This window comes from Gilliamella sp. N-G2, from assembly GCF_002142215.1.
Taxonomy (GTDB): domain Bacteria; phylum Pseudomonadota; class Gammaproteobacteria; order Enterobacterales; family Orbaceae; genus Gilliamella.
On record NZ_NAST01000003.1, the window covers coordinates 57,672 to 167,582 of the forward strand.

Sequence of the window (109,911 nt, forward strand, 5' to 3'; positions counted from 1 at the left end):
GTTGGTATTATTGCTGATGGACAACATGTAAGTTGGGCAAATATTCGTAATAGCCATAAAATTAAAAAAGACCATTTAATTTTGATTACTGATGCGATGTTATTAGCCGGCTCTAATTTAACTTCTGGGGTATTTGCTGATAAAACTATCTATTACAAAGATGGTCGTTGTGTTGATGAAAATGGCACATTAGGTGGTTCGGCATTAACCATGATTGAAGCAGTAAAAAATGCGGTTGAATATGTTGGAATTGCGTTAGATGAAGCATTAAGAATGGCAACGCTTTATCCAGCAAAAGCAATTGGCGTTGATAAACAACTTGGCACCATCACCGAAAATAAAATTGCCAACTTGGTTATTTTTGATCGTGATTTTTCAAACGTGAAAACGGTTGTTAATGGAGAGATGACCCGCTAGAATGTGAGATAGTTAATGAAAGTATTGAGATAAAATATGACCTTTAATTATCTACACCTAGTTGGTAATGCTGAACTAATTAAACAATTAAATTATGCAATGATTTACCGTTTGATTGTTCAGCAAGCCCCTGTTTCACGCATTCAACTCGCCGAAATTAGTCAATTAGCACCAGCCAGTATCACCAAAATTACTCGCCAACTTATTAAAAAAAACTTAATCAAAGAAGTTGATGCACAGCAATCAACAGGCGGGCGACCTGCTGTTTCAATACAAGCAAAATTTGGTTACTATCAAACTATTGCTATCCAATTGAGTCGTTCGCATGTCACCATTGAACTTTATGATTTTGGCGCTAACACTTTAGTTTCCGAAGTTTATCCATTAACCTCATTTACTCAGCAATCAGCTGAAGAGTATTTAATTGCATTAATCGATCAATTCATAGAGCAAAACAACAAAAAAGTAAAACACCTTGTTGCGATATCTGTAGTTTTACCCGGTTTAATTGACTCAGTACGTGGAATTATTCGTTATACTCCTCATATTCAGGTTAAAGCATGGCCTTTAGCCGATGTCTTGCGAGAAAAGTTCAAGGTTTCGATTTTTATTGGCAATGATATTCAAAGTTTAGCTTTAGCGGAAAATTATTTTGGTTCAACTCAGGATGTTGATGATTCCATTTTGATTCGTGTGCATCGAGGTGTTGGTTCCGGTGTAATTGTTAACCAACAATTGCTAACCAACCATAACCAAAGTGCCTGCGAAGTTGGTCACATTCAAATCGATGCGTTAGGTGAACGTTGCCATTGTGGCAATTTTGGCTGTTTGGAAAATCGAGTAGTTAATAAAGCAATTGAGCTTCGTGCCAAACAGATGATTGAGCAGGGTTATCCAACTAAATTATGTTTGGATGACTGTAATATTGCCAATATTTGTAAATATGCTAATCAAGGTGATGAACTGGCAATTAAGTTGGTCAAAGATGCTGGTGAAAATTTGGGTAGAGCAGTTGCAATGATGGTCAATATTTTTAATCCACAACGAATTGTGTTGGCAGGCGAATTAACTAAATCACCAGACGTATTATTAAATGCAGTAACTAGTGCGTTAAATGCTCAAAGTTTAGAAGAGTTAAGAAACAATCTAACTATCAATTGTTCAACACTTAATGACCGTTCAGCAATTGGTGCATTTGCCTTAGTACAACAAGCGTTATTTAACGGTTCACTGTTAATGACTTTGTTAGAAACAATCTAATAAATTGCTTTACAATAAAAATAAAAGCCCATAAACAGGGCTTTTTTTATTCATCATTAAGCTAAGATGCGTAGCATTCTTCGTAATGGTTCAGCAGCACCCCATAATAACTGATCGCCAACCGTAAAGGCTGATAGATACTCTTTACCCATATTCAATTTACGTAAACGTCCAACTGGTGTACTTAAGGTACCTGTAACCGCAGCTGGAGTAAGTTCTCGCATAGAAAGTTCACGATCATTTGGTACAACTTTAACCCAATCATTATGAGCAGCAAGTAGTTTTTCAATCTCAGGAATGCTGATATCTTTCTTCAATTTAATCGTGAATGATTGACTATGGCAACGTAATGCCCCAACTCGTACACAAAGTCCATCGACTGAAATAATCTGACTCGTTCCTAGAATTTTATTGGTTTCCGCTTGGCCTTTCCACTCTTCACGACTTTGGCCGTTATCAAGAGCTTTATCAATCCATGGGATTAAGCTACCCGCTAAAGGCACGCCAAAATTATCAGTCGGTAAACTACCATCACGCATTTTTTGTGTCACTTTGCGTTCAATATCTAAAATAGAAGAGTTAGGATCTTGTAGTTCTTTAGCAACTTCAGCGTTTAACATTCCCATTTGGGTCAGTAATTCACGCATATGACGTGCACCACCACCAGAAGCCGCTTGATAAGTTGAAACAGAAACCCAATCGATTAAGTTTTCAGCAAATAATCCACCAAGTGACATCAACATTAAACTTACTGTACAGTTACCACCAACAAAAGTTTTAATGCCTCTATCTAAGGCTGATTGAATGTTAGCTTTATTCACTGGATCAAGAACAATAATTGCATCATCTTCCATACGTAAAGTTGACGCAGCATCAATCCAGTAGCCTTGCCAACCGGTTGCACGCAATTTTGCATAAATTTCAGAGGTATAATCACCACCTTGGCAGGTGACAATAATATCTAATGCTTTTAAAGCATCAATATCATCGGCACTTTGTAATATTCCTGTTTTTCCGCCAAAAGAAGGAGCTGCTTGACCAGCTTGAGAAGTAGAAAAGAAAACAGGATTGATATAATCAAAATCATGCTCTTCAACCATACGTTGCATAAGAACAGAGCCCACCATTCCTCGCCAACCGACAAAACCAACATTTTTCATAGTTTATTTCCAAAAGTAGATGTTATATAAAGAAATATTCATTTACTATTAAAGCAAAAAATCACCATAAAACAAGTCAGATAAGAATTATTTTTCTAGTCAAGCAGATAATAACGTGGTGTTATATATAATTTTATAGGCAAAACTGAATATTATGCTAAAACTAGTACTTCATAAACTAGTCAGTAATATTCGTTTTCCACATAAAAAACACCACCATATTGACAAAATTATTAATAAAATGGCCATCTTCTTGGTTAGCTACAATAAAGACGTTTTCATTTTGAGAACTATTTATCTCACCGAGTCGAGCTGCAAATTTGGCACTCTGCCAAGGAGATACGCGCGCATCTTGTAATCCAACTGAAAGCATCACCGGTGGGTAGTTAATACCTTCACGTAGATTAAGATAAGCATCGATAGTTTGCAGGTTTTTAAATTCCTGTTTATTGAAAGGCGAACCAAATTCCGCAAAATTGGCATTACCAATTGGAATTTGATCTAAGCGACTCATATTCAACATACCGGAGGTGATTGCAGCGGCGGCAAAAAGCTCTGGATATCTTGCTAATGCGGAACCAATTACAATACCACCAGCATTTACACCACTAATAACTAACTTGGATGAATTGGTGTAACGATGATCAATAAGGTATTTTGCACATTTGATAAAATCATTGACGGAATTAATTTTATTTTTACCCTTTCCATCATAATGCCATTTAGGCCCTAACTCACCACCACCACGAACATGAGCGATAGCAATAATACCCCCTTTTTCAAGCCAAATTAAACGAGTAGTATTATAATAGTTAGGATATTCACTTTGACCATAGGCTCCATAAGCAAATAACCAAGTTGGATTACTTCCATCAAGTTTAACTCCTTTTCGATGGATAAGTGTAAGTGGAATAAGCTCACCATCATTGGATTTAACCCATTTTTGTTCTGATTCATAATCTGCAAATAGTGATGCATCAGTATTTATTATTTTAGAATCTTCAATTAACTGACTATCAGGGTCATATTGCAATATTTTTGGTGGCATGTTCCAATTTTGTTGGGTAAATAAAATCTCTTTATTGTCTAAACTAGAAAAAATAGCCGTTACCTCATTACCATCACTAATAGGAATCATTTTGATGTTATGCAGATCGGAAAAAGGAATAGTAACAAATTTATACTTTCCATAATCATAATAAGCAAGATAAATAGCATCTTTACTGACTGTAAATAGAACCAATTCGCCTTTTTTCCATTCAATTATTTTTTCTTCTGGAGAATGGATATGATTAAGGTTTAGTCGAGAAATGGTATAACCTGAAAAGTTATTATATTTAGCCAAATAAAGCCAATTATCTCGTACAAAAAAATCCTCTACATTTTGTTTTCTATCGATGATCTTTTTCCAATATTTGTTTCCCAGATAAAGAGAGTTAGAGTCGGTTAAATACAAATCTATGGCATCACCAGATATTGAAGATTCCACTGAAACAACTGCCCAATTAGCAGATAAAGATAAATTGATATTTTGGTCAGTATTAGCTTGATAATCCTCGATATTGGCTTTGCCAAAAATAGCCGAATCCTTTTCAATATTGGAGCCTAAACGATGAAGATAGAGTTCTTCCGTTCCTAACTTTCGATTATTAGAATTAGCAAAATTATTACGATGATAGAAAAAAGATAAATTATCACTCGCCCATACTATATTTGAAGCAGTTATGCCGGATAAGCTATCGGCTAGATGTGCTTTAGTTTTTACATTAATCACATTGATAGCTGAAACTTCAGAGCCATTTTCGGAAATAGCATAAGCAATATACTTACCATCATTTGATGGGTAGAAATTATATATATAACCAACTGATGGGTCGACTAATAATCTTTCTTTGCCGAATCGATCTTTAACAAACAAACGGTTATAAGGATGCTTATTTGTTCGTTTCAAGTAAAAAGTATTATCACCCTTTAGTCTAATATTATGAATTATTGGTTCAGTTCCATAATCTGTTAATTCACTGAATCGTTTTTCAATCGATGAGAACAAATCGAGTTTTTTAAGAATTTTCATTGAACGATTTGATTCAGATAATAACCAATTATTAGTTAGATCCTTTTCTGTTTCCATCCAACCATAACTGTCAACTAATGAATAAGAGTTGTTAGATACACAACTAATGCAGTTCACTAATGATAAAAAGGCAATAATGATAAAAAAAAATTTTTTTAACCAGAACATTATTGATCTCCTTTTATCATGCTCTATAAAAAATAAAACTAGAATAATTATCTAGTTCTATCACTTATATCTTAATGTATCAAATGATTATTATTCATTCGTTTTGGCCCACTCTTCGTCTCAAATATAGATTATTATTGCAATTTAGATAATTGGTTTTTAATAAAAAAAGCCCGAATTATCGGGCTTATTTTAGTTTTGTGCGTTGTCAATTTTAGAAATCTTCATCACTTGGTTCATCTGCTGCCATTGCTGCCATATTATACCGCTCAATCCCTTGAGTTCCGGCTTGTATAATATCTGGTAACAATGTTACTAGATTTACCTCACTGCGTTGCATAAAAGTTTCTAACAGCATGGGCACATTTACCCCAGTGACTATTTCTATATTAGGAAAATCAGCCATCAATCTAACTAAAGTATTAAATGGTGTGCCACCTTTTAAATCAACAAAACAGACAATTTCCGAGCCAAAATGCTGTAATGTTTTTAGCTTTTGTTGCAGTTGCTGTTGAAAATCATCGGTTGATTGTCCCATAGCAAACGAAACAGCTTCACACTGAGATTGTTTACCACAAATCATTTCCGCCGTTTCAATTAAACCTTTCGCTGTTGAACCATGAGTACTGACTAATACAGAAATCATCGAGTTAAGTTCCTATTTTAATAATCTAAACAACGATAATAACGACGGATTGTCATTGGATGACGATTGAGATGTTCAACATAAGCATCGATACGATTATTAATAGCTCGGAAGACAAATGGTGAAAGATTTCCACGATATTTTTCCGATATACCTGGTAATTCATAATCTTTAGTATCAATAATGGTGTAATTACCACAGATTTGCGGTAAGAACTTAGCTACTCTTTCACTTAATGGCCGTTGGGTATCTTCACCAACATAAACAGTGACTGCTGTGTCACGGTCGATAACTTCTAACGTACCATGGAAAAACTCTGCTGATTCAATTGATTTTGATCGTAACCAGTGTTGCTCTTCCCAATAACACATAGCATGAGAATAAGTTGCTCCCCATTGATTACCCGCGCCAACAAAATAGTGCATTGAATCATTATGATGTTTTTCAGCAACTTCTTGACCAAATTTATCGGCTTTTTTGGCAACAGCTACGATATTTTGGGCAAAATGTTGATCCATTTGTTGGTAAAATTCATCATAATCTGGAAATTCACCCGCTAAAAACATTAAACGATCGGCTGTCATAAAGAATTTTAACTGTTCATTCATCGGGTAAACAACTTCATAATCGGCCATGTTGCCTAATGTGGTATCGGCTTTATCTATAAAAGCAAATACCGTTGAACCCACTTCTTTTTTAATTTTATCAATAGCAGCAACCACTTCCTGTGTCGTACCTGTCACTGATGAAATAATGATAAGCGTATCTTTAGTAATACGTTTATTGCCAGTGACTAAATATTCTGCCGCATGTTGCACAAAAGTTTCAACCGCTGTTTTTTCTTTCATATGGACAACTGCTTGCATTGATGATGCATAGGTACCACCAATACCTAACCAACAAACATTGCTATAACCACGCTCGTGGATTTTATCAATAAATTCATTAATTTTTGGTCTTAATGCTAACGCACCATTCATGCTGTCTAATTCTTTCTTTTCGTCATATTTTCTCATTTTTAAATCCTCTTAATTTTTGAGCTAGTTATTTCATCAAATTCTGGATAGGTTGATTTTTCAAGGTTATGACCTTTTAATTTTGAAACTTGGTAACTTAATAGATGAACGGGTATCGTCATAAATAGTGATGCGTACAGTTCATCTATATCAATATTAAGACACAAATCGTCTGGTTTAAGATTGCTACTGTTATTGGCATAAATAGTCGAAATATTTTTAACATGTTTAGTCAAAAATAATTTTAACAATTCAGCACGATCAGATAATACGCCATGTGGCTCAAGGAAAACGATATTATCATCCTCATCTAATCCTAAATATGGGCCATGCATATACTCTTCGAGCTCTTTACCAAAAGCACTATTTCGTACAGTTTCCGTGAACTTGGTTTCACCTTCTCTGGCGGTTCCATAAGTTGCACCATAGCCAATAAATATGGCCCGTTGCGAATGATTAAATTTGTGTTGACATTGATCTACCCACGTTTGGGATTGTTCGATAACTTTAGGTAGCAAGCGTGCAACTTTTCGAAGTTGATCGAAGTAACTGGCAAAATGTTTATCATCCATGCTGCCATTTTTTTGTGCAATGACTAAAGCAATTAAGATCAAATCAAGAATCGTAACGCTATAACCCGCACTGACATAAGGCATTTCCTCAATCGGAATACCCATAGATAACACATGATTACTAATTTTATATAATGGGCTATCAGGGTTACTGGTAAGCGTATAGATAGTTTGGTTATTCTTAATAAACTCTTCAACTAAATGAATCGTTGAGTAGCTTTCACCTCCTTGTGAAATAGCAAAATACAAGGTATTAGGATCGCTGTAATGTAAATAATTAGCAGCGATTGAAGGATCTTCAATATAAACGGGAACCTTTAAGATTTTACACATTAAAGGTCTTGCCCCATAAGCTGCGTTAGAACTTGAACCAGTAGCAAAAATAACAATTGAGTTAAATTGTTTAACTTTATTTAAATCAATAGGATCAACAAATAATGTTTGATAATTGTCTAAAATACTCTGATAGTATTCAGGTTCTAATGCTACATAATCAGCAATATTTTTCATTACATATTCCTTTTTATAAACCGAGTAATCCACTCCAAGCACCAAAGATTCCGATACCAGCAATCATTAATAAGATCCAAGGTGCTTTCAGACCTTTTCTATCTAATAAAAAGATAAATAAAGTAAATAATAACGGCAGTATTTGCGGAACAATGCCATCAAAAATGGCTTGTAATGATGTTGCATCATCGCCAGATCCTATTGTTAATGGCATATTTAGTGTCACCATCGTCGCTACCATAGCGCCAACCACCGAGAGCCCCAAGATAGATGCTCCATAAGATAATTTATCCATCAAACCGGTTTTTTGCACTTTTTCAATAAAAGATGCACCAATGTTATAACCAATAAAGAGACCAAAATAACGAGCTATAATGGCTGGAATATTGAAAATTAATAAAAATAACAGTGGACCTAGGATATTCCCTTGCATTGCCAGTGAGGTCCCAATACCTGTGGCAATAACCCGTAATGTTCCCCAGAAGAATGAATCTCCCAAACCACTTAGTGGTCCCATTAAGGCAATTTTGACGTCATTTATTGAACTTTCATCAAAATCTTTATTTATGGCATTCTGCTCTTCCATGGCAATCGAAATACCTAATGGGAAAGTAATTAACCATGGTGTAACATTATAAAACTCTAAGTGTCTTTGATAAGCAGTAGTTAATTGTTCTGGTTTTTGGCTATAAATCTTTTCTAAAGCAGGACGAATCGCAAAAGAATAACCTAAATTCATTTGTCGTTCATAGTTCCATGACCACTCAGCAGTGAAAGAGCGCCAAAATGTTCGCATTAAATCCTTTTTAGTAATTAAATTAGAATTCTTCATTTTCATAATTGATCTCCTGTCCTACTAAAGCATTGCCTGATTGATTATTAACTTCTTGATTGTCTGAGATAGTAAGTTTTTTGCCGGTAAATGAAGAGTAACCGGTAAGAATTAACGCCATACAAGCGCCAAAAACGGCAACACCAGTGACAGGTACTTTCATATATACTGCTACAGCAAAACCGAGAATAAAGAATGTTGCATTGGTTTTTTTGATCATAATCTTCATTAACATAGCAAAACCAAATGCAGGTAATAAGCCTGTTGCAATTCCTAAACCGTTAATGACAAACTCAGGGATCACATCAAGTAAGCTTTTTATTGCTTCACTTCCAAATAAGTAAGAAAAACCAACGACTAAGCCAATTGGTAGGTTGATAGAAAAGAAACCGCCGAAAATATTCATGCGATCAACGCCTTTACCATTACCTTCACTAGCATACTTATCTGCTTTATGCACAAAGTAAGGTAAAATGAACAAGAAACATAAGTTTTTAACCACTAAAACCAAAGAAGCAATTGGAATCCCTAAAGTTAAGGCAACTGCCGTACTTTTACCAGCACCAATCGCAAACGCGGTTCCTAATACACTACCTGAAATAATTTCTGGAGGGATAGATGCACCAATAGAAAAAGAACCAACAAACGCCAACTCTAATGTCGCACCGATAATAATTCCTTGTGTAACATCCCCCATTACTAGCCCAGCTAAGGTACAAGTAACTAAAGGTCTTGATAACATAGATGAACCTAAAAAGTATTCACCATTGGCTAACATAGCAATCAAGGCCAAAATAATTGCTGTAATAACAATACTCATTTTGTATTCCTTTTGGTCTATTTTTCAAATTTTTGCTTAGATTCACTTGGGATCTGTTGTATATACACTTCAACACCATCTTGTTGTAATCTAGCTAAAAGATCCGCTTCTAAATCGGTCAAATTAATTGTTTTAGAGTAATTTTTGGTTCCTTCACGTGGTTTAGTTCCTCCTAAATTAAGGCTAGTTATCTGTTCTTGAGTTCCCCGAATAAGTTTTTCTGCATCTTCAACTGATTCCACCACAACTAACATCTGATATTTATCGGTTACACCAGAATTAATAGCGTCAATACTGTCATCAATTGACTTCATAACCAGTTTGGCATTTTCTGGTTTAGCTAACCGAATCGCTGATTTACGAAACTCATCATTAGCAACAGCATCATTGGCAACTAAAATAGTATTAGCACTAACATTATCGAACCATGAAACAACAACCTGACCATGCAATAAGCGGTGATCGACACGTAATAATTTAATCATTGGTTTTCCTCCTAGGTGAAATCCACCACATATTTAGTATTACTAGCGAATTTGTATTCAATGGCAATCGGTTCGCTATTTATATCAAAATAGTGATTAGACACTTTAAATAATGGTTCATTGATTTGGCAGCGTAGTTGTTTGGCTAATTCAGCATTGGCTACAATAAGTTGTAAATCTTGTTCTAATTTATCGACTTTTTTCTTACCTGAATTGGTGATTTCAAGTGCAGACAGCACTTTTATTATTGAAACTTGAAAATCAGGAAAATGGTTAAGTGGTAAAATAAAAATTTCTTTCACTACACTATTTTTTGCTATTTCTAAAAAACTAATGTAATAAATCAATTCTGATGGTTTTATTTTCAGTAATTGACTGTAATAAAGACCCGCTTGTCTTAAATAAGCTTCTTTGATAATTTTTTTGTGATGTTGATAAGTACCCGGTTTAATAATACCTGTCATCTCTAAAATATTTTGCGTAGAAAGCATTGGCGCAACAAATAAACCAACACCTTTCTTTCGAACAACCATATTTTTTTCTACCAATAGATCAATGGCTTTACGCACAGTTGTTCGGCTAACATCATAATCTTTCTGTAATTGGACTTCTGGAGGTAATTCAGAACCCACACCATATTGGCCGGTGTTAATTTTCTCGATTAAATGATCAGCTATTTTTTCAAACAATTTCACTATTTTTTTCTCCGTAATTGAAGATATTTTTAGCCGATAGATGATATTTAAATCGATTACCTACTAGATATTGTTCGGTATGTTCAAATGGTTGAAAATTATCATCAAAATTATTACTAGAAACTTTATAAATTGGTGTGCCATCAATAATTTGTAAATATTTAGCCTTATCTTCAGCTGCTAACTCATAGGTTATTTCTTCACGGCCGTGACTAGGTTTAACTGGATAATGATCTTTTAAAAATTGATAAAGAGAGATATTATTTAAATCGATTTGCTCTAAACCTTTGAACTTATTAGATGATAAATAGGTTATTTCGTAAGAAAGCGGGGTTTTGTTTAATATCCTTTGTCGAATAATTCTAATCAATTTTTCGTTTGAGCCAAAAAAGGCTCTTAGTTCAGCTGGCATATTAATAATTTGATTGCTGAGAACTTTTATATTAATGTCAATATCATCTTCTTTTTTAACTTCTTCACTAAAAGAAGACATTTTTAACATGTTAATCTCAAAAATTTTATGCTTTTCGACATCAGTCTCAGCTTGGAATACATAACCTTCCATAGCTAAATCATTTAAAGCATTTCTTATTGTTGTACGACTTACACCAAAATGTTCTGCTAGTGCCCGTTCTGTCAATTTTTGACTAACAATAGTCGGATTAGCTTTAATTTGTTCTTCAACATAAGTTTTTGAAGCAATTTCACGATATTCCAAAAAATCTTACTCCATGGTTGGACTTTTTTATAAAACAGATATACGTTAAATTAACGTAACTATTATTAAAAAATAGTCAAAAAGATATATGTTGTCAATTTTAAGTACCAAAACTGTTGTGTAGATCACAATTTTTATTATTAACTTAATTAAATCAATAGAATAAATACCAATATAGGAATTTTAGGGGGTGAATCAATCAATATCAGAATAAATAGATAGGTAAATATAGTCAGAAAGTTGCTTTGTCTAACGGTGCGAGATTTGTATCAAATACATAATGGCATTAATAAAAAAGTCCACTCAATAAGCAGACTTTTTTATAAATTTAGTCGACAAGAGGCAATTGACTAGCATCTTATGTTCATCTTGCTGATCGTTGTTAAAGTAATGCTGTCTCGCTGCACTCATCGTAAACCTCAGAAAGGTTCTCATTGTCTTAGTTAGTAAAGTTTCGCCATGAGAGACGGTTTTTCATGGCTTTTTGATAGTTTCCCGGTGTTACCCCGAAATTTCGTCGGAAAATAGCAATAAATCTACTAATATTGTCATAACCTAAATACAAAGATATTTCGGTGATTGGTTTTCCCGTAGCAAGTAATTCTAACGCTTTTAACATCCGCAGTTTTTGACGCCACTGTGTGAAATTAAACCCAGTTTCATTGGTAAATCGACGTGTTAATGAGCGCCGGGAAATGCCTGCCCAAACGCCCCAGTCATTAATATTTCTATCATCACTAGGATTATCAGACAAAGCTAAAGCGATTTTTAACAAACGCATATCTTTTGGCATAGGAAGTGCAAGCTCAATTTGAGGCATGGTTCTAATCTCATCAAGGATTACGGCAATTAATCGCTGCTGTTCCGGTTCCAGTTCTGAATTATGCCATGACATGGTTCGGGTAATTGCTTCGCGCAATAAGCCAGATAACTCTAAAATGCATGGTTTGACAGGTAGTTCAATGCATGCGTTTTTTTGTATATAGATGCTCCATCCCTCGAATCGCCCATGTGATCCAAGAAGACTATGTTGTACATTTGGCGGTATCCAGACCGCATGAGTTGCGGGCACTACCCATTGACAACTTTCAGCTTCAATTGAAATTAACCCATGTAATGTGCCGAGTAATTGCCCTCTAGAATGACCATGACGCTGAGTCACTCTTTGAGAAGAGTGGCTGACTGTCGATATGATCATCGGTTCACTATCAGAGGAAGCTAGCTGTGGAGAGATGAGTGGCGTATTCATTTATGTGGCCCCGATGGGATATTTTGTGGCTTAAATTGGCTAGTAAAAGGCTATTCTACTGGCTATCCTAAAGTCCTCTTAATTAAATTCAAGATAACAAGTTAGCAATAAATAGATAAGTTGTAAATGAGCCAAATAATCGTTTTTTATACGCATTAATGAGTAATTTGCAAATTTATTCATTGTTTAATAGTCTGGTTTTGAGAAGGTAACAGATGCATGAAAGGAAAACATAAAAATTATAAAGAAGTGATGCCAACAAACTTTGATGACATATATACACATGGTGCAATTAAATATCGTTTAGAGAGAGTTTGTCATGAAACAAACCCTTGAGCTGACGGCCGCCGAAAGAAAGTTAGTGTTTGCTATGACGCTATCTAGCGTGCTGCCATTATTAGATAATAGCATTGTTAATGTTATTTTATCCGAGATTTCGAATGACATTAATACCTCTTATGCTTATATACAATGGGTGGTGACTGTATATATGTTGGCCTGTGCTACGGGTATATTACTATCTCCTTATATACATGAAAATTTTGGGCTCAAAAAAGCATGGCTATACTCAATTATCATTTTTCTTGTTGGCTCTGTATTGGTTGGCTTCTCATATAATCTACTGTCTTTGCTCTTATTTAGAGGTATCCAAGGTCTTGGTGCGGGGATTTTAATTCCAATTACTCAATCAATAATAGCGACTTATTTTGGTAAACAAAGACTAAAATCAATTATGGCATTAATTGCTATTCCGTCAGTCTTTGCTCCCGCACTAGGACCAATATTTGGGGCGATTATCTCTGAACAGTTAAATTGGAGAATGGCCTTTTTTATCAACGTACCCTTAGTGCTTCTGGCTATTTTCTTTGGTAGGACGACAGTACCTGATAATAAAACGTCTAAATACAATATGAATATTTATGTATTTATAACATTCCTAATCGCTTTAATATTATTTTTTATCTCGATTAAAAATATCGCTTCTGGCCATTTTTTTGATATGTCTAATATTATTATGCTGGTTTTAGGGATTGGCTTGATGATAGTTTCGCTTCTTGTTAATAGTAGGTCGGCTATTAAACTGGTCGACTTAAGTGCCTTTAGTTGCACTCAATATTCACTGGCAATAATTATGGGATTTCTAACGTCGCTTATCTTTTTTGGTTTCATGATTTTTTTTCCTTTAATCCAAGCTATAAATGATAATATTGCTGTCACGTATATTGGTTTGCTACTTGCTTTACAGGGTGTAGGTGCCTGGTTAGCTAGAAAATTTATTTATCAAAGTTTAAGTGAGATAAATTCATTTTTAATTATTGGCATTGGATTAATATTTTCTGCCATAAGTATATTAATAATTCAAATCGGCGGAAACTTATCAGAAATTATTGGTTTTATTATCCGAGGTTCAGGGTTGGGTATTGCGACGATTGCGGTTCTCTCTTCTCCATTCGAATTTTGCGATAAAAATCAAATCAAGGACACGAGTGCTATCACGCGTGTTGTACAGCAGATTGGTGGCGCATTTGGGGGAGTATTATCAGGAATACTGATCTATCTGACGCAAGCTCAACTAATTTCAGTAAACAATAGTTACTATATCATGTTTTTGATCTCTCTTGTTTTCGGTGTTATTGCCGTTATTGCCTATATTTTCTTTAGTCGAGAGAATAAAATTACCTACTAATGTAAGACTTGATTGATTTATATGAATTTTGCTAGCCAGTTAACGAACCTATTGCAGTGCAACTAGTACACAGATTGACTAAAAACGCCGCCATCTTACCAACTAATCGTCTGTTAATGTTATTACTAAATCACATTGTGGCAAAATGGACTTAGCAATCTGTCAGCTATAAATTTACCTTAATTTGCATCAAGAGAAGACACGGCATCAAACCAATCAAAATTTTAGTCTTTACCAAACCAGATGAATGTAAAAATGACCCTAAGATTTTTTACCTTTGCTCAAGTCTCAGGATAATCCCCAAAAAATATAGAAAACGGCAGCAATCCTTAGGCCAATCGAATATACCAAAGGGTTCGTTAAAGCATGACAGTGGACGAGCGTCGAAACATATCGGCGGTAATTTTTTCACAATCTATCAATAAGCTAAAAAAATTTTCTAATATAGTACAGTTAATGTGCTGCTTAAGAAATATATTGCTAAGCAAGATCAATTTGATAATTGCTACCCACATCACAGGAAGACCTTATCATGTTAATCATTACTATTCATATAAATCATATAAAAATATCTAATAAAAACAGAGAAATACTCACCATAGACAAATGATAATAGTTATCATTATACTTGATTGTACTTTTTTTGAAGATTTTGTACACCAGCATTATCCAATTTCTATTTTAGAATGAGTTTTTGGCTCCCAAAAAGTAACAGTGGCTAATAATTGATGAAAAAAACTTTGTACTTTTGTGGGTATTTTTATATTTAATGGTGGCGTTCTTTTGAAACTTATATTTGCAATTGGCTCATTTTATTTTGTTCAAACATTAATCGGTGGTATTGTCTTTCAAGCTATACCGGCTTGGCTACGGAGTCATAATGTGGATTTGTACACTATTGGTTTAGTGTCACTTGCTATGATTCCTTGGACACTTCGAGTACTCTGGGCGGGTGGCGTTGAGCGTTATAGAGTCACTGCATCCGGGAAAATTCGCAGCAAACAAATTGTCATTGCAGGACAAGTGGCTCTGGCGGTGATATTAATTGGCCTATCATTCGTACATGAAAATATGTTCATCACACTAATCTCACTATTAATTTTATTATCATTAGTTTGTTGCACGAGTGAGATTGCTTGTGATGCTTATATGATTGAGAATTTAAATTCAAAATCATATGGTATCGGCAATGGATTACGGATTGGATGTGGTTATTTAGGAATGGCAGTAGGCGGTGGCGGGTTAATTTATCTATATGATAAATGGGGATGGCAATCCTCCTTACTTGTTTATAGTGGATTACTACTCTTTTTATTGCTACCTTTGTTATTAGCGCCGAGTATCAATCAGCTTCCTGTTACAGAAAAAAGCGATCAGAGACCCTCTCTCATTAAAACACTAAAGCAACCAATGATGCTAAAGGCGATCGTTTTAGTCTTTTTCTTTGAGATTAGTGGTCGTTTAATTTCATCTATGCTATCTCCTTTTGCGATTGACGCTGGGCTTTCTCTAGAGAATTTAGGCAAAGTAACCAGTTTTGGCGGTGCTGCTTGTGGGATGCTAGGCACTTTATCAGGTATGCTCTTTATCCGAATTATAGGCTATCGCTGGGCACTCTTATTGGCGACCCTATTTAAATGCTTGTCAATCAGCTGCTTTATCATATTAAGTCTTCAGCCTGATATAAATCCAATATGGCTTATTGTTAGCTATCTGTTTTTTAACTACACTTTTTCTGTGGGCTTAGTTTGTCTTTACTCGTTCCTAACCACACAAGCGTCGTTGAAGCAAGCTGGATTAGATTTTACATTATTTCAATGCGGAGCAGCGCTTGCTGCCGGATGTTCTGGTTATATCGGTGGTATCGTTGCTTATTATTTGGGTTACGTTACACTCTTCAATCTTACTTTGGGCTGTGCTTTATTCGTACTTATCTTTTTGTATCGGAACTCAATCTTAAAAGCAGTATAGATTTTGGATTAATTGCAACGATAAGCATGAGGTGTGACACCAAACACCTCAACAAATCGTCTGGAGAGATGACCAGCACACGTAAAGCCACATCGAATTGCAATGTCACTGACGGTTAATGTGCTTTCATTAAGTAATTTTGTCACCTGTTGCAAGCGATAGTTGATAATGTAGCGGTGTATACCAACATCGAACACCTTTTTAAAGTCTCTATTTAATTTAGACTCACTCACACCAATAACTTTAGCAATATCTTTTATGATTAAATGAGTTTGGAAGTGCTCGTGTATAAATAATTGTGCATTGATTACATTTTTGCGATCTCGACCAGTTAAACCACTCCTCATCGGTTTGCCATCTGTCGATGAGGAGCACTTTAACTGCTCTAATGTTAACCACAGCGCGTTAAGGCTTAATCTTTGTATATTAAGTTGCGATAAAGCATCAGAAGATCTTCTGGCGGCTTGCAATCGTTGTGCTATATCTTTGAGCACCGGTGTAAGTGTTAACCGCCAAATACAGAAATTTGGTGAAGAAAATTGCATATTCGCCCGATAGCTATTTAGTGGACACTCATTGAATATCTTTAATAGCTCGTCCGGACGGAATTGTAACAATATGATTTTATAACTGTAATTAGCCGGAAAAAAATCGGTGCCATATATAGTATCGTGTGAGTAAGAGAGATAAACCTTATTGGGTTGATAAGACACGACTGATTTGGAACCATGTATATGATGATGCACAGCCCCATTGAGCATAAACACGAGCGATAAATGCTTACCAACTTTTGTATTATTTCGAATATCTTGTAACGGCGCCATTTCTACGAAACCAGCATTAAGCAACCCTTGTATGTTAAACCATTCAGTACTTTCAAATAGTTTTTTGTCTTTGGTTGCCTGTTTGCGGGTATCTTTACTATAGCGAATGGTTTTCATCCGTCACCTCTCTATCCATAACAAGATGATAATAATTATCATTATACTTAATTATACTTTTTTTGAAGATTTTGTACACCAGCGTTATCCAATTTCTATTTTAGAATGAGTTTTTAGCTCAAAATAAAAGTAACAGTGGATAATAATCGATGAAAAAAAAACTTATATTTTTGTGTATATTAGGCTTATTATATAATGAAGAATTGCTGGCAGAACCAATAGCTAAACAAAGCGATCAGAAAACTGACTTTGATACTATTATTGTAACTGCAAGTAAGCAATCTAATAAAGCAGCCTCTTCACTGAATGTATCTTCAAATACCATTTCCCAGGCTAAACTCGAAGCTGCGGGGGTAGATGATACGAAAAAACTCTCTCGGGTACTGCCTGGTCTGAATATACAAAACAGTGGTAATTTGCTATTTCCTGCAATATCGCTAAGAGGTATCTCTTCTGCTCAGGATTTTTATTCGCCTGCAATCACATTTTATGTTGATGGTGTACCACAACTGTCGACTAATTTAGTCCAGTCTTTGATCGATGTCGAGCATGTCACCATGATGAAGGGCCCGCAGGCAACTCTTTATGGTCGCAGTGCACAGGGCGGTATAGTTAATATTAGCACTGCAAAGCCTAATAATATATTTCGTGGTTATATTGATGGTGGTGGTGCTAGCCGAAAAGGTTACCATAGCCGTTTGAATCTCAGTGGTCCTATGGTAGAAGATTTATTCTATGGAAGCGTCACATTGCTGCGTCAATCACAACCGGGGGCATTCAATAACCCATCCACTGGTTCGCACAGATTGGGAGGATCAGATGAAAATACCGGTAATATTAAATTCAGATTAGCACCAATAACCGCTCCTTGGGAAGTCAATTTTAGTGCAACAGAAGATAGAACTCATTCAACTCAGGATACGTATTTAGACTATAAAAATACCCACAGCCGCAAACTATTAACGTCTGCGGGTAGTTTAGATCCGCGCATGCATCGTCGTACACATAGTCAGACTCTAAATGGAAGTTATGATTTCGGCGATTGGTTACTGACTGCTAGTAGTGCTTGGCAACAACTGAAATATGAACGTCGTTTTCCTTATGGTCCTTACTCAGCTCAATCCTCGGAGCATTGGGATCAAAATACCCAAGAAATTCGCGCAGCAACACAAGGCGATGACCGTTTATGGGATGGCGTATTTGGCTTATACCGACTAGATATTGATGAAAGTCGCAAAACGAGTACAACCGATTCCTCAGTCACCTCACAATCATTAGCCACTTATATGGATGGAACCTTGCATGTTTCCCAATTTGATCTAGGAGCAGGTTTACGTGCTTCTCATGATAAAGCGAAGACGCATTATGGTAATAATAGCGCTTGGTCCGCCGGTGATAATAGTGATAATCAAGTGTTAGGCCAGTTTTCGGTTGGTTATCGTTTAACACCAGACTGGCGTATCTATACGCGCGTCGCACAAGGATATAAGGCTGCTGGCTTTACTATTACACCACAAGCTGGTACTCGAGCGGAGCCTTTTTCTGCTGAAAAATCGATTAACTATGAAATTGGTTCACGCTATGAAATTGACGATTTTCAGCTTCAAAGTGCAGTCTACTATACCCATACGAAGAATATGCAGCTTTACTCAGGTCCGATGGGTTTTCAAACATTGAAAAATGCGGGTAGTGCAAATGCTGTAGGTATTGAATCTGATGCAAAATGGTTATTTACCCCCGGATGGGCAGCAACCCTAAATGGCAATTTAACTCACTCCAAGTTTGCCAGTAATGTGACTGCTGATGATTATGCTAATAATCGAGTTCCGTTTATTCCTAAGTATGGTGCTGGGTTTAGCGTAGATGGCTTGGTTGCAACGTCAATGGGCGCTCTAATGCCTAGAATAGCGGTGAATATGACTGGTCCTCTTTACTTTGATGGTAGTAATCAACTACGTCAAGGTAGTTACAGTACAACTGATATAAGTCTTGGCTGGCAAACCAATGAACGGATTACTGTGACTTGTTATATCAACAATATTTTTGATAAACGCTACCGCACATACGCTTACGCTCGTGGTAATAATGCTTTTGCGCAATTTAACGAAGGGCTAACTGCCGGCGTTAACATAAAAGTTGATTTCTTTTAAATTAGGATCATATAAGTTCGAGGACAGTTATGAACATTTCTGAGCCACTGCGTTTTATTCTATTAATAAAGTTAATGGGTAAGACTTTTTGGATATCAACACTGACAGCAATCATCTCAACCATTATGACGTTGGTACCCATTTGGATACTTTACATCATGGTGAGAGAACTGACTATTGCCACCGTGTCGCTTGAACTTATCTATTCATGCCTAGTAGCAGCATTCATTGCAATGTTGCTTCGCTGGGGATTAATTGTGATTAGCCATGTTAGTGCTCATCATGGCGCATTAAAGCTAGCTTATCATTTAAAGTTGCATTTAACCAACAAGTTGGGATTAGCTCCCTTATCGTTTTTCAGCTCTCATACAGCAAGTGATTTACGTAAAGTAATTAATGATGATATCGCCGCATTAGAAGCTTTTCTGGCGCATTTTTTGCCCGATGTTGCTTCAGCGCTTACTCTGCCAATTGTCGGATTATCATTGTTACTTTATATAGATGCACAGATGGCGTTTGTTGCCATTCTATTATTGCCAATCGCGTTTTGCTGCCAATGGTTATCTATGCGACACAGTGCCGAACAAGCGCGTCAGTGGGGAGAATTACAGCTCAATATAGCCCAAAAAGTGAGTGAATACATCCGAGGCATTGCAGTAATTAAAAGTTTTGGACTGAGAGCTGATTCTTTTCGTCAACTCAGTCAAACAATCCGTAATGTCGCACCTTGGATAGAAAACTACTGTAAAAAGAATATGTTTGGCTGGAATTGCTTTAATTGTTTACTTTCAAGCAATTTAATCTTGGTGGCGCCTATTGGAGCCTGGCGCTGTTTTCATGGAGATTTAGCGCCAGTTGATTGGTTACTGTGTTTATTGGTTGCTCCAGTAATAGTTCAACCATTTTCACGCCTTGTATTTGCGTTATCGGAACAAGCCCAACGGCAGGGTTCTTTAGATCGTCTTAACCAGATAGTTAATGCATCACAGATGACAGTACCTGATGTGATTGATCAAGCGAGTTTACCAATGGGAAACCTTGTGTTGTCGTTCTCTAGCGTTTCTTACCGTTACGATCAGCAAAAACCAACTCTTCAAGAGGTAACCTTTAATACATTGCCACATGCATTAACAGCGATTGTTGGGCCTAGTGGCGCGGGGAAAACAACGATTGCCCGTTTAGCAACACGATTACTTGACTGTGATCGCGGTGAAATCACCTTGGGAGGGCTCAATATCCAGCATTGGCCAATAGAAGAGTTATTTAAACAGATATCCATGGTATCTCAGAATGTATATCTTTTTAATGGCACGGTTATGGAAAATTTATTACTTGGTCGACCGGATGCCAATATTGATCAGGTAATTGCTGCAACACAGGCAGCCTGTGCTCATGAATTTATTCTCTCTCTACCACAAGGATATGACACCCCAATTGGTGAAAATGGCACCCGCTTATCGGGAGGTGAACGCCAACGCCTTTCCATCGCCAGAGCACTATTAAGAGATGCCCCTCTTTTAATTCTGGATGAAGCAACAGCCTATGCAGATAGTGAAAACGAGTGGCTTATTCAACAAGCTATCGCCAATCTTTGCAATGGGCGAAGTGTGCTAATGATTGCCCATCGCCTTAAAACGATTATCCATGCTGATCAAATAATCGTTGTCGAGCAAGGAAAAGTGGTTGGTCAGGGACGCCATGACGAACTGCTTCTGAAGTGTCCCTGTTATTGTCAACTTTGGCAAGATATCGAGTTGAATGGAGAAAAATAAATGCTGATTAAATTTATTCGTGCCGGTTATCAGTTGGCTGGTTATCAAGATCGTCGACTAACCAAAGGATTATCTCTGGCGGCACTTGATGGTTGCTTATTGACAGTAAGTTATTACATTGTTGCACAACTTATCTTGTCCGTTTTCAATAAAACTATTTCGTTACCGATAATCCTATTAAGCGCAGTCGGTTTATTGTCCTGCCTGTTGGGGAGAATTTATTCAAGTAATTTGGCATTAAGCCACGTTTTTGGTGGGACTTATGCCATGATGGCTGAAGCTAGAATTCGAATTATTAACCATTTACACGCTTTACCACTAGGTTGGTTTTCAGCAAAACGAACGGGGGATTTAAGTGTTCGTTTAACATCCGATCTCGAGCTAATCGAATGGCTGTGGTCGCATTTTTTAGCTGTCTTTACCAGCACCATAATCACGATGTTATTAATATTGGCACTGCTATGCTGGATTGATCTCTTTTTAGCTTTGCTAGTTATTATAACCATTCCTTTTTCCTTTTGGGTTATGTCATTAACGCAGCGTGTCATCAGTCGTTATGATGAAAAAATGTTGGACACTGCGAGTAATGCACAAGCAGAGTTATATGATTATATACAAGGCATTAACGTTATTCGCTGTTTTGGTCAGTTTGGTACAGCTTGGAAGCGTCTTTCTAATGCGTTGTTTCAACAATATCAAGCGCAACTAGTATTAGAAACTAAACCCTCTGCGTTAGTCGCACTATTTGGTTTTGTTAGTGAGTTCAGCTTTCTACTATTACTTGTATCAGGCGGATATTTGTTGTTTCAGGAACGTTTAGATATTCAGCACTTTATCCTACTCAATTTTTTTTCACTGATTGTCTATCGGCAATTACAAACACTTGGAGATGGGTTAATAAAACTTCGATTTAGCTCACGCGCCATGGAACGTATCAAAAAACTACTGAGTGAAACACCGGTGGCCACATATAATGATGGGAACGTCTCTATAATCCCTAGCTCGAATGAAATTACTGTAAAGCAACTCACTTTTACCTATCCTGAACAATCCTGTCCGGTCTTACAAAACATTAACTGCCACATTCAGAGTAATGCGATAACGGTTATTGTTGGCCCTAGTGGTTCAGGAAAAAGCACTCTGTTGCAACTCATTGCGCAAATGTGGGTACCAGACTCTGGTCAAATTCTTTGGGGTGAATATGATACTAAAATAATCGCTAGTGAGATCTTAGATCGCAATATTGCCATGGTATTTCAAGATGTGGTTTTGTTTTCGGCATCAGTATTTGACAATATTTTGATGGGTAATCAGAACGCAACTGCTGAGGAAGTGATTCAGGCAGCTAAATTAGCTCAAGCTGATGAATTTATTCAAAAGTTACCGGATGGTTATCAAACAATTCTTGGTGATAATGGTTACTCATTATCAGGCGGAGAACGGCAACGACTGTCAATTGCCAGAGCATTATTAAAAAAAGCCCCTATCATCCTATTGGATGAAGCGACTGCCAGTGTTGATGCTTCTACTGAACTGGCAATACATCGAGTATTAGAAAACTTATCTCAGCATTGTACTGTTGTGGTTGTTGCTCATCGTTTGAACACAATACAAAAGGCCCAGAAAATACTGGTTATGAATGCGGGGGGCTTGGTGGAACAAGGGGATCATGACTCTTTGCTTCGCAAAAATGGTCTTTACACTCAATTGTGGCAGCGTCAACAGCAATCACTCTCATGGCAGCTTACTACATCAAATAAGGAATAACAACGCGATGACCACTTCAACGCAGGCAAAATTAAACAATTTTATATAATGTGATGTTATATCGGGTGGCATAACAGGATAGCCATGGATAATTCCCCAAATATACACAGACCATGCTTACTTTTCGATAACCGTTGCAACAGTATACCCTTTAAATGAAAACAGTGTGTATCTTTCCGTATTACTGGTTTCGTACCATTTTACATTAGATTCTTCGGGTATATTTGGGTGGCGGGAGCGGATTGACTCACATTTCATGCTCGCCCTACGGGTCGTTGCTAAAGCTACGCAGTCTCGTGCTACTAGGCTCGAACCTCTTATTGGTTCGAATCAAATGCATAGTAGTAATAATAAAAAAGCCCACTCAAATGAGTAGGCTTTTTTTATTGAATTGGTCGGCGAGAGAGGATTCGAACCTCCGACCCACTGGTCCCAAACCAGTTGCGCTACCAAGCTGCGCTACTCGCCGTCAGAAATCGCTTCACATTCTAAATATAAAATGGGGTGGCTAATGGGATTCGAACCCACGACAACTGGAATCACAATCCAGGGCTCTACCAACTGAGCTATAGCCACCATAGAAGTAGGACGAAATATTACGCATAAAAAATAATATTGTCCAGCATATTTTTAAAAAATAATACCAATTGGTTATATTAAAAGCGTTAAAAGCCTAATATTTACCATTTTGGATAAAATTAAACTTTATGCGACATAATATCAATTATCTGGGTGTCTGTGGCTTTCATACTATTACTGACAATCGCCCCTAGATTATTAATGGTGGTTTCAACACTATCGCAAACAATACCTTCATTACCTGTAACACGAATTCGGTTTAGCGCCATTAATACGGCTTTAAATCCGGATGAAACCGAAGTTGAAACTTTCATTGCACAGCTATTTGACGCACCATCACAAATTATTCCGGACAAATCACCGATCATGTTACATATGGCCATATCAACTGGCTCATATTGGCCTTTACCCAGTAACCACGCCATACCGGCAGCCGATCCCATGGCAGCTGTTGAGGCTGCACAAAGTGCTGATAATGGCGGAAATTTACTATGAATATAAATGGCAATAGTATGTGATAAAATAAGCGCTCTCGCTAATTGTTCTGGCGTTGCATCTAAATAATCGGCAACAACAACGACTGGCATAGTAGCAGTAATACCTTGATTGCCTGAACCTGAATTACTCATAGCCGGTAACGTTGCCCCCCCCATGCGAGCATCTGATGCAGCAGTAGTACGAATAATCACTTTAGACAGTAGATCATCGGCTAATAAGCCATTTTTAGTTTGTTCATGTAATGTCGCCGCAATACTTAAACCATAATCTCGTCTTAACCCTTCTTGAGATAAGGCATCATTTAATTCTGCTGAGTGTAAAATAAATTCGATATCAGCAAAAGCAGCCTGCGAGGCAAACTCATATATCTGTTTTACCGACATCAATTTGATGATAGCCGCATCTTTCGAATCATCTTGCTTTTGGTTATCAGCTTTAAAAATTATTTCGCCATTTTTTTCAATCAAAATCACATTAGTGTGTGAGTTTTCAATACAGACGCGGACATGATCGTAACTAGTATAAATATTAGCTTCAGAATAAATAGCAGTATTATTATTGGCAATTTGCACATTAACTTTATGCTCATTGAGCATCGTTTTGGCTTGTTCGATTTGTTGTTGAGTAATATTTTTAAGGACTTCAAGACCAGCCTCAGCATCACCGCCAATGGCGCCGATGGCCGCTGCAATAGTTAATCCCACCATACCAGTGCCTGGAACCGTAACCCCCATGCCATTTTTCATTAAATTGGGCGAAACATAAGCATCAATGCGGCTAATTTTGTTTTTATCAATATATTGAGTTGCCGTAGCAGCAGCTAAAGCAAGTGAGATAGGTTCAGTGCAACCAAGTGCTGGCAAGACTTCATGTTTCACCAATTTGATTAATTGTTGCCACATTACTTGTTGTTCCATTTTTTATCTCCATATTACTAACCGTAATGTTAGCAAGTGAAACATTTAGCCACAAAATTAAGTAATTATTTTATTCTATTTAACTTGAAAACTGAATGTTAAGCTCACATATTAAAGAGTAAGTGAACATAATTTATCAGTTCAATACTGATTTTATTAATACGTTAAACCTCTATAAACAGATTTTTATTAAATCACTTTTTGTTTAAAATACACACAACAAAAAATAGACTAAATCTGAAACGTCTATACTTAACTGCATAGTAAATAAATTAATCAGGAATAGTTCAAAATATGTAATATTTTAGTAAAACCACCTGACTTTTTTTTTATTATTGCAATAATGTAACTATCAAAAATTAAATAATAATGGCGAGATATGATAAATATTTTATTAATTGATGATGATGTAGAATTATCACAAATGCTTAGCGAATATTTAACTAATGAAGGTTTTAATATTACAAGTGTTTACCAAGGTAAGGATGGTATTGATGAAGCACTGTCAGGTAAATATCGTGCAGCAATTTTAGATGTTATGTTACCTGATATTAATGGCATTGATGTCCTAAAAAGCATTCGTCAACAATGTAATATGCCAGTTATTATGCTGACAGCCAAAGGCGATAATATTGATCGCGTATTGGGGCTCGAATTAGGCGCTGATGATTACATTCCAAAACCATGTTATCCTCGAGAATTATTAGCAAGATTGCGAGCGGTTTTACGTCGTTTTGATGAACGTTCGGTCGAATTGGTTGATGATAAAAAATATCATTTTAATGGTTTAACCTTAGATATTCCTCAACGACTATGTACTTGGAATGGTCAACCTATTGATTTAACTTCTACCGAATTTAACTTATTAGTTCTACTTGTAAAACATAGTGAACGAGTGGTCACTAAAGAAGAATTATCTGAAATAGGTCTTGGTCGTGCGCGGGAGCTTTATGATAGAAGTGTTGACGTCCATATCAGCAATATTCGCCAAAAATTACATCAAGTCGCACAAAATGATGTAACCATTGAAACAATAAGAGCGGTTGGATATCGTATCCGTTAATCAAGCCATAGGTTTGCTATGAATCGTCGATTATTTTGGAAAATACTGATTATATTTTGGATAATCTTTTATCTTACTTTCCAATTAACTTGGATTGCTTTCTCTTATTATATTGAGAATAAAAATCAACGATTCTTAAATCATATGCCAACTAAAGTGGATATGATTGCGCAATTATTACATGTTGCCGGAGAAGATGAAACCCTCAATTTTATCGCCCATCTACCCGAACGTGAAAGGGCTTTATTGTCGATAAAATTGGTATCTCCACAAAATGATCAAGTTAATATCATCACCGATGAACTTGAACCGACCACTTATATATACCAAAGAATGGCGGTTGCACCAGATGGTACGCTTTACTCGGTATCATTTAAAGATGATAAAACCGATCACAGCAACAGTGCTAAAAAAACTCTGTTTACAATGCCAACCCCCATTGTACTAATGGGGATCTTTGTTGGCTTAGTGTTCAGTCTATTTTTAGCCTGGAACTTGACCAGACCGATGAAGTTACTAAGACAAGGATTTTTCCGCGTCTCGCAAGGTGATCTGTCGGTTCGGTTATTTAAAAAGTTAAAACCTCGTCGTGATGAACTGAGTGAATTAGGTAAAGATTTTGACATGATGGTAGAGCAACTCAACATCTTAATATCTGATCGTCAAGCTCTACTTCATGATGTTTCTCATGAACTCAGAACCCCTCTGGCCCGCTTACAATTGGCAATCGGTCTTGCCCAACAAAATAAACAAAATATCGATACAGCTTTAGCTAGAATTGAGTTAGAGTCGGAACGATTAGATCAATTAATTGGTGAGATTCTCAATTATTCACGTGCGGAAATGAATAATCGAACCGATGAATACTTTGACTTAAAAGAGTTAATTGGTGTAGTAGTTAATGATGCCAACTATGAAGCCAATCACCAATCTATTGAAGTAGAGTTTAACTTATCATCCATTAATCACTCTATTGTTAAAGGTAATTCTGAACAGATACGACGAGCGATTGAAAATATTATTCGTAATGCTATCCGCTTTTCTAATGCAGGCCAAACGGTTGAGGTATCATTAAAAGAAGCAGGAAAATATTTACAAATTGAAGTTAAAGATCGTGGACCGGGTGTCGATGCCAGCAAATTATCAAGTATTTTTGAACCCTTTGTCCGTATTCAGTCAGCACAGTTAGGTAAAGGCTATGGACTAGGTCTAGCCATCGTCAGAAAGACCGTTATTATGCATAACGGTACTATTCAAGCTAATAATCGCGATGGTGGTGGTTTAGTGGTAACAATCAAACTACCATATTGGCGAAAAAATTAATAACAATCAGGATTAACGGTTAATACATACTCTTTTACCAGACTTTCTAAGGTAATTTTATCGTAACCAGTAAAATTCAGATTGTGCATAATCATCTGTGGATTGCTATCAAGTATTGCTTTATATTCAGCAATATATTGTTTTGAGATTGGTTTATATGACCAATGCCACTCTTCTGGCAAATAGCCCCCTTTTCGTCCCTCATTGAATGGTTGGCAAAAACCATATTTAGGTAAGTTTTCACGAAGCCATTGATACAAAATAACTCCCTGTTTATCATTTTTAAAATATTCAGACGATACACTAGTAATATCAATATCTGTTCCCCAATGATGTCTTGATGTACCAGGCATTGAAGATAATTTTAAAATTTGTTCGGCAATTTTTTGTGGATTATTCAACTTAGGTAATAATGCATCCCACTTACGTTGCCAAATACCATTTTGATAGGTGTAATTACGCGTAGCACTCACTACAATAAAAGGAATATTAGGATAAGATTTTTTAAAATCATTATAAGCCTTAATCAACTGCTCAGTTGGTTCTTTCTGTAAATACATACCTTTTTTGTTTACTGGTAATATTGTTGAGTCGAGAGCAATATAATTACTATCTTTTTTTTCATCAAATTGTCCAGTAAGTTTATTTAATGGAATAGATTGTGCCATAGCAAACGTTGAACATAAGAGTAAAGTTAAAGTTGAGCTAAAATGAGTAACTGTTTTCAATGTTATTATTTTTTTCATCATTTAGATTCTAATTAATATTATATTAGCCAGACAGGGTGAAAACCAGTATAATCCTTTCCCTAAAAATTGAAATAGCCATAATGTGTAAAAACGAGGCCATATGTTAACATCAGCTACACACAAATCGTCTGATAATTGTTTGGACGTGACAAATACAACTAATCAAAACACCACCAATCCAACTAACGAAAAAATAAACTTACTTAACTTTACCAGACAACAGTTAAGAGAATTTTTTATTTCGCTAGAAGAAAAACCATTTAGAGCAGATCAAGTGATGAAATGGATCTATCATTTTGGGATAGATGATTTCGATCTTATGACCGACATTAACAAAAAATTACGGGAGCAATTAAAAAAATTAGCTGAAATTAAAGCACCTAAAATTGCCATCGAACAACGTTCATCCGATGGCACCATAAAATGGGCATTAGATGTAGGCAATAATCAAATGATTGAATCAGTTTATATTCCTGAACGTGATCGTGCGACTTTGTGTGTTTCATCACAAGTAGGCTGTGCTTTGGAATGTAAATTCTGTTCAACAGCGCAACAAGGTTTTAACCGTAATTTAACCGTATCTGAAATTATTGGCCAAGTTTGGCGCGCTTCAAATGCTATTGGCGTAACAGGTAAATTAGCCGATCGACCTATCACTAACGTTGTTATGATGGGAATGGGTGAACCTTTACTTAACTTATCCAATGTCGCACCAGCAATGGAAATTATGCTAGATGATTTTGGTTATGGTTTATCCAAAAGACGCGTGACGCTTTCTACTTCTGGTGTCGTACCCGCCTTAGATAAATTAGCTGGCATGATTGATGTAGCATTAGCTATTTCATTACATGCACCAAATGATGAAATTCGTAGTGAGATTATGCCAATTAACCAAAAATATAATATGGCAATGTTACGTGATTCAATTTTACGTTATCTTTCAACCTCGAATGCTAATCATGGTAAAGTGACCATCGAATATGTATTACTCAACCAGATCAATGATAGTGTTGAACATGCCCATGAGCTGGCTAAATTCCTGAAAAATGTACCAAGTAAAATCAATTTAATTCCATGGAATCCTTTCCCTGGTGCGCCTTATGCTCGTTGTTCAAACACCCGAATTGATCGGTTTATGAAAACATTAATGGGTTACGGATTTACAGTTATCGTTCGAAAAACACGTGGCGATGATATTGATGCAGCTTGTGGTCAACTTGCTGGTGAAGTCGTAGATCGAACTAAAAGAACACTTTATAAAAAACAAAACCTTATTCAAAAAACAGCATAAAATAGAGAAGGAGTTGTGGATGAAAAGTGCATTAATCGTATTAAGTGGTTTAGTTATACTCATGCTAGCTGGTTGCCAAACGAGCTCTCGTGAAGAGTTTGATCCTGAAGCAGCAGCATTAGCGAGAATGCGATTGGGGTTAGGCTATTTAGCTAAAGCCAATGAATCCGAGGATAATATTAAAGCAGCACATTATAATCTAAAATTAGCTGCTCAGTATTCACCAAATAATCCACAAATAATGCTAGCAATGGCAATATTTGATCAGCATGTTGGTGAATATAATGAAGCAGAGATGATTTATAAACGTATCACATTAATGCAACCAGGCAATGGTTTATTTCATGTTCACTACGGTTCCTTTTTATGTGGTATAAATCGTTATCAAGAAGCAAAACAACAATTTAGTAAAAGCCTAGAACTGGATCGACATCGCTGGAAAGCTGATACCTACGAGCAATATGGTTATTGTGCTATCCAAAATGGCGATAAACAAACAGCAGATCTTATGTTCAAACAACTTTTTGAATATGATTCAAGTCGTCGAAGTAATGTGGTAAAAACAGCAGAACTTTATAAAAATAAAGGCGATAAAAAGATAGCTAACTATCTATTTTTAATATCAAAAAAATAAACTATAAAAATTAAAAGAAATATCATTTGAAGCAAGAGTAAATATCATGAGTTTTTTGGCTATTTTATTGTTAGCATTAGCCATGTCTACTGATGCATTTGCGGTAGCGATTTGTCGAGGTGTTTCACTCAAATCAACACCGTTTTTAGGCGCATTAAAAGTGGGGATCTTATTTGGTTTTGTTGAAGCCATCACTCCATTACTAGGCTGGTTAATTGGTTATATTGCCTTACAATATATTGAAAGATGGGATCATTGGATTGTTTTTGCCGTCATGTTATTGTTAGGTCTAAACATGATCTATCATAGTTTTAAAGAAGATAACGATGACAACTGTGATGGAAAACCACTTCCTTCATCGAAAAAATCATTTCTAATATTAGTTCTTACTGCGATTTCAACAAGTATTGATGCATTTGCTGTTGGTGTCGGATTAGCACTTGCCAGCGTTAATATTTATATTGCCGCCACCATGATTGGGCTTGCAACTTGTATCATGGTTACGTTGGGCTTATTGCTAGGTAAAAAAATTGGTTGTTTAATTGGTAAACAAGCATCATTTATCGGTGGCGTTGTACTTATTGTTATCGGTTCAATCACATTGTATCAACATCTCGCTATATAATTTTATTCTTTACTTAAGTTTAGATATAAAAAAACCACTCACATATTGGAGTGGTTTTTTATTTTGACTGGCTAAATAGGGGAATTACATCATTCCGCCCATTCCTCCCATGCCGCCCATACCACCAGCAGCACCTAAATCAGCTTTATCATCTTTAGGTAAATCAGTAACCATACATTCAGTTGTGATCATAAGACCTGCTACTGATGCAGCATATTGTAATGCACTACGTGTTACTTTAGTTGGATCTAAAATACCCATGGCAATCATATCACCATATTCTTCAGTTGATGCATTGTAACCATAGTTACCTTTACCACCTTTAACCGCATTAACTACAACTGAAGCTTCTTCACCGCAGTTAGTAACGATTTGACGTAATGGCGCTTCCATCGCACGAAGAGCAACTTTAATACCAACGTTTTGATCTTCGTTTGCACCTTTAAGGTCTAAAATTGCAGAAGCCGCACGAACTAACGCAACACCACCACCAGCAACAACACCTTCTTCAACTGCTGCACGAGTCGCATGTAATGCATCTTCAACACGAGCTTTCTTCTCTTTCATTTCAACTTCAGTTGCTGCACCAACTTTAATTACTGCAACACCACCAGCTAATTTAGCCACACGCTCTTGAAGTTTTTCTTTATCGTAATCAGAAGTTGATTCTTCGATTTGTTTACGAATTTGTTCAACACGTGCATTAATTAATGATTCTTCACCAACACCGTCGATGATAGTTGTATTATCTTTATTGATAACCACACGTTTTGCTTGACCTAAATCTTCAAGCGTTGCTTTTTCAAGTTCTAAACCAATTTCTTCTGAAATTACAGTACCAGCAGTTAAAATAGCGATATCTTGTAACATTGCTTTACGGCGATCACCAAAACCAGGGGCTTTAACCGCTGCAACTTTAACAATACCACGCATAGTGTTAACTACTAATGTTGCTAATGCTTCACCTTCAACATCTTCAGCAATAATTAATAGAGATTTACCTGCTTTAGCAACTGCTTCTAATACTGGTAATAATTCACGGATATTAGAGATTTTTTTATCTGCTAATAAAATATACGGACTATCTAATTCAACAGTCGCGGTTTCTGGTTTATTGATGAAATATGGTGATAAATAACCACGATCAAACTGCATACCTTCAACAACATCAAGTTCGTCTTGTAAACCAGTACCATCTTCAACAGTGATAACACCTTCTTTACCTACTTTTTCCATTGCTTGAGCAATTAAAGTACCAACAGTTTCATCAGAGTTTGCTGAAATAGTACCAACTTGTGCAATCGCTTTAGAATCAGCACATGGTGAAGATAATTTTTTAAGCTCTTCAACTGCTGCAATTACTGCTTTATCAATACCACGTTTTAAATCCATTGGATTCATGCCAGCAGCAACTGCTTTTAAACCTTCATTAACGATAGCTTGCGCAAGTACCGTTGCAGTTGTTGTACCGTCACCAGCAGCATCGTTTGCTTTTGAAGCAACTTCTTTAACCATTTGCGCACCCATGTTTTCGAATTTATCTTCTAATTCGATTTCACGAGCAACTGAAACACCATCTTTAGTGATAGTTGGTGCACCAAATGATTTATCTAAAACTACATTACGTCCTTTTGGACCTAAAGTTACTTTAACTGCATCAGCTAATACATTAACGCCTTTAAGCATTTTAACGCGAGCGTCATTTCCAAATTTTACATCTTTAGCTGCCATCTTCGTATATCTCCTAAATTCTGTATATAAGTTAAATTATCTGCCAGTTATGCTTCAACAATGGCTAAAATATCGGTTTCTGATAGGATAAGCACTTCTTCATTATCAATTTTTTCGGTTTTAACGCCATATCCTTCGTTAAAGATCACGATATCACCAACTTTAACATCTAGCGGCTGAACTTGACCATTTTCTAAAATGCGACCATTACCAACAGCTAAAACTTCACCACGTGTTGATTTACCAGCAGCTGAACCAGTTAAAACAATACCGCCAGCTGATTTTGATTCTACTTCTTTACGTTTGATGATCACACGATCATGCAATGGACGAATTTTCATTAGTTATCTCCTAGCACTAATTTTCACTTAAGTAATTATTAACAATAAATCATAAAATTATGATGAATATGATATAGTGCACATTACATGGGGGTTATTTTAAAATCTTCAAGAGAATAAAATTAAAAAATTTTTTAATTGATTAATTATTCATCAGCCTTACGCTCAAATTCCCCTTCAATAACATCATTAATTTGAAAATTGCTACTTGAAGAAAATGAACGTACTTTAAAAGGCAATTTCCCAACAATAAATCGAACAATATACTCTTGAACACGAGGGATTAACAAAATTGCGCCAAGCATATCTGTTAAAAAGCCAGGAATCAATAATAAAAAGCCTGAAAAGAGTAAAGACACACTCTTAATAATTTCATTTTTTGGACTTTGTTGATTAGCAATCTTTTGTTGCATAATGCTTAGATTTTTTAAACCTTGCTTCTTTATTAAAAAAAGTCCTAAAATTGATGTAGCAATAATCCCAATTAAAGCAAGAAACACACCTATTGAATCTGCAACTTTTATAAAGAAACTCAATTCTAAATAAGCATAAATAAAAAAAATAATAAAACCAAAAACTCGCATACCAAAATTCCTCTAAATATAGAGCGATATTATGTCATAATTAGTGATTAATATAGTGACAACTAGTTAAATTTCAACCAAACGGCATATATTTTTCAAAATATCTCACAAAAGGGATTGACGGATAATCATGAATCGTGTTTAATACAGCTCCATTGTTGCCCGGATAGCTCAGTCGGTAGAGCAGGGGATTGAAAATCCCCGTGTCCGTGGTTCGATTCCGCGTCCGGGCACCAATCACCAAATTTTAAGACCTGCTTCTAGCAGGTTTTTTTATGTCTAAAGCCTTTTCCAAGCTACCTTTCAAAGGATTTTATTTGTCAACCGATGTCAACTGAAATTACCCCATATCAAGTGCAAAATCGGATACAAACCCGGATACATTTGGTTCGATAATGACGTGTATCCATAAAATAGCTTTAAAGCCTTTATTGGCAAGGGTTATAGAGAATTGCTTGTAAAATTCATGTTTCTTTATTTAATTAGAATTGAGGTTATTATTACGTTTTATGGCAGCAATCACCAAATTTTAAGATTCGATAAATTCGAGTGGATAACCATGATGTTCAGCCAGTTTATCCAGATAACGGGTAACTCTACCAGCCGACAAGCTGACTGCAATATCAATGCCTAATGCCTTACGATTAAAGCCATCTATCACATTATTGAAGTTCTAAATCGGCGTTGATTGCGACTGCTGTCACTCATAAAATTCATTGATCAGCATTCAACTTGTTTATTGGGTGCTAATAGTTTTTCAGGGCTTCGCGGAGCGAGCAATACACTGTTTATGCTTTATCCTAAGATTAAACCTTAATTCACAATACACCCGTTTATGGTTCCATTTATAACTCAGCTTTCTGATGCGATTAAAACATTTGGCAAAGCCCCAGCGTAAATGCTTATTAGTCATCGTACTGAGTACCGATATAATCACCAAATTTTCCTCAAGTTGATAATATAGTAAGCAAAGCAGCTTAAGCCAACGATATTGCAGCTCATGGCAATATTAATAGAATGACTTTCTTACAATTGCACTACCCAAACTTTACGTTTCTTAGTAGGCACTAGAGCTTTTTTGTAATTTCCTTCTGGAGCTGAGCTTTTAAACTAAGTTCAACAACCATCTGCTTAATCTTAAGATTTTCAACTTCTTTTAAGATAGATATAATTTGATGTTCAGTCATTTTTTCATGGTTAAATCCTCTGTGGATTAATAAAGAGAATGTTCTACTCTTTTACTGTAATATTTTAGGGAGTAGTTACAGATTTTTTTAATATCAATAGTAAAGGTTGATAATGTTTGAGTCTATGAACCTTTATACCTTTTTCTTTTAATTCATCAAATGTAGGTGGAGTATTAATTTCATGAAGAAGATGTAAATCTATATAGATAAGGACTTCGCTCCTACCTAAGGAATCAACAATATGTGATCACCAAATTTTCTAAAAAATTTATTTTAGGATTCATCGATATCACCAATAGACGTTAAAGGTTCTTTCTTTTTATAGAAAGAAACAAAACACAATAAAGATGCAAATGTTAAAATAGCTACAACCGCCCAAACTGCTCCCCATCCATAGCCATGTGCAATACTAGATACTAGAATAGGTGTTAAAAAATATGCAAAAAATACTGTGGCACCAACCATACCCAATGCAGTTCCTGCTCTTTCAACACCAGCTTTTACAGCTGCTTCAGTATAAGCAAGACCGTGCCATGCATGTCCAAATAAACCCGTTAATACAAGAAAAGCAACACCTGAGTAAGTGTTATTCACCATTAAACAAAGTATAAAAGAAGCAATTCCACTTAGTACGGCATAATACTTCAATAAAGAAATACGATTCTTTTTCCGATCAGTATAATAACCTGACCAAATTCTGAGAATTCCACCACCTATTTGAACACCAATGAGAATGATAGAGATCAAAGTTAAATTGATATCGAGAACATCTCTCATATAAACGCCTCCAAAGGTAAGTACTGCCATTTGCGGTACAGTTAGAAAGCCTGCGGCGATAACAACTTTCCAAACGTCAGCACTTCTCAGTGGTGACACGGTAAGAGTAGATGTTTTTTCTTGTTTGAATTCATTTTGTTTAGAGTTAATAAAAAACAAAACAGCAAAGCCGACAGTTAAACCTATTACAGCTAAGGCTAAAAAAGTCACTTCAAAACCATATGAATATGCTAGCCAAGGAAGTAAACCAGTACCAATTGCCCCACCTACTGGAATTGCAGTTTGGCGAACACTCATAGCAAAGCCCCGCTCACTATCATCAAACCATTGCATTACTGTTCTACCTGATGACGAGTTAATACTACCACCACAAGCTCCAGCTATTGCCAAAGCAGCTCCTAAGTGTAAATATTTAATTCCACTATTTGAATTTCCTGGTGTAAACCATAATGCTATAACGACAAATACCAGTGTTGATGACCATAGCCCTAAAATTAGAACTGTCTTATCGCCTAACTTATCCGTGATGATTCCCCAAACTATCTCAGAAGCTGCAACACCAAGTCCCATTGAACCTAAAACAAAACCAAGTTCATGCAATGAAAAATTGTAAGATTCTCGCATTAAAATTCCAGTTATAGGAATGCCAGCAAACCCCATTGCGAATGTTGCTTGTGCCAACACTCCGATTCCAAGCACAAACCAACGATAATTATTTTTTTTATTCATATATTTGTATTTCCTTAATTAAGAGTTTAAATATAGTGTTTTAGATTCTGTTTATAGGTGACGCAAATTTTTTACTCGACTCGCTGTGCCTTTTAGCTCAAGTAGAAAAATCACAATTTTGATTAATGAAATGAACTGTTTAGTCATTTCATCAATAGATTGTGAGCAAGTGATGTTATATTTATTTGCTAGGCAAATATCATTATCTGTAGCCACGATCTCTATAGTGTGATTTTTACTTCTAACAATAGCATTAAATACAAGCTCAACATCTTTATTCAATGCCCTAGAAAATCTTGTAATTTCAGACCAAGTAATACTCCGACAAATCAATTTTATTGCTTCAAAATCAAATGTAGATGAAGCTGGAAATCCTTATTCGATATGATTAACTCCAAATGACTTTAACTTTAGAGTTATTTGGAGTTTATGTATTGGATTCATCACGTTTTGTGATGTTTGTTCCTTGTCATTTGACGTTGTATTTAAAATTGATATTTTTTTCATTTTACAATTTCCTTTTTTTCTTTATAATGAAAATACATACTATTATGTATGTTAATGGATTTACTAAGACTTGTACACCATTAAATTAAACTAGTTTTAATACATTGATTAATAATTGTAATTTAATTTGATTATGGTTAAATAATTCAATTAATAACATACCAATAAGTATGTTTTAATTTAAAAGGAGATAATGATGACAAATGTAGCTATTAATGGTTTTGGTCGTATTGGACGAAGTTTTATACGTGCATTGCAAGAGAGTTCGAATGATATCAACGTCGTTGCAATCAATGATTTAGGCTCAATTGAGCAACTAGCTCATCTTTTAAAATATGACACAGCTTTTGGACGTTTTACTAAAAGTATCGAAGTAAAAAAAGATTATTTAGTTATTGATGGTTACGAAATTGCTGTTTACCAAGAACGTTATCCTGAAAATCTTCCATGGGCTAAACATAAAATTGATGTTGTTCTTGAATCAACAGGAATATTCAATGATGGAAAAAAAGCACAAGCACACATAAAAGCTGGGGCTAAAAAGGTTCTGATCTCCGCACCAGCCTCAAATGTTGATTTGACTATTGTACAAGGTGTGAATAACCATATGTACAATAGGAATGAACATCACATCATTTCAAATGCTTCATGTACTACAAATTGTTTAGCACCTTTAGTAAAAGTAATACATGAAAATTTTGTTATTAAATCAGGATTTATGACTACTATTCATGCTTATACTCAAGATCAGAATCTTCAGGATGGCCCACATCGAGATATGAGGCGAGCACGTAGTGCAGCTCAAAATATCGTCCCGACGTCAACTGGTGCAGCACAATCAATTGGTATAGTTATACCTGAATTAAATGGAAAACTGGATGGTGGTTCGATACGAGTTCCAGTTATCACCGGTTCAATGATAGATCTGACAGTAGAACTAGAGAAAGAAGTGACAGCACAATTAGTAAATAGTACCATTAAGGACGCAGTTAAATCCGAAGAAATGGAGGGTATTCTTGTTTACACCGAAGATGAAATTGTTTCATCTGATATTATTCAAAATCCAGCTTCCTCTATTTTTGACTCTAAACTGACTAAAGTTATAGATGGTAAATTACTCAAAGTTGTTAGTTGGTATGATAATGAATGGGGGTTTTCAAATCGTTTAGTGGATACAATATTGCAAATGAAATAATTATTTAATAAGATCATACCATCTTAGGATGGTATGACGTTCTGCCACAAAAATGAATACAAAACGAAATTCAAAAGAAAAACTAATCAAAGCTATGGCTGTTCTTTTGTTAGAGAAAGGTCTAGCCAATACAAGCCCAAATGATATTTTGACTCGTGCAGAAGTTGGTCAAGGTAGCCTGTATCATTATTTTCAGGGTAAAGAAGATTTATCACTAGCAGCAATAAAATATAATGTAGAGCAATTAGTAAATTTCAATACGTTAGTTTTAAGTTCTGATAAAAATGCATATGATAAACTTTCAGATCTTCTATTAAAATCCCGTAATATAGATAGAGGGTGTTTAGTTGGTCAACTTGCTAGAGATAGATCGATTATGGAAAATAAAGGTTTAGCTGCGGAAGTTAATCGTGGATTTGAGTCAATGAAACAAACTTTAGAAAGTATCATAAAAGTTGGGATTTCTGAAGGTACTATCTCTAATATTCTCGCTCCGTTAGAGGCCGTAACACTTATTATGTCTACTTCGCAAGGTGCTTATATTATAGCAAAAGGATTGCAAGATGATTCCTATTTCCACTTAGCTATTAATACCCTATTGAAAATATTTACTCCGTAACATAAGTTTTACAGTTTCGTTTGTTTTTTTGCTTTTCATTTATCAATTTCACAAATTGCTGGTCGTGGATAAGATAAACGATCCTCGCCCGAAAAGTAGACAAAAGTCGCCTCTATGATATAAACAAAAATCATAGGAGACACATATTATAGTCAAAAAATTTAGTGTCTAATTCAAACAACAATCTTTTGATTATGCGTTATCTCATGCACACATTCCTATAAGTGAACTTACCAATCACTTAAGAATAGGCAAATCAACCCTAGATAAGTAGAAAATTATGCAGCTTGTTTTAATGGTTAATATTCACTGACGTTTATGCTTTTAAGTTATTTCTTTTATTTTTAAATAACACTTCAATTGTATCGCAATTTTATATACAACATATACTACAGTACTTTCATACTAAATTAAAAACAATAATTAAAATGAGAACTGAAACCAAAAAATCTCTTATTAATATTAGAGCTAAAGTATTCCCAAAAGAATTGATTGATATTGCAACATATCTAATATCTAAATCACGCACTGATTTTATTTTAGAAGCGACCAGCTTAAAGGCTGAAGATATTTTGCTTAATCAGTGTTTTTTTAATCGACGATAAACAGATAAATCCCCTCAATCATGCAATTGAAGTTTTTTTGATAGTAATGAAAAAATCTAAGCTTTATTACCTCGGAAGTCACCATGGTAAAAATAGAAGCACCACACATTATTTAATGTACATAATGATTTTACATCATTTAATTATGAAGAGTTGTCTTTGAATGAATGATTGAAGAAAAATCTATAAAAAATTAGAAAAGTAATGTTTCGGTACATTTATGGTATGTAACAATAACAAAATAATCGGCTTTTATTGTTTATCAACTGGTAGTATCTAACATTGAGTAGATTTAAGCGCAATATGCACGATCCTATTTTAGGCACCAATCACAAATTTTAAGATCTGCTTCTAGCAGTTTTTTTATATCTATAGCTTTTTCCAAGCTACCTTTCAAGGGAGTCTCTTTATCAACCGACATCAACTGAGATTACCCCATATCAAGTGCAAAATCGGATACAAATCCGGATAAATTTGGTTCGATAATGACGTGTATCCATAAAATAGCTTCAAAGCCTTTATTTTCAATGGCTATAAGAAATTGCTTGAGCACTACCATTTATGATTAATATTTTTTCACACTAACTCAAAATTTTGTGAGGTAGATCACAAAAAGAATGTGATATTTGTAATATTTTTCTACTTATTACCTTTATTTTGAGTATTGATGGATATTAAACAATTACAACAACAAATTACCAATATCACTATTTGGAAAAAAGGCGATCAACGAGCTCCACATAAACCTTTATTGCTACTTTATGTATTAGCACAATATAAGCAAGGTCATGATCGCTTATTTGATTATGAAAAAGAAATTGAAAAACCTTTACACGATTTACTCGCTCGATTTGGTCCTCAACGTAAACACTATTACCCCAATATGCCTTTTTGGCGTTTGAAAAATGACGGGTTTTGGCAACTCATTAATTCTGAAAATTGCACTAATCCAATTTTGACAAGTAAAGAACCAACTAGCAAAACCCTTGCTTCACACCAAGTACTCGGTGGTTTTGATGAACAAACGTATCGACTGATAAAAACAAATCCTTCCATTATTGATCAATTAGCCGAACAAATTTTAAGTCAGCATTTTACTGAAAGTGTGCAAGAAAACTTAACTAATCGATTTGGTTTCAATCTAATGGAATCGAATAAATACCGAGATCCTAAATTCAGACAAATCGTATTACGTGCATACAACTATCAATGTGTCATCTGCGGTTACGATTTAAGGTATGACTCAGTATCAATCGGTCTTGAAGCTGCTCACGTAAAATGGAAACAACATGGCGGACCATGCATTGTAAATAATGGCTTAGCACTATGTTCATTACATCATTCCGCTTTCGATATGGGTGCTATCGGGCTTGATTGTAATCTAAAAATCAAAGTATCAAGTGGGGTAAATGGAAACCACATAGTTGAAAAACTATTTTGGGATTTCGATGGCAAAAACATCTTATTACCTCGAATGAAAAGCGATTATTTACATGATAGGTTTATTGAATGGCATGTTAGAGAAGTGTTTAGAACGTAAGTATTATAGAGTGGAAAAATATGAAAATAAGAATTCTTTCGGCATATTGTATTCAACTTGGACATGAAGTGTCAATTGATCAAGCTCGGCTTGAATATTTATCTGAAGATCATCCATCAAGGTATCATTTCTATTGTTCAAGTCCTGATTGCTTTGCTAATAAGGTTAGAGTTATTGGGGTTAACTATCACTATAGTGCAGAAGAATCTAAAAAATATAAGATCCCGCATTTTCGCAAACAAGATGAACACTTACCTAATTGTGCTTGGGTTATTGATACTTTAAAAGAAAATCAACAAGGTCGATTACCTAATGAAACAGAGGAAGAAGCTAAATTAAGGCAAATTCGTCAAAAGTTATCTGACCTGATTGATGTTTTTGACCCAACTGAAGATTCTGATGATATAAAAAATGAAGATTCTTTCATTTCATCAACTCCTCGATTTCCCGAACAACAAAATACTATTTTGAACAATAATACAAAAAATGAATCCTCAAAATCAGGTTATAGAAGAACTAACCAACTTAGTCGTTTAATTGAGACTTGGAGGGAAGCAAAGAATAAGTTACCCAAAAAAGAATTCGAACAATTAAAACTTAATGTTGTAGGAATAGGAAAATTAAAATTATGTAACTATTTTAAACGTTTTAATTATGCTTGGAATACTGAGCATTTTGGTGTTATGTATGGTGGTGTCAAACCTGATTTTAAGCGTTATGGACTAGGTTTTCGTATGACCTTTTACGATAAAATTAATGACTGTGATGTTATTTTGTATATCTCAAAAGAGAAAATGGAAAAATATCGTTATCGTCGTTACTTTGATATGGAACTTAGCAGAGATGATATTCGTTATATTACGGTCTATTTTATTCCTGACAAAATTGAATTATATGAGAATGGGAAAGGTTATAAGAGTTATCAGATTGAAATTAATCAGTTGAAAAATTTCTTTTTGATTGTTGAACCTAAAATATAATTAATTATAAAAAAACATATAAAAACCAATGATTTTTTAGGAGTAAGGAATAAAAATCCAGTTCAAAAATGAGTCTTTAAAGGATTAGTATGTTACAAAATCACTTGAATTTTCGTCAAATAATTCATTTCTAACTAGTAGAAAAGAAGTTCTGAATTATGTTTTTTATATTATTCAGATTTAAACTGCTAAAATGGTAGTATTAACTCATTTTTCGAGTAATCTTAATAACTCAGTAACTGATTTTCCTAACGCCAAACCAAGTAGTGGAGGGACAGCATTTCCTACTTGAGTATATTGTGGCACCTCAAATTTTCGCATCTGTCCACCAGTTGTAATTTTAGAGCGAAACACAAAGTTATCCGGAAATGATTGTATTCTTGCCATTTCTCTAACAGTCAAAACTCGCAATTCTTTTTCATCATAATGACAAGCATCATCTGGAATAGAAAGTGCGGCTGGAGCTGGACAATCTTTATTTAAAGCCTTTTGGGTTTGCTTTTTGGTTGGATGTAATTTTAAAAATTCTTCAAACTCAATTTTGTGTTCAAATACTTTCATCTGGTTATCGTCTTGTAGATATTCAAATTTTTTCAGTACATTCCAAATATCTTTAGGCAACCTATCTTCTTTACCTTTTAAAATATCAAGTACAACATTTGTAATATCAGACCTATCACATTGCTGTAATATCTGGTAAATACGAAATCGGCATTTTACGAGTGGACTATTATTACGTAAGTCATGATTATAAATTTCTTTTCTTGTTGATAAAATATTTTTAAATTTATCATTTAAATTCCTAACAAAAAGAGAAGGATGCGATGGATTATTTATTTTAAGATCATCAATAGCTGATTTGACATTAACTTCCTTTTGATTAACCAAGTGTTTTAAAAAAGAATTTTTAAATAAATTAAAATGTTCTTCAATTGATACATCAAAATATGGGAGAGAACCCCAAGCTACTTTTTTGACGTTTTTTTGAACTAAAGTATAAAAATTAAGAGAAGGTGCAAATAATGTTTCTTCTGCACTTCCTTTTTTAAAAAATGGTTTCAATTTTAGGAAAACATCATGACGTATAGCTAACATGATAAAGCGTGGTCGGTTTTGTGGTACACCTACAAATCTTGCATTTACATGTAGGCAAAGTGGAATGTATTTTTTGGTAGCAAATACTTTAGCGACTTCAAACCAAGCGTGATATAGAGAACCATCTTTATCCTTAAATGCACGTAAAATACCTGTAACATTTTCAAGTAAAACAATTTTAGGTTGAATTTTGGCGACAAAGTTAGCAAATTCCCAAGGAAGGGTATTTTTGTCACTATCTTTCTCACGTAAACCAGCCATACTAAAGCTTTGGCATGGAGGACCACCAGAGATTAAATCAACCTCAGTATCATTAAATGCTGATTTTAATGCGAGTAAAAGCTCGTTATCTTGTTCAATCAAATGATTTAATTCAATGATATTACCAATGATTAGCGAGTTTTCTAATTGCTTCTTATTATTTGGGATGTCACTGAACCCTTTATGAAGAGAGGGATAATTAAAAGGATTCTCTCTTAAGCGTTCAGTTAAGGTATCAAATTGACTTGAAAGCCAAAAGGCTTTTTTAGGCTTTTTATTTTTTTTTGCTAGTTGTTCAAAGTTTTCATTAAAAAAGTTATAAGCAAATGTTTCTGCTGCCATTGGCGATAGCTCATTAGCCAGCGTGAGTTTAAACCCTGCTTTATCTAAGCCTAATGATAGACCTCCGCATCCGGCAAATAATTCAATATGACTAAACTTTTTTTGAGACTTCAATTGCAATACCTAGATAAAAATATATTAGAGGTGAATTCTAAACTAGAAAAGAACAAAAGTCCAGGGCTTAACAATATAGAATTTGACTTTTGCGAGTTATCTCGATATTCTTAAAAACAAGGCTTAGAGAGAAGCCGCCAGCCCACGCTCGTAAAGACTCATTCGTCCTCTCTGTAATAAAAATTTTTTCGTTTGCACTTTTAACTTATTTGTGGGCAGTAAGTTTAGTGCATGTATTTCTTTGAAAATTTTTATTACAGAGGGGAAAACATGCCTAAAGAACATCCTTATATTGCTCGCTTAAGAAAACAAGCCAAGATACTTAAAAAACAAAAAAATATTATTAGTGCAAGAGCATTAGATGAAATAGCAAAACAAGAAGGCCACTCCAATTGGACCGCTTTACTTAGAGAGTTCGATAAAACTCAAAAGATAAAAACGCCAACAGCTAAAGTTTCAACAACTTTTGTTGGAAGTGATGATATTGAGCTTGATGAAGACGATTATGAATTATTAGCTGAAGAGCGTAAAGATGAACTTTCATCAGAGATCAAACTTAATGTATTACAGAACAAAAAAACATTGGCTTTCCATTCTATTGATTATTCTATTTTTGAACCAACAAAAACAGGATTAAAAAAATCAATTCTTGATGCAACACAACCAGTGAGAACCCATTTTGAACTTGCAAAGTTTCATGACTACTCTAAACAGCAACAAGGAATAGATTATAAGAAAATATCTACAGCGTTCTTTTTATCTTCCTCGATTGTTCGTGAAACCAAAATGAGTTTATATCGACCAGTGACGAAAAAAGGTGACCCAAGAATGTGGTTTACTGCTTTAGGTACTTTTGCTGAGGCAGGTGATCAAATTGCTATCATTATTTTTAATCAAGTTCCTTACTTACTAAACCTAAGTAAAATTAATCTAGATAATGAATTACAAGAATTTAAAAGTAAAATTAATGGCTTTATTTGTGAATATACAAAACAGACAAATACCATTGCAGATGAATTATTAGCTAAGTTAAAGGAACTCGCGAAAAAGCCTATAAAAGCGATCGGACATGGTGATACTACTATAGGAATGTCAATTGAATGTGCGCTTGGCATCCCGCCTAACTCAAGTAAACAACCCGATTATAAAGGTATTGAACTAAAATCCGGAAGAGGAAATAAAAATAAAACTCGTACTACACTTTTTGCTCAAGTGGCTAATTGGTCAAATAGTCATTGTAAAAGCAGTGCCGAAATCTTAGATAAATATGGCTACCAAAGGGAAAAAGATTTTAAACTATACTGCACATTAAGTACTCAGCAAAAAAATAGTCAAGGTTTAAAATTTGAAATACGAGATGATTTATTATGCGAAATACACGAATATATTTCTCCAAAAGGTTGTGAAATAAAAAAACAAGATGTAGCGATTTGGAATGGTTCAACATTACGCTCTAGATTACATGAAAAACATTCAGAAACATTCTGGATTGAAGCCGAGAGCACTTTTATAAATGGTGAAGAGTATTTTAATCTTAAATCAGTAATTCATACTAAAATGCCATTATTAAATCAATTAATGCCTTTAATTGAGAATGGAGTAATTACAATGGATCACCTAATTAAAAGAAATTCCAAAAATAATCGTGTTTCAGAAAAAGGACCATTGTTTAAAATAGATAAACGCAATTTAGAGTTACTATTTCCAAAACCTATAAAGTATAATTTAAATTAATATAAACTCGGTTAATCTGCATTATAATTCCATTAATCAAAAAACTGTGTGAAGAATAATTATTCAATCTTAATATTTTTATAAGTTTAATATGACCCGCTAAGCCCCGATCTTTTTACATAATTTTTCTTCCCTTATCAGATAACAAATTTTGATATTGATGGTTTTATGATAGTTTCTTTGTCTCAACTGACTACATTCATTATTGGCTTTGCCAAGGTCTAATTATGCCCAATTCATCTGCTAAAAAAGTTGCTTTTGCTGCTTTTATTGGTACTACCATTGAATGGTATGATTTTTATATCTATGCGTTAGCATCAGTCTTAATTTTTGGTCAGCTTTTCTTTCATTCTAATAATCAATTTGTGCAAGTTTTAGGGGCATTTGCCTCATTTGCAGTAGGTTTTTTATCTCGACCATTAGGCGCAATAATTTTTGGTCATATTGGCGATCGATTAGGGCGGAAAAAATCGTTAATTATTACCTTGCTATTAATGGGTATTGCCACAACATGTGTTGGTTTGTTACCCTCTTATCAACAAGCAGGAATCATCGCACCGATACTGTTAGTTGGATTACGCATTTTACAAGGTATTGCTGTCGGTGGTGAATGGGGTGGCGCAGTATTAATGGCTAATGAACATGCTCCCAAAGGCTTAAAAAACTTTTTCTCATCGTTTGCTCAGTGGGGGAGTCCGGCTGGTAATATTCTCGCTTTATTAGTTTTTTCTTATATCATTAGCTTGCCTACCGATAAACTTATAGATAACGGTTATTGGCGTATCCCATTTTTAGTCAGTTTTGTTTTATTAATTGTTGGTATTATTGCCAGAATTACCTTAACCGAGTCACCCGTATTTATCGAATCAGCTAATCATCCAATTGAATTAAGCCAAAAAATCAATACAAACACATTTTTATTGTATTTAATAATATTTATATATATAGGGTTATATAATTCAATCATGGTGGATTTAAAATTTTTGAAAAGATTATTATTAAAACTAATAAATGTGATTTAGAAATTTTATTAAATTATAAAAACGTTTATTATAAATATCATTAATATTGTCTATTTAACATTTTAAATGCATCGAATGTTAAATAACTTGCTTGACAATAATTAACATATCATACTTGAGTTCGCATAGAGTAAAGGCATAATTGTTTAGTCTATAAAATAACATCACAGATGTATGATAAGGAATAAGAAAATGAAAATCGCATGTATCATCGCTTCCATTTGTTTAGGTATGATTAGCACTGCCAGTGCATATGAAATTGTTTGCCCGTCTGAAATTGAAGTTAAATACAATCAACCAGAAATTAAAGATATACCAGATGGATGGGAAATGTCTTACAAAAAAAACCTTATTCATTTTCTTGATAGAATTGACGTTTATTATGATAAACCTGTTTATTTAGGTATGTTAAAGCCAGAGCCAGGAATCATTAACGGCAAAAGATATGAATCCACATGGCAGCTTGGTTCTATCTATGATAAAAAAGATAGTTATGTTAGTTGCTCTTATTCAGGAATCTACTTAATAAAGAAAATTGACCCTTCCATGAAAAGCTGTTGGAGTATTGAATCTAAAAATGAGTCTGGATACCCACAATTTAAACTTGTTTGCAGTACACAAGAGTTAGAAATGATTGAATAGTTTTCTTGAATACACAATAGAGAATTTAATATTTTCCAACTAAAGATGTTACCGATGATCTTATTTTATAAGAGATCCGATATAAGTACCAAAATAAGATTAAGTATAATTTATGCAAAACAAATCTTTATTATAAATTCTAAAATTATTAAAAACATAAATTACTTTTTATAAAACTAAAATTGAAAAAACTTCCCTTTAGTATCTGATTATTTACGATAATGAGCAAAATAGTATTGTTAAAGTAAATAGCTAAGGGAAATTTGTTGAAGAAATTACTGAATCAACAATAAGAAAATATATATTATAACGGTATTGAATATCCTTTAATAATATTAAGCGATTAAAACTTTAATAAGTAAATTACAATACGTTGCTTAAGACCAGTCATTTTATTAAAAGATCGTATTAAAATAAAAATAATCACCTCTATCTTTTTACATAATTTTTCTTCCCTTATCAGATAACAAATTGTGATATTAATGGTTTTGTGTTAGTTTCTTTGTCTTTACAACTTTACATTAGTCATTGACTTAGCAAGGTCTAACTATGCCCAATTCATCAGCTAAAAAAGTCGCTTTTGCTGCTTTTATTGGTACTACCATTGAATGGTATGATTTTTATATATATGCGTTAGCATCAGTCTTAATTTTTGGTCAGCTTTTCTTTCCTTCTGATAATCAATTTGTACAAGTTTTAGGGGCATTTGCCTCATTTGCAGTAGGTTTTTTATCTCGACCATTAGGCGCAATAATTTTTGGTCATATTGGCGATCGATTAGGGCGGAAAAAATCGTTAATTATTACCTTGCTATTAATGGGTATTGCCACAACATGTGTTGGTTTGTTACCCTCTTATCAACAAGCAGGAATCATCGCACCGATACTGTTAGTTGGATTACGTATTTTACAAGGTATTGCTGTCGGTGGTGAATGGGGTGGCGCAGTATTAATGGCTAATGAACATGCTCCCAAAGGCTTAAAAAACTTTTTCTCATCGTTTGCTCAGTGGGGGAGTCCGGCTGGTAATATTCTCGCATTATTGGTCTTTTCTTATATCATTAGCTTGCCTACCGATAAACTTATAGATAGCGGTTATTGGCGTATCCCATTTTTAGTCAGTTTTGTTTTATTAATTGTTGGTATTATTGCCAGAATTACCTTAACCGAGTCACCCGTATTTATCGAATCAGCTAAAAAGCAAGCTAGCTTGAAACAAAAAGAGTCGGTGCCAATTATTGAGGTGTTTAAACGGGCAACGCCAATATTGGTATTAGCTATATGCGCCAATGTACTATCATTTAGTGGTATTTTTTCTAATACGCTAATGATTGGTTATACAACAATGGCACTAGGTGTTGAGAAGAAGATCATCGTTGATGCTTTATTTTGGATTGCAATGGTACACTTTATTGCGCAACCATTTATCTCTTATTTTTCAGAAAAGTTTTCAGCAACACGTTTTTTAATTATTTCAGCAATATTAGCTATGGCATCCGTATTTTTGTTATTCCCAATTATTCAAGCAGGAACAAAAACTAGTTTTATTATTGGTATTTCATTAAATGTGATCTGTTACAGTGGTTTCTATGGCGTGATAGCGGGTTATTTAAGCCGAATTTTTCCTGCTAGAATTCGCTATACTGGACTATCCATGAGTTATCAAGGTTGTGCAGCTATTTTTGGTAGTCTTATTCCATTGTTCGGGGGTTATATTATCTTTACCTACCAAACTTATTGGTTACCATTAGCGCTATTTTATTGTGGATTAGCAATGCTATCTATTATCAGCATCTATCTTTTAAGCCATTATCACTATTATGATGAATAAAAAGGCAACTACTTATGAAAACCGTTTTATCAATTCAATCTAATGTTGTTTATGGCTATGCAGGCAACAAAGTTGCCACATTAGCCATGCAATTACAAGGCATTGAAGTCATGCCGATCCACACAGTACAACTATCGAGTAATACGGTTTATCCCGATTATGATGGTATTGTGCTAGGGGCTCAGCAAATTACACGGATCGTAAATAGTCTCGAAAAAATTGGCGTTTTAAAATCAATTGATGCCGTCATATCAGGTTACATTGGCCTTGCCGAACAAGGTGAAGAAATTATTGAAGCAGTAAAAAAGATAAAATATTATAACCCTAACGCCATTTATGTGTGCGATCCGGTTATGGGCGGAGATATTAATAAAGGGAGTTCGCTACCGCAAAATATTATTGACTTTTTCACTAACCAAGCGATTAAACATGCAGACTATATCACGCCGAATTTATTAGAATTACAGATATTATCGAATATCGAAATTAAAACCTTTAGCGATGTACAAACAGCAATCAAAAAACTGCAACATCAACCTATCCAAGCAATTTTAGTTAAGAATTTAGTCCATGCCGGCAAAACCACAGAATTGTTTGAAATGATATTAGCCTCACCATCGCAAAGTTATCACCTTACCCGTCCATTATATGATTTTTCTTATCGTCCATTGGGCGTTGGCGATTTAATCTGTAGTTTGTTCACTGCTCACTTAATCAATGGCAAATCACAATTAAATGCATTTGAACTAGCCGCCAATGCAGCGAATCATGTATTAGCTGTTACTAAACAAAAAGAGGTTAGAGAACTAGCGATTATTGATTCACAGGACTGGCTGAAAAAACCTGATTTACAGTATCGAGCAACACCATTATTATAAAACAGCATTTTAATAACAATTCAATTTAGATTATTGGCATAATTAATTAACAGCACTAATAATAGATTAATATGTCATTTAAACAGGATGGATGAGATGAAAGGTTACCGAACTAGTTTGATTGCAACAGCGTGGTTGGCAACTATTGGGGTTGCTACTGCTTACGAAATTGATTGTCCAACGCGAATCAATATTAAATCCGATCATTCCGAACTTGAAGCAACTCCTGAAGGTTGGCAAGTTTCAATCAACAAAAATCGTAGCCTGCTACTCACTAGTCTTGGTGTTTATTCCGATGAACCAGTTAAATTATTTGAATTAAAACCTGAAATTGGCATTATTGATGGCAAAAAACATGACCTCACATGGCAAATCAATTCAGCCTATGATGAAAATGGAAACTACGTTAAATGTAGCTATAATGGTGAGGAAGTACAATTGGCAAAAAAAATTGATTCATCGATGAAAAGTTGCTGGGCGATTTATGCAAATGATGAAAATCAACACACAACAGCCAAACTTATCTGTAGTACCAGCAAATTGCAAGAAGTGGAATAAGTTTCACTGTTTAATATTAAACCTTTGAATTTACGTATCTTCAATATAGCGTTTGTTATACTTAATCAATTTGATAATTGTCTTATCGCCTTATCAAATTTAGCATATTTTAATCTATGCTTAGATGTCATTAGTTGAACTAATAAGAACTATATCAAAGTTTGTAACAAGAAAATAAGATATTAGTAGTTTTAAACAATGAAAAAATTATGCCTTTTCCTGTATTCATTATTTGTAAAAATAATTAAGGAGTTTATACCGTCTTAATTCTTCTTAATAAGAAAATAGATGCGATAAAACACAGTAAGGTTATGTTGAGCAATTTTAATTACTGGTGATAATCATAGATTAATGGGTGCAATCGATCCTTGTGGTGATGGTTTAGCTGCGGGTTATTGATGATTTATTAAAATAACAAATCAAATCAGAAATGATAAAACTAATATAATAAAGATAATGACATTAGTCATTATCTTTATTAACTCGCTATATAGATGCAAATTTTTGAAGAAACTGACATTTTTTTTACATCATACTTTAAAGGTTATCCAAGGTTTAAGTCTGACAGCGGTTTGGATTAAACCGGCATTCTCTTGTGCTTGAATGACTGGCGTAATCGGTTTATATGCAGCAGGCGCTTCCTCAAATAGTCGCTCTTGTTTTAAAGTAACGCATTGCCATGGCAATAAGGCGTTATCAGAGGCCAATTTTTTACTGCGCATTGTTTGCCTTTTTTCAGCTCGTCCAGCGCCATGCGAACAAGACCATAACCAATCAAGATGACCTTTCCCTATTGCAACATAAGAATAATCGCCCATAGAGCCTGGTATCAATACTATTTCATCTAAATGTGCAGGTGTTGCACCTTTGCGATGAATATTCATGCCATTTTCAGGAAAAATGACATTGTGTGAGATATCAACCAATAGTTGACTAGCATCTTGCTTAAAGAGTGTACTAAACGTTTTACGCACTAGCTCTGTGATCACAATGCGATTTATCCAAGCATAACGAGCAGCAACGCCCATCGCTTGCAAATACTCTTGAGCATGATTGTCTGTCAAAGCAAATAAACCTGATTTAGGGTATTTTTGATCGACCGGCCATAATGCTTTGGCTTTATCTTGCCAACGCTTGCCAATATAAAAACCGACATCACGTGATCCAGTATGAATCATCACCACAATAGCACCTTTCTTTAAACCTAATTGATAAGCGACATGGCGATCAATAATTTCATCAACAATTTGTAATTCAACAAAATGGTTACCTGAACCTACTGTGCCCAGACTTGCCGGACGAATAATCGCTCGTTTTTCAAAAAAGGCTTCGGGAGCATACTGACTATCCGCCGAAAGTAAATCATTGCCAGAAATTTTACTAATTTCATGCGAGAGCCGCTCAAAATCGACACTATTCCATAAACCTTGTTGCGGTAAAGCTCCTAACCAAGCTGCAAGACCTTCATCAAAAAGAGCCTGAAAAGAAGTGGGGGTAACTGGCACATCGCGCTCATCGTGCAATAACACTTGTTTCAATTGTTCAATGAGACTTGATTTTTGTTCATCCACCTCATTAAGACTTAAGCCAGTAGTAAACAGGCGCATCCCACAATTAATATCCGTGCCTATCGCCGCAGGAATAATTAAATCAGGAGTCGTGGCAACAATACTTCCAACTGGTGCAATCGCACCAGGATGAAAGTCTGGCGTAGCCCTTGCAGCGCAAACTTTGCCATCACTATTGGGCATTGTTACCGATGCAAAATCGAGTAATTGCTCAACCGCTTTTTCTTCTAAAGGTAACGGATTAGGTAATAATACTTGTGCCGTAATATCTTGTTTATTAAATGTGTAAATATCATTATTAAAATGAGTTTCAATCCCACTTCGGGATAAACGTTTTTGTAAACGGGTAAATGTAGACATAATAGCCACCTAGAAAACAATAAAATACCGTCCTCTCAATTTGAGAAGATAATTACTGTTTCCTGCAGCAGCACTATTCAGGAAAGCGGCCGTATTCTAGACTAAAGTTTATTAAAAAGTAAACTGATAAATCATTTTTTTATTAGATCATCAATTATTACTGTGTATTATTTCCCAACTCAGGCCAAATTTAGCTAAGTATTTTTTTAAACGATCAGCATCGTTACTGCGCTGTTTTTTGCTTCTTGAAACAGCAAATAGTGCTCGGCCTGCTTCAGATAAGGAGGCGCTGTTTTGGCATATTTCTAATACTTTTTCTAACTGGCAGCGATCAAATTCATCAATTTCAGTTGGAATTAAATCGTTATAGCTTTTGGTTGGTTGTTGCCAATTTTGCTGTAAACGACCGATTTCTTGCTCAACTTGTTGTAATGTAATATTGGCTTGTGGTGCTAATGTCGCCATACGGGTAATCGAACTATTGAGTTCACGAAAATTACCTTGCCATTTTACTTGAGGAGAAGTGGCAAATTTCAGATAGGCATTACGAGATTGTTGATTAAATCGTGGCATAATGCCATATTCTTTGGCATAACGGGCTAGCTCAAAATCTATATTGGGTTCGATATCTTCCTTTCTTTCCGCCAATCCTGGTAATTGATAACTCCAAAGATTAATTCTTGCAAAAAGATCTTCACGAAACTCTCCTTGTGCTATAGCCTGTTTGAGATCTTTATTAGTACCAGCAATTAATTGGAAATTGCTTTGAATCGGTTTGTCACTGCCATACGGATAAAATTGTTTTTCTTCTATCGCTTTCAATAGCATTGCTTGTTCATCAAGACCTAATTCACCAATTTCATCTAAAAACAATAAGCCACCATCGGCACTTTTAAGTAATCCGGTGCGCGCAATATTGGCACCAGTAAAAGCACCTTTAACGTGACCAAACAAGGTTGACATGGCGCCATCACCGCGTAATGTTGCACAGTTGATCTCAACAAATTGCCCTTGAATTTGATGATTATTGTGTTTGAGTAAATAAATCTGTTTAGCTAAAAATGATTTACCCGCACCAGTTGGCCCAGACAATAAAATCGGCGCATGTGATCGACTAGCTACTTGTTCTATTTCGGCTATTAGCTGATTAAATCGCTGATTACGGGTTGCAATACCCGATTTTAAAAGATCGGTGGCCTGAGATGCATAGTGTTGGAAACGAGTCAGGATCTTATCATATCGATGTAGATTCAAATCAATCTGATTCATTGTGCCACGAGGAGTCATTGCCAATATGTCATCGTCATTTAACTCATGATTGCTAGCGCTAATATCTTTTGGTTGTGGCGGTGACATTTGGAGCAATTTGGCCGGAAAGTAACGTGATTCAGTCAATAAAAACCAGCAAATCTGTGCAACGTGTGTCCCAGTAGTAATGTGAACATAATATTCTTCTTTATCAGGCTCAAAGGTATATTTTTCGGCAATATCAAATAAGCAAGTATAAACTTGCTCAAAATCCCATGGATCGGCTATGTCTATGACTATTGGTCTAACTTCAGTCTGTGGTGATAACAGTTTAATATCATTAATGATTTCACAAAGAAGATGATAATCATCTTGATAATAAAGTAATTCTAAACGAGAAATAGGTTTATCGGCATGATGACATAAAGCAATGGTTGGTCGCCAATGCTTCCATCGTCGTTTACCTTTGCCTCGTTGATCAAGGACATTTCCGAGAAAACCAAACACCACATTCTTTTTCATAAACTTATCTATTTTTATAAATTAATATCTAAAATTATAAAAAATACCATTAAAAAAAACTATGTAAATTTTAATCAATAATAAAGAAAAAATTTATTTCATTTAAAAACATGTAATTAAAAAATAATTTTAGTTTTTTTTATTAATTGGCACGCTTTTCGCAATATTAATTATACCTAAGCAAACATATTCAGATATGTTGAGATGGTTTAAATTAAATAATTAAGTCACTTTGTGGTGATAAAAGATACCAGCACTAAAGCGTTCATAGCGCAATGTACCAATAGAATTTTGGTCATAAACGAACGGTTAAACGGTAACATTCTTTAGTGCAATCTAACCAATATAAAGATATTACCACTGGCGGAGTGCATTTTGCCTAGATTTAAAAGGAAGATAAAAATGATTCAATATGAAGTAATAAAAACTGAAAATTCAAGACCAGTAAAAATGTGGACTAAAGGTGTACCAGTCGAGCAAGAAGCCAAAGAACAATTACTAAAAACAGCACAATTGCCATTTATATTTAAACACATTGCAGTAATGCCTGATGTCCATGTGGGTAAAGGATCAACAATCGGGAGCGTTATTCCTACTCTAGGCGCTGTTATTCCAGCAGCCGTTGGGGTGGATATTGGTTGTGGAATGATGGCTGTACAAACGTCACTAACTGCGTCTGATTTACCTGATGACCTAGCGCCTTTACGTTTAGCTATTGAAAAAAACGTGCCACATGGTTCAACGCCTAAAAATATGGGTCAAGATCAGGGAAGTTGGCAAGATGCACCAGCAATTGTAGATCAATATTGGCAACAACTTTTACCAGGATTTGAGAAATTAACCGAAAAATATCCGTGTTTTTTAAAAACAAATAATTACTGTCATTTAGGGACACTAGGAGCGGGTAATCACTTTATCGAAGTTTGTTTAGATGAAAATCAACAAATCTGGATTATGTTACATAGTGGTTCGCGTGGGGTCGGTAATGCTATCGGTGAATTTTTTATTAAATTAGCCAAAAAGGATATGGAGACTTATTTTATTGATAAATATTTACCAAATAATGATTTAGCTTACTTTGTTGAAGGTACTGAACATTTTGATGATTATCTTATGGCAGTAAATTGGGCGCAAGAGTTTGCTCGTTTAAATCGTGAAATTATGATGCATAACACAATTATGGCTATTAGAAATACATTAAATATTGAGTTCACTAGTTATATACAATCCGTAAATTGTCATCATAACTATGTGCAAAAAGAGCATCATTTTGGGCAAAATGTGTTTGTGACACGTAAAGGAGCAGTATCTGCCCGTAAAGGGGAATTAGGGATTATTCCTGGATCGATGGGTGCGAAAAGCTATATTGTTCGCGGATTAGGGAATGAAGAAAGTTTTTGCTCTTGTTCTCATGGTGCAGGACGAGTGATGAGCCGATCTGCAGCCAAAAGAATGTTCACTATTCAAGATCAAATGAAAGCCACTGCACACGTTGAATGTCGAAAAGATGCTGATGTGATTGATGAAATCCCAATGGCATATAAAGATATTGATGCTGTAATGACGGCACAAAATGAATTAGTTGAGATTGTTCATCAACTACGACAAGTGGTCTGTGTGAAAGGATAAATGATATCGAGGATAACTTCCTCGATAATGATGATGATGATGATGATGGTAATAATATGATAACTAATGATTACTTATAGCATTTTGATATAAACAATTAATCATTCACGATAACGATAAGATATTTTAAGGATAAACAATGACAACGAATTTAAACACAACAACTGAGCAACCATTCCCAATAGTATGGGATAACAATAGAATCAGTATTTATCAGTTTTTACTCCCTTATCAAAATGCTGATAAATTACCAGAGATAGCGGAAACGCTCCCTGATGAATCTTTGGATAATAACGAATTCAAATGGGCAGATGGAGCAATGGATGGTGTTATCAATCATCACGGTGCATCGACAGAACAAAATTGTGCAGAAAATATGCTAATGTTGCTTCAACAAATAACAATACAACCTAATCAGTCAGATATTGAGCAACTGTATAATTTAGTCACCACTGAACGAACATTAAGCTTTATTGATGATTTAGCTGAAGCAATACCGAACATTGATGTTGATTTTGATAAATTATATGAGTTTATCTATTGGTTAGCCATTAATAGCCCTGATCGTGAAATCATTAAATTTAGTATTGCTATATTGGGTTCTTTTACCACCGAACAAACCGAACTATTTATGTTATTCGGTATGCATAATGAGTTTAGCTTATATTCTGCTATTGCATTAGAAAATACATTATCATCTGAAAATGATATTGAAAATACCTTAATGAAACTAGCTCAAAAAGTTGATGGTTGGGGACGTATTCAAATCGTCGAACGGTTAACCAACTATCCATTATCATCAGCAAGCAAAGATTGGTTGTTAAGAGCTGGTTATCAAAATAGCATTATGAATGAATATCTTGCTTATACCTGCGCAGTAGCTGGTGAATTAGATAAGGTGTTAGAGCAAGAGAGTATTGATAATGAATTAATTAGCTCAATCGGTGAAATTCTAGAAGCATTAATTAACGGTGGGCCTGCTGAGGATATATATTGTTATGATGTTGCTGCTCAAGTTTGTGCCAATTATTTAACTCATCTACTTAAACAACCAAACTTAGTCGATCTGAATATATTACGAGCGGTCAAATTAATACATAATTTTGTTGCTGAGGAGGTAGATGAAAATACGCCTAACTGGCACGAACAAATAAAAGATGAAATAATCGAAAAAGCTAATCAGTTTATTCAACAAGATAAATGGTTAGAATTGATTGAAGAAAACCTAACGGCTAACAATGAGAATCAATTTTCGCTAGCAGCAGAACTTTATTCTCAATATGGTTTTGATGCATGGCCTGCACGATTTGAATATCAGAAAAAATATAATGGTGATCAGTGGAATGATTTGATGCAAAGTGATTCAATATCAAGAATCCAACAAGTTATTCAATTAGCTAATCAACAATATGATTTTGCTAAACTCGCAACCGGACCTACATTGGATGATGGATTCGGCGAAGATGATGCACATTATATATTATTACTGATATTACAAGAACTTGATCGTTTTCCTGAGGTTGGTGAAGATTTATTATTAATCGCTTTAAAAAGCCCGCTAATGCGACATCGAACTATGGCATTAAATGCTATAAAAGCTTGGGATCGGTCATTATGGTCAGACAATATCAAAACAGCAATACAAGAATTGGCAATCATTGAACCTGATGACGAGATTAAAGAAGATTTAGCCGCATTAATAGCTGAAATGAATGATTAAAAATTTTATTCAATTGATGGTTATTATAAAAATTAATAAGGATGTTATTGAAAATGCAAAACCGTATACAAGAAAAACTTATTGAATTAGAACAACAATATAGCATCAATATCATTTTTGCCTGTGAGTCTGGTAGCCGAGCATGGGGATTTCCCTCACCAAATAGTGATTATGATGTTCGTTTTATTTATATTCATCCAATTGATAAATATTTATCAATTGATAATCCTGCTTCTCATCTGACTTTTCCAATCGACGATGAGTTGGATTTACATGGGTGGGATTTGAAAAAAACGTTACAGTTAATTCGCAAATCCAATACTACGCCATTTGAGTGGTTGCAGTCACCAATTATTTATAAGCAAAATGCTGCAATTGCTGAGCCATTATGGCAATTATGCGCAGAATTTTTTAATGCTCGCGGTAATATTTTTCACTATTTAGGTATAGCGAAAAGTGCTTGGCAAAGTAGTGAAGAGCAACAAATTGGTGTCAAAAAGTTATTTTATGTGTTAAGACTACTATTATGTGCTAAATGGTGTTTGGAAAAACAGCAAATCGCGCCGATGGCAATAGCACCATTATTGGCGCTATTGCCCGAAAATTTACGTAACAAAATCAATAAGATTATTGAGCAAAAAGCAACCATGGCTGAATCACAACTTATCGCTATCGATCCTGAAATATTACTATTTATTGAACAATCAATGAATGATATCTTGCAACAGGTTGCACCAATAACAGAACGGCATTTTAAACCAGCTAAATTAGATCAATTTTTCATAAAAACATTGATGGATTTGCAATAGGGAAAAGAATATCAAATGACAATTGATGATTTAAAAAGGCAAAATTTAATCTTATTTGAGGTTATCAGTGGTAGCCGTGCTTTTGGATTAGCCACTGAAACATCGGATACTGATATCAAAGGGGTATTTTATCTACCAAAAGAAAAATTTTATGGACTTGAATACATTCCGCAAATTAGTAATGCCTCAAATGATATTGTCTATTATGAATTAGGCCGGTTTGTTGAATTACTGCTTAAAAATAACCCTAATATTTTAGAAGTGTTAGCTTCCAGCTCAGAATGTATTTTATATCAACATCCGATTATGCAGCAGTTGACCCTTGATCTTTTTTTATCTAAACAAACCGAACAAACATTTGCTCACTATGCAATATCGAAAATAAAAAAAGCTAAAGGATTGAATAAAAAAATCAATAACCCAGTGGAAGTTAAACGAAAAACAGTACTGGATTTTTGTTATATTATTCAAGGGCAACATACTTATCCAATGACCAACTGGTTAACAAAAAATGGTTTACAGCAACAGTGTTGTGGTTTAGTTAATATACCTCATGGTAAGGATTTATATGCCCTTTTCTATGACGAGTTAGGTAGTTGTGGTTATCATGGCATTATTCAGCATGAAGATTCAACGGAACTCTGTTTATCTTCGGTGAAAATCGACACCCCTGTGATGGCTTATTTGAGTTTTAATCGTGATGGCTTCTCATCGCATTGCAGTGGCTATAAAGCGTATTGGCAATGGGTCGCCAATCGTAATCAACAACGTTATAAAAATAATATTGAAAATGGCAATGACTTTGATGCTAAAAACATGATGCATACCATTCGGTTATTGCAAGTTGCCTACGAAATCATGACAAAAGGAACCATTACCAATAAACGACCTAATCGCGACGAACTGTTAGCCATTAAGCAAGGTAAATTAAGCTATGATGAGATTATGCAACTTGCTGAGTCGTTATTAGCAAAAATTGAAACCGCATCATTGTCATCGCGATTACCTGACCAACCTAATCGCCAAAAAGCATTAGCAGTTTTACTAACTATGCGTAATCACTTATATCAATCATAATGATTAATAAAAAGCGCTCATTTTAATAACGGCGCTTTTTTACATTCAATTTTACTAAAGCTTATTATTTATCATCACCAGCCAATAAATATAATGCTTCGTATGGTCTTAATTGAATTTCAGAGTCAAATGCGGTTGCTTGCTGATAATTACTCAATAATATTTGCCAATTAGTACCTTGTAAGGTTTTTGGTAACTGCCAGTTAACCGGTTTTTCGGTTAGATTGGTTATCACTAATAGTTGTTGGTTATTATAACGGCGCAAGTAACACCAATAATCAGCAATATTGGCGGTTAAATCTTGATAATCACCAAAAATAAAGATTGGATACTCTTTGCGTAACTTAATTAATGTTTGATAGCAGTAAAAGATCGAATTCTGATCAGCCAATGCAGCTTTGACATTAATTTGAGGGTAATTATTTGCCACCTCAATCCATGGTTTTCCCGTTGTAAAACCAGCATTTAAGCTATCATCCCATTGCATAGGCGTACGACTGTTATCACGTGATTTACTCGCTAAAATTGCTAAAATTTCCGCTTCATTCATCCCTTCAGCTATTTTTTCTTGGTAGATATTTAAACTTTCGACATCACGATATTGGTTAATACTATTAAAGTGCGGATTGGTCATGCCGATCTCTTCACCTTGATAGAGATATGGCGTACCTTGTAATCCATATAGTAACATAGCAAGCATTTTCGCTGATTCACGGTGATATTGGCCTTCATTACCTAAGCGTGACACAATTCGCGGTTGGTCATGATTACACCAAAAAATGGCATTCCATGCTTTAGCATGCATCCCAGTTTGCCAATCACCAATAATATTCTTCAACTCAAGCAAATCTGGTTTAGCTAATGCCCATTTATAGCCATTTGGATAATCAACTTTTAAATGATGAAAGTTAAAAGTCATAGTGAGCTCTTTTCCGTCTAACGAGGCATATTGCAAACAGTTAGCTAATGAGGTCGAAGACATTTCACCAACGGTTTTGAGATCATTAGGTTGGAAGGCATCGCGACTCATCTCTTGTAAAAACTCGTGGATTTTGGGGCCATCAGTATAAAAACGTCGACCATCACCATTGTTGTCATCAGCAAAATCCTGTTGTTTGGAGACTAAATTAATCACATCCAGTCTTAATGCATCAACGCCTTTATCTGCCCAAAATTGACATACTTTCTTAATTTCGTTGCGAACTTGTGGATTTTCCCAATTAAGATCAGCTTGCTCTTTGGCAAATAGGTGTAAGTAATATTGCCCAGATTGTTCATGCCATTGCCATGCTTTACCACCAAACTTGGAGCGCCAATTATTGGGCTCGCTACCGTCCGCCTTAGCATCTTTCCAGATATAAAATGAGCGGTACGGGCTGGCTTTATCTAAAGCTGATTTAAACCATGGATGCTCGGTCGAGGTGTGATTGAACACCATATCCATCATAATGCGGATGCCACGCTCATGCGCCTGTTTAATCAGTAATTCAAAATCATCCATTGAGCCATAGGCTGGGTCGATATCGTAATAGTCGGCAACATCATAGCCATTATCAATTTGCGGTGATGGATAAATTGGCGTTAACCAAATGGCACTAATACCAAGCTTTTTTAGATAATCTAATCGGCTGATAATACCTAACAAATCACCGGTTGCCTGATCTTGACTGGCTTGAAAACTTTTAGGATAGATTTGATAAATGGTACCGTTTTGCCACCATGGAATAGCTATTTTATTCATCGCTTGCTCTTTATTTTTAATCAGTAGATTCAAATTCACCAGCAGTCAAAACCGTGGTGAATCCCCTATTTATAACCGTTATCGGATATTTAACGTGCCCTTTTTCTGTTTTATTTTGTAAACAATGACAGTTAATACGATTGGTACTACAATCGCTACCAACATTGCTAAGGCATAAATTGACCAGAAGACTGGTTTTATCGATAGGATACCGGGTAATCCGCCCACGCCGATACCATTGGATAACACCCCATATAAACCACAGATTAATCCAGCACAAGCGGCACCAATCATGGCGCAAAACATCGGGAATTTATAGCGTAAATTGATACCATACATCGCTGGCTCTGTCACACCGAGATAACCAGATATTGCCGCAGGAATGGATACTTCTCGTTCATTATGTTTTTTACTTATTAAGATGATACCAACCACCGCTGATGCTTGGGCGATATTGGATAAGGCAATAATTGGCCAAATAGGTGTGCCGCCCATACTTTCGGTCATCTGCATATCGATAGCTAATGTGGTGTGATGAATACCAGTAATAACCAAAGGTGCATAGAAGAAGCCAAAAATAGCAGAGCCAATAAAGGCATAATCACCAGTCATTAAATACTTAACCACATAAGCGATACCATCGCCAAGCATGCGTCCAATAGGCCCCAAAACAAAGTGAGCTAAGACGACTGATACCATTAAGGCAACGATTGGCACAATCACTAGATTTAAGTAATCAGGAATAATTTTACGAAGGCGTGTTTCAATCCATCCTAAAGCTAAACCAGCAAAAATTGACGGTATAACTTGTGCTTGATAACCCACTTTAGCAATGGTAAACCAACCAAAATCCCATACCTTGGGAATGGCCTTACCCAAATCATAAGCATTCATCAGTTGTGGTGAAACTAATGTGATGCCTAATACAATGCCCAAAACGGGTGATCCGCCCATTTTTTTCACCGTAGACCAGCAAATAGCTACTGGTAAGAAGTGAAAGATAGCTTCACACGGTAACCATAGGAAATCGTTAATTGGTATCAGCCAACTAAAAGTGTGTATTAGCGGTTTATTATCAATGGTTGGCATTTCACCAATCACATTACGTAAGCCAAGTAGTAAACCACCCGCAATGAGTGCGGGTAATAATGGCACGAAGATTTCCGCTAAATTAGAGATTAACCGTTCAAACCATGACATATTTTGTTTAGCTGCGGCTTTGGTTTGTTCTTTGGTTGCTTCATCAATATTTAACTGTTCAGTGAGTAATTTGTAATAACGGTCAACATCCGTGCCAATAATAACTTGGAATTGCCCGGCGTTATTAAAGCAACCTTTGACAAAAGGTAATTCTTCAATAGCGTCAACATTGGCTATTTTCGGATCAGCAAGCGCAAATCTTAATCTGGTTAAACAATGGGTGACACTGGCAATATTTTCTTTTCCGCCAACCAGCTCAATTAGTTGCATAATTGATGCGGTTGAAACTTTAGGTGCTTTCGCCATTGTTAAGTCTCCTTATTTTCAATTTAAGCCAATATTTTAGTTTTTAGTTAAATGATTTCGATCCTAATTTGATAGAGATTAAGCATAAATGGAATTACTATTTAAATAAATGGGAACGTTCCCTTTTTGTGATAAACCTCACAAATTTCAAATAATCACAGCTAAATGTTATACACAGTGAGTTATTTCAATAGTTGGGATGGAACAGTAATAATTTTAGCGTTTACTTGTTTTTCTAACATCAGTAATAGCTCGTTTGCCGCATAAATGCCAGCTTTATCAAAACCAAGATCAACCGTTATCGTTTGAGAAAATAAAAAATTTAGTAATTCACTACTACCGATACTAATAACAACAATATTATTAATATTTTTTTCCGATAAAAATTTATTTAAGCCTAAAGCAATCGAATCAGTAGCACAAACTATCGCTGTTGGTGAATGAACTAACACCGATTCGGCAAGCTCATAACCAGAATAATAACTTAAATTACCAAGTACGGCGTTGGGTTGAATTTTATAGGTAGTACAAAAATCAATATAGGCCTGATAACGTAAACCACCGGTAGTTTGATCTTGCTTATCAACGCCAATAAAACCTATTTTTTTATGTTTTTCTGATTGATATAAGTAAGTTAGTGCTTTGTTTACTGCACCAATATCATCATAACAAATACAAGAATAAGCCGGAAATGGCCTAGCAATCACCACACATTTATGTTGCCAAACCGTTAACAATGAACTGTCTAATCCCGTAAAAGCAAACACAATAATACCATCAGCTTGTTTTTCTCTTAACATCGTCAGATGTTCGGCGACTTTTACGGCACTAAATTGACTCTCGATAATTATAGGATCATAGCCATTAGCATAAAAAATCGGCAACATACTTTGCACTGCATGATTTTCAGATATTGAATCAAGGCGTGTGACAATAATACCGATAACCTTATTACCATAACCGCGCATTGCTCTTGCTGATTTAGAAGGAGTGAATTGATATTGTTCAACAATTGCCATCACTTTATTTCGAGTTGATTCCTTCACCATAGGATCATGATTAATCACTCGTGAAACCGTCGATTTACTGACGCCACTTAATTTAGCTATATCTTTAATGGTTAAATTAGTTGATGATTTACTCATAATCAATTTGTTGAATGAATATCAATTAAATCATAGTAATATAGATTAAAGAAAATAGCGATATTGACGCTTATTATACGGTGGCAAAACAACTTAATTTGTTATTGGAAAATAATATTAATGTATTGTTTTAATTTGTTTTTATTATAATCATCAGCATATATTGCTAATAATAGATTTATTGTTATCGACTGCGAAATCTTGATAGCAAAGTCAATCATTCTCATGACTGTCATCATTTAAAAATTTAAATTAACTCAATAAGTGATTTTTAATCATTACGTTGATTGCATTGAATTTATCAACCAGAGCATTAGCTCTTTATTGTGTTTAACAAATCCTACGCAGGCATGGTATTGGCGATTACTATAAATAGACCACATCGAAGACTGAACAAAACCCCTATCCAAAGACGATAATTATTGTTCATAATAAAAATCTAATGCCAGAGCTAAACCCAGATGAATTTTATTTTGATTGGGAAGAATGTGATAGCTAAGCGCCAAGCATACTTATTAAAAAAGGGCAGAATAGCCCCTTTTCTGAGTAAGCTTAAACCCTACTCGTTTTAGTGCTATATTTTGATTTGTAGATACTCCCCCAATCTAACATAGCATCGTGTACTTGTTTTAAACTTTCTCCGACTTCAGTTAAGGTATATTCCACTTTAGGTGGCACTTGTGGGTATACTTTACGGGTGATTAGGCCATTTTTTTCCATAGTGCGTAGATGAGAAGTAAGCACTTTTTGTGATATACCATTTAGTGATTTTTTCAGTTCACCAAAACGTTTGGTACCTGTCAGTAAATCTCGCACAATTAGGACTTTCCATTTGTCACCCATTAATAATAGGGTAGTTTCAACAGGACATGGCGGTAAATTTTCAATTGCCTGCATAATAAAATTCCTTTAATTTCAACAATAGTATCTAAATAGTAACTATATTACTACTTGGTACCTACTTTACAATAGAAACTTTGGATATTAAGCTAAAAAAATTAATTTATCTAAGTCGTAATAAGGAGAACAAGATGAAAATTGCAGTAATTGGTGCAAATGGTAAATCAGGACAACTATTGGTTAAAGAAGCATTATCACGAGGACATGATGTCACAGCTATCGTACGTAAACCAAGTTCAAATAGCGACGCAAAAGTATTAGTTAAAGATCTATTTCAATTAACTTATGACGATTTAAAACCATTTGATGTGATTATTGATGCATTTGGTACTTGGACACCTGAATCACTACCATTACATCAAACAAGCCTAAAACATTTAACCGATATTTTAAGCGGTAAACCTAACCGTTTATTAGTTGTTGGTGGTGCTGGCAGTTTATACGTCAACCCAGAGCATACCGTTCGTCTAGTTGATTCACCAGATTTCCCTGATGAATTTAAACCATTAGCCAACAATATGGCGAAAGCTTTAGATCAACTAAGAACCTGTGATGATGTGCAATGGACTTATTTAAGCCCAGCAATTGAGTTTATTGCTGATGGTGCAAGAACTGGTCATTATATTGTTGGTGGTGAGCAATTCTTAGTTAACAGCCAAGGTAAAAGTCAAATCAGCTACGCTGACTATGCGGTCGCTATGATTGATGAAGCAGAAAAAGCCCAACATATCAAACAACGTTTTACTGTTGTCGCTGAATAATATATATCGATAAATAACTTTACATTAAGATAACCTATATACAAACGGTTATTTTAATGTAAGGAAAATTATTTAAACTTTCCACTCGACCAGCCACATTTTCTCACTCACGCTAACAAACCAAAATAGTGCAAAAACACCAACCCTTGGTATATAAATGGATCATTTTAGTGCACTAACAATTAAAAAAATTAAATTAGACCAGTTATCGGTTAACTGTTCGATTATTGGCATGTTTATTGCATAAATAAAAGATTATTATGAATAATTTGATAATACCAATAATACTGATAATATGAATTATTATGTGTTTAATTTGTTATCACTTTACTTGGGAAAACGCTTATGCAGTACGATCTAATCATTAAAAATGGTATTGTTATTCTCGAATCAGGCGAGACCAATACCGACATTGCAATAAAAAATGGCAAAATTGCTGCTATTGGCCCTAATTTGGAGCAAGCAGAGCAAATTATCGATGCTCAAGGTTTAATTGTCAGCCCGGGAATGGTTGATATTCATGTTCATATTAGCGAACCTGGCGGTGTCCGCCATGAATGGGAAGGTTATGTTACTGGAACAAAAGCATGTGCAAAAGGTGGAGTGACAACTTTTGTCGAAATGCCACTAAATCAACTTCCTGCCACCACCAGCGGTGAAACATTGCGAACCAAATATGCCGCTGGCGAAGGTAAATTATATGTTGATGTTGCTTCATATGGTGGATTAGTTCCCTATAATCTAACCAATAATGGTATAGAAGAACAAGTTCAAGAAGGTGTTGCTGCGTTTAAATGCTTTATGGCAACCTGTGGTGATCCAAATCTTGACGGTGATTTCGCTAATGTTAATGATTATGCATTATGGGAAGGGATGCGCCAAATAGCCAAAACCGGTAAAGTTTTAGCTATTCATGCCGAAAATGCAGCAATTACAGATATTTTGGGACAACAAGCCAAAGCACGAGGGGAAAGCAAATTATCACAATACGTAGCAACTCGTCCGGCATTCACTGAAGTAGAAGCTATTCGCCGAGCTATCTTTTTTGCCAAACAAACCGGTTGTCCAATTCATATTTGCCATGTAGCTTGTCCAGAAGGGGTTGAAGAAGTAATAAAAGCACGTCAAGAAGGCGTTAATGTTACTTGTGAAACCTGTATTCATTATCTCTATTTCACTACAGATCAATTAGATGCAATTGGCCCAATTGCAAAATGTTCTCCGCCAATTCGTGACCAACAAGCACAAGAAGGTTTGTGGAAATATCTCTTTGCCGGCCACATTATCACTGCCGTATCTGACCATTCACCATGTACCTATGATTTAAAAGACAAAGCCAATGCGTTTGATGCATGGGGAGGAATTTCAGGTGTGCAAAATAATGTCGATATTTTGTTTGATGAAGCTGTTCAAAAACGTGGTATGTCATTAAAACAGTTTGCCGATATCATCGCTAAAAATCCAGCCGAAAGATATAACTTACCCACCAAGGGATCAATTCAAATTGGTAAAGACGCAGATATTATCTTTATAAAACCTCATTCAGACTATGTTTTAACTGCACAAGATCTCGAATATCGTAATAAATTTAGCCCTTATGTGGGTAGGCAAATTGGTGCTCAAGTTGTGCAGACCATATTACGGGGAAAAACCATTTATCAGATTGATTCTGGTATTGATGCAACGCCGAGAGGTAGTTTTATTCGACGTTAATCATAAAATTAAAACTATAAAAAATAAAATATGTAGGAAAGGAAAATAATGAAGAATAACACAGCACAGTCACCGACGACACCATTGCAGATTGATAGTTCGTTATTACCCAAATCTAGCAAAGATAGAACAATGAATCCTTTGGCTTATGCCTTTATGTGGATTGGTGATGGTATGAATTTAGGTAATATGACCTTAGGTGCTAGCTTAGTAGTAGCTGGTGTGGCCACCATGAATATTTTCCAAACGTTTGCCGCAACGTTTATCGCAATATTAATCATTACCTCAATTTTTGTCTTTAATGACCGTCTAGGATATCGATCAGGTATTCCTTATGTCGTGCAATTGCGAATGTCATTTGGTATAAAAGGCGCGATTATTTCTTCATTGCTCCGCGGTATTCCTGCTATTGTTTGGTATGGTTTTCAAAGTTGGATCGGTGCCACGGCACTCAATGAAATTGTAAAAATATTTTCTAATGGTGATTTTGATAATGTATTTATCTGTTTCCTTATTTTACAATTTTTCCAAATATCCTTATCGCTATATGGATTCCATGCCATAAAATGGGTCGAAACCCTAATTTCAGTGGTGATTCTGTGTGCATTAGTTTATGTCTTTATTCTATTACTCAACAATCACCAAGATATTATTATCGATAAATGGGTGAATGCCGAAGGAACTTGGGGACTACCATTTTGTGGCTTTATTATGATGTTCTTGGGTAATTATGCAGCAATTTTTCTTAGTGCGGCTGATTATTCACGAGAACTAAAATCAGGTTTTAGCAATCGCAAACGTGGCCTACTCTATTTCCTACCAATTTTTGTCGCTTATGGCTTTATTATTACTATTGGTGTAATGTTAGCATCAGTCACCGGTAACTCGAACCCTGTTAAAGCGTTCGCCATTGTAGTAAATAATCCATATATTACCATTGTAGTCTCATCCTTTATTGTATTAGGTACCATTGCCGTAAATATTGTTGCTAACATCATCCCACCTGCTTACGTAATTACTTTATTAACTAAAGCGAAATATAAAGTGGCGGTAACTATTACGGGTTTATTAGCTATTGCTTCTTTCCCATGGGTGTTAGTTCAAGATACGTCAGCTAAAGGATTAGGTTTATTTATCTTAATTTATTCGGCATTTTTAGGGCCAATTGTGGCAATTTTATTGGTGGAATATTATCTATTACGTCGACAAAAAATTGATGTAAACACGCTATATGATAATAACGGTCAATTTGCTGGTTTTAACCCTGCAGCGATTCTAGCAATGCTGATTGGCTCAGCAGCTGCATTTTATGAAGTTAGCTTAACATGGATTGTCGGTTTTGTTGTTGGTGGAATTAGTTATATTTTATTAACCAAATTTACCTTTAAAGATTCGCCGTTCAAAAAAGGAACTATTTTTGAAAAGAAATAGCTCAATTAAGTGACCATCAAAATTAGATAGTAAATTAAATGTTATCATCATGATTCACTACCAATTTGACAGGTCACCTTGATTTCACGATTATCGCTAATTTCTAAATTTGATAATACCGCTAATTGTGGAAAGTTAGGTCTTAAAAATTGCGCCAGCATAGCCCGCAAAGTATGATTAACTAATAAAACTGGCGGTGCACCAATTGCATCTTGCTGATTAAGGGCTTGCTGAAGCTGTTGGAGTATATGTTCCGCCAAACCTGGCTCAACATTACTGGTATTTTGTAGCGCTTGCAGTAATATTCGCTCTAAACTGATACTTAATCCAATCACTTTTACCGGCTCTGTTCCCGGAAACCACTGCTGAGTAATCACTCTACCCAATGCGATTCTAACAATACTAAGTAAATGGTAAACATCATTTTGGTTAGGTGCTTGTTCACAAATTGTCTCAATAATCGTGCGCATATCTCGAATAGAGACTTTTTCGGCCAACAAGTTTTGTAAAATTTTATGAAACGTGGTTAATGGTACGACACCAGGAATAAAATCCTCGACTAATTTAGGAATATCTTGTTTGATGCGCTCCAGTAATTCTTGCGTTTCTAAACGTCCTAATAGATCACTGGCAAATTGATGCAATAAATGATTAAAGTGCGTTGCAATCATAGTACTGGTATCAACCACGGTATAACCTAATATTTGGGCAGTTTCTTTATTATTGGCATCTATCCAAACCGCAGGTAAACCAAATGCTGGTTCAGTTGTTGCAATACCATCAATTTTTTCGGTCACTGTGCCAGGATTAATCGCTAACCACTTGTTATTCATAATTTCACCTTGACCTATTTCACCACCCTTTATAAAAATTTTATATTGATAAGGTGATAATGAGAGATTATCGCGAATATGTACTTGCGGTGGTAAAAAACCTAATGTTTGGGCAAACTTTTTGCGTAAACTGCGAATTCGGCCTAATAATTCACCATTTTGGTTTTGATCAACCATAGGGATTAAACCATATCCTACTTCCATCGCTAAAATATCTTCAATATTGACATCAGACCATGAAGCTTCAACATTTGTCGGTTTAGTTGCTGCTACATTTTGTTGCGGAGTAGAGACTGACTTTTCAAGTTTCTTTTGTTTACTTAACCACCACGAAATTAGTGATAAAATAGCCGTAAACATTAAAAATACTAAATTTGGCATACCCGGAATAAGGCCAAGTAACCCAATTACAACCGCAGTTAAAATTAATACTTGTGGATTATTAAATAACTGCTTTAACATTTGGTCACTGATGTTTTCTTGTGAAGTGACCCGCGTCACAATAACACCTGCAGCAGTGGAAATAATTAGGGAAGGAATTTGCGCAACTAATCCATCACCAATAGTTAATAGCACATAGGTTGTACTGGCATCGGATAATGTCATACCATGCTGAATCACCCCAACTAATAAGCCACTAACAATGGTAATCGCCATAATCAATAAACCAGCGATAGCATCACCACGCACAAATTTACTTGCCCCGTCCATAGAGCCATAAAAATCAGCTTCTTGAGTAACTTCTGCACGCCGAGCTTTAGCTTCATCCTCACCGATTAATCCAGCATTAAGATCGGCATCAATAGCCATTTGCTTACCCGGCATACCATCTAATGCGAAACGAGCACCTACTTCAGCTATCCTACCAGCGCCTTTAGTGATTACCATAAAGTTAATAATAACTAAAATAATAAACACAACAATACCAATGGCAAAATTACCACCAACTAAAAAGTGCCCAAAAGCTTCAATTACTCGACCAGCCGCATCACTACCTGTATGGCCTTTTAGTAACACCACTCTAGTTGAGGCAACATTAAGAGATAAGCGCAATAAAGTTGCAAACAATAAAACGGTGGGAAAAGCGGCAAAATCGAGAACTCGCTTAGTAAACAGTGCCACAATCAAAATGATAATGGATAAGGCAATATTAAAAGTAAAAAAGAGATCTAAAATAAATGCTGGTAAAGGTAATACCATCATCGAAAGAATCAATAGAATCAGCATTGGTCCAGTTAAAATTCGATAATGACCATTTTTTAAGGTATTTATTGATAATAGATTAGTTAATTTTGATTTCATCATAACAATTGCAATTACCTTTATTTATTCACATATAAAGATTCTGGGATTGATAAATTGGTTGGTTTGAGTGGTTTTTCACCACCATATCTATGCCATCTTTTTAATTGATAAACCCAAGCGAGAATTTGTGCTACCGCAGCATAGAGCTCTGCTGGTATTGATTTACCTATCTCACCATGGCGATATAATGCTCGAGCTAAAGGAGGAGCTTCTAATTGTGGGATCTGATGCTCTTGAGCAATTTGTTTGATTTTGCTCGCTATATTATCGGTACCTTTAGCCAATATCTTGGGAGCGCTCATGGTTTTTTCATCATATTGCAGAGCAACCGCATAATGGGTTGGGTTAGTAACAATAACATTAGCTTTTGGGACATCTTTCATCATCCTACGCCTTGCCATTGCCTGCTGCATTTGTCGAATACGCCCTTTAATTTGCGGATTACCTTCTTGCTCTTTAAACTCATCTTTCACTTCTTGCTTCGACATTTTTAACTTTTTCAAATTGCTCCATATTTGGTAAAAAATATCAAAACCTACCATTGGTATTAAGGCTAATACAATCAATAAACTAGCATAAATCAGCAATTGCATTACCTGAGATAACGCATTATTTAAATACATACTGGGTAGTGCCAGCATATTAGGAAATTGATGTATCAAAAATAGGGCAGCAGCAAAAGCGATTAAAACCACTTTAAGAATACTTTTAAACAGTTCTGAAAAAATTCGCAGACTAAATAACCGTTTAAATCCACTAATAGGATTCAATTTGCCTAAATTAGGTTTAATCGATTGTAGGCTAAACAGCAAACCACCAACACTAAGCGGAGCAATGATAGCGACAATAACTAATCCCACAAAAATAGGTAAAATTGCCCAAAATCCAGCGGTTAATAAATTAATTAAATTGAAAATAATCTGTTTATCATCATCGGTTCGGTGGGCAACTAACATGGCTTGTTGAATAATTGTTTTTAATTTGCTAACAAAATGTGTTCCCATTATCCAAAACAACATAATGCCAACTAATAATATAATTAGCGATGTTAACTCACGAGATCGAGGAATTTGCCCCTTTTCCTTAGCCTTTTTTAATTTACTATCGGTGGGTTGTTCACTTTTCTCTAGATCACTATCATCAGCCATATATCAGTTAAACCAATTTTACTGTCTAATTACACTTTACTTTGATAGCACAGTATGAACGCAACTCATTAAAGTTATTGGCTTAATAAGACCCTAAATTACTGGTTATTTAGCTCGTTTAGCTTTAAATAGCATTAAAATGATTAAACTTTAGCACGTTTAGATGAAATAGTTTCAGGCTGTTGATAACCGTGATAAGTGTAAACCGCGGGGTTATTAATACTTTTCAAATAATCAATCGATTGTTGTGTCATATTCATACGATTTTGAATAAGTATACCGTTATCCCGATTGATTTGAGCTAATCGTTGAGTGGTATTAGTGATGGCTTGCCATTTCAACGCTAGCTCTGGGTTTTCACTATAAGGTGATTGGATATTATAGCGCGCACTTACTTTTAGCCGTTTTTCATCAAGTAACTTTAACTCAATAAGTAATTGGTTTTTTTGATTTATAACGTCATTTAATTGGCTAATTGTATTAGTCCCAATTAGGATTTGCTGTTCAGACTCTAGAATATCTGAAAGTGATTGCAACATGACTGTTACATTATTAAAAATGTTATCTAACTCTAACATTATGATATTCCTTCAAAAATTAATTAGCTTTCAATCTCTTCAAGAGTTTGCTTAATAATTTCGTCTGCAATTTTATTTGGATTGATGACTAAGTTACCATTAGTAATGGCCTGTTTTATTTTCTCAATTTTACTAATATCAATATCATTTTCTGTCGAATGTAATAATGCGATAGTGTTTTGGCTTAATTTGACATTGCTATTCAAATTTAAGCTATTTGACGTTTGCACAGATGCTTTAGTTTCTTTATTTTGTCCATTTATTAAATCACGATTCAGCAATCCCGATACTGCTGTAACCAATTTTGTTGCATCTATACTCATAAAATTCCTTTAATTCAAGTCAAGGTTTATAGGGTTGGTTTAGTCTAATTATCGGCAAAAATCAAAAAATCATTAATTTTATTTATTAATAATAATGATAGCTTTTTCACTAACAACACCTTCAACAACATTACCCGTATTAAGTTTAATATTGATCGATTCTCCCAATGCCCCATTACTTAATGTCTTGCCATGCGTTGCAATTGAGTAACCTTCGCCATTAATAATGACCTTTACGGTTTGACCGACTTTAACATACCAGTTTTTCTGCAGCATTGAATTTTTTATTACTTCACCATCATTAATATTACGTAAAGCAAGATGATTGATAACTTCAGATTGATTTAAAATTACTGTTGCTGGTAATTTATCTAGCTGACCAGACTGCATTTTTACCAGTTGTTCAGTAATTAATGTTCCTGCACTAATTGCTTGTTTAGCAATAACATAATGGCCACTCACAGCGACGTATATCTGGATATATTTAGTGATATTTTCACATTTGGCGGTAATCGTTAAATTGCCCCATTGTTTATTTTTGTTCAATATCGCCAATGTTGGTGAGTCACAACTTAATTGTGGTTTTGCAGTTGGATAATTAATGACAACTTTATCAACATTCACATCAATAAGTTGTTGATGGATCAGATCACTAATTTGTTTTTCAAGTGCAGTGGCACAAACTATTTTTGAACAACCTAACATACAAAAAAGAAACAACAATCTAATAATCTGAGGCATATTTGTCGGGGTTCATATAATTATTGATAACTAAATTGTACTTTATAAGCTCACCTATCGAATGTTGAAATAAGGGCAATTTTTATCGTTATTTATACGATGATTTTTTTTTGATTTGCTTAAAATTCTTTTTATCTATCAGGATGAGATGATTTTATGCTAAATAAATTAGATACTTTCGTTAATTTTCACCAACAAGCACTCAATATTCGTGAAAAACGTCAAAATATACTTGCAACCAATATTGCTAATAGTGATACGCCTAATTACCAAGCGAGGGACATTGATTTTAATATTGAATTAAATAGAGCCATCAATAATCAATCGACCCACAATAATATAAAACTAAATATTACTTCTGCAAAACATATTCAAATAACTAGCGCTGATTTCACTAATTATAATCTTCTTTATCGTATTCCTTATCAATCATCTGCTGATGGCAACACTGTTGAGATGGAGCAAGAACGAACTGCTTTTATGGATAACAGTATCCACTATCAAAGTAATTTAACCTTTTTAGGTGAACAGTTTAAAAATGTCATTTCGGTATTACAGCAAGGATAATCATCATGAGCTTCTCTATTTTTTCGGTTTCTGGTTCAGCCTTAATGGCACAAACACAACGAATGAATGTCAGTGCCAGTAATTTAGCTAATGCGGATAGTGTTACCAGTACTTCTGGTCAAGCTTATCGAGCTAAACAAGTTATCTTTCAAGTCGATGACAATGGTTATTCCAATAGCGTTGCTGGAGTAAAAGTAGCACAAGTTATTGAAGATCCTGCGCCAATGAATTTAGTTTATGAACCTAATCATCCTTTGGCTGACGAACAAGGCTACATTCAAAAACCTAACGTTGATGTAGTAGCAGAGATGGTTAATACCATTTCTGCATCTCGTAGCTACCAAGCAAATGTAGAAGTGATTAACACCGCAAAAAGTTTAATGCTAAAAACACTGACTCTAGGACAATAAAAGGGCGTAATTGATGGGTATCTCAAATGTAGCAGTTTCAGAATCAACTAATATGGCCAGTCCACAAGCGCTAAAGAAAGGTACGTCTGATGGTAACTCTAGTCAGGAACTACAAGATAATTTCTTAACATTACTTATTGCCCAAATGAAAAATCAAGATCCTACCAATCCAATGGATAACAGTCAGTTAACCTCGCAATTAGCTCAAATCAATACGTTAGCGGGTATCGAACGACTGAATACCACATTAGGTATGGTTTCAGGGCAAATTGACGATAGCTTATCAGTCAATGCCAGCAACATGATTGGTAAAGGTGTCATGGTTCCAGGTAATAAAATTTTAGTCGCTACATCAGAAGTGGAAGGTTCGGAAAGCGAAAAAGAAACTATTACCACACCATTTGGCTTTGAACTTATGCGTGATGCTGAGTCAGTAGTCATTACCATTAAAGATGAAAATGGCAATGTTGTACGTGAGGTCGATTTAGGTTCAATTCCTGCTGGGGTTAGCTCTTTTACTTGGGATGGTGAACTTAATGATGGAACACTGGCGCCAGACGGTAGTTATACGTTTTCGGTTAATGCCACTTATGACGGGCAAAAAGTATCATCCACACCACTATCTTACTCGGTTGTGTACGGCGTAATTAATAGCAAAGTTAATAATAAAGTATTACTTGATTTAGGGATACTTGGTTCAATTAGTATTGACGAAGTACGTCAAATTCTTTAAAGGGGAATAAGTTAATATGGGATTTTCTCAAGCAATTAGTGGTATGAATGCCGCATCAAAACAATTAGATGTTATTGGTAATAATATTGCCAATTCTGCAACAGTTGGCTTTAAAAGTGCTAGCATTTCATTTGCCGATATCTATGCTGGTTCAAAAGTAGGAATGGGCGTCAAAGTGGCTGCGGTTATGCAAAATTTTAATGATGGCACAACAACGTCAACCAATAATAGTCTAGATGTTGCTATCTCTGGTAATGGCTTTTTCCGCTTAGTTGATAGTAGTGGTCAAATTTATTATACCCGTAATGGCCAGTTTCAATTAGACGCTGATCGCAATATTATCTCAGCCGATGGTTTTCAATTAACTGGTTATCTTGCCACAGGCACACCACCACAGATCCAACAAGGTTCAGCACCAGGCCCATTAAAGATTTCACAAGAGATGTTAAATGCATCAGCAACCAATAAAGCCTCTTTGCAAACAAATTTAAATTCAAATAGCAAAGTACCTGAAAAACAACCAATTAATGCCACCGATGCTGATACCTTTAATTATTCAACTACGATCACCACTTATGATTCTTTAGGTAATCAACGTAATGTTCAGCTTTTTTATGTTAAAACGGCTGATAATCAATGGGATGTTCATTATCTTGATAGTAGTGATCCTAACGCAAGCCTACAAGCATTAGGGCAAATGGAGTTTGATTCATCAGGCAAATTAATTAGTGATCCAGAAATGACGATTAATATTAATGGGCTTAATGGTTCAGCTGACAATAGCTTCACGCTGTCATTAGCAAACAGTACTCAACAAAATATGGGTAAAGAAGTTGGTAGCATTAAAACTCCTGTCGTTGATGGTTATGCTGCTGGTGATCTGGTTGGCTATAGTATCAGTGATGATGGCTCAATTTATGGAGTCTATTCTAACCAACAAACGATGTTGTTAGGTCAAATTGCCATGGCTGATTTTGCCAATGTTAATGGCTTAGAATCAGCCGGTAACAATAACTGGCGGGCGACCCTTAAATCTGGTGGTGAAGTATTAGGCTCAGCTAATACTGGTACTTTTGGTTTACTAACCAGTGGTGCAGTTGAATCATCCAATGTCGATATGAGCCAAGAGTTAGTCAATATGATTGTTGCCCAACGTAATTATCAATCTAATTCACAAACCATCAAAACTCAGGATCAAATTCTTAATACATTGGTTAATTTAAGATAATTTAAGGAGTATTTATGGATCGCGTTATTTATACTGCTATGTCTGGCGCAAGCCAAACATTAAATCAACAGTCCATAACTAGTCATAATTTAGCTAATGTATCGACAGTTGGCTTTCGGGCGCAATTAACAGCAATGAAAGCCGTTCCCATTGTCGGTAGTAGTATGCCGACAAGAACTATGGTAACGGCAACTACGCCAACCTATGATTCAACAATCGGTGCCTTTAATTACACTGGACGCAATTTAGATGTTGCTTTATCCCAAGACGATTGGCTAGCAGTACAGTTAGCTGATGGCAGTGAAGGATATACCCGTAATGGTGCGATTCAAATCGATGAAAACGGCACACTTAACATTCAAGGCTTTCCGTTAATTGGTGATAATGGTGTATTAACAGTACCTCAGCGTTCACAAGTTAGTGTCAGTACTGATGGGACTTTATCAGCTTTAGGTGCTGGCGATAAACGCACCACCATTGCCCAAGTAGGAAAAATAAAAAAAGTTCACCTTGAACGCAATGAATTAGTACGTGGTGATGATGGATTTTTCCATGCAACTGAGACAACCATAAATAATCGTGGTGCCGTGTTACAAGATAACCCTAATGCAAAACTGATGTCTGGAGTACTCGAAGGCAGTAATGTTAATCCAGTTACAGCTATGGTGAATCTAATTAGCCATTCACGTCAATTTGAAATGCAGATGAAACAAATTACCACTGCCGACGAAAATGCCCAAAAAGCCAACCAAATATTATCGTTAACTTAACTAAAATAGGAAACAGCAATGATTAAATCACTATGGATTGCAAAAACCGGTTTAACAGCGCAACAAATGAATATGGATATTATTTCCAATAATTTAGCCAACGTTAGTACAGGTGGTTTTAAACGCCAACGCGCCGTTTTTGAAGATCTGTTATACCAAACAATTCGCCAACCAGGAGCGCAATCTTCAGAACAAACAACATTACCATCAGGATTACAAATTGGTACTGGTGTAAGGCCAGTTGCAACCGAACGAATTCATAGCCAAGGTAATTTAGAATTAACCGATAACAGTAGTGATATTGCCATTAATGGACAAGGATTTTTCCAAGTTCTTATGCCTGATGGAACGCAAGCCTATACCCGCAGTGGCGCTTTTCAAGTTAATCAAAATGGTCAGTTAGTAACAGCTGCCGGTTATGAAATTCAACCAACAATCAACATTCCATCCAATGCTATAAAAATGACCGTAGCACGTGATGGCATCGTCAATGTCACCTTAGCTAATCAATCAACTCAAGTACAAGTTGGTCAATTAACATTACATACTTTTATCAATGACACCGGATTAGAAAGCGTTGGTGAAAATCTATATCTAGAAACCGAAAGTTCTGGTGCACCAACTGAAAATACACCGGGACTAAATGGTGCTGGACTGCTATACCAAGGTTATATTGAAACGTCGAATGTGAATGTGGCCGAAGAGTTGGTTAATATGATTCAAGTACAACGTGCTTACGAAATTAATAGTAAAGTAATATCGGCATCTGACCAAATGTTGCAACGTTTAAATCAATTATAAATCTAACAAAATGATAGCGGTAATGAGATATCTTTATATTTTAATAACTTTGTCGTTAGTTGGTTGTAGTCAATTACCTAAAAAGGCATTAGTTGAAGGCGACACCAGTATTGTTCCAAAAATGCCAGAAATTGTGAACACCAGTGGTTCCATTTATCAAGCTTCACAACCAAGTAGTTTTGGTTATCAACCGATGTTTGAAGATCGTCGACCACGCAATATTGGTGATGTATTAACGATTGTTTTACAAGAAAACGTTAGCGCAAGTAAAAGTTCATCCATTAATGCCGGCCGTAATGGTGGGGTCAATTTAGGGGTAAAAACCGTACCGCATTTTTTAGATGGGCTGGTTGGTCGAGGCAAAGTAGATACAGATATCTCAGGTAGCAATGATTTTAAAGGTTCTGGTGGTGCTAATGCTAAAAATACCTTTAGCGGTACCATTACCGTCACTGTTCAAGATGTCATGATTAATGGTAATTTAAAAGTGATTGGTGAAAAACAAATTGCAATAAATCAGGGCACAGAATTTATTCGATTTTCAGGTGTTGTTAACCCTCGGACAATAAGTGGTAGTAATACCGTTATATCAACTCAGGTCGCTGATGCTCGTATTGAATATGTAGGTAATGGCTACATCGATGAAGCACAAACAATGGGTTGGTTACAGCGCCTGTTTTTTAATCTTTCGCCATTTTAATGAGTATCATTATGCTAAATAAATTACGTACTTTTATCTGTTTTGTTTTGCTAATAGTGGTTGTCCCTCCTAGTTATGCTGAGCGAATAAGAGATTTGGTGACAATACAAGGTGTTCGCGAAAATGCCTTAGTCGGCTATGGTATCGTGGTAGGGCTTGACGGTACCGGTGACCAAACTTCACAGACACCATTTACGATACAAAGTATCACCAATATGCTCTCACAATTAGGTATTACCGTGCCATCAGGAAGCAACATGCAGTTAAAAAATGTGGCTGCGGTAATGGTCACGGCTAAATTACCGTCTTATGCTCGTGTTGGCCAACAAATTGATGTGGTTGTTTCGTCATTAGGGAATGCCAAAAGCCTGCGTGGTGGTACATTGATTATGACACCATTAAAAGGCGCTGATAACCAAGTTTATGCGATTGCGCAAGGTAATCTTTTTGTTGGCGGTATGGGGGCAAGCAGTAGAAGCAGTAGTGTAACAGTTAACCAAATGGCAGCTGCCACCATTCCTAGCGGTGCAACCATCGAAAGAGAATTAGTTACACGCTTAGATGAAAACAGCACTATTCATTTACATCTTAACCATTTTGATTTTACTGTGGCTACAAAAATTGCTGATACCATTAACAAAGTGCAAAAAAATATCGCCATTGCTTTAGATGGCATGACCGTAAAATTGACCATGCCACAAGACAGTCAAGCAAGAGTTAAATTATTATCTACAATTCAAAATCTTCAAATTAGTGCTAGCCCTATTTCCGCTAAAGTGGTGATTAATACACGTACTGGTGTCGTGGTCATGAATCAAAAAGTACAATTAGACAATTGTGCCGTTGCGCATGGTAATTTATCCGTGGTGGTAAATAACAAATTGAAAGTTAGCCAACCCAATACGCCTCTCGCCGGTGGCAACACAGCAGTAGTTCCAGATGATGAGGTCACTGTCGAACAAGATGGTGGTGCACTGCAGAATTTAGCGTCTGGCGTCGATCTAAATCGAGTTATTCATTCACTTAACTTATTAGGTGCCAATCCTACAGAATTAATGTCGATACTAGAAGCATTAAAAACTGCAGGTTGTTTGCATGCCGCATTGGAAACTATTTAAAGCAGAACTATTGAGATGAAAAACCTAATAAATCAGTCTGTTAATCGTTTTGCTTATGATTTTTCTAGCATTAATCAATTAAAACGTAATGCCGTTAGTGGATCAACTGACAGCATCAAACAAGTTGCCGATCAGTTTGAAACACTATTTGTAAATATGATGATGCAATCTATGCGCAAAGCGGTACCCAATGGCGGTTTATTTAATCAATCAGCAATGCAATTATTTACCTCTATGTTTGATCAACAAATTGCTCAACAAGCGGCAGGTAAAGGTTTGGGGCTATCTAATGTTATTGTTAAACAATTAACTAATCAGCCTCATTCTACGCTTAATATTCATTCACAGGCTCAAGCGAATAATAATCAAACCAATATGCGATTGGCACAATCTTTATTTAGTGATAATTCATCCAATTTATCGCCAGCAGCATTAGGGCAAATGCTTTATCAACAGCATAAAGCCAACAATTTAACCAAAGCCAATGTTAATGAATCAACGTTAGCAACATCGCTCAACGAAGTTGAAAAAGACCATATTAGCCAATTTGTCGTCGAATGGTTTGAGCCAGCAAAGCAGGCATCCAAAATATCTGGCATTCCTTATGAAGTCATTATTGCTCAAGCTGCTTTAGAAACCGGTTGGGGTAAAAAACAGATAAAAACGGCTGATAATAAGCCGAGTTATAACTATTTCGGTATAAAAGCGACCTCATCATGGCAAGGTGATTCAACTCGGTTAACTACCCAAGAATTCTTAAATAACAATATGGTTAAAATTAAAGATGAATTTAGGGTATACAACAGTAAACAACATGCATTAACTGATTACCTTAATTTATTAACCAAAAGCCCACGTTATCGTGCAGTGGTTAATGCTCCAGATGCTAGAACAGCAGCCAAAGCACTACAAGACGCACACTATGCAACTGATCCTAACTATAGCGAGAAACTGATCCAAATTATTGGCCGAATCGAGCAAATTGCCAAAAATACACCGCAAAAATCAATATCTGGATTTAGACAAATTGCCTTTAAATAGTGCTTAAATAAATATAACTGTTAAATAAATTGCATTATCATCACAGCCAAAAAGTAGACCAAACTCTGCTCTATAGTCAATAAATAACCAATAATGCGTTAGTTACATATATCGAGATCACCTATAATCGTATTTCTCACCCTTTAGCAAATAGCTGGTCATCAGCATAGCAATATAAAAAACAGTATGACTATAAAATGATAACCGTAAGCAAATCGATAATCAGGAGGTTGCACCCCCTGTTTGTTAGATGAATAGTAATGTTTAGGACGTAAGAAAATTAATAATAGATTATTTCATTTGAAATAATGACATGTTTTGCATGTTCATAAATGTATATTGTGCTGCTTGTAAATTTGCTTGTAGCATCACATAATCTGAAATCGCTTCATACCAATCAACATCTTCAATTTGACTAATTTGCGTTTCAAAATCAATATCTAAGGTTTTACCTAGTGCGGTTAGTCTTTCGACTTCAGCCAATACATTTCCGCCTGCAGCTCTAACAGTCGAGATGTTTTCAAATGAGTTATCAACACCTTGACTGGCTTTAGATAAACCTAATCGAAACTGTTCAATAGCTTCAGGATCATTATCATCTAAACCAATTTGCAATGCCGCTATGGCATAATCGATACTCGCAAAGACATCACTTTCTACTTCTGTATTGGCGCCTGTCATAAAAATCTGTTGACCAGTAAAACTTAGCGATACTTCACGGGTATCATCGATGAAAACATTAATCGTAGTTGAACCACCAACATAATTCACTTTACCGCTTTCATCGACCACAAAAGGAGGGGTATCATTTTTATTACCAGCAAACAGATAATTACCATTGGTATCCTTAGCATTGGCTAACGAAATTAACTGATCTTTTAATCCTTGTAGCTTATTGGCTAAATCTTGTCTGTTTTCATCATTTAACGTCTCATTACCGGCATAAACTAAAGTTTCTTGGATTGATTGAATCACAGTATTCGCTTCTTTTAATACTGTATCTTGCCGACTTAATGATTTATCAACACTATCTCGTGCTGCTTGAAATTGGTTATTTCTTGATTGAGCTTGCTTTAAAATTAATGTTTGTGAAGCACCCATCGGATCATCTGAAGGTGATAATATTTTCTTGCCAGTTGCCAAATGTAATCCTGACTTTTGCCACTTGGTATTGGTATTTAAAATACTATTTAGATTTTTTTGATACATTGAATGAGTACTAAGTCGCATGTTTAAATCCTTTTATTATTTGGCCAAACCTAAAATGGTATCAAATATTGTCGTTGCCGCATCAATAACTTTGGCATTTGCTTGGTAATATTGCATATAAACTTGCATAGAAATATATTCTTCTTCGATATTCACACCAGAGATAGATTGATTCTGCTCATAAATTTCTTGAGTGATATTTTGACTCGATTGCGCTGAAATTTTAGCTGTCTGCGTCTCACTACCTATATAACTAACTAATGATGTATACGCACTATTTAAGGTTTTAGTACCATTAACTAGTTTTTCATTTTGTATATCAAGTAGTTTTGCCACATTTCGATTATCACCACTACCATTTTCATCATCGTTAATACCGGTAGCGAGTTTATTCACATCTTTAACCAGTAACTGTAATGATGAGGCTACATCGGCAACAGGTTTAAGTAAAAAGCTATCACCAGCAACAGCATTGCCAGTAATTTCAATCGATAAGCCGTCAAAAACTAACTTACCATCGGTAACTTGTGGGGTAATTTGTTGATTATCAGATAATCTGGTTACTACCCAATCGTTGCCATTGAACTCTATTTTATAATCAGAAGCTTTGACTTCAGTTACTGAGTTATAATCCATTTTAACGGTAGCATTACCTTGATTTTGGCTATTAGCAATACTAGTCGGTTTATGATAATCAAATAGTTTTTCGCCAGGATCGCCATTAATATCAACGCCAGACGTATGAACTTCATTAAAGCGCTCAGCTAAATTTAACGCCAGCAACCCTAATTGATTGCGAGCTTCAAGGAGTGGTCCATCACGAAAAGCTAATAATCCATTTAATCGACCTGATGCGATATTTTGACTTGTCAGTTCTTGTGTCGCACCAGAATTATGAGTGTAAATAATCGTATTTAAGGCAGGATCAGAGGCCGAAGGCTGCACCGATAACTGATTTGTCGATGCGCCTTGTACTAAGCTTAAACCATTGCTAAGCGAAATATTATATTGGCCATTTTGCTCGGTAACTGTTATACCTATCAGTTCGCTTAATTCAGTTACCAGTTGATCTCGTTCATCTAGTAAAGAATTAGGTTCATGACCACCACTTACAGCCTGTAATTTGGCAATTTTTTGATTGAGATCGGCAATTTGTTGGGTATAAGTATTAACTTTATCTATGTTATTCGTCAGTTCAGTATTGATATTGGCAATTTGATTTTTTAAATTCAATTCCGTTTTATTGAACTGGCTGACTAAAGAGGTAAGATCACTAATCACTGTCTGCTTTGTTGCAGCATCACCCGCATTGGAGGAGAGCTTATTTAAGCTAGCAAACAGATTATTTAATTGTGAAGAAATACTGTTTTCGTTTTCAGCTAGTAAATTATCGACTTTTGATAATTCATTGTAATAGGCTTTTATCGAACCATTTTGCGATTGTGATTGGCGTAATTGACCAACAACAAAACTGTTATATGCACGGTTAACTGATGATACCGCAACACCATTACCTACAAAGCCAAAATTATACTTAGTACCGTTTGCTTGACGCAAAATTTGCTGCTGGCGGTTATAACCAACTGTATGTGCATTACTAATATTATTACTAATCACATTAAGCATATTTTGTGCTGTATTTAATCCACTAATACCGGTATTCATCAATGAATTTGACATAAAGGCTCCTAAATATAATCTCAGTTAATAATAAAATTATTAAACTAAAGTGTTATTATTTATATCGGCCTTCAATTTAAAAACTTTAATTATTTTTAGATAAAAATGGATTTTTTTTGATTTTATTTTTTTAACCAGCTTAATCTGAGTATTTATGTTGATATTATTCTAATTTAATTTGTTTGGCCTGTTTTAAAAAATCGATGCCAGTCATGGTATTTTCATCTTCAATATATTGCTGTGCCGATTTGTTCAAAATTAAAATACTAATACGGCGATTGGCATCTTTGCTGTAATTTGGGTTATTTAATCCCACCGTATCGGCTAACCCAATAATACGAATGATTTTATTGGAATCTAATCCGCCAGCGATCAACTCTCTTCTTGATGAGTTTGCTCTATCAGCGGATAACTCCCAGTTACTATAACCACGATCGCCGGTTATATACTGACGCTCATCAGTATGACCAGATAACGTCATTTTATTAGGTAACGAATTTATGATTGGCGCTAAAGCATACAAAATTTCTTGCATATTAGGATGAATAACCGCACTACCAACATCAAACATCGGTTTATCATCGGTGGCTAAAATCTGAATTCTTAGCCCCATTTCTGTTAGTTCAACAATAAGATTAGCGGCTAATTTTTGCAGTCGAGGATCTAGTTCAAATACTTCATATATTTTATTCGCTGTATCAATTAATTGCTTTTTTTCATCTTGATTCAAATCAGACTCGACAGGATGATCATTCAATATGGTATTTTTATCTTCACCTACATTTTTAGATACATCATCGCCACCACCAGGTATCGGACTTTCACTATCACTGATATTTTTGCCACCATTTTGACCTAATATCAATGGTGTTCTAAAGTATTCAGCAATGCCTTGTAACTCCAGTGGACTTGACTTAGCAATTAACCACATGACGAGAAATAGCGCCATCATCGCCGTCATAAAGTCAGCATAAGCAATCTTCCATGATCCACCATGATGGCCACCACTATGGCCGGATTTCTTTTTAGAAATAACTATTCTTACTGACTTCTTTTTCATTATTCATTATTTTCTGTTGGGTTAGCGTTTTTATCTTTCACTTCTTGAATATATTTTTCTAATTCAAAAAAAGATGGCCGTTCGTGGGAAAAAATTGTTTTGCGACCAAACTCAATACAAATTTGCGGAGCATAATCATGCATACTGGCAATAAGAATCACTTTAGTACATTCTAAAATTTTTACTGTATCGGCATTTTTTTGCCTTAATAAGGCTGCTAAAGGCGACACAAAACCATAAGCAAGTAAAATACCTAAAAAGGTACCAACCATAGCATGGGCAATAAGCTCACCCAATTCGCTAGCTGGGCGGTCAGCTTGTGCTAAGGTGTTAATTACCCCCATAACTGCTGCCACAATACCAAAAGCGGGTAAACCATCACCGACGCTAGCAATAGCATCAGCTGGTTTTTCAAGTTCATGAGTATAGGTTTCTATTTCCTCATTCATTAGTGCTTCGATTTCATATACTTCCATATTGCCACTGATCATCAAACGTAAATAATCAGTGATAAAATCACAAACTTGCGGATTGGCTAAAATAAGTGGGTATTTTTTAAATAACTCACTCTCTTTGGGATTATCGATATCTTCTTCAATGGATAAGCCACCACTTTGACGCACTTTAGTTAATATGGTGTACATTAAATTAATTAATGTTAAATAAAGTGTTTTATTATATTTTGAGGTTTTAAATAAATTACCTAGTGATTTAAGTGTCGCTTTGATAACTTTCTTTTCATTACTTACAATGAAAGCACCAATAGCTGTCCCACCAATAATGAGAAACTCTAAAGGTTGAAAAAGTACCGCCAAATACCCGCCACTTAGCACATAGCCTACTAAGGCTGAAGCGATAACCACAATATATCCTATAATTATTAGCATTGGCTTTCCTTTATCTCCATAAAATATAACTAACTCTGTTTTACTGCTTAATATTTACTTAAATTGTTACCTGATTTGCAGTAACTAAATTAAATGCATTTGGTATTGATAAAACTTGTAAACATTTGGCATGACTCTCTTTATGTGTTTTATTATTTTTTTCTGCTCTTGATGGTGGCTGACATAAACTGCACACAAAGCTATTATGCGGTTGATAAGCGTGGGTAATAAATCGTCCTTTGCACTCCTTGCAACTTGACTGTTGCATAACATTACTTTCAACAAATTTAACTAAAATCCATGCTCGGGTTAATCCTAAAATAGGCTCTTCGTCTTGAGGAAAGGAACACTGCTCTAAATAGAGTTGATAAGCTTTTAAAATGGCCTGAACACCAGGTTTAATGCCATGTTTAACTAAAAAATGGTAAGCATTATAAAACATACTTGAGTGAATATTGGGCTCCCAAGTCATAAACCACGTAGTTGAAAAGGGAAGTAAACCTTTAGGAGGAGGACATCCTTGAATTTCTTTATATAATTTAATTAATTTACCACGGCTTAAATTGGTTTCACTTTCTAACATTTGGATTCTAGCGCCGAGTGAAATTAATCGAATAGCTAATTGAACTTCTTTATACTTTTGAATAATACTTGTGCTACTCATCTTTATCATCTACCTACTTATTAATTGAATCTAAAAGTAAGCTTGATAGAAGGATCCCTGTATGCATCTGCTTTATATCACTAACGCGAGATTCCTCAGTTAATTTTTCCATCATTGCCGAATTTTTAAATCTAAATTGAAATGTTAATTGATTGGTTTCAGATAGAACCAACATTTGAGAAGCACTTAAATTACTCAAGATATCAGCTGTTTTTTCATCAATTCCTAATCGATACATCGCCATCACTTTATCTTTTTCAAGCATCTTTTGACTTAATAAAAGCGTTGAAAGATTTAAATGATGAATACATTTCAAAATATCGTCATCTTGTATATTTCCCAATTTAACCACCACAATCCATATCTGCTTGCGCTCGCATAAAAAAACGCAAAATTAATAAAATACAACTAACACTACTTTTTTAAACTTAAAGTTACATTTTTAAACTCGAAAGGTCAATAAAAAAATCATTTCAATTTATTTTCGATTTATTTTCCATGTTTTACTGTTTTAATTCTTTTTTTTATAAAACAATTTTACTTTGTATTCGTTTAATTGCTTGGCTATGTAATTGACTTACTCGAGATTCGCTAATATCCAACACTTTTCCAATCTCTTTTAAATTTAATTCTTCTTGATAATAGAGAGCTAAAACCATTTTTTCTTTTTCTGGTAAGTTACCAATTTGTTGAACAATAATATTGCGAATTTCATCATTAATAATGGAAGCGAAAGGATTGTTATCGGCGTCAGGCTCAATTAACGCATCCAAATTATCGCCGAGTTTTTTGTGAATCTCATCATAAGAACAGATTTGGCTATAATTTGAATCTAATAATACTTTGTGATATTCAGTCAGAGATAATTGCAGATGAGCAGCAATCTGCTGATCATTGGGAGGTATGCCTAATTTTTGTTCTAATTCATTAATAGCATTAGTGACATCTTTAATTTTTTTCCGTGTTTGCCGTGGTAACCAATCTCGACTACGCAATTCATCTAACATAGCCCCTTTTATCCTTGGAGTAGCAAAGGTAGTAAAAGTATAACCTTGAGATGCATCATAGCGTTTTATAGACTCTAATAAACCTATATAACCAACTTGCAATAAATCATCAAGTTCAATCGTGGTTGGCAATCGAACAGCTAATTTCAACGCCTCATTACGAACTAAATATAGATATTGTTGCCAATCGATTTGATTCACTACACCTTGAGAGTTATACAGGCTATCACTCATTTTTCTGAACCAATGTAAAAAAATGCTAATGATTATTATGACGATAATTGATTGAGTTAATGGCAAGAATAAGATATTAAAAAATAGGTAATTAACATTATTAACAATAGTGGTATTAAAAAATACCACTATTGTTATCGTACAAAATTAGAGTGACCGAAATTCTATCTATGTACTTGTATGGTTTTATTGTAATAAAGACAATACTGATTGTGGTACTTGGTTAGCTTGTGCTAATACTGAAGTACCTGCTTGTTGTAAGATTTGACCACGAGTCATATTTGATACTTCTTCAGCATAATCTGCATCTTCAATACGGCTACGTGCTGAACTTAAGTTATTTACAGTATTGTTGATGTTAGTTACAGTTGACTCAAAACGATTTTGTACCGCACCAAGCTCACCACGTAATTCATCAATTTTTGATAATGCCGCATCAATTGTTTTTAATGGATCTGCTGTTGGCGCATCTGATACATTAAAATTAGCTAAACCTAATTTGTCGCTGTCAATTTGTTTTAAATTGATAGCAATGATTTCACCATCATTTGCACCAACTTGAATGTTAAGGGTTTTGTCTTCTGATAATACTTTAGTACCATTGAAGTCAGTTTGTGCTGATACACGGTCGATCTCTTGTAAACGTTGGTCGATTTCATTTTGGATTGATACAAGATCGCTTTCAGAGTTAGTACCGTTTGCTGCTTGAACAGTTAATTCACGAATACGTTGTACGTTATTATTGATTTCGTTTAACGCACCTTCTGTAGTTTGTGCAATTGAAATACCGTCATTGGCATTACGTGCAGCTTGAGTTAGACCACGAATACTAGAAGAAAAACGGTTAGCGATAGCTTGACCAGCCGCATCGTCTTTAGCACTGTTGATACGCATACCAGATGATAGACGCTCAATTGCAGTTCCAAGCACGCTTTGAGAATGATTAAGGTTGTTTCTTGCCATTAAAGACATAGTATTAGTATTAATTACTTGTGCCATTTTTATCTCCTTTAATATGATTAGTTAGATCAACGAGATATTGAAAAATAATTCAATATATATGCTGATGGTTTAGTTATCGGTATTAAAAAAAGAAACTTTAATATTTTTTTGAATTTTTATTTGTTGGTATTAAATAAAGCTGAATAACTAAGTAGTTTGATGAACATGATTAAAGGGCATCATACATGTTTATATGTGTAGTAATCGAAGTTATGTATCGCTGAATCGACTGGTTAATATAGCCTTAATTTGTGGCAACAAAACTTAAGCTTGTCCCAATTTAATTCATTGCAATATATTTTCTAATCAATCAATAGTAATGATATTGGAAGTTTCACTACACAATTTTAATGTTAGGCAACATAAAGGAGAGATAACATTACCATTGATTAAGATAACTAACTCGTTTTTTAATAGATAAAACTGATTATCAATATTCTCATTACCAAAACCGACTTATTTATTAGTAAAGATAAAAAACTAAAAACAGCTAAACTTTTTACGGCATTGGTCGATAAAACAAGGGATGAAAGAATTTATATTAGGATAATCAATCATGGCAATGAGTATATTAGGAATTGGTTCTGGTATTGATTTAAATGAAGTATTAGATCAATTAGAAGCCGTTGAAAAAAATCGTCTTACACCGATAAAGGCCCAACAAAAAGCAGTTAATAACAAAATAAGCGGTTTTGGTAAATTAAAAAGTGCATTATCAACATTCAACAGCGCAACAGCAAAACTGCAAAAAAAAGAGCTGTTTCAAGCGCGTTCCGCATCTGGTAATGACAACTATTTTACCACTAATGTAAATAGCAAGGCCCAATTAGGTAATTATGCGGTTAGCGTCGAACAACTTGCCACTGCCCATAGTGTTGCTACGAATGCTATTAACGATAAAACATCAGCGTTAGGTAATGATAATGAAACCCGTACCCTCACAATAGAACAAGCTAATGGCCAAAAATTAAATATCACGTTAGGCAAAGATGACACATCGCTCGAATCGATAGCCAATGCAATCAATCAAGCTAAGGTGATTAATGAAGATGGTTCAACCAGTGAAACAACTGTAAATGCAACTATTGTCCGTTCTGGAACTGATAGCTATCAACTGGTTATCACATCAAAAGAAACCGGTGAACAACAAGCCATTACCTCTATTTCATCCGATGATGATAAGCTTAATTCACTAATTGGATTTAATGCTAATCAAGCTGATTCATCAGCTATGAGTGAAGTAGCTAAAGCGCAAGATGCTAAATTTAGCTTTAATGGTATAACGATTAATAGCTCATCAAATACCGTTAAAGAGGTTATTTCTGGTGTCGATATCACATTAAAAGCAGTGACTACAACAGCACAAAATTTAACCATCAGCGCTGACAATGACAAAGCTCAAGAAGCCCTTAAAGAGTGGGTTGATGCCTTTAATCAATTACAATCAACCATATCCAGCTTAACGCAATTTACCGCTGGTGATGCCAATTCAGATGAATTAAATAATAGTAATGGCCCACTGATTGGTGATTCAACACTACGTAATATTGATCAAAGTATTCGCTCTATATTTTCTAAAGGTCAAACAGGAGAATTATCGGTACTAGCACAAATTGGTATCAATATGGATAGTAATGGCAAACTGGTGATTAAAGAAAACGAATTAGAAAAAGCCCTTAAAGAAAACAGTGAAGCAGTCGCCATTTTATTTACCGGTGATGGTGAAACAACTGGCATTGCCAACGAAGTCTTTGCCAAAGTAAGTAGCTTTATTGATAACGATGGCATGATTGATACGGCAACTAACGGTTTAAATTCTACCTTAAAATCATTAGATAAACGCTATGACCAAGTTAATAACTCTATTGACCAAACTATCGAGCGTTATCGGGTACAATTCACAAAACTAGATATCTTAATCAATGAATTAAATGGTATGAGTAATTATCTTACCACCCAATTTGAAATGATGGCGAATTTGAAAAAATAAGGCATAACAATGTATAAAATGGGATCTCAAGCTTATAAACAAGTTAATTTAGAAACCAGCGTTAGTCAGGCTTCACCTCATCAGCTTATTGTTTTGTTATTTGATGGCGCATTAAATGCTATTCGCTTAGCTGAGTTATATATACAAAAGGGTAATATTGCTGGTAAAGGAAAAGCCATTTCTAAAGCTATTAATATCATTGATAATGGGCTTAAAAGTTGCCTTGATTTAAAGCAAGGCGGTGAAATTGCTGAAAATTTAGATCAGTTATATCAATACATCAGTCAGCAACTGGTTTTCGCTAATCTACATAATGATACACAAATACTGCAAACTTGTTTTGATCTGCTTAATAATATTGCCCAAGCTTGGCGAGAGATAGCATAGTTATGGATGTAGCAACATTGAATACGAGTCTAGTACTAGAACAATACGAGCAACTTAATTATGTTGTTGAGCAAATGCTAATTAATGCACAACAAGAAAACTGGGAATTATTAATTAGTTGGCAAACTCAGTATCAGCAGTTAGCACGTGATATTCAACTCAAAAATGGGTTAACTACTATTGATAATATACCATTATCACAACAAGATATTATTCAAATGTATATCAATAATATTCTTAGTTATCATGAGCAATTAAAGCAATTAATCCATCTGCGACATAATGATTTAAGCCAATTAATTGGTGAGCAGGTTGATTATCAAGCAAAAATAGATAGCTACCAAACAATCGCCAATTTAATTTAGATTTTTCACAGAGTAGTCAAAAAAATAGAATAAAAATAATTGAGGAACGGGGTTTTTTAGCTATCTTTATCTGCCAAAAACCTCACTCCGCAAACTTTTTTGATTAATTTTACATCGTTAATGTAAACACTTTGCTTGTACTGGTAACTAACTCATTTCGCAATAACTAAAGCATTTTTAACTTCAAAAATAATCTTATAAAGAGTATCTCGATAGTCGTTGTAACAACAGTAGTGGTGAGGTTAGGCCAATTTAGGATAAAAATTGGTGATTAATTAATACTATTTTTAAAACCAAAATATATCATCTAGTCGATAAGTAACCATCCGATAATGGTTTAAACGTTCATATTCATGATTTCTTGATATGCTGCAACTAATTTATTGCGAACTTGAATACCAAATTGTAAAGAAACTGAAGACTTTTGCATGCTAACCATTACCTCATTTAATGCGATATTGGTTTCCCCCATCTCAAATGCTTTAGCTTGCTGGCTAGCGTCTATTTGTGTTTGACTGATTTTATCTAATGCCATTTTTAATTCAGCCATAAAATTTTGTTCACTATGATTAATAGATTGCTTATGTGAAAAATCAAGTTGGGTTAATGTTGTACTATTGAAGGCATCAATACTATTCATAATAAAGGTCATGGTTATTCGTCTTAATCAAGTTATAACGTAAATTATCATAAAGATAACAATCTAAAAGCGATAACTAAAGGGTAAAGCATATGCTTTTTTAGCTATTGATTTTTTTAAATACACAGATAATAAACCCTAGAATTAATCTAGTCAGTTTAGTGTTAGGATACATATGGATAGCCAGGCAGTTGGTAACAAAGGCGAATCAATATTGAGTAAGTTACCTTTTATTAATCAATTAAAAATAAATCGTAAAATGCTACTCCTTATTGTAGGAGTAATTGTAATAGCAATTAGTAGTATTACTTACTTATGGCTTAAAGACGATAATTATGGCGTATTATTTAGTAATTTGAATGATAAGGATGGCGGTGAAATCATTAGCCAACTTGATAAGTTAAATATTCCCTATAAATTTTCATCCTCTGGCACAACTATCTTAATTCCCCAAAATCAAATTTATAATACTCGTTTACGAATAGCCCAGCAAGGTTTGCCTAAAGGTGGCGCAATTGGTTTTGAACTACTCGACAAAGAAAGTTTTGGCATGAGTCAGTTTAATGAACAAATCAACTATCAACGAGCATTAGAAGGCGAACTATCGAGAACCATTGCAATTATTAGTAGTGTAGATGATGCCAGAGTGCATTTAGCGATGCCTAAACCCTCTTTATTTGTTCGAGAAAGAAAATTCCCTTCCGCCTCTGTTGCACTAACTTTATTACCAGGTCGAGCTTTATCTCAAGGTCAAATTGACGCCATCATTCATTTAATTTCTAGTAGTGTTCCAGAATTACAAGCGGATAAAGTGACGATTATTGATCAAAAAGGCAATTTATTAACCGGTGAAAGATACCGTGACAGTAACGTTAATATTGCCCAATTAGAATATAGTGAACGCATTGAAAATCTAGTTCGAGAACGAGTAGAAAAAATTATTATCCCTATTTTGGGACAACAAAATGTTAAGGTACAAGTGAATGCGGATATCGATTTTAGTCGGCAAGAGTCAACATCAGAAATTTATGATCCTAATAGCGATGCCAGCAACCAAACTATTCGTAGTAAGCAACAAATTGAAAATAGCCAATTAGCATCAAGCAACATTATCGGTGGTGTGCCGGGCGCTTTATCTAATCAACCGGTACCAACGCCTAGTGCACCAATTGATGGTGAGAGCGATACCAAAGATAAAGACGATAAACAAAAAATGTATCATTTACAGTCAAATAAAACATTGAACTTTGAAGTTAATCGTCAAGTTATTCATAGCAAAATCCCTGAAGGTCGTATCAAGCGTTTATCTGTCGCTGTTTTAGTTAATTATAAATTTATTTCAGCCGATGAAATCACATCGGCAAATGAAGAAAATTCAGAACAGGAAGCTGTTGAAAAATGGGTAAAACTAGATCAAGAGGAACTTACCCATATTGAAGCGCTTGCCCGTCAAGCAATGGGATTTTCTGACTTGCGTGGTGATTCATTAACAGTGGCTAATTTGAAATTTACCGATCAAATTGAAGATGAAAATGCCGCCATTGTCTTTTTACAAAAACATGAAGTTTTCGACATGCTGAAAGTCGCAATTAAATATCTGATTTATATTTTAATAATCTGGTTTGCATGGCGCAAAGTGTTACGTTCGATATGGATTAAAATTCAAAGACAATATCTTAATACTGATAACAGATCATCTGATGGCTCAATGGCTAGTGAAGATAAGCTTGATTACAAAGCACACAGTAAACTGCAACAGAAGATTTTTGAAGATAATATGCAACAACAGCAATACATCCGCAAAATTGTCGAGAAAGATCCTCGTGTAATGGCTCTGATTATACGTGGTTGGATGAACAAGAAGGACACCGAGTAATGAATTTAACTGAAGCGCAAAAAGCAGCGACAATTTTAATGATTTTAGGTGAAGAATTAGCAGCCAAAGTAATGCAATTTTTAAACCACAAAGAGGTACAAAAAATTAGTAGTGCCATGATGGGATTACCACAATTAACTCAAGAACAACTGAAAAATATTCTTAATGAGTGTCAAAATACTCTTGATGATTGTGCAGTATTAAATACAGATACCAATGGCTATTTAAGAAAAGTTCTAGAAAAATCAATTGGTAGCGATAAAGCTAACCGCTTACTTGATGAACTATTAGATACCGATATCGAAGATACCACTGATGGCTTAAAAATGCTTAACTTTGTCGATGCTGCTCGTGCGGTTGATTTAGTTAAAAAAGAACACCCACAAATTATCGCCACCATTTTAGTTCACTTAAATCGCGATTTGGCTGCTGAGATTTTAAATTTATTTGATGACCAATTACGTAATGACGTCATGCTACGTATTGCAACTTTCGGTGGTGTAGAACCATCAGCATTAGAAGTATTATCGACATCATTATCAACCTTACTACATGGACAAAATATTAAACTTAATAACATGGGTGGCATCCGCACCGCAGCAGAAATTATCAATCTGATGAAATCACAACAAGAAGAATTGGTTATCAATGCATTACGAGATTATGACAATGAGCTTGCTCAAAAAATCATTGATGAAATGTTCCTATTTGAAAATCTGATTGATGTCGATGATAGAAGTATCCAACGTCTACTCAAAGAGGTGGATAATGAAACCTTAATCATCGCTATGAAAGGCGCAACAGAAACGCTACGCGACAAGCTATTAGCAAATATGTCACAACGAGCTGCCTCAATATTACGAGAAGATTTAGAAAACAGACCACCAGTTCGCTTGTCGCAAGTAGAAACCGAACAGAAGAAAATTTTGGTTATTGCACGGCGCTTAGCAGAAACAGGTGAGATGATCTTAACAAGTGGTGATGATGAATATGTATAATCATACTAATAGTGTAAGTTGGAAACCATTGCATTTCCAAGATTTGGCACTTAGCGAATTATCACCATTAACCAGCCAGCAACAGCCAGAAGAGTTGGAAGAATTTGCGCCACCATTAGAGCCAGATAGCCACGATGATCAAGATGAAGACTCTTTTGATATTAATAGCCCAGCAATATTGCTAGAACTCGAAAATATTAAACAACAAGCAAGAGATGAAGCATACCAAGAAGGCTTTAATTTAGGTAAAGAAGAAGGTTTTAATATTGGCAAACAGACTGGCTATGAGCAAGGATTCACTCTCGGTCACCAAGAAGGGCTGGACACAATAGAACAACAGTTAACGGCAGAAAAATTAACTAGCATAAATGCCATCAAAAATTTAGCAATCAGCTTTCAACAATCGATTAGCCAAATTGATGAGAAAATTGTACCAAAGCTATTTGACTTAGCTTTACTTGCTGCCGAAAAAACAGTTGGTTCATTATCAAAAGTAAAACAAAAACAATTATTACATATTATAAAATCATTAATTGAACAAAATACAATTGTTAACCCACCAATTGTAGTACGAATTAATCCAACAGACTTGTTATGGCTTGAACCACAACTAAATAATGAGTTGCAACCACAGCAATGGCAGTTTATAGCCGATGCCAATATCGAATTAGGGGGTTGCAAAATATTTACCCAAACCAATGAGATCGACGCCAGTGTAACCCATCATTGGCAAATCATCTCAGATAATGTACATGGAGTTGAACATTAAGGTGGACTTTTGTAGGCAATGGATGACTAAAATTGATTGTGCGCAACAAAAATTACAGTCAATATCGTTAATCCGTCAATATGGTCGCTTAGTTAAAGCTTCGGGCTTAGTTTTAGAGGCCGTGGGTTTAAAATTACCTTTAGGTTCTAACTGCTTTGTCGAACGGCAATTAGATGGAAAAGTACAAGCTGTTGAGTGTGAAGTTATTGGTTTTAATGGTAAAACCTTATATCTGATGCCATTTGAATCAACCGATGGCATATTACTTGATGCCAGAGTATATACCTCACAATATGATTTAACTCATTTTAGCCATAAAGTTTTACCTATTGGTACGGGGTTATTAGGACGAATAGTTGATGCAATGGGCAAACCATTGGATGGCAAACCTTTACCAGAAAATATTGAATATGAAGGATTAATCAATAAATCACTAAATCCTCTGGCTCGCACGCCTATTCATCAAGTATTAGATGTCGGTATTCGTGCTATCAATGCATTATTAACCGTTGGCCAAGGTCAACGAATGGGGCTTTTTGCCGGTTCTGGTGTTGGTAAAAGTGTACTACTTGGCATGATGGCTAGGTATACCAAAGCTGATATTATTGTGGTTGGTCTGATTGGTGAACGAGGCAGGGAAGTAAAAGATTTTATCGAAAATATCCTTGGTGAAGAAGGCTTAGCGCGTTCAGTAGTTGTCGCGGCACCAGCCGATGTATCGCCATTATTACGTCTACAAGGTGCAGCTTATGCCACAAAAATTGCCGAAAATTTTCGTGATCAAGGGTTTAATGTATTACTAATCATGGATTCACTAACCCGTTATGCCATGGCACAACGGGAAATAGCCTTAGCCATCGGTGAACCACCGGCAACCAAAGGTTATCCACCATCAGTATTTGCAAAATTGCCAGCATTAGTTGAAAGAGCAGGTAATGATGCCAAAGGAAAAGGTGCAATTACTGCTTTTTATACTGTGTTAACCGAAGGTGACGACCAACAAGATCCTATTGCTGATTCAGCAAGGGCAATTCTTGATGGTCATATAGTATTATCACGTTCACTAGCTGAATCGGGGCATTATCCAGCCATTGATATCGAAGCGTCAATCAGTCGTGTAATGACCGATCTTACCCCGCCAGAAGATGAAAAAAAATCACGGTTATTTAAACAATTATTTTCAAGTTTCCAGCGCAATCGGGACTTGATTAATGTTGGTGCTTACGTAGCTGGAACCGATCCATTATTAGATAAAGCTATCTCACTTTTTCCAGCTATGCAGCAATTTTTACAACAAGGAATCAATGAGCATTGTAGTTATCAAGACGCTTATCAACAATTAATCAATATTGTTGCTGCTCGCTGATAAATTAGGAAAGAATTATGGCCAATCAACATCATGGTAAATTTGCATTTATAACGTTAAAAAAGCTCGCTGAAAAAGCAGTTGATGACAAATTGATTAAATTAAAACATGCACACGAAAATAAACGTAATGCACAATCACAACTAAATGTATTAAATGATTATTATCATGAGTACCAACAACGGCTAAATAATGCTTTATCCAGTGGCATTAAAGGATCGGAATTAAATAATTTTAATGCTTTTATTATGGCGATTGAACAAGGTATAGCTCAACAAAAAAAACTATTATTAACTTTAGATATAAAACAAAAGCAGATCACCAATGAGCTTAATCAATCGCAAAAAAGCCTAAATACTTATACTACATTATTAGATAAACAACATAAAAAACTGTTACTTCAACAGAGTCGTTTACAACAAAAATTAACCGATGAATTTGCTCAGCAGCAGATAGCAAGGAGAACATTGAATGAATATTAATCAGTTTAGCGATATTCCATTAATCTCATCTCAACAATTTGAATTAAACGACAACCAGTTATCTATTCTTGATGATGATTTTTTCCAAAAGTTATTACAACTTACCGAAAAACAGCAATGGCTAAGTGATAATAATAATCACGTTAATGCTGCAAACCTAAAAGACAATGAGTTAGAGCAGAAAGAACGAATGGAAAGTGAAGAGTTATTTATATTATTTTCTATGCCATTCAATCCGCAAGATGATATACCGCAAAATAGACAATCGGATACTCAACCGAAAAATGAAGCAATATATGAAACTAAACTATTATTAGAAGCTAATCCAACTATGATTGATCCAAAATTGGATACACAATGTACTGATGATATCAAACAGCGTATCAATATTGATGAAAAAGCTGCCGAAATTATTGCCTCAATTAATTACAGTGAGCAATTAATCAACAAAACCAATAAACCAAACCCTAGTCATTTATTGGCTTCGGAAAATAATCAGCCACAAACGACCAAAAATGCACATTTGATCATTAATCAAACTCAGTCAACAGATACGTGGGTGAATAATAACAACAATGATCATCATTCTGATTTAGCGTCAACTTTGACAGATAAACTGTTTACTACTAATTTGGCTAATACACCATCAGAAATGGCTTTATCAATAGATCTAAATGGCCAACCATCGCTATTTAATCCGGTAACCTCTGCAACACCCCCAACCACATTAAACCTAAATTTACCGATGCCCATGGATATTAGTAAGTGGCAAGCATCTTTAAATGAACAAATTTGTTTGATCAGTAGACAAGGCATTCAAAATGCCGAAATAAAATTAAATCCACAAGAACTAGGATCATTACATATTAAATTAGCCATGATTGATGACAAAATCGATCTGCACATGGCGGTTGCACATAATATGGTTAAGGGTGTGTTAGAATCAGCACTCCCCATGTTAAGAACCTCATTGGAACAACAAGGTATCACTTTACAACACACTAACATTAGTGATTTTTCAATGATGAATGATTCTAAACAGTCGTCTTCTTATCAACAACCACAACAATTTGAAACAGAGCAACTATTAGATGATATCAATCCAATTCAACAAAAAATTAATCATCATACTGAAGTTGTTCAATCAGGATTAAGTATTTTTGCCTAAATAATGGTTAGGCAATATTTATAAAATAATTGATATCTACGTTTTTAACAGTGTTTAACTTTGATAACTTCATATTAAAAAGGTTGAATAGATAATATTTTTATTGCCTATTCTTCCGATTAATTCTTACAGCATGATTTATTATTTTGGTAATTTTTGGTTATTTAAATAGCTACAAATCTTTCGTTAATTTTCATTGAGACAATAATAAATATGCAAACCACCAATAAAAAAGTAAGAATTTTAAACCTAATACTTATTCTAATTACCTTACTCGCAATAGGTTCAGCAGCTTATTTATGGTTCGAAAATCAAGCTAAAAATACGCCAAATACTCATCAAGAACCTCTAGTTTCATCACCAGTTTTTTTAACTTTAAAACCATTTACCATTACATTACCACCTTCTGAAGATAATTTAGATATCAATAAAATTCTATATGTCGGTATGGTGTTACGTGTCGAAAATGAAGATCAAAAAACGGTATTATTAGAATATTTGCCCGAAGTAAGAAGTGATGTATTGCTGTTAACCTCAAAACAATATGTCAATAATTTGAGAAAAGAATCTGGCAAGCTTGAATTACAAGAGCAAATAAAAACAGCATTATCACGTCAATACGATGCCAAACATTCAGTAAAAATTGATGAAGTGTTATTTACTGATTTCATTATAAGGTAATTATCATGTCTGATAAGCTTCAATCTACTAGCGATAAAAGTGAATCTTTAGCTAAACATTCACCGGATAATGCTACCAGTATTGAAAAAGATATTGTGCAAAATTATAAATCACAGCAAAGCAAACGGACAGAAATAAAACCTTATGATATATCAGTTAAACATAGTTTTATCCCTGAACGACTAACAGCATTAGAAATAATCAATGAACGCTTTGCTCGCCAATTTCGAATTGGCTTATTTAATTTATTACGTCGTAATACGGATGTTATTACTTCGCCAATAGAACCAAAAACATTTAAAGAGTTTTCTCATATCTCGGCAACTTACCATTTAAATTTAGTTCATCTTAATCCTTTACGGGGAAGCTGCTTATTTTCTTTTTCACCAGAACTGGTATTTATTGTTGTTGATACGCTTTTTGGCGGTGATGGACATACCACCAATATGGAAACTGAAGGACGTGAATTTACTCATACCGAACAAGAGATTATTAGACGAGTATTAGATCTTGCTTTAACTACATACCAAAATTCATGGATTGACGTATACAGTATTGAAACTGAATATATTCGTTCTGAAGTTGAGAGTAAATTTACTAATATCACCAGCTCTCCCGATGATGTTGTGTTAACTTCCACCTTTTTAATTGAAATTGGTAGCTTTAAAGCAACTTTCTGCATATGCATTCCATATACAATGGTTGAACCTATCAAAGAGCTATTAATTAAACCACCGATCGAAAGTCAAACCCATCAAGATGATAATGTCTGGATGAGTTCCCTCACAAGTGGTATTAAACAATCAACGGTTGAGTTAATCGCTAATTTTACAAATATTCAAACAACTGTTGCCAAATTATTAGCATTAAAAGTAAACGACATTTTGGATATTGAAAAACCAACCAGCCTAGATGTCACTATTGGTGGTGTACCGGTTTTAAAAGGTCAATATGGTAGTGTAAATAAACAATATGCAATTCAAGTAGAGCAAATAAGCAACCCTGTATTAGAACAATTGAATGAAGGAGTGTTCAATGAGTGATATGCCAAATAACAGTGATGATAGCCAAGCAACTAACTTAACTAATGAAGAATCGGTAACGACAGAAGCTATTTTTGAAACCCTTTCACCCCAACCATCAAATGTAAAAGAACAAGATATTAATCTTATTTTAGATATTCCGGTTAATTTAAGTGTTGAACTTGGCCGTACCAAAATGGCCATTAAAGACCTATTAAATTTAACTCAAGGCTCAGTTATCGCCTTAGATGGTTTAGCTGGTGAGCCATTAGATATTTTAATTAACGGTTACTTAATTGCGCAAGGCGAGATAGTGGTGGTGGGTGACAATTATGGTGTACGAATTACCGATATTATTACCCCATCAGAACGAGTACGTAGATTAAGTCGTTAATAACCATTAATGAGATAACCATGAGCGAATCAACAATCAACTCCGGTATACAAAACTTTTCGTCTATTCCTGCTGAATCAAGTTTATATAGCCAAATAGGAATAGCCTTTTTTAGTGTTATTACCATTATTTTCGTTTTAACCTGGCTAATAAAACGGTTAGGTTGGAAAAAATCTACTAAGCAATTCATTGATGTTAAAGCAACGTACAATATAAATGCCAAAGATCGCATAATGTTGGTTTATGTTGATCATCAATTACTGGTGGTCGGAGTTACAGCCCAACAAATGACTTTACTCCATACTATCAATGAACAGCGTACTGAAATGTTATTCGCAGATCCTGCTGACGTTGAACAACAGTCAAAAAATAATCTGTTCAATCAGATATTAAGATCTGTGTTAAACAGTAAAAAGGTGTGATTAATTGTGCGGTTAAAACTTGTTATTTTATTTAGCTTATTGCTCGCCAGCCAATATAGTTATGCTGAATTATCACCGTTAACAATTGTTACTCAAACCTCACTACCAGAAGGGCAAACTTGGTCATTACCAGTTGAAACTTTAGTTTTTTTAACCCTACTAACTTTTATCCCAATTATATTACTATTAATGACGAGTTTTACTCGTATCATTATTGTGTTAGGACTATTACGTAGTGCACTTGGTACCCAATCCGCACCGCCTAATCAATTAATTTTAGGTATTGCCCTATTTATGACATTTTTTATTATGTCACCAACATTGGATAAAATATATCAAGATGCTTATATTCCCTATTCACAACAACAAATCACTATGCAACAAAGTTTGACGGAGGCAAGCAAACCACTGAGTGAATTTATGTTGAGTCAAACTCGTGAAAGTGATTTAACACTATTTGTTAATATGTCCCATACTGGTGATATTCAAACGCGTGAAGATATCCCGCTACGAGTTTTAGTCCCCGCTTTTGTGGTTAGTGAACTTAAAACTGCTTTTCAAATTGGCTTTACTCTGTTTATTCCTTTTTTAGTCATTGATTTAGTTGTTGCCAGTACATTAATGGCATTAGGGATGATGATGGTACCACCAGCAACAGTATCACTACCTTTTAAAATTATGTTGTTTGTATTAGCTGATGGCTGGCATTTATTGTTAGGTTCATTAGCACAAAGCTTTTTCAGTTAACACCAACAGTATAAGGGATTATATGCCTTCTGAATATATTAGCCATTTTGCCATTCAAGCAATCAAAGTTGCCGCATCACTTGCAGGTCCTTTACTACTCGCAGCATTAGTCACTGGGCTAATTATCAGTTTGTTACAAGCTGCAACCCAAATTAATGAAATGACCTTATCTTTTATTCCTAAGATTTTAGCGGTGGTTTTAGTATTAATCATTTTAGGCCCCTCAATGCTGACGACTATGATCGATTATATCCGCCTGGTTATTACTGATATTCCTAACTTAACTAGTTAACCTTAATGAACGCCACGATTCACGATCTGTTTAATATTGATTTTTTTGCTTGGGTTCGATCAAGTTTTCTGCCTTTTACCCGTATTTTAGCGCTAATTATGGTCGCACCTATTGTCGGTGAAAAAGAGGTGCCAAATCGGTTAAAGATTGGTTTAGCAATGCTGATCGTCATTTTATTACCTTTATCAAAGTTAGACGACAACCTTACCCTTTATTCATTACACGGTATCTGGGTTATTGCCCAGCAAATCATGATTGGCATCATAATCGGTTTTACCATACAACTTACTTTTTTAACGGTAAGATTTGCAGGTGAATTAATTGGTATGCAAATGGGATTAGGCATGGCGACCTTTTATGATCCTATTGGTGGACCATCTACTTCTGTACTGTCACGTTTAATTAACATTATTGCCTTGTTGATATTTCTCAGCTTAGATGGACATCTATGGCTACTATATGGATTAGCTAACAGTTTTGATATTATTCCTATTAGCGTTTCACCTTTAAAGGCCAACGGTCACTTAGCCTTAATCGAAACAACCGGTCTATTATTTAGTAATGGCGTTATGTTGGCATTACCATTAATGACGTTATTGCTGATTATTAACTTGTCGTTAGGGCTATTAAATAGAATTACCCCTCAGTTATCAATTTTTGTAGTGGGCTATCCACTTACCTTATTATGTGGCTTGATGATGTTAAGTTATTTATTTTCCACCTTGCCTTCATTTGTGGAATTTATTTTAGAACAGATATTTTCAACTACTTCGCAAATTTTAATCTATCTTGCAGCCACCAATAGTTAAGCCAATTAAGCTTAATAAAATTCAGGGTTATTTTTTAACAAAAAATTTTGAGGAACGGGGTTTTTTAGCCTTAACATTAAAGGTTATTAACCATGTACATAACTAATGGTTGTTTATACGAGATAATAAAAAAACCGCTGTGTAGCTTTGCGTTACACAACGGTTCAAGTTAATTATAACTTAAAAATTAATTAAATAATTTATGGAATTGTAAGCTTATCCAATCCCAGATATTACCAAAGAAGCCCGCTTCTTCAACATTTTCAAGTGCAACTAAAGGTTGTTCGTTGATCACTTTATCATCTAATAAAAATTGGATTTTACCAACCGCAGCACCTTTGGTGATTGGTGCATAGATGTAATCATCAATAGTGTATTGTACTTTAACGTCAGCTGAACGACCTTTTGGCACAGTAATATAAGCACCATTAATAGTCCCTAAATTTACTTTGTTTTCATCGCCATACCAAACTGACTCTGTCACTAATGGTGCATTAGGCTTAACTGGATTAGCTGTTTCAAAGAATCGGAATCCCCAAGTGAGTAATTTTTTACTCTCTTCTTCACGACCTTTAAAAGTTCGGCCACCAAGCACAGCAGAAATTAAACGGGTATTACCATCAACCGCTGATGCAACAAGGTTATAACCAGCAGCATTAGTATGACCGGTTTTAATACCATCTACGTTTAAAGTTGTATCCCAAAGTAAACCATTGCGATTCAATTGTGGTTTAGACAGGTTATAGGTGAACTCTTTTTCTTTATAGATAGCATATTCAGTTGGTAAGTCACGAATCAAAGCTTGACCTAATAATGCCATATCTTTAGCTGTTGTATACTGACCTGGTGCATCAAGGCCATGTACCGTTTCAAAATGGGTATGTTGCAAACCAATTTTTTTAGCATATTCATTCATTAAATTAACGAAAGCACCTTGGCTACCAGCAACATGTTCAGCCATAGCGATACATGCATCATTACCCGATTGAATAATGATACCTTTATTCAAATCAGCAACCGAAACCGTTTTACCAACCTCTAAAAACATCAATGATGAGCCTTTTAAAACCGGATTACCGGTTGCCCATGCATCTTTACTCACCAAAACCATATCATCATTTTTGATACGGCCTGATTCCAATGCTTGACCAATAACATAACTTGTCATCATTTTAGTTAAGCTTGCTGGATCACGTTGTTGTTCGGCATTATATTGCGCTAGGATTTCGCCAGATTTGGCATCGATTAAGATATACGCTTCTGCATCTAATTGTGGAATAGCAGGAATAGGAAATACCATCTCTGCAGAGGTAGAAGAACATATTGCGAGCACTAACAAGCCAAAAGATAATTTAAATTTCTTTTTCATTTATAAAAATTCCGTTAAATGTTTTTAGATAACATGTATCGATGTGTGTGAATAGACATCATAATGCCAAAACTTGCCATTAAAACGACTAAAGATGAGCCACCATAACTTATTAGTGGTAATGGTACACCAACTACAGGTAAGATTCCACTGACCATACCAATATTAATAAATACATAGACAAAAAATACCAAAATCAAACCACCAGACAGTATTCGTCCAAATGTCGTTTGTGCCTGAGCAGCAATAATTAATCCACGTATAATTAAGCATAAGAACAAAATTAATAAAACAATAGAGCCAATAAAACCAAATTCTTCAGCTATAACTGAAAAGATAAAATCAGTATGTCTTTCCGGTAAAAATTCTAGCTGTGATTGAGTACCTTCAAGCCAGCCTTTACCCCATATTCCGCCTGAGCCAATTGCAGTTTTAGATTGAATGATATGATAACCTGTACCATTAGGATCACGTTCAGGATTAAATAATGTTAATACCCTTTCACGTTGATAATCATGCATTAGGTAGAACCACATAATCGGTAAAAATATAGCCATCAATATCAAGGCAACAAGAATAAATCGCCAATTAATTCCAGCCAAAAAAATAATAAAAATCCCTGACATAACAATTAAAATTGCGGTGCCCAAATCGGGTTGCATGGCCACTAATAGTGTTGGTACCCCAATAATAGCTAATGTTTGCAAGGTGGTTTTTAATGGTGGTGGGCAACCGTCACGATGAATAAACTTAGCTACCATTAAAGGAACAGCAATTTTAGCAATTTCTGACGGTTGAAAGCGAATAACACCTAAATCCAACCAACGTTGGGCCCCTTTGCTGGTATAGCCAAAAATATCAACTAATACCAATATAATAATACAGATTATATAAAGGTAAGGCGCCCACTGTTCATAACTTCGCGGTGAAAATTGTGCAAAGACTATCATCACAAAGAAACCAAGTAATATTTGAATAACTCTTTTTTGCATCATATCAATATCTTGACCACTAGCACTCCATAAAATATAAAGGCTATAACCAAGTAGTAAGGTTATAAATAAGCAAAAAAGTGGATCGATATGTATCTTTTGCCAAAAAGATTTCTTAATATTGTTCATAATTAATCTTCATGTCCTGTCGTCGATGATGATGCATCATCTAATTCTGTTGAGTTATCACCTTCAAGATAATAATCCAGTATTTTACGTGCTACTGCACCACCGTTGGAGCTACCACCACCGCCATTTTCAATAACTATAGCTAGCGCTATTTTCGGTTTATCATAAGGTGCATAAGCAATAAATAAGGCATGGTCACGCAAATGTTCAGGTATTTTATGGGCATTATAAGTCTCGTTTTCTTTTAAACCATAAACTTGAGCTGTACCTGATTTGCCTGCAGCTTGATATTTAGCCCCCGCATATACTTTACGTGCGGTACCTCGAGCTCCAAACATAACTCGATGCATACCTTCTTTAGCTAATGCCCAATAGGTTGGATTAACATCAACTAGACTATTAGGTTCAACATATTTTTCGGGATTAATAATTGGTTGACTCTGATTAGTATTAATAATGTCACTTTTTTTATAGAGTAAAAAGTGAGGTGTAAATGTTTTACCATTATTAATTAATGTGGTTAATGCTTTAGCCATTTGCATAGGTGTTGCAGTCCAATAACCTTGACCTATACCAACCGGAATGGTGTCACCTTGTAACCAAGATTTTTTATGGCGCTTCAATTTCCATTCTCGACTTGGCATAACTGCACGAGTCTCTTCATTAGCCGAAATATCAATGCCGGTTCGTTCACCATAACCAAATTTCGTCATCCATAAATTTAGACGATCAATGCCCATATCATAAGCAACTTGGTAAAAATAGGTATCAACCGATTCCTCAATTGCTCGTAATACATCAACATGGCCGTGCCCCCATTTTAGCCAATCTCGATAACGTCTTTCAGTACCAGGTAATTGCCACCAGCCTGGATCGTTAACCACACTTTTCGGTGAAACGACACCTTCACTTAAAGCGGCTATCGAAATAAACGGTTTGACCGTTGAAGCAGGTGGATAAGCACCAAGTAAAGCCCTGTTAAATAGGGGTTTACTTGGATCATCAAGTAACTCACTATATTTCTTACTTGAAATACCACCCACAAAGTCATTTGAATCATAACTTGGATTTGAAACCATGGCCAGTACTTCACCATTATTAGGGTCGATCGCAACAACAGATGCTTTCCTACCAGCAAGTAGTGATTCAATATAGAGTTGTAATTTTAAGTTGATGGATAAATAGATATCTTCACCCGCTTGTGGTGGATGTTGTTCAAGTAAGCGGACAATACGACCTCGGCTATTTACTTCAACCTTTTCATTGCCCGCCGTACCATGTAAAACGTCTTCGTAATACCTTTCAATTCCCATTTTACCAATGTTAAAAGTGGCTACATAATCACTGGTTTTATTTTCTTCTTCAAGGCGCTGTTTATCTTGAGTGTTTATTTTGGATATATATCCAAGAATATGGGTAAGTGAAGCACCATATGGATAATAACGATGTTGAATTTTAACAATGGATGCAAACGGAAAGCGATGCTGATCAACAATAAAACGAGCAATTTGCTTTTCTGTTAAATTTTCTTTAAGTGGAACTGGGCGATGAGCTCGATAATTTCGTCTTTCTTTTTGAAAGTTTTCAATATCTTCGTCGGTTAAATCAACAATTTTTTTTAATTGTTCAAACTGTTCATTAAGATTTTTAGTTTTATCAGGAACAATATTAAGTTGATAGGTAATATTATTTATCGCTAATGGCGTGCCATTACGATCATAAATCATACCCCGACTAGGAGGAATAGGGATAATTTCAATACGATTGTTGTTTGATTTGGTACTGTAATAACTAAAGTTGGAAATTTGTAGATCAGCTAAATTAGCTAGTAACACAAAAATTAATAAAATAATTACCACAAATGCAAACAACGCTCTACGCAAAAATAAGTTTGTTTCTGCTGAGTGATCGCGAATATTGCCCTTTTTTGTTTTACCTAAAATAGAGATAATCTAGCTCCTCTAAATTCTGTTTATGACTGTTGTTGCTTGTGTTCTTGTTGTTCCCATTTTTCATAAGCATTGACAATTCTTGCTACTACAGGATGACGAACCACATCTTCACTCTTGAAAAAATTAAAACTAATATCATCAACATCGCTCAATACTTCGATAGCATGACGTAATCCTGATTTTTGATGACGCGGTAAATCAATTTGGGTTATATCTCCGGTAATTACAGCTTTAGAATTAAAACCAATACGCGTTAAAAACATCTTCATTTGCTCAATTGTTGTGTTTTGGCTTTCATCAAGAATAATAAAAGCATCATTAAGTGTACGCCCACGCATATAGGCTAATGGAGCAATTTCAATAACACTTTTTTCAATTAATTTTTCAACTTTTTCAAAACCAAGCATTTCAAACAATGCATCATATAGTGGACGTAAATAAGGATCGACCTTTTGACTTAAATCACCAGGTAAAAAACCTAGTTTTTCACCGGCTTCAACCGCCGGACGAGTTAAAACAATACGTCGAATTAGCTGTTTTTCTAGTGCATCAACCGCTGCTGCTACAGCTAAATAGGTTTTTCCTGTACCAGCCGGACCAATACCAAATGAAATATCATAATCTAACACATGGGCAATATATTGAGCTTGATTAGGTGTACGAGGTTTTATCACTCCACGTTTGGTTTTTATCATGACTTGTTTACTACCATGCAGATCAACATAAGCAGGAAGATGCTCTTTGGCTTTTTCTAATGCACCAGATTCTTTAATGGCTAAATGTATCTGCTCAGGATCAATATCGATAATATTATCTTTTCGTTTAGTTTGCTTATAAAGCGATTGTAATATTTCAGATGCAGCTTTTACACAGATTGCATCACCGGTTATGGCAAAGAGATTACCCCTGTGATTTATTTCAATTCCTAAACGACGTTCAAGTTGTTTAATATTGTCATCATAAGGACCACAAAGACTATTAAGTCGCTGATTCTCTGCTGGTTCAAGCATTGTTTCATATGTCGTGATATTCAAAAATATCCCCTCAAATCGTTAATTTCAATTACGAATATGTCTTTCAATAAAGAGCATTTTTCAACACCTTTAGAAAATCCATATGGCAATTATTGCAAGGAACAATATTGTCACCCACGACATTATCCATAGCACTAGTTGTGTGGTCTCTATCTAATCCTTGACTTTTCAATTTATTTACAAATTTAGTAATAGGTGTTCCTATTTTTAATTATTACTAACATAAGTTACTACTAATAAATTTATCTATTATTTTAAATGGAAAAATAGGAATAGATCTGACTACCATATATTGCTGTACACAAAATTTTGTGGCAATTGAATTATCCTATTTATTATTTAATTTCACATCCTGCTGAGCCAAAAAATTTAATTTTTTTATATTTTTATCTATCAATTATTATTTTGTTCAATTATGGTTGATAGATACGTACACCTAAATCGTTTTCTTTATGGGTACGAGAAATGATAGATATTGGTGATTCACTTACTCGTAAATTCATCTGATCTTCAGTTCTCACTACTTTACCACGCAATGAGTTAGGATAAACATCGGTAATTTCAACATCAACAAATTTACCAATCATATCCGGACGACCAGCAAAATTCACAATTCGATTGTTTTCAGTTCGACCAGTTAATTCCATAAGATCCTTTTTAGATGGACCTTCAACTAAAATACGTTGTACGGTATTTAACATGCGACGACTAAATTGCATAGCTTGTTGATTGATTCGCTCTTGAAGAATATAGAGCCGTTGTTTTTTCTCTTCTTCAGAAACATTATCTTCCATTTCCGCAGCAGGCGTACCTGGACGAGCTGAATAAACAAAGCTATAACTTAAGTCAAAATTAACATCAGCGATTAATTTCATGGTTTGTTCAAAATCTTCTTGAGTTTCACCAGGGAAACCAACAATAAAATCAGAACTGATTTGAATATCTGGGCGAACTTTACGTAATTTACGAATAATTGATTTATATTCAATTGCAGTATGCGTTCGTTTCATCAAATTCAATATGCGATCAGAACCACTTTGTACTGGTAAATGTAAAAAGTTAACCAGTTCAGGTGTATCACGATAAACATCGATAATATCATCTGTAAATTCAATTGGATGGCTAGTGGTAAAACGAATACGATCAATACCATCAATAGCAGCAACTAAACGTAATAATTCAGCAAAAGAACAAATATCACCATCAAAGGTTGGTCCGCGATAGGCATTTACGTTTTGCCCTAATAAATTCACTTCACGAACACCTTGTTCTGCTAACTGAGCTATTTCATAAATTACATCATCACAAGGTCTACTTACCTCTTCACCACGAGTGTAAGGTACCACACAATAAGTACAGTATTTGTTACATCCTTCCATTATGGATACAAATGCCGTTGGGCCTTCACTGCGTGGTTCAGGTAGACTGTCAAATTTTTCAATTTCCGGAAAACTAACATCAACAACATGATGACCATTACCACTGCGGATCTGTTCAATCATATCTGGCAAACGATGAAAAGTTTGTGGCCCAAAAATAATATCAACAAAAGGCGCTCGTTTACGAATATGGGCACCTTCTTGTGATGCTACACAACCACCAACACCAATAATAATATCAGGATTATGTTGTTTTAAATTTTTCCAACGGCCTAGTTGGTGAAAAACTTTTTCTTGGGCTTTTTCTCGAATAGAACAGGTATTTAATAATAAAATATCTGCTTCTTCGGCATTTTCTGTTAAGATTAAACCATGGGTGGATTCAAGGAGATCTGCCATTTTAGTTGAATCATATTCATTCATTTGGCAGCCCCAAGTTTTGATATGTAATTTTTTGCTCATCAATAACTCAGCTATATTTAATTGTTAAAATGAAAACGGGTTTAAATCCGCGATTTTAGCGAGTCATATTGTAATCCTTTGTGATTGTAGGGTCTATATTTAATATAAAAAACTACATTTATATTCTTTATAAATTAATAACTAATTAATTATTAAT

At 35.0% G+C, this 109,911-nt stretch carries 101 protein-coding genes and 3 tRNA genes (1 of these 104 cut by a window edge); 56 read left to right on the forward strand and 48 right to left on the reverse strand.

Annotated features, from left to right (window positions below):
• Together nagA and B6C99_RS02335 are read left to right on the forward strand one after the other, a co-directional pair.
• A protein-coding gene (gene nagA / locus B6C99_RS02330) for an N-acetylglucosamine-6-phosphate deacetylase (protein WP_086358348.1) crosses the window boundary here: on the forward strand, positions 1–417 show its end. It extends 726 nt beyond the left edge of the window; only the last 417 of its 1,143 coding nucleotides appear in the window; its start codon lies off the left edge, out of view; its stop codon occupies positions 415–417.
• Between the two features lie 36 nt (positions 418–453).
• The gene (locus tag B6C99_RS02335) at positions 454–1,677 is read left to right on the forward strand and encodes an ROK family protein (RefSeq protein ID WP_086358349.1); all 1,224 of its coding nucleotides are present in this window, start codon (positions 454–456) and stop codon (positions 1,675–1,677) included.
• A gap of 56 nt (positions 1,678–1,733) precedes the next feature.
• Here the strand turns inward: B6C99_RS02335 and asd are convergent, their stop codons facing one another.
• From asd to B6C99_RS02390, 11 genes are all read right to left on the reverse strand, one after another.
• Positions 1,734–2,837: an aspartate-semialdehyde dehydrogenase gene (asd, locus tag B6C99_RS02340; RefSeq protein ID WP_086358350.1), complete on the reverse strand. Its 1,104-nt coding sequence runs from the start codon at positions 2,835–2,837 to the stop codon at positions 1,734–1,736.
• Between the two features lie 178 nt (positions 2,838–3,015).
• Positions 3,016–5,079, reverse strand: coding sequence for a prolyl oligopeptidase family serine peptidase (locus B6C99_RS02345; RefSeq protein WP_086358351.1), 2,064 nt, complete (start codon positions 5,077–5,079; stop codon positions 3,016–3,018).
• Positions 5,080–5,293: 214 nt separating this feature from the next.
• On the reverse strand, positions 5,294–5,725 hold the full coding sequence (locus tag B6C99_RS02350) for a PTS sugar transporter subunit IIA (protein WP_086358352.1): 432 nt from the start codon (positions 5,723–5,725) through the stop codon (positions 5,294–5,296).
• Between the two features lie 17 nt (positions 5,726–5,742).
• Positions 5,743–6,741 (reverse strand): SIS domain-containing protein, encoded by a 999-nt coding sequence (locus B6C99_RS02355; protein WP_086358353.1) that lies wholly within the window; start codon positions 6,739–6,741, stop codon positions 5,743–5,745.
• Positions 6,742–6,743: 2 nt separating this feature from the next.
• Entirely contained in the window at positions 6,744–7,823 is a 1,080-nt protein-coding gene (locus tag B6C99_RS02360) for an SIS domain-containing protein (protein WP_086358354.1), read from the reverse strand.
• Between the two features lie 13 nt (positions 7,824–7,836).
• On the reverse strand, positions 7,837–8,661 hold the full coding sequence (locus tag B6C99_RS02365) for a PTS system mannose/fructose/sorbose family transporter subunit IID (protein ID WP_086358355.1): 825 nt from the start codon (positions 8,659–8,661) through the stop codon (positions 7,837–7,839).
• A complete protein-coding gene (locus tag B6C99_RS02370; protein WP_086358356.1) occupies positions 8,642–9,475 on the reverse strand; it encodes a PTS sugar transporter subunit IIC in 834 nt (277 codons plus the stop codon). Before B6C99_RS02370 ends, B6C99_RS02365 begins: the two co-directional genes overlap by 20 nt.
• 17 nt (positions 9,476–9,492) lie before the next feature.
• A complete protein-coding gene (locus B6C99_RS02375; RefSeq protein ID WP_086358357.1) occupies positions 9,493–9,960 on the reverse strand; it encodes a PTS sugar transporter subunit IIB in 468 nt (155 codons plus the stop codon).
• An 11-nt stretch (positions 9,961–9,971) separates the two neighbouring features.
• Positions 9,972–10,655, reverse strand: coding sequence for a GntR family transcriptional regulator (locus B6C99_RS02380; RefSeq protein WP_110424517.1), 684 nt, complete (start codon positions 10,653–10,655; stop codon positions 9,972–9,974).
• On the reverse strand, positions 10,642–11,373 hold the full coding sequence (locus tag B6C99_RS02385; RefSeq protein ID WP_086358359.1) for a GntR family transcriptional regulator: 732 nt from the start codon (positions 11,371–11,373) through the stop codon (positions 10,642–10,644). Before B6C99_RS02385 ends, B6C99_RS02380 begins: the two co-directional genes overlap by 14 nt.
• A 439-nt stretch (positions 11,374–11,812) precedes the next feature.
• Positions 11,813–12,622, reverse strand: a complete 810-nt coding sequence (locus B6C99_RS02390; RefSeq protein ID WP_086358360.1) for a helix-turn-helix domain-containing protein — start codon at positions 12,620–12,622, stop codon at positions 11,813–11,815.
• A 319-nt stretch (positions 12,623–12,941) separates the two neighbouring features.
• Here B6C99_RS02390 and B6C99_RS02395 point away from each other — a divergent pair, with 319 nt between their 5' ends.
• Together B6C99_RS02395 and B6C99_RS02400 are read left to right on the forward strand one after the other, a co-directional pair.
• Complete coding sequence (locus tag B6C99_RS02395; RefSeq protein ID WP_086358361.1) at positions 12,942–14,309, forward strand: MFS transporter; 1,368 nt, start codon at positions 12,942–12,944, stop codon at positions 14,307–14,309.
• A gap of 783 nt (positions 14,310–15,092) precedes the next feature.
• The gene (locus B6C99_RS02400) at positions 15,093–16,280 is read left to right on the forward strand and encodes an MFS transporter (RefSeq protein WP_158092424.1); all 1,188 of its coding nucleotides are present in this window, start codon (positions 15,093–15,095) and stop codon (positions 16,278–16,280) included.
• 8 nt (positions 16,281–16,288) lie between these two features.
• Here the strand turns inward: B6C99_RS02400 and B6C99_RS02405 are convergent, their stop codons facing one another.
• Positions 16,289–17,221 (reverse strand): AraC family transcriptional regulator, encoded by a 933-nt coding sequence (locus B6C99_RS02405; protein WP_086358363.1) that lies wholly within the window; start codon positions 17,219–17,221, stop codon positions 16,289–16,291.
• Between the two features lie 149 nt (positions 17,222–17,370).
• Between B6C99_RS02405 and B6C99_RS02410 the strand changes: the two genes are divergently transcribed.
• From B6C99_RS02410 to B6C99_RS02420, 3 genes are read left to right on the forward strand one after another with little or no spacing between them, the layout of a single operon-like run.
• Positions 17,371–19,371: a TonB-dependent receptor gene (locus B6C99_RS02410; RefSeq protein ID WP_086358364.1), complete on the forward strand. Its 2,001-nt coding sequence runs from the start codon at positions 17,371–17,373 to the stop codon at positions 19,369–19,371.
• Between the two features lie 29 nt (positions 19,372–19,400).
• Positions 19,401–21,143, forward strand: a complete 1,743-nt coding sequence (locus B6C99_RS02415) for an ABC transporter ATP-binding protein (RefSeq protein WP_086358365.1) — start codon at positions 19,401–19,403, stop codon at positions 21,141–21,143.
• Positions 21,144–22,910: an ABC transporter ATP-binding protein gene (locus tag B6C99_RS02420; RefSeq protein WP_086358366.1), complete on the forward strand. Its 1,767-nt coding sequence runs from the start codon at positions 21,144–21,146 to the stop codon at positions 22,908–22,910.
• A 392-nt stretch (positions 22,911–23,302) separates the two neighbouring features.
• Here B6C99_RS02420 and B6C99_RS02425 read toward each other — a convergent pair.
• From B6C99_RS02425 to B6C99_RS02435, 3 genes are all read right to left on the reverse strand, one after another.
• Positions 23,303–23,379: transfer RNA gene (locus B6C99_RS02425), tRNA-Pro, on the reverse strand.
• Positions 23,380–23,410: 31 nt separating this feature from the next.
• Positions 23,411–23,486 (reverse strand) — tRNA-His (locus tag B6C99_RS02430).
• A gap of 122 nt (positions 23,487–23,608) precedes the next feature.
• The gene (locus tag B6C99_RS02435) at positions 23,609–24,904 is read right to left on the reverse strand and encodes a serine dehydratase subunit alpha family protein (protein WP_086358367.1); all 1,296 of its coding nucleotides are present in this window, start codon (positions 24,902–24,904) and stop codon (positions 23,609–23,611) included.
• A gap of 382 nt (positions 24,905–25,286) precedes the next feature.
• Here B6C99_RS02435 and B6C99_RS02440 point away from each other — a divergent pair, with 382 nt between their 5' ends.
• Together B6C99_RS02440 and B6C99_RS02445 are read left to right on the forward strand one after the other, a co-directional pair.
• A complete protein-coding gene (locus tag B6C99_RS02440; protein WP_086358431.1) occupies positions 25,287–25,967 on the forward strand; it encodes a response regulator transcription factor in 681 nt (226 codons plus the stop codon).
• Between the two features lie 18 nt (positions 25,968–25,985).
• Positions 25,986–27,290: an ATP-binding protein gene (locus B6C99_RS02445; RefSeq protein WP_086358368.1), complete on the forward strand. Its 1,305-nt coding sequence runs from the start codon at positions 25,986–25,988 to the stop codon at positions 27,288–27,290.
• On the opposite strand, the gene B6C99_RS02450 is transcribed toward B6C99_RS02445, so the two are convergent.
• The gene (locus B6C99_RS02450; RefSeq protein WP_158092425.1) at positions 27,287–28,036 is read right to left on the reverse strand and encodes a M15 family metallopeptidase; all 750 of its coding nucleotides are present in this window, start codon (positions 28,034–28,036) and stop codon (positions 27,287–27,289) included. The two genes, B6C99_RS02445 and B6C99_RS02450, sit on opposite strands and share 4 nt — an antisense overlap.
• Positions 28,037–28,139: 103 nt before the next feature.
• Here B6C99_RS02450 and B6C99_RS02455 point away from each other — a divergent pair, with 103 nt between their 5' ends.
• From B6C99_RS02455 to B6C99_RS02465, 3 genes are read left to right on the forward strand one after another with little or no spacing between them, the layout of a single operon-like run.
• Positions 28,140–29,330 carry a bifunctional tRNA (adenosine(37)-C2)-methyltransferase TrmG/ribosomal RNA large subunit methyltransferase RlmN gene (locus B6C99_RS02455; RefSeq protein ID WP_086358370.1) on the forward strand — a complete coding sequence of 397 codons (1,191 nt, stop codon included), beginning with the start codon at positions 28,140–28,142 and terminating at the stop codon, positions 29,328–29,330.
• A gap of 19 nt (positions 29,331–29,349) precedes the next feature.
• A complete protein-coding gene (locus B6C99_RS02460) occupies positions 29,350–29,964 on the forward strand; it encodes a hypothetical protein (protein ID WP_086358371.1) in 615 nt (204 codons plus the stop codon).
• A gap of 46 nt (positions 29,965–30,010) precedes the next feature.
• Positions 30,011–30,589 (forward strand): manganese efflux pump MntP family protein, encoded by a 579-nt coding sequence (locus tag B6C99_RS02465; RefSeq protein WP_086358372.1) that lies wholly within the window; start codon positions 30,011–30,013, stop codon positions 30,587–30,589.
• An 84-nt stretch (positions 30,590–30,673) separates the two neighbouring features.
• On the opposite strand, the gene groL is transcribed toward B6C99_RS02465, so the two are convergent.
• From groL to B6C99_RS02480, 3 genes are all read right to left on the reverse strand, one after another.
• Entirely contained in the window at positions 30,674–32,320 is a 1,647-nt protein-coding gene (groL, locus tag B6C99_RS02470; RefSeq protein ID WP_086358373.1) for a chaperonin GroEL, read from the reverse strand.
• Between the two features lie 47 nt (positions 32,321–32,367).
• A complete protein-coding gene (locus tag B6C99_RS02475; RefSeq protein ID WP_034884480.1) occupies positions 32,368–32,661 on the reverse strand; it encodes a co-chaperone GroES in 294 nt (97 codons plus the stop codon).
• A 146-nt stretch (positions 32,662–32,807) separates the two neighbouring features.
• A complete protein-coding gene (locus tag B6C99_RS02480) occupies positions 32,808–33,245 on the reverse strand; it encodes an FxsA family protein (RefSeq protein ID WP_086358374.1) in 438 nt (145 codons plus the stop codon).
• 160 nt (positions 33,246–33,405) lie between these two features.
• Between B6C99_RS02480 and B6C99_RS02485 the strand changes: the two genes are divergently transcribed.
• Positions 33,406–33,481, forward strand: a tRNA-Phe gene (locus tag B6C99_RS02485).
• Positions 33,482–33,774: 293 nt separating this feature from the next.
• Here the strand turns inward: B6C99_RS02485 and B6C99_RS13560 are convergent.
• From B6C99_RS13560 to B6C99_RS13030, 3 genes are all read right to left on the reverse strand, one after another.
• The gene (locus B6C99_RS13560) at positions 33,775–33,906 is read right to left on the reverse strand and encodes a hypothetical protein (RefSeq protein ID WP_255542242.1); all 132 of its coding nucleotides are present in this window, start codon (positions 33,904–33,906) and stop codon (positions 33,775–33,777) included.
• Positions 33,907–34,705: 799 nt separating this feature from the next.
• Positions 34,706–35,938 carry an MFS transporter gene (locus B6C99_RS02490; protein ID WP_086358375.1) on the reverse strand — a complete coding sequence of 411 codons (1,233 nt, stop codon included), beginning with the start codon at positions 35,936–35,938 and terminating at the stop codon, positions 34,706–34,708.
• Positions 35,939–35,989: 51 nt separating this feature from the next.
• Positions 35,990–36,271, reverse strand: coding sequence for a hypothetical protein (locus B6C99_RS13030; RefSeq protein ID WP_143413957.1), 282 nt, complete (start codon positions 36,269–36,271; stop codon positions 35,990–35,992).
• A 367-nt stretch (positions 36,272–36,638) separates the two neighbouring features.
• Between B6C99_RS13030 and gap the strand changes: the two genes are divergently transcribed.
• From gap to B6C99_RS02515, 5 genes are all read left to right on the forward strand, one after another.
• On the forward strand, positions 36,639–37,640 hold the full coding sequence (gap, locus tag B6C99_RS02495; protein WP_086356989.1) for a type I glyceraldehyde-3-phosphate dehydrogenase: 1,002 nt from the start codon (positions 36,639–36,641) through the stop codon (positions 37,638–37,640).
• A gap of 52 nt (positions 37,641–37,692) precedes the next feature.
• Complete coding sequence (locus B6C99_RS02500) at positions 37,693–38,259, forward strand: TetR/AcrR family transcriptional regulator (protein WP_034901040.1); 567 nt, start codon at positions 37,693–37,695, stop codon at positions 38,257–38,259.
• 428 nt (positions 38,260–38,687) lie between these two features.
• Positions 38,688–38,864, forward strand: a complete 177-nt coding sequence (locus B6C99_RS13620) for a DUF1778 domain-containing protein (RefSeq protein WP_216819353.1) — start codon at positions 38,688–38,690, stop codon at positions 38,862–38,864.
• Between the two features lie 667 nt (positions 38,865–39,531).
• Positions 39,532–40,404 carry a phosphorothioated DNA-binding restriction endonuclease gene (locus B6C99_RS02510; protein WP_216819354.1) on the forward strand — a complete coding sequence of 291 codons (873 nt, stop codon included), beginning with the start codon at positions 39,532–39,534 and terminating at the stop codon, positions 40,402–40,404.
• Between the two features lie 20 nt (positions 40,405–40,424).
• Positions 40,425–41,384: a hypothetical protein gene (locus tag B6C99_RS02515; protein WP_086358377.1), complete on the forward strand. Its 960-nt coding sequence runs from the start codon at positions 40,425–40,427 to the stop codon at positions 41,382–41,384.
• 207 nt (positions 41,385–41,591) lie between these two features.
• Here the strand turns inward: B6C99_RS02515 and B6C99_RS02520 are convergent, their stop codons facing one another.
• Complete coding sequence (locus B6C99_RS02520) at positions 41,592–43,196, reverse strand: DNA cytosine methyltransferase (protein ID WP_086358378.1); 1,605 nt, start codon at positions 43,194–43,196, stop codon at positions 41,592–41,594.
• Between the two features lie 270 nt (positions 43,197–43,466).
• Here B6C99_RS02520 and B6C99_RS02525 point away from each other — a divergent pair, with 270 nt between their 5' ends.
• The 6 genes from B6C99_RS02525 (at position 43,467) to B6C99_RS02550 (ending at position 49,860) form a co-directional block, all read left to right on the forward strand.
• A complete protein-coding gene (locus B6C99_RS02525) occupies positions 43,467–44,930 on the forward strand; it encodes an MvaI/BcnI family restriction endonuclease (protein WP_086358379.1) in 1,464 nt (487 codons plus the stop codon).
• A gap of 224 nt (positions 44,931–45,154) precedes the next feature.
• Positions 45,155–45,952, forward strand: a complete 798-nt coding sequence (locus tag B6C99_RS02530; protein ID WP_086358380.1) for an MFS transporter — start codon at positions 45,155–45,157, stop codon at positions 45,950–45,952.
• Between the two features lie 192 nt (positions 45,953–46,144).
• On the forward strand, positions 46,145–46,594 hold the full coding sequence (locus B6C99_RS02535) for an STY0301 family protein (RefSeq protein ID WP_086358381.1): 450 nt from the start codon (positions 46,145–46,147) through the stop codon (positions 46,592–46,594).
• 549 nt (positions 46,595–47,143) lie between these two features.
• Entirely contained in the window at positions 47,144–48,424 is a 1,281-nt protein-coding gene (locus tag B6C99_RS02540) for an MFS transporter (RefSeq protein WP_086358382.1), read from the forward strand.
• A gap of 14 nt (positions 48,425–48,438) precedes the next feature.
• Positions 48,439–49,302, forward strand: a complete 864-nt coding sequence (gene pdxY, locus B6C99_RS02545; RefSeq protein WP_086358383.1) for a pyridoxal kinase PdxY — start codon at positions 48,439–48,441, stop codon at positions 49,300–49,302.
• A 96-nt stretch (positions 49,303–49,398) separates the two neighbouring features.
• Complete coding sequence (locus B6C99_RS02550; RefSeq protein ID WP_086358384.1) at positions 49,399–49,860, forward strand: STY0301 family protein; 462 nt, start codon at positions 49,399–49,401, stop codon at positions 49,858–49,860.
• Between the two features lie 530 nt (positions 49,861–50,390).
• On the opposite strand, the gene B6C99_RS02555 is transcribed toward B6C99_RS02550, so the two are convergent.
• Together B6C99_RS02555 and rtcR are read right to left on the reverse strand one after the other, a co-directional pair.
• Positions 50,391–51,788, reverse strand: a complete 1,398-nt coding sequence (locus B6C99_RS02555) for an RtcB family protein (protein ID WP_086358385.1) — start codon at positions 51,786–51,788, stop codon at positions 50,391–50,393.
• A gap of 150 nt (positions 51,789–51,938) precedes the next feature.
• On the reverse strand, positions 51,939–53,558 hold the full coding sequence (gene rtcR / locus B6C99_RS02560; protein ID WP_086358386.1) for an RNA repair transcriptional activator RtcR: 1,620 nt from the start codon (positions 53,556–53,558) through the stop codon (positions 51,939–51,941).
• Positions 53,559–53,954: 396 nt separating this feature from the next.
• Here rtcR and B6C99_RS02565 point away from each other — a divergent pair, with 396 nt between their 5' ends.
• From B6C99_RS02565 to B6C99_RS02580, 4 genes are all read left to right on the forward strand, one after another.
• Positions 53,955–55,187: an RtcB family protein gene (locus B6C99_RS02565; RefSeq protein ID WP_371265807.1), complete on the forward strand. Its 1,233-nt coding sequence runs from the start codon at positions 53,955–53,957 to the stop codon at positions 55,185–55,187.
• A gap of 139 nt (positions 55,188–55,326) precedes the next feature.
• Positions 55,327–56,907, forward strand: coding sequence for a hypothetical protein (locus B6C99_RS02570; RefSeq protein ID WP_086358388.1), 1,581 nt, complete (start codon positions 55,327–55,329; stop codon positions 56,905–56,907).
• A 53-nt stretch (positions 56,908–56,960) separates the two neighbouring features.
• The gene (locus B6C99_RS02575) at positions 56,961–57,716 is read left to right on the forward strand and encodes a nucleotidyltransferase domain-containing protein (protein WP_086358389.1); all 756 of its coding nucleotides are present in this window, start codon (positions 56,961–56,963) and stop codon (positions 57,714–57,716) included.
• A gap of 15 nt (positions 57,717–57,731) precedes the next feature.
• Complete coding sequence (locus B6C99_RS02580; protein WP_086358390.1) at positions 57,732–58,793, forward strand: DNA polymerase beta superfamily protein; 1,062 nt, start codon at positions 57,732–57,734, stop codon at positions 58,791–58,793.
• Positions 58,794–58,857: 64 nt separating this feature from the next.
• Here B6C99_RS02580 and treC read toward each other — a convergent pair whose 3' ends face one another.
• From treC to B6C99_RS02600, 4 genes are all read right to left on the reverse strand, one after another.
• Entirely contained in the window at positions 58,858–60,534 is a 1,677-nt protein-coding gene (treC, locus tag B6C99_RS02585; protein ID WP_086358391.1) for an alpha,alpha-phosphotrehalase, read from the reverse strand.
• Positions 60,535–60,612: 78 nt separating this feature from the next.
• Positions 60,613–62,040, reverse strand: coding sequence for a PTS trehalose transporter subunit IIBC (gene treB, locus B6C99_RS02590; RefSeq protein WP_086358392.1), 1,428 nt, complete (start codon positions 62,038–62,040; stop codon positions 60,613–60,615).
• Between the two features lie 182 nt (positions 62,041–62,222).
• Entirely contained in the window at positions 62,223–63,185 is a 963-nt protein-coding gene (gene treR / locus B6C99_RS02595) for a trehalose operon repressor TreR (protein ID WP_086358393.1), read from the reverse strand.
• Positions 63,186–63,737: 552 nt separating this feature from the next.
• Positions 63,738–64,082: a helix-turn-helix domain-containing protein gene (locus B6C99_RS02600; RefSeq protein WP_086358394.1), complete on the reverse strand. Its 345-nt coding sequence runs from the start codon at positions 64,080–64,082 to the stop codon at positions 63,738–63,740.
• Between the two features lie 134 nt (positions 64,083–64,216).
• Between B6C99_RS02600 and B6C99_RS02605 the strand changes: the two genes are divergently transcribed.
• The 3 genes from B6C99_RS02605 to B6C99_RS02615 all read left to right on the forward strand — a co-directional run bounded on the left by B6C99_RS02605 (position 64,217) and on the right by B6C99_RS02615 (position 67,990).
• A complete protein-coding gene (locus B6C99_RS02605) occupies positions 64,217–64,846 on the forward strand; it encodes an NAD(P)-dependent oxidoreductase (RefSeq protein ID WP_086358395.1) in 630 nt (209 codons plus the stop codon).
• A 345-nt stretch (positions 64,847–65,191) separates the two neighbouring features.
• The gene (gene allB / locus B6C99_RS02610; protein ID WP_086358396.1) at positions 65,192–66,559 is read left to right on the forward strand and encodes an allantoinase AllB; all 1,368 of its coding nucleotides are present in this window, start codon (positions 65,192–65,194) and stop codon (positions 66,557–66,559) included.
• A 48-nt stretch (positions 66,560–66,607) separates the two neighbouring features.
• Positions 66,608–67,990, forward strand: coding sequence for an NCS1 family transporter (locus tag B6C99_RS02615; protein ID WP_086358397.1), 1,383 nt, complete (start codon positions 66,608–66,610; stop codon positions 67,988–67,990).
• 47 nt (positions 67,991–68,037) lie between these two features.
• On the opposite strand, the gene flhA is transcribed toward B6C99_RS02615, so the two are convergent.
• The 5 genes from flhA to flgA form a co-directional block, all read right to left on the reverse strand.
• Positions 68,038–70,125: a flagellar biosynthesis protein FlhA gene (gene flhA / locus B6C99_RS02620; RefSeq protein WP_086358432.1), complete on the reverse strand. Its 2,088-nt coding sequence runs from the start codon at positions 70,123–70,125 to the stop codon at positions 68,038–68,040.
• Between the two features lie 20 nt (positions 70,126–70,145).
• Positions 70,146–71,276, reverse strand: a complete 1,131-nt coding sequence (gene flhB / locus B6C99_RS02625) for a flagellar biosynthesis protein FlhB (protein ID WP_086358398.1) — start codon at positions 71,274–71,276, stop codon at positions 70,146–70,148.
• Positions 71,277–71,419: 143 nt separating this feature from the next.
• The gene (locus tag B6C99_RS02630; protein WP_086358399.1) at positions 71,420–71,854 is read right to left on the reverse strand and encodes a flagella synthesis protein FlgN; all 435 of its coding nucleotides are present in this window, start codon (positions 71,852–71,854) and stop codon (positions 71,420–71,422) included.
• A 23-nt stretch (positions 71,855–71,877) separates the two neighbouring features.
• Entirely contained in the window at positions 71,878–72,177 is a 300-nt protein-coding gene (flgM, locus tag B6C99_RS02635) for a flagellar biosynthesis anti-sigma factor FlgM (protein WP_065579058.1), read from the reverse strand.
• Positions 72,178–72,255: 78 nt separating this feature from the next.
• Positions 72,256–72,918, reverse strand: a complete 663-nt coding sequence (gene flgA / locus B6C99_RS02640) for a flagellar basal body P-ring formation chaperone FlgA (RefSeq protein WP_086358400.1) — start codon at positions 72,916–72,918, stop codon at positions 72,256–72,258.
• 156 nt (positions 72,919–73,074) lie between these two features.
• Between flgA and flgB the strand changes: the two genes are divergently transcribed.
• The 9 genes from flgB to flgJ are packed head-to-tail and all read left to right on the forward strand — an operon-like array spanning position 73,075 to position 80,286.
• Positions 73,075–73,485, forward strand: coding sequence for a flagellar basal body rod protein FlgB (gene flgB, locus B6C99_RS02645; protein ID WP_086358401.1), 411 nt, complete (start codon positions 73,075–73,077; stop codon positions 73,483–73,485).
• Positions 73,486–73,487: 2 nt separating this feature from the next.
• Positions 73,488–73,895, forward strand: a complete 408-nt coding sequence (flgC, locus tag B6C99_RS02650) for a flagellar basal body rod protein FlgC (RefSeq protein ID WP_086353945.1) — start codon at positions 73,488–73,490, stop codon at positions 73,893–73,895.
• A 13-nt stretch (positions 73,896–73,908) separates the two neighbouring features.
• Positions 73,909–74,628, forward strand: a complete 720-nt coding sequence (gene flgD, locus B6C99_RS02655) for a flagellar hook assembly protein FlgD (RefSeq protein WP_065579055.1) — start codon at positions 73,909–73,911, stop codon at positions 74,626–74,628.
• A 16-nt stretch (positions 74,629–74,644) separates the two neighbouring features.
• Complete coding sequence (gene flgE, locus B6C99_RS02660) at positions 74,645–75,856, forward strand: flagellar hook protein FlgE (RefSeq protein ID WP_065579054.1); 1,212 nt, start codon at positions 74,645–74,647, stop codon at positions 75,854–75,856.
• Positions 75,857–75,870: 14 nt separating this feature from the next.
• On the forward strand, positions 75,871–76,626 hold the full coding sequence (locus B6C99_RS02665) for a flagellar basal body rod protein FlgF (RefSeq protein WP_086358402.1): 756 nt from the start codon (positions 75,871–75,873) through the stop codon (positions 76,624–76,626).
• A gap of 18 nt (positions 76,627–76,644) precedes the next feature.
• Positions 76,645–77,427, forward strand: a complete 783-nt coding sequence (flgG, locus tag B6C99_RS02670; RefSeq protein WP_086358403.1) for a flagellar basal-body rod protein FlgG — start codon at positions 76,645–76,647, stop codon at positions 77,425–77,427.
• Positions 77,428–77,449: 22 nt separating this feature from the next.
• Entirely contained in the window at positions 77,450–78,127 is a 678-nt protein-coding gene (locus B6C99_RS02675; protein ID WP_086321103.1) for a flagellar basal body L-ring protein FlgH, read from the forward strand.
• Between the two features lie 11 nt (positions 78,128–78,138).
• The gene (locus tag B6C99_RS02680) at positions 78,139–79,245 is read left to right on the forward strand and encodes a flagellar basal body P-ring protein FlgI (protein WP_216819357.1); all 1,107 of its coding nucleotides are present in this window, start codon (positions 78,139–78,141) and stop codon (positions 79,243–79,245) included.
• A gap of 15 nt (positions 79,246–79,260) precedes the next feature.
• Positions 79,261–80,286: a flagellar assembly peptidoglycan hydrolase FlgJ gene (flgJ, locus tag B6C99_RS02685; protein ID WP_086358405.1), complete on the forward strand. Its 1,026-nt coding sequence runs from the start codon at positions 79,261–79,263 to the stop codon at positions 80,284–80,286.
• Between the two features lie 291 nt (positions 80,287–80,577).
• Here flgJ and flgL read toward each other — a convergent pair whose 3' ends face one another.
• The 8 genes from flgL to B6C99_RS02725 form a co-directional block, all read right to left on the reverse strand.
• A complete protein-coding gene (gene flgL, locus B6C99_RS02690) occupies positions 80,578–81,516 on the reverse strand; it encodes a flagellar hook-associated protein FlgL (protein WP_086358406.1) in 939 nt (312 codons plus the stop codon).
• Between the two features lie 15 nt (positions 81,517–81,531).
• Entirely contained in the window at positions 81,532–83,175 is a 1,644-nt protein-coding gene (gene flgK, locus B6C99_RS02695) for a flagellar hook-associated protein FlgK (RefSeq protein WP_086358407.1), read from the reverse strand.
• Between the two features lie 163 nt (positions 83,176–83,338).
• The gene (gene motB / locus B6C99_RS02700; RefSeq protein WP_086358408.1) at positions 83,339–84,235 is read right to left on the reverse strand and encodes a flagellar motor protein MotB; all 897 of its coding nucleotides are present in this window, start codon (positions 84,233–84,235) and stop codon (positions 83,339–83,341) included.
• Positions 84,235–85,122 carry a flagellar motor stator protein MotA gene (motA, locus tag B6C99_RS02705; RefSeq protein WP_034900975.1) on the reverse strand — a complete coding sequence of 296 codons (888 nt, stop codon included), beginning with the start codon at positions 85,120–85,122 and terminating at the stop codon, positions 84,235–84,237. Before motA ends, motB begins: the two co-directional genes overlap by 1 nt.
• A 58-nt stretch (positions 85,123–85,180) precedes the next feature.
• Positions 85,181–85,786 (reverse strand): flagellar transcriptional regulator FlhC, encoded by a 606-nt coding sequence (flhC, locus tag B6C99_RS02710; RefSeq protein WP_086358409.1) that lies wholly within the window; start codon positions 85,784–85,786, stop codon positions 85,181–85,183.
• Positions 85,787–85,799: 13 nt separating this feature from the next.
• Positions 85,800–86,120 (reverse strand): flagellar transcriptional regulator FlhD, encoded by a 321-nt coding sequence (flhD, locus tag B6C99_RS02715; protein WP_034901072.1) that lies wholly within the window; start codon positions 86,118–86,120, stop codon positions 85,800–85,802.
• Positions 86,121–86,310: 190 nt separating this feature from the next.
• Positions 86,311–87,027: an RNA polymerase sigma factor FliA gene (locus tag B6C99_RS02720; RefSeq protein WP_086358410.1), complete on the reverse strand. Its 717-nt coding sequence runs from the start codon at positions 87,025–87,027 to the stop codon at positions 86,311–86,313.
• Positions 87,028–87,213: 186 nt separating this feature from the next.
• Positions 87,214–88,026 (reverse strand): flagellin, encoded by an 813-nt coding sequence (locus tag B6C99_RS02725; protein ID WP_086358411.1) that lies wholly within the window; start codon positions 88,024–88,026, stop codon positions 87,214–87,216.
• A gap of 559 nt (positions 88,027–88,585) precedes the next feature.
• On the opposite strand from B6C99_RS02725, the gene fliD reads away from it, so the two are divergent.
• From fliD to fliT, 3 genes are read left to right on the forward strand one after another with little or no spacing between them, the layout of a single operon-like run.
• Positions 88,586–90,019 (forward strand): flagellar filament capping protein FliD, encoded by a 1,434-nt coding sequence (gene fliD, locus B6C99_RS02730; protein WP_086358412.1) that lies wholly within the window; start codon positions 88,586–88,588, stop codon positions 90,017–90,019.
• Positions 90,020–90,028: 9 nt separating this feature from the next.
• Positions 90,029–90,406, forward strand: a complete 378-nt coding sequence (gene fliS, locus B6C99_RS02735) for a flagellar export chaperone FliS (RefSeq protein WP_086358413.1) — start codon at positions 90,029–90,031, stop codon at positions 90,404–90,406.
• A 2-nt stretch (positions 90,407–90,408) separates the two neighbouring features.
• Positions 90,409–90,771, forward strand: a complete 363-nt coding sequence (gene fliT / locus B6C99_RS02740; RefSeq protein ID WP_086358414.1) for a flagellar protein FliT — start codon at positions 90,409–90,411, stop codon at positions 90,769–90,771.
• A gap of 337 nt (positions 90,772–91,108) precedes the next feature.
• On the opposite strand, the gene fliE is transcribed toward fliT, so the two are convergent.
• Positions 91,109–91,423 carry a flagellar hook-basal body complex protein FliE gene (gene fliE, locus B6C99_RS02745; RefSeq protein WP_216819358.1) on the reverse strand — a complete coding sequence of 105 codons (315 nt, stop codon included), beginning with the start codon at positions 91,421–91,423 and terminating at the stop codon, positions 91,109–91,111.
• 163 nt (positions 91,424–91,586) lie between these two features.
• On the opposite strand from fliE, the gene fliF reads away from it, so the two are divergent.
• From fliF to fliR, 13 genes are all read left to right on the forward strand, one after another.
• Positions 91,587–93,287 carry a flagellar basal-body MS-ring/collar protein FliF gene (gene fliF / locus B6C99_RS02750; RefSeq protein ID WP_086358415.1) on the forward strand — a complete coding sequence of 567 codons (1,701 nt, stop codon included), beginning with the start codon at positions 91,587–91,589 and terminating at the stop codon, positions 93,285–93,287.
• Positions 93,287–94,285, forward strand: coding sequence for a flagellar motor switch protein FliG (fliG, locus tag B6C99_RS02755; RefSeq protein ID WP_086358416.1), 999 nt, complete (start codon positions 93,287–93,289; stop codon positions 94,283–94,285). Before fliF ends, fliG begins: the two co-directional genes overlap by 1 nt.
• Positions 94,278–95,054 (forward strand): flagellar assembly protein FliH, encoded by a 777-nt coding sequence (locus tag B6C99_RS02760; RefSeq protein WP_158092426.1) that lies wholly within the window; start codon positions 94,278–94,280, stop codon positions 95,052–95,054. The genes fliG and B6C99_RS02760 overlap by 8 nt, the downstream gene beginning before the upstream one ends.
• A gap of 22 nt (positions 95,055–95,076) precedes the next feature.
• Complete coding sequence (fliI, locus tag B6C99_RS02765) at positions 95,077–96,420, forward strand: flagellar protein export ATPase FliI (RefSeq protein WP_254045935.1); 1,344 nt, start codon at positions 95,077–95,079, stop codon at positions 96,418–96,420.
• A gap of 17 nt (positions 96,421–96,437) precedes the next feature.
• Positions 96,438–96,902 (forward strand): flagellar export protein FliJ, encoded by a 465-nt coding sequence (fliJ, locus tag B6C99_RS02770; protein WP_086358418.1) that lies wholly within the window; start codon positions 96,438–96,440, stop codon positions 96,900–96,902.
• Positions 96,892–98,070, forward strand: a complete 1,179-nt coding sequence (locus tag B6C99_RS02775) for a flagellar hook-length control protein FliK (protein WP_086358419.1) — start codon at positions 96,892–96,894, stop codon at positions 98,068–98,070. The genes fliJ and B6C99_RS02775 overlap by 11 nt, the downstream gene beginning before the upstream one ends.
• A gap of 213 nt (positions 98,071–98,283) precedes the next feature.
• A complete protein-coding gene (locus tag B6C99_RS02780) occupies positions 98,284–98,751 on the forward strand; it encodes a flagellar basal body-associated FliL family protein (RefSeq protein WP_086358420.1) in 468 nt (155 codons plus the stop codon).
• A 5-nt stretch (positions 98,752–98,756) separates the two neighbouring features.
• Positions 98,757–99,794, forward strand: coding sequence for a flagellar motor switch protein FliM (fliM, locus tag B6C99_RS02785; RefSeq protein ID WP_086358421.1), 1,038 nt, complete (start codon positions 98,757–98,759; stop codon positions 99,792–99,794).
• A complete protein-coding gene (gene fliN / locus B6C99_RS02790; protein WP_086358422.1) occupies positions 99,787–100,167 on the forward strand; it encodes a flagellar motor switch protein FliN in 381 nt (126 codons plus the stop codon). The genes fliM and fliN overlap by 8 nt, the downstream gene beginning before the upstream one ends.
• A 20-nt stretch (positions 100,168–100,187) precedes the next feature.
• Entirely contained in the window at positions 100,188–100,589 is a 402-nt protein-coding gene (locus tag B6C99_RS02795) for a flagellar biosynthetic protein FliO (protein WP_086358423.1), read from the forward strand.
• Between the two features lie 3 nt (positions 100,590–100,592).
• Positions 100,593–101,336, forward strand: coding sequence for a flagellar type III secretion system pore protein FliP (gene fliP / locus B6C99_RS02800; RefSeq protein ID WP_371265809.1), 744 nt, complete (start codon positions 100,593–100,595; stop codon positions 101,334–101,336).
• Positions 101,337–101,358: 22 nt separating this feature from the next.
• Entirely contained in the window at positions 101,359–101,628 is a 270-nt protein-coding gene (gene fliQ / locus B6C99_RS02805) for a flagellar biosynthesis protein FliQ (RefSeq protein WP_034900933.1), read from the forward strand.
• 5 nt (positions 101,629–101,633) lie between these two features.
• A complete protein-coding gene (gene fliR / locus B6C99_RS02810; RefSeq protein WP_086358425.1) occupies positions 101,634–102,437 on the forward strand; it encodes a flagellar biosynthetic protein FliR in 804 nt (267 codons plus the stop codon).
• Positions 102,438–102,624: 187 nt separating this feature from the next.
• Here fliR and B6C99_RS02815 read toward each other — a convergent pair whose 3' ends face one another.
• From B6C99_RS02815 to miaB, 5 genes are all read right to left on the reverse strand, one after another.
• The gene (locus B6C99_RS02815) at positions 102,625–103,806 is read right to left on the reverse strand and encodes a serine hydrolase (protein WP_086358426.1); all 1,182 of its coding nucleotides are present in this window, start codon (positions 103,804–103,806) and stop codon (positions 102,625–102,627) included.
• 14 nt (positions 103,807–103,820) lie between these two features.
• Positions 103,821–104,927, reverse strand: coding sequence for a peptidoglycan glycosyltransferase MrdB (gene mrdB / locus B6C99_RS02820; RefSeq protein WP_086358427.1), 1,107 nt, complete (start codon positions 104,925–104,927; stop codon positions 103,821–103,823).
• 2 nt (positions 104,928–104,929) lie between these two features.
• Positions 104,930–106,870 carry a penicillin-binding protein 2 gene (gene mrdA, locus B6C99_RS02825; protein WP_086358428.1) on the reverse strand — a complete coding sequence of 647 codons (1,941 nt, stop codon included), beginning with the start codon at positions 106,868–106,870 and terminating at the stop codon, positions 104,930–104,932.
• Positions 106,871–106,899: 29 nt separating this feature from the next.
• Positions 106,900–107,913, reverse strand: coding sequence for a PhoH family protein (locus B6C99_RS02830; RefSeq protein WP_086358429.1), 1,014 nt, complete (start codon positions 107,911–107,913; stop codon positions 106,900–106,902).
• Between the two features lie 413 nt (positions 107,914–108,326).
• Positions 108,327–109,754, reverse strand: coding sequence for a tRNA (N6-isopentenyl adenosine(37)-C2)-methylthiotransferase MiaB (gene miaB, locus B6C99_RS02835; RefSeq protein ID WP_086358430.1), 1,428 nt, complete (start codon positions 109,752–109,754; stop codon positions 108,327–108,329).
• Between the last annotated feature and the right edge of the window lie 157 nt (positions 109,755–109,911).

Coding starts and splice junctions, on each gene's coding strand:
- B6C99_RS02455 (WP_086358370.1), top strand. CDS start 28,140: ATGTTAACATCAGCTACACACAAATCGTCTGATAATTGTTTGGACGTG.
- flhC (WP_086358409.1), bottom strand. CDS start 85,786: ATGAGTAGCACAAGTATTATTCAAAAGTATAAAGAAGTTCAATTAGCT.
- asd (WP_086358350.1), bottom strand. CDS start 2,837: ATGAAAAATGTTGGTTTTGTCGGTTGGCGAGGAATGGTGGGCTCTGTT.
- fliD (WP_086358412.1), top strand. CDS start 88,586: ATGGCAATGAGTATATTAGGAATTGGTTCTGGTATTGATTTAAATGAA.
- B6C99_RS02575 (WP_086358389.1), top strand. CDS start 56,961: ATGCAAAACCGTATACAAGAAAAACTTATTGAATTAGAACAACAATAT.
- B6C99_RS02480 (WP_086358374.1), bottom strand. CDS start 33,245: ATGCGAGTTTTTGGTTTTATTATTTTTTTTATTTATGCTTATTTAGAA.
- B6C99_RS02460 (WP_086358371.1), top strand. CDS start 29,350: ATGAAAAGTGCATTAATCGTATTAAGTGGTTTAGTTATACTCATGCTA.
- flgA (WP_086358400.1), bottom strand. CDS start 72,918: ATGCCTCAGATTATTAGATTGTTGTTTCTTTTTTGTATGTTAGGTTGT.
- B6C99_RS02355 (WP_086358353.1), bottom strand. CDS start 6,741: ATGAGAAAATATGACGAAAAGAAAGAATTAGACAGCATGAATGGTGCG.
- B6C99_RS02795 (WP_086358423.1), top strand. CDS start 100,188: ATGAGCGAATCAACAATCAACTCCGGTATACAAAACTTTTCGTCTATT.
- B6C99_RS02515 (WP_086358377.1), top strand. CDS start 40,425: ATGAAAATAAGAATTCTTTCGGCATATTGTATTCAACTTGGACATGAA.
- B6C99_RS02365 (WP_086358355.1), bottom strand. CDS start 8,661: ATGAAAATGAAGAATTCTAATTTAATTACTAAAAAGGATTTAATGCGA.
- flgG (WP_086358403.1), top strand. CDS start 76,645: ATGATTAAATCACTATGGATTGCAAAAACCGGTTTAACAGCGCAACAA.
- fliS (WP_086358413.1), top strand. CDS start 90,029: ATGTATAAAATGGGATCTCAAGCTTATAAACAAGTTAATTTAGAAACC.
- fliN (WP_086358422.1), top strand. CDS start 99,787: ATGAGTGATATGCCAAATAACAGTGATGATAGCCAAGCAACTAACTTA.
- treB (WP_086358392.1), bottom strand. CDS start 62,040: ATGGCGAAAGCACCTAAAGTTTCAACCGCATCAATTATGCAACTAATT.
- B6C99_RS02345 (WP_086358351.1), bottom strand. CDS start 5,079: ATGTTCTGGTTAAAAAAATTTTTTTTTATCATTATTGCCTTTTTATCA.
- B6C99_RS02725 (WP_086358411.1), bottom strand. CDS start 88,026: ATGGCACAAGTAATTAATACTAATACTATGTCTTTAATGGCAAGAAAC.
- B6C99_RS02720 (WP_086358410.1), bottom strand. CDS start 87,027: ATGAGTGATAGCCTGTATAACTCTCAAGGTGTAGTGAATCAAATCGAT.
- allB (WP_086358396.1), top strand. CDS start 65,192: ATGCAGTACGATCTAATCATTAAAAATGGTATTGTTATTCTCGAATCA.
- fliI (WP_254045935.1), top strand. CDS start 95,077: ATGACTAAAATTGATTGTGCGCAACAAAAATTACAGTCAATATCGTTA.
- B6C99_RS02675 (WP_086321103.1), top strand. CDS start 77,450: ATGAGATATCTTTATATTTTAATAACTTTGTCGTTAGTTGGTTGTAGT.
- miaB (WP_086358430.1), bottom strand. CDS start 109,754: ATGAGCAAAAAATTACATATCAAAACTTGGGGCTGCCAAATGAATGAA.
- fliE (WP_216819358.1), bottom strand. CDS start 91,423: ATGACCTTTATTATGAATAGTATTGATGCCTTCAATAGTACAACATTA.
- B6C99_RS02665 (WP_086358402.1), top strand. CDS start 75,871: ATGGATCGCGTTATTTATACTGCTATGTCTGGCGCAAGCCAAACATTA.
- B6C99_RS02450 (WP_158092425.1), bottom strand. CDS start 28,036: ATGAAAAAAATAATAACATTGAAAACAGTTACTCATTTTAGCTCAACT.
- B6C99_RS02525 (WP_086358379.1), top strand. CDS start 43,467: ATGCCTAAAGAACATCCTTATATTGCTCGCTTAAGAAAACAAGCCAAG.
- fliR (WP_086358425.1), top strand. CDS start 101,634: ATGAACGCCACGATTCACGATCTGTTTAATATTGATTTTTTTGCTTGG.
- gap (WP_086356989.1), top strand. CDS start 36,639: ATGATGACAAATGTAGCTATTAATGGTTTTGGTCGTATTGGACGAAGT.
- B6C99_RS02580 (WP_086358390.1), top strand. CDS start 57,732: ATGACAATTGATGATTTAAAAAGGCAAAATTTAATCTTATTTGAGGTT.
- treR (WP_086358393.1), bottom strand. CDS start 63,185: ATGAGTAAATCATCAACTAATTTAACCATTAAAGATATAGCTAAATTA.
- B6C99_RS13620 (WP_216819353.1), top strand. CDS start 38,688: ATGAGAACTGAAACCAAAAAATCTCTTATTAATATTAGAGCTAAAGTA.
- B6C99_RS02465 (WP_086358372.1), top strand. CDS start 30,011: ATGAGTTTTTTGGCTATTTTATTGTTAGCATTAGCCATGTCTACTGAT.
- fliG (WP_086358416.1), top strand. CDS start 93,287: ATGAATTTAACTGAAGCGCAAAAAGCAGCGACAATTTTAATGATTTTA.
- B6C99_RS02405 (WP_086358363.1), bottom strand. CDS start 17,221: ATGAAAACCATTCGCTATAGTAAAGATACCCGCAAACAGGCAACCAAA.
- B6C99_RS02445 (WP_086358368.1), top strand. CDS start 25,986: ATGAATCGTCGATTATTTTGGAAAATACTGATTATATTTTGGATAATC.
- fliT (WP_086358414.1), top strand. CDS start 90,409: ATGGATGTAGCAACATTGAATACGAGTCTAGTACTAGAACAATACGAG.
- B6C99_RS02420 (WP_086358366.1), top strand. CDS start 21,144: ATGCTGATTAAATTTATTCGTGCCGGTTATCAGTTGGCTGGTTATCAA.
- fliQ (WP_034900933.1), top strand. CDS start 101,359: ATGCCTTCTGAATATATTAGCCATTTTGCCATTCAAGCAATCAAAGTT.
- flgJ (WP_086358405.1), top strand. CDS start 79,261: ATGAAAAACCTAATAAATCAGTCTGTTAATCGTTTTGCTTATGATTTT.
- flgL (WP_086358406.1), bottom strand. CDS start 81,516: ATGCGACTTAGTACTCATTCAATGTATCAAAAAAATCTAAATAGTATT.
- mrdB (WP_086358427.1), bottom strand. CDS start 104,927: ATGAACAATATTAAGAAATCTTTTTGGCAAAAGATACATATCGATCCA.
- B6C99_RS02540 (WP_086358382.1), top strand. CDS start 47,144: ATGCCCAATTCATCAGCTAAAAAAGTCGCTTTTGCTGCTTTTATTGGT.
- B6C99_RS02555 (WP_086358385.1), bottom strand. CDS start 51,788: ATGTCTACATTTACCCGTTTACAAAAACGTTTATCCCGAAGTGGGATT.
- flhB (WP_086358398.1), bottom strand. CDS start 71,276: ATGGCTGATGATAGTGATCTAGAGAAAAGTGAACAACCCACCGATAGT.
- B6C99_RS02535 (WP_086358381.1), top strand. CDS start 46,145: ATGAAAATCGCATGTATCATCGCTTCCATTTGTTTAGGTATGATTAGC.
- groL (WP_086358373.1), bottom strand. CDS start 32,320: ATGGCAGCTAAAGATGTAAAATTTGGAAATGACGCTCGCGTTAAAATG.
- fliF (WP_086358415.1), top strand. CDS start 91,587: ATGGATAGCCAGGCAGTTGGTAACAAAGGCGAATCAATATTGAGTAAG.
- pdxY (WP_086358383.1), top strand. CDS start 48,439: ATGAAAACCGTTTTATCAATTCAATCTAATGTTGTTTATGGCTATGCA.
- B6C99_RS02605 (WP_086358395.1), top strand. CDS start 64,217: ATGAAAATTGCAGTAATTGGTGCAAATGGTAAATCAGGACAACTATTG.
- B6C99_RS02600 (WP_086358394.1), bottom strand. CDS start 64,082: ATGCAGGCAATTGAAAATTTACCGCCATGTCCTGTTGAAACTACCCTA.
- motA (WP_034900975.1), bottom strand. CDS start 85,122: ATGCTAATAATTATAGGATATATTGTGGTTATCGCTTCAGCCTTAGTA.
- B6C99_RS02760 (WP_158092426.1), top strand. CDS start 94,278: ATGTATAATCATACTAATAGTGTAAGTTGGAAACCATTGCATTTCCAA.
- B6C99_RS02630 (WP_086358399.1), bottom strand. CDS start 71,854: ATGTTAGAGTTAGATAACATTTTTAATAATGTAACAGTCATGTTGCAA.
- B6C99_RS02550 (WP_086358384.1), top strand. CDS start 49,399: ATGAAAGGTTACCGAACTAGTTTGATTGCAACAGCGTGGTTGGCAACT.
- B6C99_RS02435 (WP_086358367.1), bottom strand. CDS start 24,904: ATGGAACAACAAGTAATGTGGCAACAATTAATCAAATTGGTGAAACAT.
- B6C99_RS02370 (WP_086358356.1), bottom strand. CDS start 9,475: ATGAGTATTGTTATTACAGCAATTATTTTGGCCTTGATTGCTATGTTA.
- B6C99_RS02490 (WP_086358375.1), bottom strand. CDS start 35,938: ATGAATAAAAAAAATAATTATCGTTGGTTTGTGCTTGGAATCGGAGTG.
- flgB (WP_086358401.1), top strand. CDS start 73,075: ATGCTAAATAAATTAGATACTTTCGTTAATTTTCACCAACAAGCACTC.
- B6C99_RS02390 (WP_086358360.1), bottom strand. CDS start 12,622: ATGAATACGCCACTCATCTCTCCACAGCTAGCTTCCTCTGATAGTGAA.
- motB (WP_086358408.1), bottom strand. CDS start 84,235: ATGAAAAAGAAGTCAGTAAGAATAGTTATTTCTAAAAAGAAATCCGGC.
- flgE (WP_065579054.1), top strand. CDS start 74,645: ATGGGATTTTCTCAAGCAATTAGTGGTATGAATGCCGCATCAAAACAA.
- fliJ (WP_086358418.1), top strand. CDS start 96,438: ATGGCCAATCAACATCATGGTAAATTTGCATTTATAACGTTAAAAAAG.
- B6C99_RS02775 (WP_086358419.1), top strand. CDS start 96,892: ATGAATATTAATCAGTTTAGCGATATTCCATTAATCTCATCTCAACAA.
- B6C99_RS02570 (WP_086358388.1), top strand. CDS start 55,327: ATGACAACGAATTTAAACACAACAACTGAGCAACCATTCCCAATAGTA.
- rtcR (WP_086358386.1), bottom strand. CDS start 53,558: ATGAAAAAGAATGTGGTGTTTGGTTTTCTCGGAAATGTCCTTGATCAA.
- flgM (WP_065579058.1), bottom strand. CDS start 72,177: ATGAGTATAGATGCAACAAAATTGGTTACAGCAGTATCGGGATTGCTG.
- B6C99_RS02615 (WP_086358397.1), top strand. CDS start 66,608: ATGAAGAATAACACAGCACAGTCACCGACGACACCATTGCAGATTGAT.
- B6C99_RS02780 (WP_086358420.1), top strand. CDS start 98,284: ATGCAAACCACCAATAAAAAAGTAAGAATTTTAAACCTAATACTTATT.
- B6C99_RS02395 (WP_086358361.1), top strand. CDS start 12,942: ATGAAACAAACCCTTGAGCTGACGGCCGCCGAAAGAAAGTTAGTGTTT.
- flhA (WP_086358432.1), bottom strand. CDS start 70,125: ATGAAATCAAAATTAACTAATCTATTATCAATAAATACCTTAAAAAAT.
- B6C99_RS02360 (WP_086358354.1), bottom strand. CDS start 7,823: ATGAAAAATATTGCTGATTATGTAGCATTAGAACCTGAATACTATCAG.
- B6C99_RS02350 (WP_086358352.1), bottom strand. CDS start 5,725: ATGATTTCTGTATTAGTCAGTACTCATGGTTCAACAGCGAAAGGTTTA.
- B6C99_RS02680 (WP_216819357.1), top strand. CDS start 78,139: ATGCTAAATAAATTACGTACTTTTATCTGTTTTGTTTTGCTAATAGTG.
- B6C99_RS02410 (WP_086358364.1), top strand. CDS start 17,371: ATGAAAAAAAAACTTATATTTTTGTGTATATTAGGCTTATTATATAAT.
- B6C99_RS02375 (WP_086358357.1), bottom strand. CDS start 9,960: ATGATTAAATTATTACGTGTCGATCACCGCTTATTGCATGGTCAGGTT.
- B6C99_RS02510 (WP_216819354.1), top strand. CDS start 39,532: ATGGATATTAAACAATTACAACAACAAATTACCAATATCACTATTTGG.
- fliM (WP_086358421.1), top strand. CDS start 98,757: ATGTCTGATAAGCTTCAATCTACTAGCGATAAAAGTGAATCTTTAGCT.
- B6C99_RS02815 (WP_086358426.1), bottom strand. CDS start 103,806: ATGAAAAAGAAATTTAAATTATCTTTTGGCTTGTTAGTGCTCGCAATA.
- B6C99_RS02475 (WP_034884480.1), bottom strand. CDS start 32,661: ATGAAAATTCGTCCATTGCATGATCGTGTGATCATCAAACGTAAAGAA.
- flgD (WP_065579055.1), top strand. CDS start 73,909: ATGGGTATCTCAAATGTAGCAGTTTCAGAATCAACTAATATGGCCAGT.
- flgK (WP_086358407.1), bottom strand. CDS start 83,175: ATGTCAAATTCATTGATGAATACCGGTATTAGTGGATTAAATACAGCA.
- B6C99_RS02500 (WP_034901040.1), top strand. CDS start 37,693: ATGAATACAAAACGAAATTCAAAAGAAAAACTAATCAAAGCTATGGCT.
- B6C99_RS02335 (WP_086358349.1), top strand. CDS start 454: ATGACCTTTAATTATCTACACCTAGTTGGTAATGCTGAACTAATTAAA.
- B6C99_RS02415 (WP_086358365.1), top strand. CDS start 19,401: ATGAACATTTCTGAGCCACTGCGTTTTATTCTATTAATAAAGTTAATG.
- treC (WP_086358391.1), bottom strand. CDS start 60,534: ATGAATAAAATAGCTATTCCATGGTGGCAAAACGGTACCATTTATCAA.